Origin of the sequence: Caulobacter sp. 602-2, from assembly GCF_011043625.1 — a bacterium.
In the GTDB taxonomy this organism is placed as follows: domain Bacteria; phylum Pseudomonadota; class Alphaproteobacteria; order Caulobacterales; family Caulobacteraceae; genus Caulobacter.
Window position 1 is genome coordinate 1 of record NZ_JAAKGT010000002.1, and the last position, 110,278, is coordinate 110,278.

At 69.9% G+C, this 110,278-nt stretch carries 110 protein-coding genes and 1 pseudogene; 48 read left to right on the plus strand and 63 right to left on the minus strand.

Features of this window, described 5'->3' with window-relative positions; all coding sequences use genetic code 11:
* The first annotated feature begins 58 nt into the window (after positions 1–58).
* Positions 59–709, plus strand: a complete 651-nt coding sequence (locus G5B46_RS04500; RefSeq protein WP_165256538.1) for a glutathione S-transferase family protein — start codon at positions 59–61, stop codon at positions 707–709.
* A 202-nt stretch (positions 710–911) separates the two neighbouring features.
* On the opposite strand, the gene G5B46_RS04505 is transcribed toward G5B46_RS04500, so the two are convergent.
* On the minus strand, positions 912–1,529 hold the full coding sequence (locus tag G5B46_RS04505; RefSeq protein ID WP_165256540.1) for a glutathione S-transferase family protein: 618 nt from the start codon (positions 1,527–1,529) through the stop codon (positions 912–914).
* Positions 1,530–1,623: 94 nt separating this feature from the next.
* Between G5B46_RS04505 and G5B46_RS04510 the strand changes: the two genes are divergently transcribed.
* On the plus strand, positions 1,624–2,958 hold the full coding sequence (locus tag G5B46_RS04510) for an MFS transporter (RefSeq protein WP_165256542.1): 1,335 nt from the start codon (positions 1,624–1,626) through the stop codon (positions 2,956–2,958).
* A gap of 33 nt (positions 2,959–2,991) precedes the next feature.
* Here the strand turns inward: G5B46_RS04510 and G5B46_RS04515 are convergent, their stop codons facing one another.
* Positions 2,992–3,165 carry a hypothetical protein gene (locus G5B46_RS04515; protein WP_165256544.1) on the minus strand — a complete coding sequence of 58 codons (174 nt, stop codon included), beginning with the start codon at positions 3,163–3,165 and terminating at the stop codon, positions 2,992–2,994.
* Between the two features lie 218 nt (positions 3,166–3,383).
* Here G5B46_RS04515 and G5B46_RS04520 point away from each other — a divergent pair, with 218 nt between their 5' ends.
* The 4 genes from G5B46_RS04520 to G5B46_RS04535 all read left to right on the plus strand — a co-directional run bounded on the left by G5B46_RS04520 (position 3,384) and on the right by G5B46_RS04535 (position 7,671).
* A complete protein-coding gene (locus G5B46_RS04520) occupies positions 3,384–4,877 on the plus strand; it encodes an MFS transporter (protein WP_165256546.1) in 1,494 nt (497 codons plus the stop codon).
* 213 nt (positions 4,878–5,090) lie between these two features.
* A complete protein-coding gene (purB, locus tag G5B46_RS04525; RefSeq protein ID WP_165256548.1) occupies positions 5,091–6,401 on the plus strand; it encodes an adenylosuccinate lyase in 1,311 nt (436 codons plus the stop codon).
* A gap of 5 nt (positions 6,402–6,406) precedes the next feature.
* Positions 6,407–7,156, plus strand: a complete 750-nt coding sequence (locus G5B46_RS04530) for a 2OG-Fe(II) oxygenase family protein (RefSeq protein ID WP_165256550.1) — start codon at positions 6,407–6,409, stop codon at positions 7,154–7,156.
* A gap of 14 nt (positions 7,157–7,170) precedes the next feature.
* Complete coding sequence (locus G5B46_RS04535) at positions 7,171–7,671, plus strand: DNA-deoxyinosine glycosylase (protein WP_165256552.1); 501 nt, start codon at positions 7,171–7,173, stop codon at positions 7,669–7,671.
* Positions 7,672–7,673: 2 nt separating this feature from the next.
* Here G5B46_RS04535 and G5B46_RS04540 read toward each other — a convergent pair whose 3' ends face one another.
* From G5B46_RS04540 to G5B46_RS04550, 3 genes are all read right to left on the minus strand, one after another.
* Complete coding sequence (locus G5B46_RS04540; protein ID WP_165256554.1) at positions 7,674–8,045, minus strand: DUF1842 domain-containing protein; 372 nt, start codon at positions 8,043–8,045, stop codon at positions 7,674–7,676.
* Positions 8,046–8,219: 174 nt separating this feature from the next.
* Positions 8,220–8,639: a DUF1842 domain-containing protein gene (locus G5B46_RS04545; protein WP_165256556.1), complete on the minus strand. Its 420-nt coding sequence runs from the start codon at positions 8,637–8,639 to the stop codon at positions 8,220–8,222.
* Between the two features lie 222 nt (positions 8,640–8,861).
* Positions 8,862–9,179 carry a DUF1476 domain-containing protein gene (locus G5B46_RS04550; protein WP_165256558.1) on the minus strand — a complete coding sequence of 106 codons (318 nt, stop codon included), beginning with the start codon at positions 9,177–9,179 and terminating at the stop codon, positions 8,862–8,864.
* A 386-nt stretch (positions 9,180–9,565) separates the two neighbouring features.
* Here G5B46_RS04550 and purC point away from each other — a divergent pair, with 386 nt between their 5' ends.
* From purC to purQ, 9 genes are all read left to right on the plus strand, one after another.
* Positions 9,566–10,321 carry a phosphoribosylaminoimidazolesuccinocarboxamide synthase gene (gene purC / locus G5B46_RS04555; protein ID WP_101712523.1) on the plus strand — a complete coding sequence of 252 codons (756 nt, stop codon included), beginning with the start codon at positions 9,566–9,568 and terminating at the stop codon, positions 10,319–10,321.
* A 66-nt stretch (positions 10,322–10,387) separates the two neighbouring features.
* Positions 10,388–10,627, plus strand: a complete 240-nt coding sequence (gene purS, locus G5B46_RS04560; protein ID WP_165256560.1) for a phosphoribosylformylglycinamidine synthase subunit PurS — start codon at positions 10,388–10,390, stop codon at positions 10,625–10,627.
* Between the two features lie 8 nt (positions 10,628–10,635).
* The gene (locus G5B46_RS04565) at positions 10,636–11,298 is read left to right on the plus strand and encodes a hypothetical protein (protein WP_165256562.1); all 663 of its coding nucleotides are present in this window, start codon (positions 10,636–10,638) and stop codon (positions 11,296–11,298) included.
* A gap of 139 nt (positions 11,299–11,437) precedes the next feature.
* The gene (locus G5B46_RS04570; RefSeq protein ID WP_165256564.1) at positions 11,438–11,938 is read left to right on the plus strand and encodes a hypothetical protein; all 501 of its coding nucleotides are present in this window, start codon (positions 11,438–11,440) and stop codon (positions 11,936–11,938) included.
* Positions 11,938–13,185 (plus strand): tyrosinase family protein, encoded by a 1,248-nt coding sequence (locus G5B46_RS04575; protein ID WP_205691494.1) that lies wholly within the window; start codon positions 11,938–11,940, stop codon positions 13,183–13,185. Before G5B46_RS04570 ends, G5B46_RS04575 begins: the two co-directional genes overlap by 1 nt.
* A 15-nt stretch (positions 13,186–13,200) precedes the next feature.
* Complete coding sequence (locus G5B46_RS04580) at positions 13,201–14,028, plus strand: hypothetical protein (protein ID WP_165256566.1); 828 nt, start codon at positions 13,201–13,203, stop codon at positions 14,026–14,028.
* A gap of 1 nt (position 14,029) precedes the next feature.
* Entirely contained in the window at positions 14,030–15,127 is a 1,098-nt protein-coding gene (locus G5B46_RS04585) for an SCO family protein (RefSeq protein WP_165256568.1), read from the plus strand.
* Between the two features lie 76 nt (positions 15,128–15,203).
* Complete coding sequence (locus tag G5B46_RS04590) at positions 15,204–15,689, plus strand: DUF3291 domain-containing protein (protein WP_165256570.1); 486 nt, start codon at positions 15,204–15,206, stop codon at positions 15,687–15,689.
* A gap of 55 nt (positions 15,690–15,744) precedes the next feature.
* Complete coding sequence (purQ, locus tag G5B46_RS04595) at positions 15,745–16,407, plus strand: phosphoribosylformylglycinamidine synthase subunit PurQ (RefSeq protein ID WP_165256572.1); 663 nt, start codon at positions 15,745–15,747, stop codon at positions 16,405–16,407.
* A gap of 2 nt (positions 16,408–16,409) precedes the next feature.
* Here the strand turns inward: purQ and G5B46_RS04600 are convergent, their stop codons facing one another.
* From G5B46_RS04600 to G5B46_RS04615, 4 genes are all read right to left on the minus strand, one after another.
* Complete coding sequence (locus G5B46_RS04600) at positions 16,410–17,231, minus strand: hypothetical protein (protein ID WP_165256574.1); 822 nt, start codon at positions 17,229–17,231, stop codon at positions 16,410–16,412.
* A gap of 132 nt (positions 17,232–17,363) precedes the next feature.
* Entirely contained in the window at positions 17,364–17,510 is a 147-nt protein-coding gene (locus G5B46_RS04605; protein ID WP_165256576.1) for a hypothetical protein, read from the minus strand.
* A 138-nt stretch (positions 17,511–17,648) separates the two neighbouring features.
* Positions 17,649–18,041: a type II toxin-antitoxin system VapC family toxin gene (locus G5B46_RS04610; RefSeq protein WP_165256578.1), complete on the minus strand. Its 393-nt coding sequence runs from the start codon at positions 18,039–18,041 to the stop codon at positions 17,649–17,651.
* Entirely contained in the window at positions 18,041–18,301 is a 261-nt protein-coding gene (locus tag G5B46_RS04615; RefSeq protein WP_165256580.1) for a type II toxin-antitoxin system VapB family antitoxin, read from the minus strand. The genes G5B46_RS04610 and G5B46_RS04615 overlap by 1 nt, the downstream gene beginning before the upstream one ends.
* Positions 18,302–18,368: 67 nt before the next feature.
* Between G5B46_RS04615 and purL the strand changes: the two genes are divergently transcribed.
* Together purL and G5B46_RS04625 are read left to right on the plus strand one after the other, a co-directional pair.
* On the plus strand, positions 18,369–20,588 hold the full coding sequence (gene purL, locus G5B46_RS04620) for a phosphoribosylformylglycinamidine synthase subunit PurL (RefSeq protein WP_165256582.1): 2,220 nt from the start codon (positions 18,369–18,371) through the stop codon (positions 20,586–20,588).
* A gap of 41 nt (positions 20,589–20,629) precedes the next feature.
* On the plus strand, positions 20,630–20,992 hold the full coding sequence (locus G5B46_RS04625) for a hypothetical protein (RefSeq protein ID WP_165256584.1): 363 nt from the start codon (positions 20,630–20,632) through the stop codon (positions 20,990–20,992).
* Here G5B46_RS04625 and G5B46_RS04630 read toward each other — a convergent pair whose 3' ends face one another.
* A complete protein-coding gene (locus tag G5B46_RS04630) occupies positions 20,993–21,655 on the minus strand; it encodes a hypothetical protein (RefSeq protein WP_165256586.1) in 663 nt (220 codons plus the stop codon).
* 15 nt (positions 21,656–21,670) lie between these two features.
* Positions 21,671–22,330: a hypothetical protein gene (locus G5B46_RS04635; protein WP_165256588.1), complete on the minus strand. Its 660-nt coding sequence runs from the start codon at positions 22,328–22,330 to the stop codon at positions 21,671–21,673.
* Between the two features lie 308 nt (positions 22,331–22,638).
* Here G5B46_RS04635 and G5B46_RS04640 point away from each other — a divergent pair, with 308 nt between their 5' ends.
* The 4 genes from G5B46_RS04640 to G5B46_RS04655 all read left to right on the plus strand — a co-directional run bounded on the left by G5B46_RS04640 (position 22,639) and on the right by G5B46_RS04655 (position 25,708).
* A complete protein-coding gene (locus G5B46_RS04640; protein ID WP_165256590.1) occupies positions 22,639–23,322 on the plus strand; it encodes a heavy metal response regulator transcription factor in 684 nt (227 codons plus the stop codon).
* Complete coding sequence (locus tag G5B46_RS04645; protein WP_205691495.1) at positions 23,319–24,746, plus strand: heavy metal sensor histidine kinase; 1,428 nt, start codon at positions 23,319–23,321, stop codon at positions 24,744–24,746. The genes G5B46_RS04640 and G5B46_RS04645 overlap by 4 nt, the downstream gene beginning before the upstream one ends.
* Positions 24,747–24,810: 64 nt before the next feature.
* Positions 24,811–25,188 (plus strand): hypothetical protein, encoded by a 378-nt coding sequence (locus tag G5B46_RS04650; protein WP_165256592.1) that lies wholly within the window; start codon positions 24,811–24,813, stop codon positions 25,186–25,188.
* Between the two features lie 31 nt (positions 25,189–25,219).
* On the plus strand, positions 25,220–25,708 hold the full coding sequence (locus G5B46_RS04655; protein ID WP_165256594.1) for a nuclear transport factor 2 family protein: 489 nt from the start codon (positions 25,220–25,222) through the stop codon (positions 25,706–25,708).
* Here the strand turns inward: G5B46_RS04655 and G5B46_RS04660 are convergent.
* The 5 genes from G5B46_RS04660 to G5B46_RS04680 form a co-directional block, all read right to left on the minus strand.
* Positions 25,705–27,090, minus strand: a complete 1,386-nt coding sequence (locus tag G5B46_RS04660) for an efflux transporter outer membrane subunit (protein ID WP_165256596.1) — start codon at positions 27,088–27,090, stop codon at positions 25,705–25,707. The two genes, G5B46_RS04655 and G5B46_RS04660, sit on opposite strands and share 4 nt — an antisense overlap.
* A complete protein-coding gene (locus G5B46_RS04665; RefSeq protein ID WP_165256598.1) occupies positions 27,077–28,291 on the minus strand; it encodes an efflux RND transporter periplasmic adaptor subunit in 1,215 nt (404 codons plus the stop codon). The genes G5B46_RS04660 and G5B46_RS04665 overlap by 14 nt, the downstream gene beginning before the upstream one ends.
* A complete protein-coding gene (locus tag G5B46_RS04670; protein WP_165256600.1) occupies positions 28,284–31,466 on the minus strand; it encodes an efflux RND transporter permease subunit in 3,183 nt (1,060 codons plus the stop codon). The genes G5B46_RS04665 and G5B46_RS04670 overlap by 8 nt, the downstream gene beginning before the upstream one ends.
* Positions 31,467–31,597: 131 nt before the next feature.
* Positions 31,598–32,365, minus strand: coding sequence for a hypothetical protein (locus G5B46_RS04675; protein WP_165256602.1), 768 nt, complete (start codon positions 32,363–32,365; stop codon positions 31,598–31,600).
* Positions 32,366–32,452: 87 nt separating this feature from the next.
* The gene (locus tag G5B46_RS04680) at positions 32,453–32,953 is read right to left on the minus strand and encodes a helix-turn-helix domain-containing protein (RefSeq protein ID WP_165256604.1); all 501 of its coding nucleotides are present in this window, start codon (positions 32,951–32,953) and stop codon (positions 32,453–32,455) included.
* Between the two features lie 125 nt (positions 32,954–33,078).
* On the opposite strand from G5B46_RS04680, the gene G5B46_RS04685 reads away from it, so the two are divergent.
* Together G5B46_RS04685 and G5B46_RS04690 are read left to right on the plus strand one after the other, a co-directional pair.
* Positions 33,079–33,876: an SDR family oxidoreductase gene (locus G5B46_RS04685; RefSeq protein WP_165256606.1), complete on the plus strand. Its 798-nt coding sequence runs from the start codon at positions 33,079–33,081 to the stop codon at positions 33,874–33,876.
* An 80-nt stretch (positions 33,877–33,956) separates the two neighbouring features.
* Complete coding sequence (locus G5B46_RS04690) at positions 33,957–34,148, plus strand: hypothetical protein (protein ID WP_165256608.1); 192 nt, start codon at positions 33,957–33,959, stop codon at positions 34,146–34,148.
* A 176-nt stretch (positions 34,149–34,324) separates the two neighbouring features.
* On the opposite strand, the gene dmeF is transcribed toward G5B46_RS04690, so the two are convergent.
* Both dmeF and G5B46_RS04700 read right to left on the minus strand, forming a co-directional pair.
* Entirely contained in the window at positions 34,325–35,263 is a 939-nt protein-coding gene (dmeF, locus tag G5B46_RS04695) for a CDF family Co(II)/Ni(II) efflux transporter DmeF (RefSeq protein WP_165256610.1), read from the minus strand.
* Between the two features lie 8 nt (positions 35,264–35,271).
* A complete protein-coding gene (locus G5B46_RS04700) occupies positions 35,272–35,547 on the minus strand; it encodes a metal/formaldehyde-sensitive transcriptional repressor (RefSeq protein ID WP_165256612.1) in 276 nt (91 codons plus the stop codon).
* A 156-nt stretch (positions 35,548–35,703) separates the two neighbouring features.
* Here G5B46_RS04700 and G5B46_RS04705 point away from each other — a divergent pair, with 156 nt between their 5' ends.
* On the plus strand, positions 35,704–36,036 hold the full coding sequence (locus tag G5B46_RS04705) for a hypothetical protein (protein WP_165256614.1): 333 nt from the start codon (positions 35,704–35,706) through the stop codon (positions 36,034–36,036).
* Positions 36,037–36,042: 6 nt separating this feature from the next.
* Here the strand turns inward: G5B46_RS04705 and G5B46_RS04710 are convergent, their stop codons facing one another.
* Both G5B46_RS04710 and G5B46_RS04715 read right to left on the minus strand, forming a co-directional pair.
* On the minus strand, positions 36,043–36,960 hold the full coding sequence (locus G5B46_RS04710; RefSeq protein WP_165256616.1) for a M20/M25/M40 family metallo-hydrolase: 918 nt from the start codon (positions 36,958–36,960) through the stop codon (positions 36,043–36,045).
* Between the two features lie 105 nt (positions 36,961–37,065).
* Positions 37,066–37,722, minus strand: coding sequence for a hypothetical protein (locus tag G5B46_RS04715; RefSeq protein WP_165256618.1), 657 nt, complete (start codon positions 37,720–37,722; stop codon positions 37,066–37,068).
* Positions 37,723–37,902: 180 nt separating this feature from the next.
* Between G5B46_RS04715 and G5B46_RS04720 the strand changes: the two genes are divergently transcribed.
* From G5B46_RS04720 to G5B46_RS04735, 4 genes are read left to right on the plus strand one after another with little or no spacing between them, the layout of a single operon-like run.
* Positions 37,903–38,139: a BolA family transcriptional regulator gene (locus G5B46_RS04720; RefSeq protein WP_101712499.1), complete on the plus strand. Its 237-nt coding sequence runs from the start codon at positions 37,903–37,905 to the stop codon at positions 38,137–38,139.
* 6 nt (positions 38,140–38,145) lie between these two features.
* Positions 38,146–39,036: an aldo/keto reductase gene (locus G5B46_RS04725; RefSeq protein WP_165256620.1), complete on the plus strand. Its 891-nt coding sequence runs from the start codon at positions 38,146–38,148 to the stop codon at positions 39,034–39,036.
* A gap of 53 nt (positions 39,037–39,089) precedes the next feature.
* The gene (gene grxD / locus G5B46_RS04730; RefSeq protein ID WP_165256622.1) at positions 39,090–39,431 is read left to right on the plus strand and encodes a Grx4 family monothiol glutaredoxin; all 342 of its coding nucleotides are present in this window, start codon (positions 39,090–39,092) and stop codon (positions 39,429–39,431) included.
* 4 nt (positions 39,432–39,435) lie between these two features.
* Complete coding sequence (locus G5B46_RS04735) at positions 39,436–39,855, plus strand: thioesterase family protein (RefSeq protein WP_165256624.1); 420 nt, start codon at positions 39,436–39,438, stop codon at positions 39,853–39,855.
* Here G5B46_RS04735 and G5B46_RS04740 read toward each other — a convergent pair whose 3' ends face one another.
* Positions 39,856–40,233, minus strand: coding sequence for a hypothetical protein (locus tag G5B46_RS04740; protein ID WP_165256626.1), 378 nt, complete (start codon positions 40,231–40,233; stop codon positions 39,856–39,858). It abuts the gene before it with no gap.
* Between the two features lie 53 nt (positions 40,234–40,286).
* Between G5B46_RS04740 and G5B46_RS04745 the strand changes: the two genes are divergently transcribed.
* Positions 40,287–41,426: a serine hydrolase domain-containing protein gene (locus G5B46_RS04745; RefSeq protein ID WP_165256628.1), complete on the plus strand. Its 1,140-nt coding sequence runs from the start codon at positions 40,287–40,289 to the stop codon at positions 41,424–41,426.
* Here G5B46_RS04745 and G5B46_RS04750 read toward each other — a convergent pair.
* A complete protein-coding gene (locus tag G5B46_RS04750; RefSeq protein ID WP_165256630.1) occupies positions 41,423–42,337 on the minus strand; it encodes a DMT family transporter in 915 nt (304 codons plus the stop codon). The two genes, G5B46_RS04745 and G5B46_RS04750, sit on opposite strands and share 4 nt — an antisense overlap.
* Before the next feature lie 84 nt (positions 42,338–42,421).
* Between G5B46_RS04750 and G5B46_RS04755 the strand changes: the two genes are divergently transcribed.
* Together G5B46_RS04755 and G5B46_RS04760 are read left to right on the plus strand one after the other, a co-directional pair.
* Positions 42,422–42,904: an Lrp/AsnC family transcriptional regulator gene (locus G5B46_RS04755; protein WP_109100997.1), complete on the plus strand. Its 483-nt coding sequence runs from the start codon at positions 42,422–42,424 to the stop codon at positions 42,902–42,904.
* Positions 42,905–43,002: 98 nt separating this feature from the next.
* Positions 43,003–43,434 carry a hypothetical protein gene (locus G5B46_RS04760; protein ID WP_165256632.1) on the plus strand — a complete coding sequence of 144 codons (432 nt, stop codon included), beginning with the start codon at positions 43,003–43,005 and terminating at the stop codon, positions 43,432–43,434.
* Here the strand turns inward: G5B46_RS04760 and G5B46_RS04765 are convergent.
* Positions 43,431–44,612, minus strand: coding sequence for a sialidase family protein (locus G5B46_RS04765; protein WP_165256634.1), 1,182 nt, complete (start codon positions 44,610–44,612; stop codon positions 43,431–43,433). The genes G5B46_RS04760 and G5B46_RS04765 overlap by 4 nt on opposite strands.
* Positions 44,613–44,764: 152 nt before the next feature.
* Here G5B46_RS04765 and G5B46_RS04770 point away from each other — a divergent pair, with 152 nt between their 5' ends.
* Positions 44,765–46,075, plus strand: a complete 1,311-nt coding sequence (locus G5B46_RS04770) for a cation:proton antiporter (RefSeq protein ID WP_165256636.1) — start codon at positions 44,765–44,767, stop codon at positions 46,073–46,075.
* A gap of 235 nt (positions 46,076–46,310) precedes the next feature.
* Here G5B46_RS04770 and htpX read toward each other — a convergent pair whose 3' ends face one another.
* From htpX to G5B46_RS04800, 6 genes are all read right to left on the minus strand, one after another.
* The gene (htpX, locus tag G5B46_RS04775) at positions 46,311–47,243 is read right to left on the minus strand and encodes a zinc metalloprotease HtpX (RefSeq protein ID WP_165256638.1); all 933 of its coding nucleotides are present in this window, start codon (positions 47,241–47,243) and stop codon (positions 46,311–46,313) included.
* A 19-nt stretch (positions 47,244–47,262) separates the two neighbouring features.
* The gene (locus tag G5B46_RS04780; RefSeq protein ID WP_165256640.1) at positions 47,263–47,622 is read right to left on the minus strand and encodes a zf-TFIIB domain-containing protein; all 360 of its coding nucleotides are present in this window, start codon (positions 47,620–47,622) and stop codon (positions 47,263–47,265) included.
* A 414-nt stretch (positions 47,623–48,036) separates the two neighbouring features.
* Complete coding sequence (gene rpsD, locus G5B46_RS04785) at positions 48,037–48,654, minus strand: 30S ribosomal protein S4 (RefSeq protein WP_101712483.1); 618 nt, start codon at positions 48,652–48,654, stop codon at positions 48,037–48,039.
* A gap of 148 nt (positions 48,655–48,802) precedes the next feature.
* The gene (locus G5B46_RS04790) at positions 48,803–49,180 is read right to left on the minus strand and encodes a biopolymer transporter ExbD (RefSeq protein ID WP_165256642.1); all 378 of its coding nucleotides are present in this window, start codon (positions 49,178–49,180) and stop codon (positions 48,803–48,805) included.
* Positions 49,181–49,215: 35 nt separating this feature from the next.
* The gene (locus tag G5B46_RS04795; protein WP_165256644.1) at positions 49,216–49,617 is read right to left on the minus strand and encodes a biopolymer transporter ExbD; all 402 of its coding nucleotides are present in this window, start codon (positions 49,615–49,617) and stop codon (positions 49,216–49,218) included.
* A 63-nt stretch (positions 49,618–49,680) separates the two neighbouring features.
* Complete coding sequence (locus G5B46_RS04800) at positions 49,681–50,073, minus strand: hypothetical protein (protein WP_165256646.1); 393 nt, start codon at positions 50,071–50,073, stop codon at positions 49,681–49,683.
* A gap of 176 nt (positions 50,074–50,249) precedes the next feature.
* On the opposite strand from G5B46_RS04800, the gene G5B46_RS04805 reads away from it, so the two are divergent.
* On the plus strand, positions 50,250–51,053 hold the full coding sequence (locus G5B46_RS04805) for a peptidoglycan-binding domain 1 protein (protein ID WP_165256648.1): 804 nt from the start codon (positions 50,250–50,252) through the stop codon (positions 51,051–51,053).
* Here the strand turns inward: G5B46_RS04805 and G5B46_RS04810 are convergent.
* The 4 genes from G5B46_RS04810 to G5B46_RS04825 are packed head-to-tail and all read right to left on the minus strand — an operon-like array spanning position 51,050 to position 53,475.
* Positions 51,050–51,313: a hypothetical protein gene (locus G5B46_RS04810; protein WP_165256650.1), complete on the minus strand. Its 264-nt coding sequence runs from the start codon at positions 51,311–51,313 to the stop codon at positions 51,050–51,052. The two genes, G5B46_RS04805 and G5B46_RS04810, sit on opposite strands and share 4 nt — an antisense overlap.
* Before the next feature lie 38 nt (positions 51,314–51,351).
* Positions 51,352–52,200 (minus strand): S-formylglutathione hydrolase, encoded by an 849-nt coding sequence (gene fghA, locus G5B46_RS04815; RefSeq protein WP_165256652.1) that lies wholly within the window; start codon positions 52,198–52,200, stop codon positions 51,352–51,354.
* Between the two features lie 4 nt (positions 52,201–52,204).
* A complete protein-coding gene (locus G5B46_RS04820; RefSeq protein WP_165256654.1) occupies positions 52,205–52,348 on the minus strand; it encodes a hypothetical protein in 144 nt (47 codons plus the stop codon).
* Positions 52,349–52,365: 17 nt separating this feature from the next.
* Positions 52,366–53,475 carry an S-(hydroxymethyl)glutathione dehydrogenase/class III alcohol dehydrogenase gene (locus tag G5B46_RS04825; protein WP_165256656.1) on the minus strand — a complete coding sequence of 370 codons (1,110 nt, stop codon included), beginning with the start codon at positions 53,473–53,475 and terminating at the stop codon, positions 52,366–52,368.
* 114 nt (positions 53,476–53,589) lie between these two features.
* Between G5B46_RS04825 and G5B46_RS04830 the strand changes: the two genes are divergently transcribed.
* Positions 53,590–54,459, plus strand: coding sequence for a LysR family transcriptional regulator (locus G5B46_RS04830; RefSeq protein WP_165256658.1), 870 nt, complete (start codon positions 53,590–53,592; stop codon positions 54,457–54,459).
* Between the two features lie 12 nt (positions 54,460–54,471).
* On the opposite strand, the gene G5B46_RS04835 is transcribed toward G5B46_RS04830, so the two are convergent.
* Together G5B46_RS04835 and G5B46_RS04840 are read right to left on the minus strand one after the other, a co-directional pair.
* Positions 54,472–57,198, minus strand: coding sequence for a TonB-dependent receptor plug domain-containing protein (locus tag G5B46_RS04835; protein ID WP_240903348.1), 2,727 nt, complete (start codon positions 57,196–57,198; stop codon positions 54,472–54,474).
* A 177-nt stretch (positions 57,199–57,375) separates the two neighbouring features.
* On the minus strand, positions 57,376–58,179 hold the full coding sequence (locus G5B46_RS04840) for an RNA methyltransferase (RefSeq protein WP_165256659.1): 804 nt from the start codon (positions 58,177–58,179) through the stop codon (positions 57,376–57,378).
* Positions 58,180–58,267: 88 nt separating this feature from the next.
* On the opposite strand from G5B46_RS04840, the gene G5B46_RS04845 reads away from it, so the two are divergent.
* Complete coding sequence (locus G5B46_RS04845; protein WP_165256661.1) at positions 58,268–59,299, plus strand: serine hydrolase; 1,032 nt, start codon at positions 58,268–58,270, stop codon at positions 59,297–59,299.
* A 56-nt stretch (positions 59,300–59,355) separates the two neighbouring features.
* Here the strand turns inward: G5B46_RS04845 and G5B46_RS04850 are convergent, their stop codons facing one another.
* Both G5B46_RS04850 and G5B46_RS04855 read right to left on the minus strand, forming a co-directional pair.
* A complete protein-coding gene (locus G5B46_RS04850) occupies positions 59,356–59,676 on the minus strand; it encodes a multidrug efflux SMR transporter (RefSeq protein WP_165256663.1) in 321 nt (106 codons plus the stop codon).
* Between the two features lie 112 nt (positions 59,677–59,788).
* Positions 59,789–62,278, minus strand: a complete 2,490-nt coding sequence (locus G5B46_RS04855) for an ATP-binding protein (protein ID WP_165257537.1) — start codon at positions 62,276–62,278, stop codon at positions 59,789–59,791.
* A gap of 262 nt (positions 62,279–62,540) precedes the next feature.
* Between G5B46_RS04855 and G5B46_RS04860 the strand changes: the two genes are divergently transcribed.
* Both G5B46_RS04860 and G5B46_RS04865 read left to right on the plus strand, forming a co-directional pair.
* Positions 62,541–63,755 carry an NADP-dependent isocitrate dehydrogenase gene (locus tag G5B46_RS04860; protein WP_165256665.1) on the plus strand — a complete coding sequence of 405 codons (1,215 nt, stop codon included), beginning with the start codon at positions 62,541–62,543 and terminating at the stop codon, positions 63,753–63,755.
* A 178-nt stretch (positions 63,756–63,933) separates the two neighbouring features.
* Positions 63,934–64,743 carry a hypothetical protein gene (locus tag G5B46_RS04865; RefSeq protein ID WP_165256667.1) on the plus strand — a complete coding sequence of 270 codons (810 nt, stop codon included), beginning with the start codon at positions 63,934–63,936 and terminating at the stop codon, positions 64,741–64,743.
* Here G5B46_RS04865 and arsC read toward each other — a convergent pair.
* From arsC to G5B46_RS04880, 3 genes are read right to left on the minus strand one after another with little or no spacing between them, the layout of a single operon-like run.
* The gene (gene arsC / locus G5B46_RS04870) at positions 64,733–65,140 is read right to left on the minus strand and encodes an arsenate reductase (glutaredoxin) (protein WP_165256669.1); all 408 of its coding nucleotides are present in this window, start codon (positions 65,138–65,140) and stop codon (positions 64,733–64,735) included. The genes G5B46_RS04865 and arsC overlap by 11 nt on opposite strands.
* Positions 65,137–65,811 (minus strand): MIP/aquaporin family protein, encoded by a 675-nt coding sequence (locus G5B46_RS04875; protein WP_165257539.1) that lies wholly within the window; start codon positions 65,809–65,811, stop codon positions 65,137–65,139. Before G5B46_RS04875 ends, arsC begins: the two co-directional genes overlap by 4 nt.
* A 2-nt stretch (positions 65,812–65,813) precedes the next feature.
* On the minus strand, positions 65,814–66,182 hold the full coding sequence (locus G5B46_RS04880; protein ID WP_165256671.1) for a helix-turn-helix transcriptional regulator: 369 nt from the start codon (positions 66,180–66,182) through the stop codon (positions 65,814–65,816).
* A gap of 53 nt (positions 66,183–66,235) precedes the next feature.
* Between G5B46_RS04880 and arsH the strand changes: the two genes are divergently transcribed.
* Entirely contained in the window at positions 66,236–66,964 is a 729-nt protein-coding gene (gene arsH / locus G5B46_RS04885) for an arsenical resistance protein ArsH (protein WP_165256673.1), read from the plus strand.
* 3 nt (positions 66,965–66,967) lie between these two features.
* Here the strand turns inward: arsH and G5B46_RS04890 are convergent, their stop codons facing one another.
* From G5B46_RS04890 to G5B46_RS04900, 3 genes are all read right to left on the minus strand, one after another.
* Complete coding sequence (locus G5B46_RS04890) at positions 66,968–68,098, minus strand: patatin-like phospholipase family protein (RefSeq protein WP_165256675.1); 1,131 nt, start codon at positions 68,096–68,098, stop codon at positions 66,968–66,970.
* A gap of 160 nt (positions 68,099–68,258) precedes the next feature.
* On the minus strand, positions 68,259–68,615 hold the full coding sequence (locus tag G5B46_RS04895; protein WP_165256677.1) for a PilZ domain-containing protein: 357 nt from the start codon (positions 68,613–68,615) through the stop codon (positions 68,259–68,261).
* A 170-nt stretch (positions 68,616–68,785) separates the two neighbouring features.
* Complete coding sequence (locus tag G5B46_RS04900; RefSeq protein WP_165256679.1) at positions 68,786–70,201, minus strand: amino acid permease; 1,416 nt, start codon at positions 70,199–70,201, stop codon at positions 68,786–68,788.
* Positions 70,202–70,384: 183 nt separating this feature from the next.
* Here G5B46_RS04900 and G5B46_RS04905 point away from each other — a divergent pair, with 183 nt between their 5' ends.
* Both G5B46_RS04905 and G5B46_RS04910 read left to right on the plus strand, forming a co-directional pair.
* Positions 70,385–70,957, plus strand: a complete 573-nt coding sequence (locus G5B46_RS04905) for a DUF2939 domain-containing protein (RefSeq protein WP_165256681.1) — start codon at positions 70,385–70,387, stop codon at positions 70,955–70,957.
* 86 nt (positions 70,958–71,043) lie between these two features.
* Positions 71,044–71,298, plus strand: coding sequence for a hypothetical protein (locus G5B46_RS04910; RefSeq protein WP_165256683.1), 255 nt, complete (start codon positions 71,044–71,046; stop codon positions 71,296–71,298).
* Between the two features lie 449 nt (positions 71,299–71,747).
* Here G5B46_RS04910 and G5B46_RS04915 read toward each other — a convergent pair whose 3' ends face one another.
* A complete protein-coding gene (locus G5B46_RS04915) occupies positions 71,748–72,860 on the minus strand; it encodes a serine hydrolase domain-containing protein (RefSeq protein WP_165256685.1) in 1,113 nt (370 codons plus the stop codon).
* Positions 72,861–72,943: 83 nt separating this feature from the next.
* Complete coding sequence (locus G5B46_RS04920; protein WP_165256687.1) at positions 72,944–73,318, minus strand: glyoxalase superfamily protein; 375 nt, start codon at positions 73,316–73,318, stop codon at positions 72,944–72,946.
* 99 nt (positions 73,319–73,417) lie between these two features.
* Here G5B46_RS04920 and G5B46_RS04925 point away from each other — a divergent pair, with 99 nt between their 5' ends.
* Both G5B46_RS04925 and G5B46_RS04930 read left to right on the plus strand, forming a co-directional pair.
* Entirely contained in the window at positions 73,418–74,944 is a 1,527-nt protein-coding gene (locus tag G5B46_RS04925) for an esterase-like activity of phytase family protein (RefSeq protein ID WP_165256689.1), read from the plus strand.
* Between the two features lie 93 nt (positions 74,945–75,037).
* Entirely contained in the window at positions 75,038–75,973 is a 936-nt protein-coding gene (locus G5B46_RS04930) for an AEC family transporter (RefSeq protein WP_165256691.1), read from the plus strand.
* Here the strand turns inward: G5B46_RS04930 and G5B46_RS04935 are convergent.
* The 10 genes from G5B46_RS04935 to G5B46_RS04980 form a co-directional block, all read right to left on the minus strand.
* Positions 75,970–78,993, minus strand: coding sequence for a sensor histidine kinase (locus G5B46_RS04935; protein WP_165256693.1), 3,024 nt, complete (start codon positions 78,991–78,993; stop codon positions 75,970–75,972). The two genes, G5B46_RS04930 and G5B46_RS04935, sit on opposite strands and share 4 nt — an antisense overlap.
* On the minus strand, positions 78,990–79,640 hold the full coding sequence (locus tag G5B46_RS04940; RefSeq protein ID WP_165256695.1) for a response regulator transcription factor: 651 nt from the start codon (positions 79,638–79,640) through the stop codon (positions 78,990–78,992). The genes G5B46_RS04935 and G5B46_RS04940 overlap by 4 nt, the downstream gene beginning before the upstream one ends.
* A gap of 91 nt (positions 79,641–79,731) precedes the next feature.
* Positions 79,732–80,529 (minus strand): alpha/beta fold hydrolase, encoded by a 798-nt coding sequence (locus tag G5B46_RS04945; protein ID WP_165256697.1) that lies wholly within the window; start codon positions 80,527–80,529, stop codon positions 79,732–79,734.
* A gap of 12 nt (positions 80,530–80,541) precedes the next feature.
* On the minus strand, positions 80,542–81,156 hold the full coding sequence (locus tag G5B46_RS04950) for an AraC family transcriptional regulator (RefSeq protein ID WP_240903349.1): 615 nt from the start codon (positions 81,154–81,156) through the stop codon (positions 80,542–80,544).
* Positions 81,157–81,299: 143 nt separating this feature from the next.
* Positions 81,300–81,974: a YoaK family protein gene (locus G5B46_RS04955; RefSeq protein ID WP_165256699.1), complete on the minus strand. Its 675-nt coding sequence runs from the start codon at positions 81,972–81,974 to the stop codon at positions 81,300–81,302.
* Positions 81,975–81,976: 2 nt separating this feature from the next.
* Positions 81,977–83,263 (minus strand): alginate export family protein, encoded by a 1,287-nt coding sequence (locus G5B46_RS04960; protein WP_165256701.1) that lies wholly within the window; start codon positions 83,261–83,263, stop codon positions 81,977–81,979.
* Positions 83,260–83,679, minus strand: coding sequence for a DoxX family protein (locus tag G5B46_RS04965; RefSeq protein ID WP_165256703.1), 420 nt, complete (start codon positions 83,677–83,679; stop codon positions 83,260–83,262). Before G5B46_RS04965 ends, G5B46_RS04960 begins: the two co-directional genes overlap by 4 nt.
* Positions 83,679–85,553, minus strand: a complete 1,875-nt coding sequence (locus G5B46_RS04970; protein ID WP_165256705.1) for an amidohydrolase — start codon at positions 85,551–85,553, stop codon at positions 83,679–83,681. The genes G5B46_RS04965 and G5B46_RS04970 overlap by 1 nt, the downstream gene beginning before the upstream one ends.
* 38 nt (positions 85,554–85,591) lie before the next feature.
* On the minus strand, positions 85,592–85,879 hold the full coding sequence (locus tag G5B46_RS04975) for a XapX domain-containing protein (protein ID WP_165256707.1): 288 nt from the start codon (positions 85,877–85,879) through the stop codon (positions 85,592–85,594).
* Positions 85,880–85,942: 63 nt separating this feature from the next.
* On the minus strand, positions 85,943–86,596 hold the full coding sequence (locus G5B46_RS04980) for a hydrolase (protein WP_165256709.1): 654 nt from the start codon (positions 86,594–86,596) through the stop codon (positions 85,943–85,945).
* Between the two features lie 186 nt (positions 86,597–86,782).
* Between G5B46_RS04980 and G5B46_RS04985 the strand changes: the two genes are divergently transcribed.
* The gene (locus G5B46_RS04985; protein ID WP_165256711.1) at positions 86,783–88,294 is read left to right on the plus strand and encodes a hypothetical protein; all 1,512 of its coding nucleotides are present in this window, start codon (positions 86,783–86,785) and stop codon (positions 88,292–88,294) included.
* Between the two features lie 40 nt (positions 88,295–88,334).
* On the opposite strand, the gene G5B46_RS04990 is transcribed toward G5B46_RS04985, so the two are convergent.
* From G5B46_RS04990 to G5B46_RS05005, 4 genes are all read right to left on the minus strand, one after another.
* Positions 88,335–90,551, minus strand: coding sequence for a TonB-dependent siderophore receptor (locus tag G5B46_RS04990; RefSeq protein WP_165256713.1), 2,217 nt, complete (start codon positions 90,549–90,551; stop codon positions 88,335–88,337).
* 66 nt (positions 90,552–90,617) lie between these two features.
* Positions 90,618–90,893 carry a DUF3325 domain-containing protein gene (locus G5B46_RS04995; RefSeq protein WP_165256715.1) on the minus strand — a complete coding sequence of 92 codons (276 nt, stop codon included), beginning with the start codon at positions 90,891–90,893 and terminating at the stop codon, positions 90,618–90,620.
* Positions 90,890–92,512, minus strand: coding sequence for a PepSY-associated TM helix domain-containing protein (locus G5B46_RS05000; RefSeq protein WP_165256717.1), 1,623 nt, complete (start codon positions 92,510–92,512; stop codon positions 90,890–90,892). Before G5B46_RS05000 ends, G5B46_RS04995 begins: the two co-directional genes overlap by 4 nt.
* Positions 92,509–92,730 (minus strand): hypothetical protein, encoded by a 222-nt coding sequence (locus tag G5B46_RS05005; RefSeq protein ID WP_205691497.1) that lies wholly within the window; start codon positions 92,728–92,730, stop codon positions 92,509–92,511. Before G5B46_RS05005 ends, G5B46_RS05000 begins: the two co-directional genes overlap by 4 nt.
* A gap of 186 nt (positions 92,731–92,916) precedes the next feature.
* Between G5B46_RS05005 and G5B46_RS05010 the strand changes: the two genes are divergently transcribed.
* Together G5B46_RS05010 and G5B46_RS05015 are read left to right on the plus strand one after the other, a co-directional pair.
* The gene (locus tag G5B46_RS05010) at positions 92,917–93,801 is read left to right on the plus strand and encodes a helix-turn-helix transcriptional regulator (protein ID WP_165256721.1); all 885 of its coding nucleotides are present in this window, start codon (positions 92,917–92,919) and stop codon (positions 93,799–93,801) included.
* A 321-nt stretch (positions 93,802–94,122) separates the two neighbouring features.
* Positions 94,123–95,244 (plus strand): serine hydrolase domain-containing protein, encoded by a 1,122-nt coding sequence (locus G5B46_RS05015; RefSeq protein WP_346764870.1) that lies wholly within the window; start codon positions 94,123–94,125, stop codon positions 95,242–95,244.
* Positions 95,245–95,644: 400 nt separating this feature from the next.
* On the opposite strand, the gene alaS is transcribed toward G5B46_RS05015, so the two are convergent.
* The gene (alaS, locus tag G5B46_RS05020; RefSeq protein WP_165256723.1) at positions 95,645–98,290 is read right to left on the minus strand and encodes an alanine--tRNA ligase; all 2,646 of its coding nucleotides are present in this window, start codon (positions 98,288–98,290) and stop codon (positions 95,645–95,647) included.
* 259 nt (positions 98,291–98,549) lie between these two features.
* Here alaS and G5B46_RS05025 point away from each other — a divergent pair, with 259 nt between their 5' ends.
* Complete coding sequence (locus tag G5B46_RS05025) at positions 98,550–99,053, plus strand: hypothetical protein (protein WP_165256725.1); 504 nt, start codon at positions 98,550–98,552, stop codon at positions 99,051–99,053.
* A gap of 332 nt (positions 99,054–99,385) precedes the next feature.
* Here G5B46_RS05025 and recA read toward each other — a convergent pair whose 3' ends face one another.
* Positions 99,386–100,456, minus strand: a complete 1,071-nt coding sequence (recA, locus tag G5B46_RS05030; RefSeq protein WP_165256727.1) for a recombinase RecA — start codon at positions 100,454–100,456, stop codon at positions 99,386–99,388.
* Between the two features lie 236 nt (positions 100,457–100,692).
* Between recA and G5B46_RS05035 the strand changes: the two genes are divergently transcribed.
* Together G5B46_RS05035 and G5B46_RS05040 are read left to right on the plus strand one after the other, a co-directional pair.
* Positions 100,693–102,294, plus strand: coding sequence for an EAL domain-containing protein (locus tag G5B46_RS05035; protein WP_205691498.1), 1,602 nt, complete (start codon positions 100,693–100,695; stop codon positions 102,292–102,294).
* A 142-nt stretch (positions 102,295–102,436) separates the two neighbouring features.
* A pseudogene (locus G5B46_RS05040) lies at positions 102,437–104,890 on the plus strand (PAS domain-containing protein); the annotation flags it as partial.
* A gap of 370 nt (positions 104,891–105,260) precedes the next feature.
* Here the strand turns inward: G5B46_RS05040 and G5B46_RS05045 are convergent.
* Positions 105,261–106,889: an alkaline phosphatase D family protein gene (locus G5B46_RS05045; protein ID WP_165256733.1), complete on the minus strand. Its 1,629-nt coding sequence runs from the start codon at positions 106,887–106,889 to the stop codon at positions 105,261–105,263.
* A 98-nt stretch (positions 106,890–106,987) separates the two neighbouring features.
* Positions 106,988–110,224 (minus strand): outer membrane beta-barrel protein, encoded by a 3,237-nt coding sequence (locus tag G5B46_RS05050; protein ID WP_165256735.1) that lies wholly within the window; start codon positions 110,222–110,224, stop codon positions 106,988–106,990.
* Positions 110,225–110,278 lie beyond the last annotated feature (54 nt).

Consider the following 110,278-nt stretch of genomic DNA (forward strand, 5'->3'; position numbering starts at 1 on the left):
TTTCTGGGGGAGGTGGCCCGAAGGGCCGGAGGGGGTCCGCCCCGAACGGAGGAAACCGATGGCGCTGATCCTGCACGCCCACCCGCTCTCGTCGTTCTGCCACAAGGCGCTGACGGCGCTGTACGAACTCGGCCTGCCGTTCGAGCAGCGGATGGTCGACTTCGGCGATCCGGCCTCGGCGGCAGCGTTCCGCGCCCTATGGCCAATGGCTCGCATGCCGGTGCTGGAGGATACGGGCCGTGGCGCGATCGTGCCGGAAAGCTCGATCCTGATCGAATACCTTCAGATCCATCACCCGGGCGCCGTCTGCCTGATCCCGCAGGATCGCGACCTGGCGCTGGAGGTGCGGGCCAGGGACCGGTTCTTCGACCTGTCCGTGCAGGTCCCGATGCAGAAGATCGTCAACGATCGCATCCGGCCGGCGAACGCCAAGGATCCGCACGGCCTGGCCGAGGCGCGCGCCCACCTGGCGACCGCGCTCGACATCGTCGAACGCGACATGGAGGGCCGCACCTGGGCGGCCGGCGAGACGTTCTCGATGGCCGACTGCGCCGCGGCTCCCGCGATGTTCTATGCCGACAAGGTCATGCCGCTGGCGCCGCAGCGCCCCAACGCGGCGGCCTATCTCGAACGGCTGAAGGCCCGGCCCTCCTATGCGCGGACGCTGAAGGAGGCCGAGCCCTACATGCGCTTCTTCCCGACGGCTTAGGGTCTGGCCTCAACTGATCCGCCCCACGACCCAGCATTTCAACCATCTATGAGCTTGTCATCCCGGCCGTAGCGCAGCGAAGCGCCGGGATCTCCCACCGTTTTCGGATCTGCAGGCGTGGGAGATCCCGGCTCTACGGATCGCTGACGCGCTCCTTCGGCCGGGATGACAAGTCTCTTGGAGCTTTCAATCAGTACGGGCCCTAAACCGCGGCCTCCCAGGCCAGGAACTCCGGCGTCTCCAGCAGGCGCTCGCAATAGGCGCCGGCCGCGCCGGTGTCGCCATAGTCCGACAGGTGCACGCCATAGGTGCGGAAGCGGGTGGCGACTGGGGTGTAGAAGGCGTCGGCGATCGACCACTCGCCCAGCAGGAACGGCCCGCCCGAACGCTTCAGCAGCTGGTTCCAGCGCTCGGTGATCTTGCGCACGTCCTTCTGGGTGGCTTCCGACAGGTCGGCCTTCTTGATCAGGCCAAGATCCATCGGGCACTCGCCGCGCAACGACGAAAAGCCCGAATGCATCTCGGCCGCGGCCGAGCGGGCCAGGGCGCGAAGCTCTGGATCGGTCGGCCACAGCTTGGCCTCCGGGAACTTCTCGGCCAAGTATTCGCAGATCGCCAGCGAGTCCCAGACCACCAGGTCGCCGTCCTTGAGGGCCGGGGCCAGCTTGCTGGGCGAGTGCTTGGCGATGTCGGCCTCGGTGGCGTCGCCGCGCCGCAGCTCGATCTCGATCTCCTTGAAGGGCGCGCCGACGCGCTTGAGCACGAGCCAGGGCCGCAGCGACCAGGTCGACCACTTCTTGGTGCCGATGACGAGTTCCATGACGGTCTCCTGTTCGATGCAGACTGGCCTTCCGGCTTAACGCGCGTCTACAGTCGCCTCAACGATTAGAACAACCGTTCGAGGAGGAACGCCCATGGCGGAGACGGCAACCCCGTCGCCGGTGATCGCCCCCGTGTCGAGCGGCTATCGCCGCTACGCCCTCTGGGTGCTGCTGATCATCTACACGCTGAACTTTCTCGACCGGCAGGTGGTCAACATCCTGGCCGAGCCGATCAAGCGCGACCTGGGGCTGGCCGACTGGCAGCTGGGCATGATGACGGGCCTGGCGTTTGCGATCTTCTACACGGTGCTGGGCATCCCGATCGCGCGGCTGGCCGAGCGCAAGAACCGGCCGCGGATCATCGCCGCCTCGATCCTGGCCTGGAGCGCCTTCACCGTGCTGTGCGGCTTCGCCCAGAACGTCTGGCAACTGATCGCCGCCCGGATCGGCGTGGGCGTCGGCGAGGCCGGCTGCACGCCGCCGGCCCACTCGCTGATCACCGACTATGTGCCCAAGGAAAAGCGGGCCAGCGCCATCGCCTTCTACTCGATCGGCACGCCGCTGGGCACGCTGGCGGGCATGGCCATGGGCGGGCTGATCGCCGACGCCTACGGCTGGCGCGCGGCCTTCATGGTCGCCGGCGCGCCCGGCGTGCTGTTCGCCATCATCGCCGCCTTCACCCTGGTCGAGCCCCGCAAGCAGCTGGCGGCGGATCTGGCCGGCCGCGCCGCCCACCAGGTCAGCTTCGGCGCGGCCCTGGCGGTGCTGATGACCAAGAAGACCTTCTGGCTGGTGGCCTTCGCCGCCTCGATCAAGGCCTTCGTCGGCTATGGTCAGGCGCCGTTCATCGCCTCGTACTTCTTCCGCAACCACGGCGCGGACGTCGCCGCCCTGGCCGCGCAGTTGGGGCTGAAGTCGGCCGGGTTCCTGGGCTTGGCGCTGGGCCTGATCGGCGGCACGGCCGGCGTCATCGGCGCCTGGCTGGGCGGGCAGCTGGCCGACAAGCTGGGGGCCAAGGACCTGCGGGCCTACGTCACCGTGCCGGCGATCGCCTCGCTGGTCACCCTGCCGTTCTACATCGCCGCCGTCAGCCTCGACTCGGTGACCGCCGCCATCGGCATCCTCACCATCCCGATCCTCTTGGGCACGCTGTGGTACGGACCCGTCTACGCCACGGCCCAGAGCATCGTCGACCCGTCGATGCGGGCCACCGCCTCGGCCGTGCTGCTGTTCGTGATCAACCTGATCGGCCTGGGCCTTGGCCCCGTGGCCGTGGGCGCGCTGAGCGACATGTTCGCCGGACCGATGGGGCTTGGCGAAGCGCAGGGCGTACGCTGGGCGCTGATCGTCTCGACCATGTTCGGCCTGGTGGCGTTCGCGCTGTTCTGGGCGGCGCGCAAGACGATCCGCGAGGACATGGTGGGGTAGTCAGAGAACCTCTCCCTCTGGGGGAGGATCTCTTCAGCGGCCTTCGCGCGGGAAGCAGTAGGCGAAGGGGTACGGGTCGGCGGGAACGCCGATGTCCCAGCGCTCCAGCGCCTTCATCGAGCGGGCGTGGTTGAACTGGGCCAGCGAGACGATCTCGGCGTCCCGGGCGGGCGTTTCCTGACGGGTCTTGCGGGGGGCGGCTTGCATGAGAGACCTCCGACGCGACGGCCGTTCGAGCGACCTTGTATGACGCCACTAGGCGCTCTCTTTCCTGAACCTTCCCGCCCTCGGCCGTTATCTGCGGTTCATCCCCGCGCCGCAAAGCCGCCACCATTCCCAAGCTTCGAAAAGGGGGGTGGCGCTCTGCCTGACCTTGGGTCACAGTCGGCGCAAATAGAACAAACGTTTGAAGGGAGAGAGTCAGGATGGGCCAGGCGCGTGCGCCGGGCGGCGAGCCGCCGCTCTATTCGAAGGGCTACAAGGCCTCGGTGCTGGCGCTGCTGCTGGCGACCTACACCTTCAACTTCATCGACCGCACGATCATCGCCACCATCGGCCAGGCCATCAAGGTCGACCTGCACCTGACCGACACCCAGCTGGGCCTGCTGGGCGGCCTCTACTTCGCCCTGCTCTACACCATCCTCGGCATTCCGATCGCCCGCCTGGCCGAGCGCTGGAACCGGGTCAGCATCATCTCGATCTCGCTGGTCATCTGGTCGGGCTTCACCGCCCTGTGCGGCACCGCGGCCAGCTTCGCGCAGCTGGCGCTCTACCGCTTCGGGGTCGGGGTCGGCGAGGCCGGCTGCTCGCCGCCCAGCCACTCGCTGATCAGCGACTACTACGCGCCCAAGCAGCGCGCCTCGGCCCTGTCGATCTACAGCTTCGGCATTCCGCTGGGCACGATGTTCGGCGCCGTCGCGGGCGGGTGGCTGGCCCAGGAACTGTCCTGGCGGGCGGCCTTCGTCATCGTCGGCCTGCCCGGCATCCTCCTGGCCCTGCTGGTCAAGCTGGTGGTCAAGGAGCCGCCGCGCGGCCATTCCGACGTCGTCGAAACGCCGCTGGAGCCGGAGGCCGTCACCCCCGCCGAACCGGCCAAGCCGGCCTTCTCGCTGAAGAAGGAGTTCTCCGAACTCTGGGCCGTGACCAAAATCCTGTTCGGCAAGTGGCCGGTGCTGCACATGGTGCTGGGCGTGACCATCGCCTCGTTCGGCTCCTACGGCTCGGGCGCGTTCGTGCCGCCCTACTTCGTGCGCGCCTTCGGCCTGGGCCTGGCGCAGGTCGGCCTGATCGTGGGCCTGATCGGCGGCTTCTCGGCGGGCCTGGGCACGCTGGTCGGCGGCTTCCTCAGCGACTGGGCCGGCAAGCGCAGCGCCAAGTGGTACGCCCTGACCCCGGCCATCGGCCTCATTCTCTGCACGCCGATCTACATCATCGCCTACCTGCAGACCGAGTGGCAGATGACCGCCCTGATCCTGCTGATCCCGGGCGTCTTCCACTACGTCTACCTCGCCCCGACCTTCGGCGTGGTGCAGAACTCGGTCGAGCCGCGCCGCCGCGCCACCGCCACGGCCCTGCTGTTCTTCTTCCTCAACCTGATCGCCCTGGGCGGCGGGCCGGTGTTCACCGGCTGGCTGATCGACCACCTGGCCGGCTTCCACCTCAACCATCCAGACGCGAGCGGCATCTTCGGGGCCCTCGGCGGCATGTTCTCGCCCGGCCCGATCGACTTCGCGAGCGCCTGCCCCGGCGGGATCGCCCCCAAGGGCGCGCCGATCGAGGCGGCCAAGGCCTGCGGCGGCGCCATGGCCCGCGCCACCCAGCAGGGCATCATCGTCTCGCTGTGCTTCTACGCCTGGGCCGGGGTGCACTACGCCCTGGCGGCCATCGGCATGGTCAAGCACATGAAGGCGCGGGGGTGACACTCAAAACCCTCCCCCTGAAGGGGAGGTGTCGGCGAAGCCGGCGGAGGGGGATGTGACCGCGTCCATCAACGACGTCATCAAACGCGTCAGAACCTTCCCCCTCCGGCCGTTCGGGCCACCTCCCCCTTCGGGGGGGGGAGGATCCGGCGAAGCTAAGTAATAACCCGCTTCCCTTGACTCCGCGGCCCCGCGCGACGAAACCCCCGGCCCATGATCAGCCGCTACGCCCGCCCCGAAGCCGCCGCCATCTGGTCCAGCCAGACCAAGTACAAGATCTGGTTCGAGATCGAGGCCCATGCCGCAGACGCCATGGCCGAACTGGGGGTCATCCCCAAGCTCGCCGCGGAGACCATCTGGGAGAAGGGCCGCGACGCGGTCTGGGACAGCGACCGCATCGACGAGATCGAGCGCGTCACCAAGCACGACGTCATCGCCTTCCTGACCCACGTGTCGGAAATCGTCGGCCCCGAGGCCCGCTTCCTGCACCAGGGCATGACCTCGTCCGACGTGCTGGACACCTGCTTCGCCGTGCAGCTGTCGCGCGCCACCGACCTGCTGCTCGACGGTGTCGACCTGGTGCTGGCCGCCCTCAAGCGCCGCGCGCTGGAACACAAGTTCACCGTCTGCGTCGGCCGCAGCCACGGCATCCACGCCGAGCCGATCACCTTCGGCCTGAAGCTGGCCGGCTACTACGCCGAGTTCCAGCGCGCCAAGGAGCGCCTGGCGATGGCCAAGTTCGAGATCGCCACCTGCGCGATCTCGGGCGCCGTCGGCACCTTCGCCAATGTCGATCCGCGCGTCGAACAGCACGTGGCCGACAAGATGGGCCTGGCCGTCGAGCCGGTCTCGACCCAGGTCATCCCGCGCGACCGTCACGCCGCCTACTTCGCCGCCCTGGGCGTCGTGGCCTCGTCGATCGAGCGCCTGGCCACCGAGATCCGCCACCTGCAGCGCACCGAGGTGCTGGAAGCCGAAGAGCCGTTCGATCCGGGCCAGAAGGGCTCGTCGGCCATGCCGCACAAGCGCAACCCGATCCTGACCGAGAACCTGACGGGCCTGGCCCGCCTCGTCCGCTCGGCCGTGGTGCCGGCCATGGAGAACGTCGCCCTCTGGCACGAGCGCGACATCAGCCACTCGTCGGTCGAGCGCGGCATCGGCCCGGACGCCACCATCCACCTCGACTTCGCCCTGCGCCGCCTGGCCGGCGTCATCGAGCGCTTCAACATCTATCCCGACAACATGGCCAAGAACCTCGACAAGCTCGGGGGCCTGGTGTTCTCGCAGCGGGTCATGCTGGCCCTGACGCACAAGGACGTGTCGCGCGAAGACGCCTACGCCGCCGTGCAGGGCAACGCCATGAAGGTGTGGCGCGGCGAAGGCCGCTTCCTCGACTTCCTCAAGGCCGACCCGGTGGTCTCCAAGGCCCTCACCGACGCCGAGCTCGAGGAGCTGTTCGACCTCGGCTACCACACCAAGAACGTCGACGTGATCTTCAAGCGCGTCTTCGGCGAGCAGGCCTGAACGGCGTGAGCGAGCCGCCGATCCTTCGTCTCAATCCGGCGCTGGATCCGGCGGCCCTCGCGGCCGCCTACGCCCGGGACGGCATGGTCCGCATCCCGGCCATCTTCGAGCCGGCGGTGGCCGACATCCTGGCCCGGATGCTCGAAAAGGCCATCGACTGGGACGTCGTCTGCTCGACCGAGACCGGCAAGGCCGAGGTGCTCGATCGCGCGACGATCCAGAAACTGGGCGGGGCGGCCGTGGCCGAGAAGCTGAAGGCCGCCACCCTGCGGGCCCGCAGCGGGTTCGCCTATGTCTATCTCGGCTACCCGATGATCACCGCCTACCTGGCCGGGCGCGACAAGGGCCATCCGATCCACGACCTGACCGAGTTCCTCAACGGACCCGAGATGGTCGCCTTCGGCGCGCAGGTGATCGGCGTGCCTGGACTGACCAAGCTGGACGCCCAGGCCACGCTCTACCGGCCGGGCGACTTTCTCACCCGCCACGACGACACCGGCGACGGCGACCGCCGCGCGGCCTACACCATCAGCCTGACGCGCGAATGGCGAAGCGACTGGGGCGGCCAGCTGCTGTTCCACGACGACCTGGGCGACATCGAGCGCGGCTACGCGCCGGCCTTCAACACCATGACCATCTTCAAGGTGCCCAGGCAGCATTCGGTGGCCCCCGTCGCGCCCTATGCCGGCGCGCCGCGGCTGATGATCACCGGCTGGCTGAAGGACAGCCCGCCCGACGGCGCGCCGCGGGCCTGAGCGGCGCGGGCGAGATGACCGGCGAGGTCCACAAGCGCGGCTTTCCCCCCGTCGTCGATCCGGACGTGCGCCTGCTGGTGCTGGGCAGCCTGCCGGGCGACGCCTCGCTGGCGGCGGCGCAATACTACGGCCATCCCCGCAACGGCTTCTGGCGGCTGGTCGGCGCGGCGATCGAGCAAGACCTGCCGGCCCTGCCCTACGAGGCGCGCCTGGCCGCCCTGCTGGCGGCCGGCGTCGGGCTGTGGGACGTGCACGCCGAGGCCGTGCGCCCCGGCAGCCTGGACGCGGCCATCAAGGACGCCGCCGACAACGACCTTCTGGGCCTGATCGACAGCCTGCCGCGCCTGCGGGCAGTGGCGTTCAACGGCGGCGCGGCGGCCAAGGCCGGCGCGCGCCTGCTGGCGGGACGACCCGACCTGGCGCTCGTTCCCCTGCCCTCGTCGAGCCCCGCCCATGCGGCCATGGGGTTCGAGGCCAAGCGCGAAGCCTGGCTGACGCTGCGGGCGTACCTCTAGCCTCAGCCCGCGGGCTTGACCGGAACCTTCGAGACCTTGGTCTGCAGGTAGTCGAACTGGCCCTCGCCAACCCAGGCCTCGTCGACCGACAGCACGGCGTTGAACCGGGCGGTCTGGCCGCCGTGCGGGAACTCACCCGCCAGCGCCACCCGCAGGCCGAAGGGCGCGTCGCCGGTCGGCGAAACCTCGCCCGACACCTCGAACCGATGCTTGCCGCCGATCACCGCCTGGTTGATCTCGGCCACGCCGTTGGCGCGGTCGGCGGCGAACTGCAGGTCCAGCCGCACGATCGGCGCGCCGGGCATGCCCAGCTTGCCGACCACCAGTTGGACGGCCGATGCGTCCGCGCCGCACATTTCGCTGCCGTCGGCCATGCCTGAACTCCCCCGAGCGCCGAGCGGTCGCCCCCTGCGCCGCTTCGATCGTCTTGGCCGAGTTAAAGCACACGCCGCCGGCTTCGCCGTGCGATTTCACACAACGCCGATCAATGAGAACGGCAAAGGTCCGGCCGGCGCCCGGCCGGACCTCGCTCTACGTCGCCGAAGGGGTCAGACCCGCTTGACCGGCACGTTGTCGATATGGGTGTTCAGGTAGTCGAAGCCGCCGTGGCCGTTCCAGGTCTTGTCGACCACCAGCCCGGCGCGGAAGTTCGCCAGGAAAGAGCCGATGGCGGGCGGCGGCACGCTGTAGACGAACTGGCCTTGCAGGGCGACCAGCAGCTGATCCTGGCCCAGGCCCGTGTGGTAGATGTGGCCCGAGACCGGGAAGCGATGATTGCCGCCCTGCACGGCCTGGGTGATCTCGGCGATGCCGCTGACATTGCCCGAGGGCGCGTCGACGGTCAGGGCCAGGTTGACGATCGGAGCGCCGGGCGTGCCGACGTCGCCGACCACGACCTTGACCAGGTAGAGGCCGACCGGGCCGATCTCGGCCGATTGGGAATGCAGGTTGCCGACGTCGTCAGCCATGTTTGCGTCCTCCGGGTTATCGGAGCGGTCGCTTGTTCGCCGCCCCGTTGTCGACGATGCGCCTCACGGGCGAATTCGCCGCCCGATAAAGCCTGAGGACGATTGCAGTTTTTTGACAACCTAAAGGTGCGCAAATTCACAGATGCGCGATAGCGACCAAAGAAAAAGGCCCGGCCGGTGCGAAACAGGCCGGGCCTTTTCGTTCGCCTTTCGGCAAGCGGCTTACTCGCCGGCGCGAACCTGTTCGCGGGCGAAGGCCAGCAGCTCGGCCATCTTCATGCGGACCTCGCCTTCCGAGGCCGCAACGCCCGAGCCCTTCAGGTCTTCGAAGACCTTGCGGAACACGTCTTCGTCGCCGGGCTGCTCGAAGTCCGACTTGACGACGGCGCGGGCGTATTCCTCGACCGTGGCCAGGCCCATCAGGCCGGCGGCCCATTCGCCCAGCAGGCGGTTGCGGCGCGCGGTGGCCTTGAACTCCAGCTCCTGGTCGTTCGCGAACTTGCGTTCGAAAGCCTGCTCGCGGTCGTCGAAGGTCGTCATGAAAGCCCCAAGTTTCCCGAAACGCTTCCCGCCGAAGGGTGCAACCCAGGGCGGTAGTACGGCGCTCCAGTGTAAGAGAGTAGTTCGGTTTCGTCCCCTGCGAACATGGTATGTCCGCGAGACGAAGTGTTCTTGTGGCGGCTCCATATCCCGCCCAGCGGCGGGGGGCAATCGCCCGCGACGCCGCAGGGCGAAGGTTTACCACGATGGCAGCCCGCGTTTGCGGAAAAGGCTGCGTTCGGGTAGGTTCCGCCGGACATTTTTCAGTGAGCGGCCTTGAGTCGAACGCCGCGCGCAGCTATCCGCCGCGCGCGCTTTTCGTTTTCTCGGGAGTCATCCGGGCAAGGACGGCGCGCTTATTCGCAGGAAGGGCCTCGACGAGAGCCATGACCCGTCGCAAGAAGATCTACGAAGGCAAGGCCAAGATCCTGTACGAGGGCCCCGAGCCCGGCACCCTGATCCAGTACTTCAAGGACGACGCCACCGCGTTCAACGCGCAGAAGAAGGCCGTCCTGGAAGGCAAGGGCGTGATCAACAACCGCATCAGCGAGTACATCATGACTCGCCTGAACGCGATCGGCGTGCAGAACCACTTCATCCGCCGCCTGAACCTGCGCGAGCAGCTGATCAAGGAAGTCGAGATCGTTCCGCTGGAAGTCGTCGTGCGCAACATCGCCGCCGGCTCGATCGCCACGCGCCTGGGCCTGACTGAAGGCCAGCCGCTGCCGCGCTCGATCATCGAGTTCTACTACAAGGACGACAAGCTCGGCGACCCGATGGTCTCCGAAGAGCACATCACCGCGTTCAACTGGGCCGCCACCCAGGAGATCGACGACATGATGGCCATGGCCCTGCGCGTGAACGACTACCTGTCGGGCCTGTTCGGCGGCGTCGGCATCACGCTGGTGGACTTCAAGATCGAGTTCGGCCGCGTCTACGAAGGCGACTTCTCGCGGATCATCCTGGCCGACGAGATCAGCCCCGACAGCTGCCGCCTGTGGGATTCGGCGACCAACGAGAAGCTGGACAAGGACCGCTTCCGCCGCGACCTCGGCAACGTCATCGAGAGCTACACCGAAGTGGCCCGCCGCCTCGGCATCATGAAGGAAATGCCCACCGTCATCCAAGGCGGCGTGCACTAAGGTCAGTCAGGACGCCTCCCTGGCGGGAGGCGTCGCGGCGCTTTGCGTCGCTGGGGAGATTTTGCGTTGAAAGCCACCGTCCACGTGTTCCTGAAGCCCGGCGTGCTCGACGTCCAGGGCAAGGCCGTCGAGAACGCCCTGCACGGCCTGGGCTGGCCGTCGGTCAAGGACGCCCGCGTCGGCCGGGTCATCGAGTTCGACCTCGACGCCGCCGACGCCGAGGCCGCCAAGGCCGAGGTCAAGGCCATGTGCGACAAGCTGCTGGCCAACACGGTCATCGAAAGCTACCGCATCGATATCGCCTGAGGCGGGTCGTGGGAGAGGCCAGCCTCCATCCCACCCGCCAGCGGATGCTCGACGTCTTCGGCGTCGAGCGCCTGCACGACTTCCGGGGGCCGGCCTGGACGCGGATCGAACTGATCCCCGACGCCACGGCCCCCGACCGTCTTCCCCAGCCCTTCACCGCCTCCGCCCGCCTCCTGCGCGAGCTCGACACCGCCCGCGCGGTCGTCGCCGCCATGTTCGGCCGATCCGAGCGCGTGACCCTGGAGCTGGGCTGGAGCTCCCACGAAAAGCCGCCGTTCAAGCGCCTGTCGCACCTGGGCTTCGACCTGCCGCGCGATCCGGCCTGGCGCCTGCGCCCCGATCCGCAGGACGCGCCCGACTGGTGGTGGAACCTCGCCTATGTCGAGACGCCCGCCGCCGCCGACGCCCTGGCCCCCTTCCTGCTGGCCGCGGTCGGCGGCTTCCAGAAGCGCGGCCTGATCAACCTGTCGGTCGGGATCGTCGACTTCGAGACGGGCCTGGCCCTTGAGTTCTACGACGCCAAGGGCATGACCCCCATGGCCGTCACGCCCGAGCGCCTGGCGCCGGTCTACTGGCGGTTCCGCGACTGGGTGCGCGACGTCGAGATCGAGCGCTGCGACGCCCTGCTGGCGCCCTGGCGGGACGCCGCGCCCCGCCTGACCGTGGTCTGAGCCGGCTCGCCAGAAATCGCCCGCCGGTTGTGCGCCCGCGCACATTGCAGAACGACGTTACGCGATATTGACGACCAAGCTCCAGCGTGAGCTACTTTTCAGGTTGCATTCCAAGCAAACACTCTGAAAGCGCGCACGGATGTGCCCAGACCCCGCCCGCCCGGAGCCCTGCTCGGCCACGCCGCTGCGGGCGACCCTGCCGCAGCTGATCGGCTGCGGGCTGGGCCTGGCCCTGGGTCTGGCGGTCGACTGGGCCAATGGCGCGGGCGCGATGCTCGCGGGTCTCTGCACGCGCTCGGGCGGCTATGGGCCGGCCTTCATGGCGATCTGCGAGCTGGGACATCTGGGCATGGTCGTCGGGGCGCTGGCGGGTTGCTGCGCCAGCCTGGCCCGACAGGCGCCGTGGCGAGCCGAGGCCCCGGCGCGCGACCGCGTCCTGCTGGCCTCGGGACTGGCGCTGGGCGGCATGCTGCTGGCGATGGCGGGCCTGAGCGCCCTCCCTGCCTGGGGCGGCGAAAGCCTGGGCGCGACGCTCGCGGCGATGCTGGCGGCCATGGTCGCGGGACACGGGCTGGGCCTGCTGGCGCACGGATGGATTTCTAGCGGCGCCGCGCGCGCGCGACACGGGGGACGGGCGTGATGCGTGTGGAGATCGACATCGAGGGCGAGCTGCCCGACGGCCGGGTGTTCCTGACCTGGGCCCCCGTCAAGGCGACCGCGCGGGTGATCGACGGCGGCGCGGGCGGCGACGTGGACGTCCTGCTCGAGAACGGCGGCTCGGCCGGCGGCGGCAAGGTGGTGTTCGACACCAAGCGCCGCCACGACGGCGATCCGAGCCTTCGCCTGCGCCTGCCGCGCAACGGAACGCCCGTCGCGTTCTGGGTGGCCGGCGAGTTCGGCGAACCCAGCAAGAGCTACGGCGACGCCGGCATCAAGGCCAGCGTCGGCGGCGCGGTCGTCGGCACGACGCCGCTGATGGTGCGCATCCGCAAGGACGCTCAGACCCTGACCGAGGCCGAACGCGACCGCTTCCTGGTGGCGCTGGCCCGGCTGAACGACGCCGGCGCGGGCCCCTTCCGGGCGTTCCGCGACATGCACACCAACCTCTCCAGCCGCGAGGCCCACGGCGGCCCCGGCTTCCTGTCCTGGCACCGCTCGTACCTGCTGGACCTCGAGCGCGAACTGCAGGCCATCGACCCGAGCGTGGCCCTGCCCTACTGGCGCTTCGACAAGCCCGCGCCCAACATCTTCGACTCGCACTTCCTGAGCATGCCGGCGGCCTCGCCGACGGCCGGCGACCTGGTGCGATTTCCGCCCGGCCATCCGCTGGAGCACTGGTCGACCGACAGCTTCACCGGCGTGATGCGGCGGCCCAACTTCGACGTCAGCGCCGCCCCGCCGTCGCGCCGCGCCGGCCGCGCCTACGTGCTGACCGAGCGCGAGACCCTCGACCTGGGGGTCACCTTCCGCCAGCTGCGGGCGATGGAAAGCGCCCCGCACGGGCCGGCCCACGTCAGCTTCTCGGGCTTCATCAGCTCGATCCCAACCGCGGCGAAAGACCCGCTGTTCTTCCTGCTGCACGGCAATGTCGACCGGCTGTGGGCCAAGTGGCAGTGGGCCAACCGGCGCTTCGACACGGCCGATCCGGACGCCTTCCAGGCCGGCGGCCCGCTCGGCCACCGGCTGCCCGACACCATGTGGCCCTGGAACGGCGTCACCGGCGGCGAGCGCCCGCCCACGGCGCCGGGCGGGCCGCTGAAGGACTCGCCCGTGACCCGGCAGCCCGGCCCCAAGCCCACCGTGGGCGTCATGCTCGACTACCTCGGCGTCAGGAGCGGCCTGGACCAGGGCTTCGCCTATGACGACGTCCCCTTCGAAGCCGCCTGACGCGGGAGCCAGACGATGAAGGCCAGTGACTATCGCCGGCAGTACGAGGCCCAGCTCGCCGCCTCGTCCTCGTTCACCGACGGCCTGCGCGCCGCCGCCGCGCCCGAGATCGACGCCGAGGACGACATCCCTTCCCTGCTGGCCATCGCCGCCGACAAGACCGCCTCGGAGGACGATCGCCAGGCAGCGCTGGAGCAGGTGCACGCCGCCACCTTCCTTGGCCAGGCGTTCGACGGCCATCGCGCCGAGTATCTGGCGGCGCTGCGCAAGCTGATCACCGACGACGCGCCGGCCCTGCGGCGCCTGGCGCTGGAATGGCTGAGCGCGGTCAAGGACGACGTCGCCCAGAAGGCCCTGGCCGAGGGCCTGAAGAACCCGGCCAAGGCGCTGGTCTCGGCGGCCAACGCGCTGGAGTTCCTCAGCCTCGACGAGCACAGCGCCGTGACCCCGCTGGCCCGGCTGGTGCTGGAGCGCGACAAGGACCTGGAGACCAGGGTCGCGGCCCTGCGCACCCTGACCGCCGACCCGAACGCGGCCGACCTGTTCGAGCGCTTCATGCGCGACAAGGACGAGTTCAAGGAAGTGCGCCAGATCAGCGCCGTCGGCCTGCAGAAGCTGAACGAGAACCTGTTCCAGAAGGTGGCCCAGCAGATCGCCGTCGACGACCACGACTTCGACGACATCAGGGCCACCGCCCTGAACGGCCTGGCGCGCAGCCCGATCGCCGAGCAGTTGCTGAGCAATCCGGCCGTGCGGGCCTCGGCCAAGGCGATCGGCGAGAAGCTGTCCTCGAACGCCTTCTCGGCCCTGCTCTCGCGCATCAGGCCCGGGTCGGACGCCTGAGATGCCCGCCGGGGCCACGATCGACGCCACGGCGCCGGCCGACGAACGGCAGGCGGCCATCGACCTAGCCCTCGCCGGCCCGGACGCGTCGGCGGCCCTGACCCGGCTGCTGGCCGAGGACGGACCGCTCTATCGCGACCTGGGCGCGTCGGAGGCCGAACGCCTGCGCGGACGGGTGCTGGCGGGCTTCGCGGTCGCCGGCCTGCCGCCGGCCGCCCTGCCCCAGGTGCTGGCCGAGCTGGAGACGGGGCTGAACCCCCAGGTGGTGGCCGGAGCCGCCCTGGCGCTGGCGGGAACCACCTCGCCGCCGATCGAGGCTCTGGACCTGCTAGCGGCCGCCGCCCTGCGCATCCGGCCGGTCGACGACCTGACGGCGCTGGGCGCGGGTCCGCCCGCCAGCGCGGCCGCGCAGGTCGTGCGCGCCATGGCCGGCTACGGTCCGCCGGCCGCCTCGCGACTGCGGGTTCTGCGGGCCGAAGGCGGCTGGTCGGCGGCGGTGACCACCGCTCTCTCCGAAGCCATCGCCACGGCCGAAGCCGCCGCGCCGAAAGGCTGCTGCGGCGGACGGTCCGGCGCCGTCCCCGCCGCACCCGCCGTCACGCCCGGAGCCGTCGACGACGTGCAGATCCAGGACCAGACGGGCGCGGTGATGCGCTTTGGCGACCTGTTCGCCGGCCGGCCGGCGGCCATCGCCTTCTTCTACACGCGGTGCATGAACCCGCAGAAATGCTCGCTGACCATCTCGCGCCTGGCGACCGTGAAGGCGCGGCTGAGGGCGGCGGGACTGGACGAGCAGGCCAGCGTGGCGGCCTTCACCTACGACCCCGCCTATGACACCCCGCGCCATCTGGAGACCTACGGCCGCGACCGCGACTTCCCGTTCGACGCCCGCTGCCGGCTGCTGCGCACCACCGGACCACTGGAACCGCTGCAGGCCCATTTCGAGCTCGGCGTCGGCTTTGGCCCGGCCACGGTCAACCAGCACCGCATCGACCTGGCCGTGATCGACGCTGCGGGCCGCATCGCGCTCAGCCACGCCCACCGGCTGTGGGACGACGGCGAGGTGTTCGAGACGCTGGCCGGGCTGATCCGCGCCTGACCCCTCTTTCGAGGCGCCCCTTTCGGAACCACCGGGCGGCGCCTACCTCCAGGACAAGCACAACCGGGAGGACGTCATGGCGGCATTCGAGCTGGCCCAGGTCAATATCGGCCGGCTGAAGGCGCCGATCGACCATCCGTCGATCAAGGACTTCGCCGACAACCTCGACCGCATCAACCTGCTGGCCGAGGGCTCGCCCGGGTTCGTGTGGCGGCTGAAGGGCGACGGCGGCAACGCCACCGACCTGCCCATCGGCGGCGACCCGCTGCTGATCCCCAACCTGTCGACCTGGACCGACATCCCGTCGCTGGGCGCCTATGTCTATCGCTCGGCCCATGTCGTGATCATGCGCCGCCGCCGCGAATGGTTCGAGCCGGCCGAGGGGCCGCACATGGCCCTGTGGTGGGTTCCCGCCGGCCATCGCCCCACCGTCGAGGAGGCGATGGAGAAGCTGGCCCTGCTGGCCGCCCACGGCCCGACGCCCGCAGCCTTCACCTTCCGCCAGCCCTTCCCGGCCCCGGCCGGCGAGGCGGTCGGGCCCGTGCTGGACGAATGCGCGTGAGTTTCAGCGCCTGCGCCGCTGACATCCGCTTCGAACGGTGCTACAGGCCCGCGCCATGAAAGCCGCCGTCGTCGTCTTCCCCGGTTCCAACTGCGATCGTGACTGCAAGGTCGCCGTCGAACGCTCCACCGGCGCCCGCGTCGAAATGGTCTGGCACCAGGAGACGGCCCTGCCGGACGACCTGGACCTGATCGTCCTGCCCGGCGGCTTCTCCTACGGCGACTACCTGCGCTGCGGCGCCATGGCCGCCCAGAGCCCGGTGATGAAGGAAGTCGTCACCGCAGCCAACCGCGGCGTGGCCGTCGTGGGGATCTGCAACGGCTTCCAGGTGCTGACGGAAGTCGGCCTGCTGCCCGGCGCCCTGCTGCGCAACGCCAAGCTGAAGTACATCTGCAAGCCGGTCGAGCTGGACATCGTCAACGCCCAGACCCGCTTCACCGCCGCCTTCGGCGAGCAGCGCGACGCGGTCATGACCGTGGGCAACGGCGAGGGCAACTTCTTCGCCGACGAAGAGACGCTGAACCGCATCGAAGGCGAAGGCCAGGTCGTGTTCCGCTACAAGGACAATCCCAACGGCTCGGCCCGCGACATCGCCGGCATCGTCAACGCCGGCGGCAACGTCCTGGGCCTGATGCCCCACCCTGACCGTTCGTTCGACGCCGACCTCGGCTCGGAAGACGGCGCGATCCTGTTCCGCAGCGTCTTCCAGAGCGCCTGACGTCAGGCCGCGGGCGGGATCAGCTTCCAGCCCGCGCCGTCGCGCACCACGCGCGCAATCCTCCAGTCGGACGGCTTGCGCTCGGGCGCGTCCGCCAGCTTGGCCAGCGCAGTCGGCAGGACCTTCACCTCCAAGGTACTGTCGTCGGCCCAGCGCGGGTCGCAGGCCGACGGCGCATCGAGCTCGACCAGCTTGAAGGCGCCGTCCCGGTAGTCGGCGATCTGCAGGCCGTTCAAGCCCTCGCCGCCCACGTCGTCCCCCGCCGCGGCGAACGCGCGCCCGCTCGGCGAGCTCAGGGGCGCTCCCGCCAGTACGACCTCGCGGCCACCCGCATCGACCAGCGTCCAGGCCTCGCTCTCCCCTCGAGCGCCATGCACGACATCGATCGGCGCGTCGGCGACCCGTCCAAGATAGCGATAGGCGCCGGACATGTCGTTGTGCTCCTCCCGCGTGCGATCGACGAACCGAACGCCCGAGACGGTCAGCACCTCGCCCTCGCGGCGTACACGCCCTCGGGTGGACAGCACGGCCGGCGCCTCGGCGCGGTTCTTGGCCGCCATGTCCTCCCTCTGCATCGCCAGGAAAACCGCCGGATCGTACGGGACGTCAGCGTAGCGCCCGGGCGGCGAAGGCGCCGCAGGGGTCCCGTGGCACAGGGAGCGCTTTTGCCCGACCTTGAAGACCTCGCCCGTGAACGGAACTTCCGGCGCGGCCTCGACGACGCCGCCTGAAGGCGAGGCGGCCGCCTTGGGGTCGGTCTCGCGCCCGCAACCGACGGCCACCGCCGCCACCAGCACCATGACGCCCGCGTATTTCCAGCCCATCGCCCCCCCTTCAGGTTGAGACGAAGGAACCACGCGCGCGATCGACGCTCAAGCTGAATGCGCCCACGAAAAAGGGCCGGCGGAGCGACGCCGGCCCTTCCTCCGATGGAGCGCTGCTAACGCTGCCTAAGATCAGCGGTCGCGATCGCGCTCCGGCTGCTTTTCCTGGCCGCCCGGGTTGCGGCCCTGCTCGTTCTGGCGCTGCTGCTGTTGCTGGCCCGGCGCCTGTCGCTGCGGGTTCTGCTGTTGCTGCTGCGGATTGCGGGTTTGTTCGCCCATGGGCCTTACTCCTCTTCGTTCCGCGCGCTGCGATGCGCACGGGAAGAAGAACGGGCGCGAGACTCGCCCCGTTCCCCCGGCGTAGCTGCCTTAGTTCCTGCTTAGCTTCTGTTTTCGCGAGAGTTTTCGCGCCAGGCGTCAGATCGCCGGACGGATGTCGGTATGGGCGAAGTCGTCGCCCTTGAAGAGCAGCGGCGCATTCAGCGACTTGGCGAGGGCATAGGAGAAGCTGTCGCAGATATTCAAGCGCGCCGGATGCCGCCCTTTTCCGAATTGCTTCATGGCCTCGGTCGCCAGCCGCCACTGCGCCTCGTCGACTGGAACGACCTTCAGGCGATAGGTCTGGATAAACTCCTCGAGGACTTCGAGAGGAGCCATACCAACCTGCTTGCTGAGCAGAACCGCCGAACATTCGGTCAAGGTCGCCGTCGAAACCACTGCACCTCCAGCCGTGGCCAGGACTCGAGAAAATCGCTCCCGCTCAGGCTCGCCGGCCAGGATTGCGTAGATCGCCGACGTATCGACGACCATCAGCGCGGAAGCCCGCACTCATCGTACATCTCGGCTTCGATCTCTTCGCGGGTCAGATCGTTGCGCGGCATGGCGTCGAGCTTGGCGAAGAAGGCTGCGATCTCGCGCTGGCGCTCAGCGGTAATCTCGGGCTCCGCCCCCAGCGCCTTCAGCGTATCGGCCAGGGCGTTATGGATCGCGTCGGTCAGGCTGACGCCCGTGGCTTCGGCCACCTGGCGGGCCAGGGCCTCGGTCTCGGCGCGCTTGATGCTGATGCCCATTTCTAGAACCACCTTCAGCTTTCTAGAATATAGCGGAATCCCCGCAGCCGCGCTAGAAGGCGCGCCCATGAGCGCACCGACCAACGCCCCCGCCAAGTCCCCCGCCAAGACGATGGCCGATACGGCCGCCGAGTTCGGCCTGAAGCCCGAGGAATACGCGGTCGTCCTCGACCGTCTGGGCCGCGAGCCCAACCTCGTCGAGCTGGGCGTGTTTTCGGTGATGTGGTCCGAGCACTGCTCGTACAAGTCGTCCAAGAACCAGCTGAAGAAGTTCCCGATCAGCGGCCCGCGCGTGATCTGCGGTCCGGGCGAGAACGCTGGCGTCATCGACATCGACGACGGCGACGCGATCATCTTCAAGATGGAAAGCCACAACCACCCCTCGTACATCGAGCCCTACCAGGGCGCGGCGACGGGCGTGGGCGGCATCATGCGCGACGTCTTCACCATGGGCGCGCGTCCCATCGCCCTGCTGAACGCCCTGCGCTTCGGCGAGCCCGCTCACCCCAAGACCAAGCGCCTGGTGGACGGCGTGGTCGCCGGCATCGCCGGCTACGGCAACTGCGTGGGCGTGCCCACGGTGGCCGGCGAGACCAACTTCCACAAGGGCTACAACGGCAACATCCTGGTCAACGCCATGTGCGTGGGCCTGGCCAAGGCCGACAGCATCTTCTACTCGGCCGCTCCGGGCCCGGGCCTGGCGGTCGTCTATTTCGGCTCCAAGACCGGCCGCGACGGCATCCACGGCGCGACCATGTCGTCGGCCGAGTTCTCGGAGGACAGCGAAGAGAAGCGCCCGACCGTGCAGGTCGGCGACCCCTTCGCCGAAAAGCTGCTGATCGAGGCCACCCTGGAGCTGATGGCCACCGGCGCCGTCGCCGCCATCCAGGACATGGGCGCTGCTGGTCTTACGTCGTCGTCGGTCGAGATGGCCGGCAAGGGCGGCGTCGGCATCGAGCTGAACATGGACATGGTCCCGCAGCGCGAGACCGGCATGTCGGCCTACGAGATGATGCTGTCGGAAAGCCAGGAGCGCATGCTGGCGGTCCTCAAGCCCGGCCGCGAGCAGGACGGCCACGCCATCTTCGAGAAGTGGGGCCTGGACGCCGCCGTCATCGGCTACACCACCGACACCGGCCGCCTGGTGCTCAAGCACCACGGCGAGACCGTCTGCGACGTGCCGCTGGCCCCGCTGTTCGACGACGCGCCGCTCTATGACCGTCCCTGGACGGAACCGAAGGTCGACGCCCGCCTCGACCCGGCCAAGGTGGCCGCGCCGCAGAACTGGGAAGAGGCCGTGCTCAAGGTCCTGGGCTGCCCCGACATGGCCTCCAAGCGCTGGCTGTGGGAGCAGTACGATCGTCACGTGATGGCCGACACCCTGGAAGACAGCGCCACCGGCTGCGACGCCGGCATCGTGCGCATCCACGGCACCGGCAAGGCCGTGGCCGTGACCAGCGACTGCACCCCGCGCTATGTCCAGGCCGACCCGTACGAAGGCGGCAAGCAGGCCGTGGCCGAAGCCTGGCGCAACCTGACGGCCGCGGGCTCGCTGCCCATCGCCATCACCGACAACCTCAACTTCGGCAGCCCCGAGAAGCCCGAGACCATGGGCCAGATCGTGCGCGCCACCGACGGCATGGCAGAGGCCTGCCGCGTGCTCGACTTCCCGGTCGTGAGCGGCAATGTCAGCCTCTACAACGAGACCAACGGCGTCGCCATTCCGCCGACCCCGACCGTCGGCGCCGTGGGCCTGCTGGCCGACTACGACCTGCGCACGGGCTTCGGCAACGTGGCCGAGGGCGACACCCTGGTGCTGATCGGCGAGACGCACGGCGAACTGGGCGCCTCGATCTATCTGCGCGAGATCCTGGGCCGCGAGGACGGCGCCCCGCCGCCGGTCGACCTGGCGGTCGAGAAGAAGAACGGCGACTTCGTCCGCGGCCTGATCGGCTCGGGCCTGGTGGCCGGCGTGCATGACCTGTCGGACGGCGGCCTGCTGGTCGCCGCGGCCGACATCGCGCTGGCCAGCAAGGTAGGCGTCACCCTGAACGCCACCAGCCACGCCCACGCCCACCCCTACCTGTTCGGCGAGGACCAGGCCCGCTACCTGGTGGCGACGCCCGATCCGGACGCCTTGCTGGAAGCGGCCAAGGAAGCCGGCGTGCACGCCAATCTCGCGGGCGTGGCCGGCGGCGAGGCCTTCGCCTCGACCGACCTGTTCTCGATCCCGCTGGCCAAGCTGCGCGAGGCGAACGAAGCCTGGCTGCCGGCGTTCATGGGCTGATCGCCGAGAGCGGCGAGAGTATCGAGAAGAGAGTGTTCCTGATGCGCCTGCCGCTGATCGTCGCCGCCCTGCTGACCCTGGCCGCCTGCGCCCCGACGGCTCCTCCGCCGGCGGGGCCCGCCCAGACCGCCTCGGCCGGCGACTCCGCCGAGGCCTGCGCCGCGCGCGGCGGCCAGATCGAGATGGTCGGCCGCCGCGGCCTGCCCACCTGCGTCGTGCCCTATGCCGACGCCGGCAAGGCCTGCACCGACAACGCCCAGTGCCAGGGCGGCTGCATCGTCGAGGGCAACCTCGAACCTAACGACGCCCCGGTGACCGGCCAGTGCAAGCGTTCTAACGTGCAGTTCGGCTGCTACGCCAAGGTGGTCAACGGCAAGGCGGTCGGCGCGATCTGCGTCGACTGACTAGATCGCCCCGTAGGTCACCGAGAAGCCGCCGTCGGCCGCCTGCAAGACGGTGGCCTTGGCCCGCTCGCGGCCGGTGAAGTCGATGACCGCCCCGGCCCTGGCCGACAGGTCCAGCACCTTGCCGCGCACGTAGCGCCCTTCGATCAGGTGGAACACCGGCCGCGGCCGGATCTGATAGGTGACCTGCGGCCGGGCCGCGAACACCGCCGCCGGCACGGGCTCGTTGCTGTCGATCTGCTTGGTCATGCCCAGCACCACCCCGTCGCCGTTGGGAAAGTCGGCCTTGGTGCGGATCGCGAAGTGGCCGGGCTCGGCCGCGCCGGAGGTCAGCTCCTCGGCGAAGCCCCGGCTGCCGCCCTGATCGTCCATGTGGGTGATGGTGACGAGGTCGCGGGCCAGCGGGTTCACCGGCACCGCGAACAGCCCCTTGATCACCCGGTCGACCTGCACGACGGCGGGAAAGTCGACCAGGGCCTGGACCGCCTCGCTGAAGGTGGTGGTGCGGGGCGCGCCCGGCTCGACATAGTCGAACGCCGCGCAGACCGCGGGCAAAGCCGCAACCGGCGCGCCGTCCTGGGTGACGTCCGGCGGCGCAGGCAGCAGCCCATAGCTGCGAACCGCATCGCCGCCGTTCACGATCTCGATCGTCCAGACCGCCATGCCCCCTCCGCCGGCTCAGTTCGCGCCGTAGACGACGGCGAAGACCCCGTCGGCCCTGGCCGTGATCGTCGCCTTCAGGTCGTCGACGTCGAAGTCGATATCGACCAGCGACGGCGGATGCAGCGCCAGCGCCTCGCCGCGCAGCGGGCGTCCCTGCGCCAGGTGGAAGCGGCGCGACGGCTTGATCACGAACACGCCGCCGGGCTTGGGCGCGAAACCGGCGATCGGATACGGCAGGTCGCTGTCGCCGAACTTGCCCAGCCCGACCGTCGATGGCGGCGGGAAACCCTCCCTCACCAGCGGATCGGACGTGTGCAGCGAGACCGTGCCGTACTCCGACTGCCCATGCTCGACGGGTCCGAAGATGCCGCTGTTGAAGTCGGTGAGCAGGCTGACGCTGTCGCGCGCCCGGGCGTCGACCGGAACATTGGCGCTTTCCACCAGCACCACGCCCGGCGCGGGCTTGGCGCCGTTCAGGTCGACATAGATGGAGATGCTCTCGCTGAACGTCGAGCGTCGCCGCTCGCCGGGCTGCACGCCCGGATAGGTGATCCAGGCGCAGGGATGCACCGCGACCGCCTGGCCGGCGAAGCGCACCTCCGGCGGCTGGCTGAAGACGAAGAAGTCCTGCGCAGCCGCGGTTTCGTTGACCACCTCGATCGTCCAGATCGCCATCTTTCGCCCCTGCCCGCGGCGCGACCTCGCGCCGAAACAAACACAATCTATGCAAGAAACAATTATTTCCGCAATTGAAGATGGTTCGCCGCGACGCCCCCGGCGCGTTCGGGTCGAAAATGTCATGCGGGCGTCAGCCTGGCGACCGGAGCCCTCTGCCATCTAGGCTGCAGTCCTCGCCCGGCCGCTACCGAGCCCCCTTCCCGCCCCAGCCGTGGCGGTCGGCGCGGGGACGCTGTATCAAAGCTGTTCGAGGAGGCCTTGCGCCTCCGCCGCACGAACACCGCGCCGCCGGGCCAGCCGCCATCATGAAGATCCTGATCGTCGAGGACGAACCCAAGACCGTCGCCTATCTGCGCAAGGGGCTGACGGAACAGGGCTACTCGGTCGACTTCGTCGGCGACGGCGAGGACGGCCTGCACCTGGCCCAGACCCTCGACTACGACGCCATCGTTCTGGACGGCATGCTGCCGGGCCTCGACGGCGTGGCCATGCTGGAGCGCCTGCGCCAGACCCGCCAGACGCCGGTGATCATGCTGACCGCCCGCGACAGCGTCGACGACCGCCTGCGCGGCCTGGGGGCCGGCGCCGACGACTACCTGGTCAAGCCGTTCTCGTTCCTGGAGCTGCTGGCGCGGCTGCAGGCCATCACCCGGCGCGGGCGGGGCGAGGCCACCACCATCACCGTCGGCGACCTGCATCTGGACCTGCTGGCCCGCCGCGCCACCCGGGCCGGACGCCGCCTGAACCTGACCGCCAAGGAATTCGCCCTGCTGGCCGTGCTGGGCCGGCGCCAGTCGCAGATCGTCTCCAAGACGATCATCACCGAGCTGGTCTGGGACATCAATTTCGACACCAACACCAATGTGGTCGAGGTGGCCATCAAGCGGCTGCGGGCCAAGATCGACGGCATGTTCGAGACCAAGCTGCTGCACACCGTGCGCGGCATGGGCTACGTGCTCGAGCACCGCCCCGACGGAGGCCCCGAATGACCCCCGCCTCGATCGCCCCCAAGTCCATAGCCGGCCGCCTGGCCCTGATGTTCGCCATCGCCACCACCCTGGTGTCGGTGCTGGCGGGCGTGGCCATCTTCGGCTTCCAGAGCCTGGAGCTGCGCCGCCACCAGGCCGAGGAGCTGAACGCCCGCATGGAGATCATCGACGCGATGATCCGCCACGCCGGCGATCCCAAGCGCTGGCCGATGCTGGGCGACAAGCTGGAATCGTTCACCCCCGCCAATGGCAGCACCCGCTACCGCGTCGACTGCCCCGACGCCCGCTTCCGCTTCGCCCCTGACGACGCCCTGGCCCGGGCGCGCGACGGCGTCGACCTGATCCATTTCGACGGCAAGCGCTACATGACGCTGACCCGGCGCGTGCCGCCCTATCTGGAACGGCCGGAAGTGCGGCTGGTGATCGCCACCGACACCGCGCCGTTCGACGCCTCGCGCCGCGTGCTGGGCGTCGGGGTGCTGGCCGTGTCGCTGGTGACCATCGCCCTGGTCAGCCTGCTGGGCTGGTGGGTGGCGCGCAAGGGCCTGGCCCCCGTCGACCGCCTATCGCAGCGCGCCCGCGCGCTGAACCCCAACGATCTTGGCCTGCGCATGCCCACCCACGACCTGCCGACCGAGCTGGTGGGCCTGATGACCGCCTTCAACGGCGCGCTCGACCGGCTGCAGGACGCCTACGAGCGCCTGGCCTCGTTCAACGCCGACGTCGCCCACGAGCTGCGCACGCCGCTGGGCAACCTGATCGGCCAGACCCAGGTGGCCCTGTCGCGCCCGCGCGACGCCGGCGAGCTGGAAGAGGTGCTGCATTCCAATCTGGAAGAGCTGGACCGCCTGCGCTGCATCATCAACGACATGCTGTTCATGGCCCGCGCCGACCAGGGCGCGCTGGCGGCCAATCTGGAGACGGTGTCGCTGGCGGCCCTGACCCACAAGACCGCCGACTTCCTCGACGTGCTGTTCGAGGACGCCGGCGTCGCGCTGGAGGTGGTCGGCGACGGCCTGGTGGCGGCCGACGCCTCGCTGCTGGGCCGGGCGGTGACCAACCTGCTCGACAACGCCATCCGCCATGGGGTCGACTGCAAGACCGTGCGCGTGACCATCGAGCCGCAGCCAGACGGCAAGGTCTGCCTGGGCGTGCGCAACCGCGGCGGCCCCATACCCGAGGCGCACCTGGCGAGGCTGTTCGACCGCTTCTATCGCCTCGACCGCGCCCGCGAGCACAGCCACGACGTCCACGGCCTGGGCCTGGCCGTGGTCAAGGCCATCGTCACCATGCACGGCGGCGCGGTGTTCGCCCGCTGCGACGAGGGCGAGGTGCTGATCGGCTTCACCCTGCCCGGCGGCGCGGCCCCCTCCGGCGATCCCCAGGAGCCCGCGACGCGCAGGGGCCAGCCGGTTCAGGCCTGACCGCCGCGAGACCCCCATAGGCGACCCGTAACCTTGGCGCTAAGGTCCGCGTCCAGGGGGGCGCATGTCGGGTTTCACGGATCTTGAAAAGGCCGCGCTGAGCGCGATCTGCGACGCCAGGCCGGGCATAGCGCGGCAACTGCGCTCGCTGCTGGCGACGATGCAGTTGGCCGAGCGCGAGAACACCGGCCACGGCTTCTACACCTGCTTCGACGTCGACCGGGCCCAGCCGCCCCTCGACTGGCCGACGCGCACGCTGGAAAGCCCGACCGCCGAGGTCGCGGTCGACGGCAGGACCCTCCTGATGGGGTTCATCCTCTGGCTCGAGGACGGCTTCCCCACATGCCTGGAAGGCTTCCAGCACGGCACGCCCGAGGGCGAGGACATCGACCTCAAGCCCAAGGACCTGGCCGCCCTGGTCTGGACCCGCCCGGCCGACTGACCCGCCCCAGACCCGCAAACCGGAGACGCCCATGATCGCCGCCCTGCTCGCCGCCATCGCCCTCCAGGCCGCGGCGCCGCCCGCCTCCATTCCGGTCCAGCCGCAAGCCGCCACCCCGCTGGCGCTGGACCCGGCCGCCGTGAAGGCGGTCGAGGCGGTGGCCTACGACTATGTCGACGGCCAGCTGGAAGGCGACGTGGCGCGCGTCACCCGCTCGCTGCACCCGGACCTCGCCAAGCGCGCCATCCGCGCGCGCCCGGATCCGGACGAGACCCTGGGCCTGCGCCGCATGAACCGCGACGAGCTCGTGGGCCTGACCCGGCAAGGCGCCCTGAAGACCCCGCGCGAGAAGTGGGACCGCAGCGTGCGCGTGCTCGACGTGGCCGGCAACGTGGCGGTGGCGCGGGTCGAGACCCCGTGGTTCGTCGACCACCTCAACCTTGGCCGGTTCGGCGACCGCTGGGTGATCGTCAACGCGCTCTGGTACCCCAAGCCCCAGCCGCCGGCGGCCAAGCCCTAGGACGAGGCGACGTTCCAGCCGCCGCCAAGCGCGCGGATCAGGTCGACGCTGGCCGCCAGGCGGCGGGTGCGCAGGTCCAGGGCCGAGCGGCGGGCGTCCAGTTCGGCGGTCTGGGCGGTGACGACGTCGAGATAGCTGGCCGCCCCCTCGCGATACCGGGTCGTGGCCAGGGCGCGGGTGCGGGCGGCGGCGTCGACCGCCTCGTCCTGGCGGGCCTGGGCGGCGGCCAGGCGGTTGGCCAGCGCCATCTGGTCCTCGACCTCGCGGAAGGCGTCCAGCACGGTCTGGCGATAGCCGGCGGCGGCCTCGTCGAACACGGCGCGCGTGCGGGCGACCTCGGCCTTGCGTGCGCCGCCGTCCAGCAGCGGCAGGGCCGCCGCCGCCGGCCCCAGGGCCCAGACGCGGTTGGCCGTGGTCAGCAGCTCCCCGCCCGTCGACTGCCAGCCGCCGCTGGCGGCCAGGGTCACGGTCGGGAACCAGGCGGCGCGGGCCACGCCGATGCGGGCGTTGGCCGCGGCCACCCGGCGCTCGGCCGCGGCGATGTCGGGCCGGCGCTGCAGGACGAGCGAAGGCGTCGTCACCGGCGTCCTCGGCGCATCCGACAGGCCGTCGATCGCAGCGACCGAGAAGCTGGAGGCCGGCTCGCCGACCAGCACCGCCAGGGCGTGCTCCAGCAGGGCGCGATCGGCCAGGGCCTGCTCCTGCTGGGCCAGCGCGGTGGCCAGCTGGGTCTCGGCCCGGCCGGTGTCGAGCGCACTGGAGGCGCCGCCCACCTGGCGTCGCCGGGTCAGGTCCAGCGCCTGGCGATAGGCGTCGGCGGTCGACGACAGCACCGCGATCTGGGCGTCGGCCCCGCGCAGCTGGAAATAGGCGTCGGCCAGCTGGGCCTGCAGGCTCAAGCGCACGGCGGCCAGGTCGGCGGCGCTGGCGTCGGCGTCGGCCCGGCCGGCCGCGACCTGGCTGCGCACGCGGCCCCACAGGTCCAGCTCGTAGGCGGCCGAGGCGCTGAGGCCGACCGGATCGGTGCGACCGGCGGAGGTCGTGCGCTGGCTGGCCGCGCCCGCGTCGATCCCCACCGTCGGATAGAGGTCGCTGCGCGCCTGGCGGGCCAGGGCGCGGGCCTGGTCATAGCGCGCCAGGGCTTGGGCGAGGCTGGCGTTGCCGCCCGACAGGCGCTGCTCCAGGCCGTCCAGCACCGGATCGGCGAACACCGCCCACCAGTCGCCGGCCTGGGCCGTGTCGGCGGCGCCCGCCGGGGTCCAGGGTCCGGTGTCGCGGAAGGCGGCCGGGGTCGAGACAGCCGGCGGCGCATAGGCCGGCGCCGTGCTGCAGGCCGCCAGGCCCAGCAGCGCCAGGGGCAGGACAGCCTCAGCCGCGCGCACCGGCGCCTCCCACGGCCTGGGCGGTCTTGTTCTGGGCGGGCTTGGGCTGGATGGCGCGCACGCTGTCGCCGTCGGCGATGGCGTCGGGCGGGCTGCTGACCACCCATTCGTTGGCCGCCAGGCCGCCGGCCAGCTCCAGTTCCGAGCCGTGGTCCTTGGCGATCGTGACCTTGCGGATGTGAACCTTGCCGTTGTTGTCGACCACGGCGATCGCCGTGCCCTCCTTGCGGAACAGCAGGGTGTTGGCCGGCACGCGCAGGGTGGCGGGCGCGGCCTGGGCCAGGCCGCCCTTGCCCAGATCGAGGCTGACCTGGGCGTAGGCGCCGGGCTTCAGCAGGCCCGCGGCGTTGTCGACCTCCAGCTGCACCAGCATGGCGCCCGACTGGGCGTCGACGGCGTCGGCGGCGCGCACCAGCCGCGCCTGGAACGACTGGCCGGGCTGGTCGGGCGTGGCGAAGCTGGCGGTCATGCCCGGACGGATCGAGGCGGCCATGCTCTGGGGCACGCTGACATAGAGGCGCAGGCGGCGGGTGTCCGACACCGTGAACAAGGGCGACGGCGCGCCGCCCCCGGCGCTGATCAGGGCGCCCAGGTCGGTGTCGCGGCTGGTCACCACGCCGTCGAACGGCGCGACGATGCGCTTGAAGGCGGCCAGGCTCTCCAGCCGGCGCACATTGGCGGCGGCCTCGTTGCGCATGGCTTCGCGGGCGGCCAGGTCGCCCTGCTTCTCGTCGGCCTCCTGCTGGGAGACGGCGTTCTCGCTCACCAGGCGCTTCCAGCGGGCGGCTCCGACCGCGGCGAGGTCACGCTGGGCCGAGGCCGTGGCCAGCGCGGCGCGGGCGGCGACCAGCTGCTGGTCCACTTCCGGGGCGTCGATCTCGGCCAGCACCTGACCGGCCTTCACCGGCTGGCCGATGTCGACGTACCAGCGACGCAGATAGCCGTCGGTGCGGGCGTAGACCGGGGCCTGGTTCCAGGCCTGCAGGCGGCCGGGCAGCACCAGCGCGCCGTCCTCGCCGGCGGTCGGCCGCACGACGCTGACGGTGACGACGCCGGCGTCCTGGCTGGCGGCGGCCAGGTCCTTGCCGCTCATGAAGCGGGCGGCCGCGCCCGTCGCCAGGATCAGGGCGAAACCCGCGGCGCCGACCAGCGCCAGACGGCGCAGCCGACGCGGATCGGTCTTGGGCAGGGTGTCAGGCATGGACGGATCCTTCGGTGGACGGCGCTTCCGCGCGGGGGCGGCGGCCGTGGACGATGGCGAAGATGGTCGGAACGAACAGCAGCGAGGCGCAGGTGGCGAAGATCAGGCCGCCGATGACGGCGCGGCCCAGCGGGGCGTTCTGCTCGGTGCCCTCGCCCAGGGCCAGGGCCATGGGCCCCATGCCGATGATCATGGCCAGGGCGGTCATCAGCACCGGGCGGAAGCGGGTGACCCCGGCCTCGAAGGCGGCCTGCACCGCGTCGCCCGTGGCCGCCAGCCGCTCACGGGCGAAGCTGACCACCAGGATCGAGTTGGCCGTGGCCACGCCCATGCACATGATCGCGCCAGTCAGGGCCGGCACCGACAGCGGCGTGCCGGTGGCGAACAGCATCCAGGCGATGCCCGCCAGGGCGGCCGGCAGGGCCGAGATGATCACGAACGGGTCCAGCCAGGACTGGAAGTTGATGACGATCAGCAGGTAGATCATCACGACCGCGCCCAAGAGGCCCCAGCCCATGCCCGAGAAGGCGGTGTTCATGGTCTGGTACTGGCCGCGCAGGGTGACGCGCACCTTGGCCGGCTTGTCCTTCTCCAGGCTCTTGAGAACCTTCTGGACGTCGGCGGCCACGCCGCCCAGGTCGCGGCCTTGCGTGGCCGCATAGACGTTGACCATCGGCTGGATGTTGTACTGCGAGACCACGGCCGCCGTCGTGCCGCGGCTCAGCGCGCCCAGGCCGCCCAGCACCTGCGGCGCCTCGTTGGGCACGCGGCTGCCGGTGACCGGGATGGCGCCCAGCTTCTCGAAGCTGTCGATCAGGTATTCCGGCGTCTGGGCCACGATCGGGTAGGACACCCCGTTCTGCGGGTTCAGCCAGAACACCGGCGCGGTCTGGGCGCTGCCGGCCACGGCGCCGGCCAGGCTGGCGGTGACGTCGCGCTCGTCCAGGCCCAGGGCGTGGATGCGGGTGCGGTCGGCGTCGAAGCGCAGCTGCGGCGAGGCCGTGGGCTGCTGGATGCGCACGTCGGCGATGCCCTCCACCCCGCGGATGGCCCGCAGGATCTTCTGGGCGTAGGCCTGGTTGGTCGCCGCATCCCCGCCGGCCACCTGGATGTCGATCGGCGCGGGGCTGCCGAAGTTCAGGATCTGGCTGGTGACGTCGGCGGGCAGGAACGAGAAGGTCGCGTTCGGGAAGGCCTTGGGCAGTTCCTGGCGCAGCGCCTTGACGTAGTCGTCGGTCGGCTTGTGGCCCTTCTTCAGGCTGATCAGGATGTCGCCGTCCATCGGGCCGATGGTGCCCGAGGCGTTGTAGGCGACGTTGATGCCGCTGGTGGACAGGCCGATGTTGTCGACCATGGTGTCGATCTCGGCGCTGGGGATGACCGTGCGCACCTGGCGCTGGATGCGGTCGAACAGCGCCGCCGACTCCTCGATGCGATAGCCGGTGGGCGCGCGGACGTGCATGGCGATCGAGCCGGAGTCCACGGCCGGGAAGAAGTTGCGCCCCAGGAACGGAACCAGAGCCAGGCTCAGCACCGCGAACGCCAGAAAGCCGGCGACGAACTTGCCGCGCGCGCCCAGGGCGAAGCCCAGCAGGCCGGCATAGGCGTCGCGCACCTTGGCGAACACCCGCTCGAAGCCGCGCTGGAAGCGCACCAGGCGGTTCTTGGACGGCGCCTCCTGGTCGTGCGGCGCGTGCGGCTTCAGCAGGAAGGCCGCCATGGTCGGCACCAGCGTCCGCGACAGCAGGAACGAGGCGATCATGGCGAACACCACCGACATCGCCATCGGCACGAACAGGAAGCCCGACACGCCCGGCAGGAAGAACATCGGCACGAAGACGATGCAGATGCAGAGCAGGGAAACGAAGGCCGGCGTGACGATCTGGGCCGCGCCGTCGAGGATCGCGGTCTTGACGTCCTTGCCGTGCTCCAGGTGCCAGTTGATGTTCTCGATGGTCACCGTGGCGTCGTCGACCAGGATGCCGACGGCCAGGGCGAGGCCCCCCAGGGTCATGACGTTCAGGGTCTGGCCGAAAGCGGCCAGGGCCGCCACCGCCGCCAGCACGGCCAGCGGGATCGACACGGCGATGATCACCGTCGAGCGCCAGCTGCCCAGGAACAGCAGGATCATCAGCGAGGTCAGCACCGCGGCCAGCGCGCCCTCGTGGACCACGCCCTCGACGGCGGCCTTCACGAAGGTCGACTGGTCGTTCAGCGGCGTGATCGACAGGTTGTCCGGCAGCTGGGCCTTCAGTTCGGGCAGCGCGCCCTTGATGCCGTCGACGATGGCGATGGTCGAGGTCGCGCCCGACTTCAGCACCGTCATCAGCACCGAACGCTGGCCGTCCACGTGGACGACGTTCTGCTGCGGGGCCGAACCGTCGCGCACGTGGGCCACGTCGCCCAGGCGGATGGTGGCGCCGTTGACCGTGCGCACCGGCAGGGCGTTCAGCTCGTCGACCGAGCCGGGGGCGTTGTTGAGGCGCAGGCTGTACTGGAACTCGCCGATCTTGACGAAGCCGGCGGGCGTGATCTGGGTCTGGGCGGCGATGGCCGCGCCGACGTCGGTGGCCGACAGCCCCTTGGACAGCAGGGCCTGCGGATCGATGTCGACCTGGATCTGGCGGGTCTTGCCGCCGAACGGGAACGGCACGGCCGCGCCGGGCACCGTCACCAGGCGCGTGCGGATGAAGTTGACGCCGTAGTCGAACAGCTGCTGCTCGCTCATGCCCTGACCCGACAGGGCCAGCTGCACGATCGGCACGGTCGAGGCGTTGTAGTTCAGCACCAGCGGCGGGGTGGTGCCGGTCGGCATCTGGCGCAGCAGGGTCTGCGAGACGGCGGTGATCTGGGCGTTGGCCAGGCGGATGTCGGCGCCGGGCTGGAAATAGACCTTCACCACCCCGATGCCCTGCAGCGAGGTGGCCTCGATGTGCTCGATGTCGTTGACCGTGGTGGTCAGGGCCCGCTGGTAGGGCGTCAGGATCCGCCCCGACATGTCCTCCGGCGACAAGCCGTTATAGGTGAAGGCCACCGCCACGACGGGGACGCGGATCTCCGGAAAGATGTCGGTCGGGGTGCGCAGGATCGCCAGCACGCCGACGATGAGGATCATCGCGGCCATGACGACGAAGGTGTAGGGACGCGCCAAGGCCGTCCGCACAAGCGAGATCATCGAAGCATCCGTCGTTCCGGAGAGGTTGCGACGGATGTAGCGGCGCCATCGGGTCGTCAGGCTGACGCCTGCCTGACAAGGCGGTCAGCAACGGTGGACAACCTTCGCCTTGGGCGACGCCGGCCGGGTCCTCAGGCGTAGGTGACGTTCGCCAGGGTGAAGACGAACGGCCTGGCCTCCGCCCCCTGGCCGCCGCCGGTCATGACGATGTCGGCGCCGGCGATGCCCATCAGGTTGATCTCGGTCAGCGTCGAGACCGCTTCGCCGCCATTGGCCTCGCCAGCTTCGATCCGGGCGGCCGCGCCGATCCAGATCGTCGGCTTGAAGGTCAGGGTGACGGTGGTGTGCGGCGCGAGGGACGTCCGCGCATAGGGCTCGCCATCCCGGAAGACGGTGGCTGCGACGAAGCCCTGAGGCAGCTGGTTCATCAGGGCGATCGCGCGCGGAGGGCCCGGCTGGTCGGCGATCCGAAGCAGCGTGCCGGACGGGGCGGCCACGACCTCGGCGACCTGGCCCCCGGCGATGTCCAGCTGCGGCGAGACGTTGCCGCTGGGGTCGACCACGCCCAGCGTGACCGCGACGGGCCAGGTGAACGGGTGGCTCCAGCCGGGGCCGCAGTTGTCGATCACCCGCCAGGCCTGCCCAACCTCGTCCAGCCCCGGCGACGGCGGCTGGCCGAACAGCAGCACGCGCACGTTGCCGGCGTCGTTCGAGCGGTTGACGAAGTTCAGCTTCACCTCCGGCCCCGGCGAGCCGGCCGTCAGGGCGGCGGGAGCCGCCTCCGACACGGTCTCGGCGGCCGGCGCCTCGGCCGGCGGGGCCGCGACGTCCTCGGCCAGGGCCGAGACGAGGCCCTGATCGCTCGCGCCGTTGGCGCTCTTGGCGGTGATGGTGTCCATGGCCCTGCCTCCCCGGCGAAGGCGCTCTGCGCCCTTCGCAATCTCAGGCAGCATACAACCCTACGAAGATTACCCAAAGGCGCCGTTTCAGCCGCGCCCGCGTCTGGCCTCGATCAGGGCCGCACGGTCGCGCACCGTCTGTCCCGCGGCCGGGCCGGCGGCGTAGGTGAAGGTCTCGCCGTCGATCGGGCGGCCGCTGACGGCGTCGACCACGATCGGCTCGGCCGCCCGGCCGGTGGTCCGGTCGACCAGCTGCCCGGCGATCCCCTCATCGGCGAAGTGGCGGTTGCCGAAGGCCAGCAGCGCGGTCAGCACCGGGGCGAAGTCGCGGCCGCGCGCGGTCGGCACATAGGCGTGGCGCACCGGCCGCTCCTGATAGGGCCGTCGCTCGAGAAAGCCGGATTGTACTAGTCCGGCCAGGCGCTTGGCGAGGATGTTGGGGGCCACGCCGAGGCTCTTCTCGAACTCGTCGAAGCGGGTCAGCCCCTGCAGGGCGTCCCGCAGGATCATCAGGCTCCAGGTGTCGCCGACGCGTTCGAGCGTGCGGCCGACGGGGCACTGTCCGGGATCGAAGGCGCGCGTGGTCATGAGATGAAGATAGGCGGTCGATAGCAAAATGAAAGCCAGTCACTTGCAATTCGAAAGTAACTAGCCATCTGCAAGTCACCCCGCCGCGACGAGCGTGGCGGCCAGCATCCCGAGGGGATCCAGACATGAGCAACAAGCAGTTTTCCGGCACGGCCCTGGTGACCGGCGCCTCGACCGGCATCGGCGCCACCTATGCCGACCGCCTGGCCCGCCGCGGCCACGACCTGGTGCTGGTGGCCCGCGACGCGGCGCGCCTGGCCAATCTGGCCGAACGCCTGCGCAGCGAGACCGGCGTCAAGGTCGATGTCCTGCAGGCCGACCTGACGAACGCCGTCGACCTGGCCCGCGTCGAGGCCCGCCTGGCCGACGACGCGAGCATCGACTTTCTGATCAACAACGCCGGCGCGGCCCTGGGCGGCGACTTCGTCGAGCAGGACGTCGACAAGGTCGACAACCTGATCCAGCTGAACGTGGTGTCGGTGACGCGCCTGGCCCACGCGGCCGCCGTCGCCTTCCAGGCCCGCGGGCGCGGCGCCATCGTCAACATCTCGTCGGTGGTGGGCCTGCTGCCCGAGTTCCGCTCGCCGGTCTACGGCGCGACCAAGGCCTATGTGACCTACTTCACCCAAGGCCTGCGCAGCCAGCTGCCCGAGACGGTGAAGCTGCAGGCGGTGCTGCCCGGCGCCACCCGCACCGAGATCTGGGACCGCTCCGGCGGCAGCGTCGACGCGCTGGATCCGTCCACGGTGATGGAGGTCGGCGACCTGGTCGACGCAGCCCTGGCGGGCTTCGACCTGGGCGAACTGATCACCATCCCCTCGCTGCCCGAGACGGCCGACTTCGCCGCCTATGACGCGGCCCGCCTGAACCTGGCGCCCAACCTGTCGCGCGACCGGCCCGCGCCCCGCTACGGCGTGGCCTGAGCCCCCCCGGCGGCGGCGGCCAGACCACGGAACGAAAGCCGCCGCCGGCCGCTCCCCCTTGTGAAACCGGGAGGCGCAACATGGCCGTCATAGCCAATCTCGACGAGTTCATCCTGGAAGAGACCGAGCACGGCATCTTCCTGACGCTCACCGCCGACGACGACCAGACCATGCGCGTCAAGGTCACGCTCGACGACCTCGAAGAGATCATGGAGGTCATAGACGAGGTGTTCGGCGTCGAGGTCGAGGCGGCCAACGACGAGGCCGAGTGATCTTTCCAATCCTTCTCCCCTTGCGGGAGAAGGTGTCGACGAAGTCGACGGTTGAGGGGTCGCATGTACGAGAACGCCGCGACGGCTGATCGGCTGTCGCGGCGTCTTGTTTTGAGAGACCCCTCACCCGACCTCCCTTCGGGAGGCCACCCTCTCCCGCAAGGGGAGAGGGGGTGCTACGCGACCTCCACCGTCAGGTGGCGCAGCTCGTGCACTGGCAGGAGCCGCTCGCGCACGGCCTGGGCCGGCAGGCCCGCGACGCTGACGATGGCCGCATGGGCCTGCGGTCCCACTTTCCAGACGTGCAGGTCGAGGATCTGCCCGCCGGCGGGGCCTTCCAGCAGTTCGCGCATCTCCTCGGCCACGTGTTCGTCGGTGGCGTCCAGCAGCACGGCGGCGGTGTCGCGCATCAGGCCCCAGGCCCAGCGGGCGATGACCACGGCGCCGACCACGCCCATGATCGGGTCCAGCCACGTCCAGCCGAACTGGCGGCCGGCGATCAGGGCGACGATGGCCAGCACCGAGGTCAGGGCGTCGGCCAGCACGTGCATGTAGGCCGAGCGCAGGTTGTTGTCGTGGCCATGGCCGTGTCCATGGTGATGGCCGTGATCATGAGCATGATGATGGTCATGGCCATGGTGGTGGTGGCCGTGATGTCCGCCCGACAGCAGGGCCGCGCTGGCCAGGTTCACCAGCAGGCCGACCACGGCGATGACGATGGCCTCCATGAAGGCGATCGACGACGGCTCGAACAGGCGGCGCACCGATTCCACGCCCACGCCGATGGCGATCACCGCCAGCACCAGGGCCGAGGCGAAGCCGGCCAGGTCCCCGACCTTGCCGGTGCCGAAGCTGTAGCGGCGGCTCGTGGCGTGCTTGCGGGCATAGGCATAGGCGGCGGCCGCCACGGCCAGGGCCCCGGCGTGGGTGGCCATGTGGAAGCCGTCGGCCAGCAGGGCCATCGAGCCGGTCCACCACCCGGCCAGGATCTCGACCACCATCATCACCGCCGTCAGGCCCACCACCCACAGCGTGCGGCGGGCGTTGGCGTCGTGGTCGGCGGCGAGGAAGACGTGGTCGTGCGGATGCGGGGGCGCGGTGACGGCGGCGGTCATGTCGGACCTCATTTGGAATAGCGGCGGAAGGCCTCGATCACCTCGGCCGCGCCCTTCTCGCGCTCGGCGTCGGAAAGCCCAGGCGCGGCGACGTGCTCGCGCAGGTGGGCCTCGACGATCTCGTCGAGCAGGCCGTTGAGGGCGCCCCGGGTGGCGGCCACCAGGTGCAGGGTCTTGGCGCAGTCGTGGTCATCGGCGATCGCGCGCTCGATCGCCGCGACCTGGCCGGCGATGCGGCGAACGCGCTTGAGCAGGGCGTCGTTGTCGGTGGAAAGGTGAGCCATAGCATACCCCCCTATAGTATATTCAAAAGCAAGGAAACCCGCCCCGCCCGGGGACAGGCGAGCCGTCCCAGATCCTCCTCCTCTGGGGGAGGCAGCCCGAAGGGCCGGAGGGGGTCGGCGCCTGCGACAACGATCCCAACCAGCAAGGAACCCGTCATGCCCAAGTCCAAGCCCCCGCGCAGGCGCCTGCGCCGCACCGCCCACTCCCCGAAGATCGAGGCCGCCTATCGCGGCATGATCGCCGCCTGCGATCAGAACATCGCCCTGATCCAGAGGACCATTTCCGATGTCGAGCGCGTCGCCCACGATGCGCCGCCCGAGGAAGTGCAGAGCTTTCGCCAGGAGATGGAGGAAGGCGTGCGCTGCTGGACCAGCATCCGCAACATGCACCTCGATTACCTGAGCCGCCCCCCCCGAACCCAGCTGGCCCGGCATCGAGCAGGCCCTGAAGAGGGCCGGGATCACCAGGCCGGGGCGCTAGGCCGATGATCCGCGCTACCGCGCGACCTCCGCCAACCGCTCGTCGAAGGCCCGCGTCGCCAGGATCACGGTGGCCACCGACGCCCTGAAGAAGGGCTGTGGGATGGTTTCGAAGTCGTCGGTGGGCTGATGGTATTCGGGATGGTCCTCGACCCCGAAATAGACCCAGGGCACGCCCTTGTCGGCGAAGGCGCCGTGGTCGGACTGGCTGGTCCAGTTGTTTTCCTTGCCGTCGGCGTCGGTGTCGTGGCCCAGCTTCAGCTTGACCGGCGCGGCCTTGGCCACCGCGTCGAGGATCGGCTTCAGGGCCGGCTGCGGCCCGGCGCCGGCGGCGTAGAGCTCGCCCTTGGCGTTCTTGCTGAGCATGTCGAAATTGACGTTCAGGCCGATGGCCGACAGCGGGATCGGCGGCTCGGCGACGAAGGCCTTGGCGCCGCGCAGCCCGCCCTCCTCGGCGTCCAGCGCGACGATCAGCACGTCGTGCCTGGGCGGGGCGGCCTTGAACGCCTCGGCCACCGCGAGCAGGCCGGCCACGCCCGAGGCGTTGTCGTCGGCGCCGTTGTAGATCTGGCCGTTCTTGACGCCGACATGGTCGTAGTGGGCGGTGACCACCAGGGCCTTGCCGTCGGGCGCGGTTCCCTTGATGCGGGCGACCAGGTTGACGCCGGTGATCGGCGTTCCGTCCTTGCGGGTGTAGCCGAACGGCCGCTCGAAACCCTCGCCGATCGGGGAAAGGCCGATCAGCTTGAAGCGCTCCAGGATGTAGGTCCGCGCCAGCTGCGATCCCGGCGTGCCCGGCGCCCTTCCCTGCATGGCGTCGGCCGAGAGGACCTTCACGTCGTCGAGGGCCAGGTCCCCGGGCGCGGCCAGGACCGGCGCGGCGAGGCCGGAGACAAGGGTCGCCAGGACGGCGGCGGCGAACGTCGAACGCATTGGAACTCCCTGCCGACGGCGGACGGTCTTCGCCGTCGCTCAACGCGGCTTTCACCCGTTTTGATCATCGGCCGGCGCGCCGTGCAACCGGCGAGCCCAGAACGGCTATCGCCCGCCGCTGGCGAAGTCGTCCGCCCTGGCCTCGCGCAGCCAGCGATAGCCGCGCTCGTTGCCCTCTTGCGTCCGGCTGGCGGCGATGCTCGCCTGCAGCGCCGCAAGGCTCGCGGCCGTGCAGCTGTTCTTGCCCTCGCCCCAGGCCAGGCCCGGCCACAGCCGCCGCTCGACCGTCTGTTCCGGCGTGGGCTCGCTCCACGGCGCCCGGAAACCGTCCGGACCGCACAGCCCGGACCATCCGCGCACGCGCGTCATACGGCCTTCGGCGTCCGTCTCGACCGGCTCCAGCCCCATGTAGCCGTAGAAGGTCCCCTCGTCGGCGTCCCGCATCTGCAGGACCACCGGCGCGCGCAGACCCACCACATAGGCCCGCGCCGTCCAGCTCACGTCCGCCGGGGCGCCCGTCATGCCCAGGATCTCCCCGTCGCGGACCAGGACGGCCCCGTCGCGGGCGCAGGCGGGCCAGCGGCGAAAGGGCCTGTCGTTCCTGGGCGCGCGGCAGTCGGCCTCGTCGGGGATCCACCAGCCCGTCTTCAGTCGCGCGCCGCCCGTCTCGGGCGTCAGCCAGGGCGTCTCCGAAGTCACCATGGCGCAACCGCCCAGTCCGAGCGTGAGCGCCGCGAGCGCCGGCATCAGGGAACGCATCACGCACACCTCACGAAAGATTCACAGATGCGTGATCGCTACGTGAGACCGCGTTATCGTCAAGCGCGATCGCCGCCCGGCCTTCGCCTTTCGAGCGATTGCTTCCAGCCGCGACGCCCGCCATATGCGCGATCTTAAGGTTTACGGGGCATACAGCCCCTTCGAGGATCGGAGAATCCGCCCATGCCCATGTCGCCCGACGTGCTCGAAGCCCGCCTGAACGCGGCCTTTCCGGATTCCGAGATCGTGCTGACCGACCTGGCCGGCGACGGCGACCACTACAAGGCCCGCATCGTCTCTCCCGCCTTCCGCGGCCTCAACCGCGTCAAGCAGCACCAGATGGTCAACCGCGCCCTGGCCGACGTGCTGGGCGGCGAGCTGCACGCCCTGGCGCTCGAAACCGCGGCCCCGGCGGAGTAGGCGGCCTTGCGCTATCGTCCTTTCGGCAAGGCGGGCATGGCGATCTCGGCGGTGACGCTGCGGCTCGCCGACCATCCGCGCATGAGCGGCAAGGACTGGCGCAACCTGATCTTCACGGCCCTGGAAACGGGCATCAACAGCTTCGAGGTGCACGGCTCGTCGAACGCCCTGCTGGAGGGCGTGGGCGAGTCGCTGACCACGATCGAGCGGCGGCTGCTGTTCGTCGGCTGGCGCCTGCGCAGCAGCGGCGAGCTGCTGAGCGCCCAGGCGATCCACGACGTGGTCGACGTGGCCGTCGAGCGCTGCGGCCTTTCCCACGTGGACCTGGTCACGGTCGACGATCCCGGCGGCGCCTTCCCGCCGACGGCGATGGCCGCCCTGATGGGGCTGCGCCAGTCGGGGCTGATCCGCTCGCTGGGCCTGGCCAGCCGCGGCGAGAGCCAGGACCGGCACCTGGCGACCGGCATGTTCGACGCCCTGGCCTCGCCGTTCAACCTGTCGTCCGGCTGGGCCGAGCGCAATCGCATCCGCGCCGCCGTCGCCCGCGACGTGGCGGTGATCGGCGAGGATTTCTGGCCCCAGGCCATCCGCGAGCGCGAAGCCAAGCCGATCTTCAAGAAGCCGTCGCTGTGGCGGCGCCGCACCGACCCGCTGGCCAATCTGGGCGGCTACGACTTCCTCGACAGCACGGCCGGCTGGACGGGCCAGGAGCTTTGCCTCGGCTACGCCCTGACCGAGCCGTCCCTGGCCACCGTGCAGGTGATCACCACCAAGCGCGACAAGCTCGAGGCTCTGGCCTCGGTGGTCGAGCGCGACCTGCCGACCGGCTGCGCCGCCCAGATCGAGATGGCGCGGTTTTCGGCCGAACAGGCCGCCGGGACCAAGCGCCGCGCTTGACCAGGGGCCTTCCGGCGCCTAGCTGAGGGGTTACCGCCAAGGAATTCCTCCCCATGACTGACGTCGCCGCCTCCCCCGCCATCGAATTCATCGCCAAGACGGTGGCCGAACACCCCGTCGTGCTGTTCATGAAGGGCGTGCCCGACCAGCCGCGCTGCGGCTTCTCGTCGGTGGCCGTGCAGATCCTCGACCACCTGGGCGTCGAGTTCGTCGGCGTCGACGTGCTGCAGGACGACGAGCTGCGCCAAGGCATCAAGACCTTCACCGACTGGCCGACCATTCCCCAGCTCTACGTCAAGGGCGAGTTCGTCGGCGGCAGCGACATTGTCCGCGAGATGTTCCAGTCGGGCGAACTGAAGTCGTTCCTGATCGAGCAGGGCGTCATCTCGGCCTGACCGGGTGAGCCGCCTCTTCGTCCCGCCCGCGGACGCCTTCCCCCTGACCTTCGAGCCGAAGGCGTCGGACATCGACGCCAACGGCCACGTCAACAACGTGGTCTATCTGGGCTGGGCCCAGGACCTGGCGATCGCTCATTGGGAAGCCTGGGCCTCGGAAGAGGAACGGGCTCCCTGGAGCTGGGTCGCCCGCCGCCACGAGATCGACTATCGCCGCGAACTGCTGCCGCACGAGATCGCCACCGGCTACACCTGGGTCGGCGAACTGAAGGGGCCGCGGTTCGAGCGCTATGTCCGCATCGACGGTCCCGACGGCGAGATGTGCGCCCAGAGCCGCACCGACTGGGTGCTGATCGACATCGCCGCCAAGCGCCCCGCCCGCGTGCTGCCGTGGATGGTCGAGCGCTTCACGCCGAAGGGCTGATCAGCCCTTTCCCATCGGGTTGAGCAGCCTCACGGCCGTCGCGCCGGTGATCCCCAGCTCGCCCCAGCCGAACTTGACCTCCGCCTGGCCGGGCGCGCCGGCCTTGCAGGTTTCGACGCGCCGACGGGCGAAGGCCAGGTCGGGGATCGCGTCCTTCCGGTCGACGAAGAACCTCAGATCCTCCTTGCGCAGGCAGCCCTGCGACGACAGGCGGATCACCAGGCCGTCGGCCTCGGCGCGCGCGCCCAGCAGCGGCTCCAGCTCGCCGAACATCTCCGGATCGCCCGGCAGCAGACGCGGCGGACGCGTCGGAACGCTCGCGCACCCTGAAAGCAGCAGGCCGGCCAGAAGCACCCGGCGGTTGAAAAAGACGCCCATGGCCCGCAAGGTCGCCCGGCGCGGGGGAGCGCGCAACCTTGGGGCACGTTGCAATGTCGATTAAGTCGCTGGCCTGGACGGCCGCCGCGCTGTGTCTGGGGGCCGCGGGATCCGCGCACGCCGAAAACCCGAAGCTGGACGCCGAGATCGCGCGGCTGATGGCTCTCGGCAAGGTCCCCGGCGTGGCCGTCGCCGTAATCGAGGACGGCAAGGTCGCGCACGTCACGGCCCAGGGCGTCCGCAACGAGAAGGGCGACCGCCTGGCGCCGCAGACCGTGATGTACGCCGCCTCGATCACCAAGGCGACCTTCGCCTACTACGTCATGATGCTGGTCGACGAAGGCAGGCTCAACCTCGACACGCCGATCGCCACCTACCTTCCAAAGCCCCTGCCCGACTACAAGGCCTATGCCGACCTGGCGGGCGACGAGCGCTGGCGCAAGATCACACCCCGCATCCTGCTCACCCACTCGGCGGGGTTTCCAAACTTCCGCTGGCTGAACCCCGACGAGAAGCTCGACATCAAGTTCGAGCCGGGCGCCCGCTACGCCTATGCCGGCGAGGGCGTCAACCTGATGCAGTTCGTCATCGAGCAGGGTCTGGGCGTCAAGGTCGGCGAGGACATGGACAGGCGCCTGTTCAAGCCCCTAGGCATGACCCGCTCGGGCATGGTCTGGCGCGACGACTTCGCCCCCGACATCGCCGACGGCCGCGACGAGGCTGGCAAGTGGCAGCCGCACGACGACCGCTCCAGCGTCAAGGCGGCCGGCTCGCTGGACACCACCATCGACGACATGGGCAAGCTGGCGGCGGCCATGGCCAGCGGCTGGGGCCTGTCGAAGAAGGCCCGCGCCGAATTCGCGCGCGGCAGCCTGCCGATCGTCTCGCGCTCTGAGTTCCCCACCCTTTCCGAAGAGACCAATCCGGACAACGCCAGGATCAAGCTCGCCGCCGGCGTCGGGGTCGTCACCTTCGAGGGACCGCAGGGGCGGGCCTTCTTCAAGGGCGGCCACAACGACATCACCGACAACATGATGGTCTGCGTAGAGAAGGGCCGCCGCTGCGTGGTGATCCTCACCAACAGCGGCGACGGCCAGCGGATCTTCCCGTCCCTGGTCAAGGCGGCGCTGGGCGAGACCGGCATGCCCTGGGCCTGGGAGTACAGCCGCCTGATGCCGGTGGAGGCGCCCTAGGCGCCCGGACGCTCCAGCGCCTCCGGATCCTCGACCACGGCGTTCTCCGGCGTGGTGGTCAGGATCGCGCCGGCCGAGGCGGCGACGATGCAGGCGATGGCGATCCACTGCTGCGTCGAAAGGTGCTCGGACAGCACGATCAGGCCGGCCATGGCGCCGATCGCCGGCTCGGCGCTGAGCATCACCCCGAAGGTGCGCTTGGGAATGCGCTTGAGGGCCACCATCTCCAGCGAATAGGGCACGGCGCTGGAGCAGATGGCGACCACCAGACCCAGCAGCATCAGGTGCGGGTCGAGCAGGGCCGCGCCCGCCGACGCCACGCCGAACGGCACGACGATCAGGGCCGCCACGCTCATGCCCATGGCCACCGAGCGGCCGCCGTGCAGGTGGCCCAGGCGCTTGCCCGCGATGATGTAGAGCGCCCAGCAGACGGCCGCGGCCAGGGCGAAGCCGACGCCCACGGGGTCGAGCGGCGCGGCGCCCAGCTTCAGCGGCAGAAGCAGCAGCAGGCCGAAGGCCGCCAGGCCGATGCACAGGAAGTGACTGGCCTTGCGCGCATGCAGCAGCGACAGGGTCAGCGGCCCCAGGAACTCGATGGCCAGCGCCACGCCCAGCGGGATGGTCCGCAGCGCCATGTAGAAGCAGAGGTTCATCACCCCGGTCGCCGCGCCGTAGAAGGCCACGGCCAGCATGTCCTGGCGGGTGATCTTGAACCGCCAGGGCCGCCACAGAAGCAGCAGCAGCACCGCCGCGAAGCCGACGCGATAGGCCGAAACGCCCTGGGCGCCGACCGCCGGAAACAGGGACTTGGCGAACGACGTGCCGCCGGCCAGCGTCACCATGCCCCCGAACAGAGCGGCGTACGGCAACAGCGCGTCGAGCGCGGGACGGCGGAGGGCGGCGGCGGACATGCGGGCAAACTAGTCGCGTAAGACTGGCGCTTCTCGCCGAAATTCGGCGTATACCGCCCAAAACAGTCATTCTTGGCGGCTCAAATGACGAAATCCGTCACTCTGGACAACTTCGACCACAAGCTTCTCGAACTGGTCCGCCAGAACAACCTCGAACCGGCGCGCAGCCTGGCCGAGAAGGTCGGGCTGTCGGAAAGCGCCGTGCTGCGCCGTCTGCGGCGGCTGCGCAAGGAAGGCGTGATCGTCGCCGACGTCGCCATCGTCGACCCCGCGCGCCTCAATGCTGGCCTGACCATGCATGTGCTGGTCGAGATGGAGCGCGAGGGCAGCGCGCTTTTCAACGCCTTCGCCGCCGGCGTGGCCGCTCGCAAGGAGGTGCTAAGCGCCTGGCACGTGACGGGCAGCACCGACTTCCTGCTGACCGTCACCGTCCCGACGATGGAGGCCTACGAGGCCTTCACCAACGAGGTGCTGAACGACGACCGGCGGGTGCGCTCGTTCATGACCCTGGTCGGCATCCGCGAGATCGTCCGGCAGGATCCCTCGCGCGCGCCGTTGGTGGAATAGCCTCGAGGGTAGAGCCGCAGCGAACAATGTTCGCGAAGGTTGTTGACGTCCGCCCGCGCGAGTGTCGAAATCCACCGCAACAGGCAGGAGGAAGCCCGATGAGGACGCGCGTCATCGCGATCGGACTGGCCATGTCGCTGGCGGCGGGCGGCGCCGTCGCGTCGAGCTGGCACTGGGCCAAGGCGCCCACCCAGGAAGAGGCCATGCGTCTGGCCACCGAAAAGGCCCAGACCAAGGCCAGGCGCATGGGCACATGCTTCAAGCCCGCGGTCACGGTCGACCGATGCCAGGCGACGGCCGACGGCTTCCGCTGCCGCGCCGACAGCGCCTCCGACTTCCGGGCCTGCGGGGTGCGCGTCGGTTGGGTGTATGAGCCCCCCTTGCCGACGAACCGGGTCCCGATGCGGCCCCTCAGCCGCGGCTACGAGCCGCAGTGGACCCAGCCGTCCCCCTACATGAGCTACTCGCCCTATGCGTCGACGACCCGGGAGCTCGATCAGTTCCCGCCGCCGACGGCGGTGAGACCCTAGCGTCCGACCTTCAGAGCTGGCAGCGGCACGCGGGTGACCTGCACGTCCTCCTTGTTGGCGGCGTAGCCGACCCACAGCGCGCCGTTCCACACCACGCTCTTGGGATAGTGATAGCCCGGCCGCTTGTACTTGCCCTCGAAACGCAGCGGTTGCAGGTCGCCCTGGCCGCGCAGGCGGAAGCTGCGGTCGAAGGTCCGGCCGTCGGCGGACAGGGTCACCGCCAGCGGCATGCGCGGCCGGTCGCTGTTGGGCGCGTTGACCAGATAGGCCGTTCCGTCCGGCAGGTTGCCGGCGCTCTGCTTGGCCCGGGCGTCGGGCATGTCGGTCATCGCCGGGGTGGTCCACGAGACGCCGCGATCGCAGCTCTCCGACGCCAGCTGGCGAAAGCTCAGTTCTTCGTCGCGGAACACCATCACTGCGCAGCCATCGGCGCGGCGGAACAGGCTGGGCTCGATCTCGCGGCTGAGGCGGCGCTCGTGCGCGGCCGCCGCGTTCGAGGCGTCGCGCGGCAGATTCTCCATCCGCCCCTGCGTCCAGCCCGACACGCCCAGCGGGTCGTCGGTGAAGAACGGCTTGGCGATCATGCCGGGACGCAGGTGAAAGGCGGTCATCACCCGGCCGTCGATGTCGTGCGGGTCCTGCTCGATCACCCCCTCGACCGGCGCGCCGTCGGCGCCCATGACCCGCCGGGGCGCGCTCCAGGCTGCGCCGTCGCGGCTGGTGCGGTACTCGGCATGGCCGCCGGCGCCCGACTGGAAGCCGTCGGGCCAGACATTGGCGTAGGCCACGAGGGTCTCGCCGTCGGTCCACCAGCCGCCGCTGGAGCGCATCAGCCCGCCCTCCCCGGCCGGCGCCAGCATCTTGGGCGCGCTCCAGGTCCGGCCGTCGTCGCTGACGGCGTAGGCGACCCAGGTGTCGGCCGAATCCTCGTCGCGAGCCGAGCTCTGCCACTGGGCGTAGAGACGGCCCTTGAAGGGGATCAGCACCACGCCGTTGCTGAACTTGTCCGAGCCTTCCGTCGGCGCGAAGACCGTGAAGGTCTCGGCTCCCGAGGCGGATGAAAGGCCAAGGTCCGGCTTGCCCGCCTGGAACAGGCCCGGCGCCACCTCGTAGGGCGCCGCGCCCGCCGTCAGGGCCACGGCCGCGACGGCCGCCGCCAGGTTCCGGATCGTCGTCATCGGGCCTCCCACGCGAACGCTTTGGACCCAGCCTCCACAGTGAACGGTAACATTCAATTCTGACAACGTTGTCCAAAACGATGTTCGTTGCTAGCGTCCCGGCAGGGATGAAACGCGACCGCGACACGCGGCGTATCGAGGGGAATGGCCGCATGACGACGGCTGAGTTGAGCGTCGCCTTTTTCCTGCAGATGGCGGTGATCGTCGCGGCCTGCCGCGCGATGGGCTGGGTGGTGAAGCGTTTCTTCGACCAGCCGCAGGTGGTGGGCGAGATGATCGCCGGCGTGATCCTGGGGCCGTCGCTGTTCGGGCTGCTGGCGCCCGACCTTCAGCACATGCTGTTCCCCAAGGAGAGCAAGTCGATCCTTTATGTCGGCGCCCAGCTGGGCGTGGGCCTCTACATGTTCCTGGTCGGCGTCGGCTTCCGCAGCGACCACTTCAAGGCCAACGCCAAGAGCGCCATGGCCGTGTCGCTGTCGGGCATGGCCGCGCCGTTCCTGGTGGCGATTCTGCTGACGCCGTGGCTGATGAGCCTGAACCTGTTCGGCGCCGGGGTGCAGTCGCTGCAGGCCACCCTGTTCATGGGCGCGGCGATCTCGATCACCGCCTTCCCGGTGCTGGCCCGGATCATCCAGGAGCGCGGCCTGACCCGGACGCCGCTCGGTTCGCTGTCGCTTTCGGCGGGCGCGATCGACGACGCCGGCGCCTGGACGGTGCTGGCCATCGTTCTGGCCAGCCTCGGCGGCGGCGCGGTCGTGGCCCTGAAGGCGATCATCGGCGGCGGCCTGTTCGCGCTGTTCATGCTGACCCTCGGCCCCAAGCTGCTGGCCCCGCTGGGCCGCTGGGCCGAGCGCGAGGGCAAGGTCACCCCCACCCTGCTGGGCGTGATCGTGGTGCTGTTCATGCTCAGCGCCTGGGCCATGGACGCGGCGGGCCTGCACTCGGTGTTCGGCGGCTTCATCCTCGGCGCGGCCATGCCGCGCGGCCTGCTGACCCGCGAGCTGAAGAAGCAGCTGGAGCCCTTCGCTCTCGCGCTGCTGGTGCCGATGTTCTTCACCTTCTCGGGCCTCAACACCCAGCTGACCATGGTCAACAGCTGGGCCCTGGCCGGCGTCGCCCTGGTTATCCTGGCCGGCTCGATCGCCGCCAAGGGCCTGGCCTGCTGGGCCGCCGCTCGCCTGACCGGCCAGGACAACGCCACGGCCATGGGCATCGGCGCGCTGATGAACGCCCGCGGCCTGATGGAGCTGATCATCATCAACATCGGCCTGCAGAAGGGCATCATCGGCCCGGCGCTGTTCTCGATGCTGGTGCTGATGGCGATCATCACCACCCTAATGGCCAGCCCGCTGTTCGAGATCGTCTACGGGCGCAAGGCGCGCGAAAGCGGCGAACTGGGCGCGCTCAACGAAGACGAGGATGAAGAGCCGGCGCGGGGAACCGCCCCGGCGGCGGCGCGGTAGAGCGTAGACCCACTTAGCCTCCCCGACTTCGTCATCCCGGAAAGCCCGCAGGGCTTATCCGGGACCCAGGGGCCGGCGCATTACGATGGCGACCATCGGTTGGATGATCCAGGCGCGGAGCCCAGTCCTCTGGGTCCCGGCTCTGCGCTTCGCTACGGCCGGGATGACGGCTGTGTTCTGATCGGAAAGCAGAAAAGGCGGCGGGGATGTCCCCGCCGCCTTCTTCGTCGCTGGCCTAGCTCCAGGGCCCTGGCCGGCGGCTCGGGCCGCTGGTCGGTACGGCCGTCTCCAGCCGCTGACGCGTCCCCTGCCCGATCGCCAGCTTCAACAGGGCCTCGATCCGGTTGTGGGTGGCCGGGTGGGTCGAGAACAGGTTGTCGGCGCCGCGACCGGCCAGGGGGTTGATGATGAACATGTGGGCCGTGGCCGGATTGCGCTCGGCCTCGTGGTTCACCACCCCGCCGCGGGCGTAGGCGTCGATCTTCTCCAGCGCGCGGGCCAGACCCCGGTTGTCGCCGGCGATCTGCGCGCCCACGCGGTCGGCCTCGTACTCGCGCGAGCGGCTGATCGCCATCTGCACCAGCATGGCCGCGATCGGGGCCAGGATGGCCAGCGCGATCGCGCCGATGATCCCGCCCGGACGCTCGTCGTCCTCGCGCGAACCGCCGAAGAAGAAGGCGAAGTTGGCCAGGGCCGAGATCGCGCCGGCGATGGTCGCCGTCACGGTCATGGTCAGGGTGTCGCGGTTCTTCACGTGAGCCAGTTCGTGGGCCATGACGCCGCGGATCTCGTCGCGGTCGAGCATGGCCAGAAGGCCCGTCGTGGCGGCCACGGCGGCGTTCTGCGGGTTGCGGCCGGTGGCGAAGGCGTTGGGCTGGTCGCTGTCGATGATGCAGACCCGCGGCATGGGCAGGCCGGCGCGCTGCGCCAGGTCCGCCACGTCGCGGGCGTAGTTGCGGACCAGCGGCTCGGGATGACTTTCGTCGACCTCGACGGCGCCGTAGGCGCGCAGCACGATCTTGTCGGCGTTCCAGTACGAGAACACGTTCATGCCGGCCGCCAGCACGAAGGCGATCAGCATGCCGGTCGGGCCGCCGATCATGTAGCCGGCCCCGACGAACAGGGCCGTCAGGCCCGCCAGCAGGGCGAAGGTCTTGAAGTGGTTCATGGTCCTCTGAGCGGGATCGTCAGTCGAAGATGTCGAAGAGATCGAAACGCTTCTTCTTGTGGTGGCCGTGACGGCGATAGTCGTCGTCGTGGTCGTAGCGCTTGTGGCCGTCATGACGCTTTTGGCCGTCGCGCCAGTTGTCGTCGTAGCGGCGCGGTTCAGGGCGCTGCTCATAAGTCGGCTGCGGCCGGCCGAAGGGCGAGGGACCGGACGGCGGCGCGGAGCCTTGAGCGTCCTCGCGCTCCATCGCCATCAGCTTTTCCAGCTCACCGCGATCAAGCCACACGCCCCGGCACTTGGGGCACATGTCGAACTCGACGCCGGCGCGCTGCACGGCCTGCATGGAGCCGTCGCAATTGGGGCACATCAGAAGAGGCATGGGTCGTTCGGGTCCCTGGTCCAAGAATGGAGACGGGGTTCCCGATGTCGGATCCGGCACGAGGGGGAGGGACACCCGGACCCAGACATCGAGAACACCCGATGCGGTCCGACATCACGCGCGTCCTTCAGGGGGGAGGTGAAGACGCTGCGCCAGAGGGGCCCGGCCCGCTCATTGGAGATAGGAGGGGGTTTTCGGGTTTCAAGGGGTAGATCCTTCCCCCGTTGGGGGAGGTGGCCCGGAGGGCCGGAGGGGGCGGCCGTCTTCAGCCGCCGCGACGCGGGCCGATTTCGTGGCCGCTCCCCTCTCCGTCGGCTTCGCCGACACCTCTCTCAGATGGAGAGGGACCATAAACAAAAAAAGGCCCCGGATCGCTCCAGGGCCTTTTCCGATCTCTTGCGAGTTCGACGCGTCTTACGAGGCGTAGAATTCGACGACGAGGTTCGGTTCCATCTTCACCGGATACGGAACTTCCGAGAGTTCCGGAGCGCGGACGAAGGTGGCCGACAGGCCCTTGGCGTCGACCGAGACGTACTCGGCGAAGTCACGCTCGTTCGAGGCCACGGCTTCCAGGACCAGAGCCATGTTGCGCGACTTTTCGCGGACCGCGATCACGTCGCCCGGCTTGCAGCGGTACGACGGGATATTCACGCGCTTGCCGTTCACGGTCACGTGGCCGTGGTTCACGAACTGGCGAGCGGCGAACACGGTCGGCACGAACTTGGCGCGGTAGACGATGGCGTCCAGGCGCGACTCGAGCAGAGCGATCAGGTTCTCCGAGGTGTTGCCCTTGCGGCGAGCAGCTTCCTCGTAGGTGCGCGAGAATTGCTTCTCGGTCAGGTTGCCGTAGTAGCCCTTCAGCTTTTGCTTGGCGCGCAGCTGCAGGCCGAAGTCCGACACCTTCTGCTTACGGCGCTGGCCATGCTGGCCCGGACCGTAGGAGCGTTGGTTGACGGGGGACTTCGGACGGCCCCACAGGTTTTCACCCATGCGGCGGTCGATCTTGTACTTGGCGCTATGGCGCTTCGACATAGGTCGGTCTTTCAAACGATCCGGGCCGGACCTCCGGAAGGAGGACGATCTCAACGGCGGCTTCGGGTCAATCCGTCATAAAGCTATCGCGCCGCGCGGCGAGCCGGCGGCGTGAAGGCGCGGTTTATGGCGGAGGGGCGCCGCAGAGTCAATCCGACGAGGCCAGAGCCCAGTCGGGCGTCTGGGTGAACTGCACGCGCTTTTCTCCCGCGGCGCGCACCGCCTGGTAGACCCGCATGACGTCGACATGGCTCGCATCGGGATGAGCCTCGATCATCACCGCCCCCAACGTGAGACGGTTACGCTTCAGGTCGGCGATGATGGCGTCCAGCCCTCCGGGCGCGTTAGCGAAGGCCCGCCCGCGTGCATCGACCTGGATGACGAAAGGCTGCTTGCACTTGCAGGCCTGAACGTCCGGCGGCCCCAGCGACAGCAGTTCGGCCCGCTCGCCCGTGGAAGCGAAGGCGACACCCGTCATGACCGCCAGCAGCACCCCGATCATCGGCGCCAGGTTCGGCGTCGACATGGGCCTGGCGTCGAACCGCCCCGCCAGCCGCCCCATCAGTAAAGGTCCTCACTGATCAGGCTAACCTTGATCCCGGCGTCGTCGAGGCGCCCCGCCGCCGTGGCGACGACGTCGTAGCGCACATCGGGATCGGCCCGGAGCACGACGCCGTCGAGCCCGTGGGTCCGCGCTTCGCGAACCGCCACGGCCACGGCGGCGGCGGCGCTGGCCGCCCGGCTCGCGCCCACATAGGCCTGGCCATCGCGCTGGAAGGTGATCTGGATCGTTCGGGGCGTGGGCGCGCCCGGCGCCATGAGGTGGCAACCCGGGATATCGAGCGCCAAGGCCTTGTCGAGCCCGACCGAGCCGGTCGCCACCACCGTGAACACAGCCAGCAGCACGCCGATCATGGGCGCCAGGTTGGGCGTCGACAGCGGCTTGGCGTCGAACTTCGTCATGCCGACACCCTACAACCGGCGCGGGCGCGCCGCCAAGACGCGCCCGCCAGGCTCGCGCTGCTTTTACGCGCGCTGCAGCGGATTGCGCACCCGCACCTTGTCGGTGCGCTGCACGCCCATGGCGTCGAGGTCGAAGCGCAGCTCCTTGCCCTCCGGCACGAGGGCGCGGCACAGGTCGGGGCGCTCGCGGGTCAGGGTGACGGCCACGCCGCTCTCCCGGCGGTCGGCCACGACCTTGAAGTCCTCGGCCTTGGTGCAGCCGTTAGACGACACCCGGGCCACCAGCTCGCCCTTCTCGAGCGCCACGCCGTAGAGGGGCTCCAGGGCGTCGTTGCCGTCGTTGATCTTCACCGAGACGTCGCGCTTGCCGCCGTCGTCGGCGTCGATGATGACGCAGGCCGAGGTCGACAGGCCCGCGGCGACGACCAGGGCCAGGACGGCCAGTTTCTTCTGCATGTTTGAACACCCCTCAGCGGCCGAACTTGGCCTTGGTCCAAGGGAGCGTCCGCCGGCTGAACCCGGGATGAATTACCGAAAATTCACAACCGGGGCGCGTCGCCCGCCAGACGCGCCAGGGTGACGAATTCTCCCTATGGGTGTATTTGTCGAAAATCGCCAAAAGGGGGAGCGACATGGCCGTCACCGACGACGAGATCAACAAGGCCGTGGCCGTGACGGGCCGCTTCGAGAACGCCGGCGATCCCTGGCGCGGCGTGACCGGCGATTTCGACGGCATGGGGATTTCCTGCGGCGTGCTGCAGTGGAACATCGGCTCGGCCTCGCTGCAGCCCCTGCTGCTGGCGGCGGGCAAGCCGGTGGTCCTGCGCGAGGCGCCGACGATCGGCGCCCAGCTCTGGCAGGCCTGCAACGCGGGCGTCGCCCAGGGCCTGGCGATCGTGCGCCAATGGCAGACCGGCAGCCAGCTGAAGGCCACGCCCAAGAAGGAACTGGCCAACCTGATGGGCTCGCCCGAGGTGAAGGCCCAGCAGTTCAGCCGCATCAAGACCGTGGCGGCCAAGGCCGACGCCCTGGCCGCGACCTGGGCCCAGGCGGCCGGTCGGCCGGCCCGCAGTCTGCAGGAACTGATCTGGTTCTTCGACCTGGTCACCCAGAACGGCAGCCTCAAGGGGCTCGACCACGACGACGTGGTGCAGTTCATCAAGACCTCGACGCCGGGCAGGGCCGACGACGTGGTCTGCGACTGGCTGCTGGCCGCGCCGGCCGCCTGGTGGGGCCGCGTCGACTGCATCAAGAACGCCGGCCTGTGGCGCGACAAGGTCGCTGCGGCCGACCTGGAGCTGTTCGTGCTCAGCTACCTGCGCGCCTCGCTCAGCACGGCCAAGGCGCGCGGCGTGGTGATGAACCGCAAGGGGGCGCTGGCCTTCCGCAAGGGCTGGATCAACGGCCAGCTGTTCGACTTCACCGGCCAGTTCTAGGCGGCGTCGAGCACCGTCGGCGGACGCTGCGGGGATCGCCGGCGCCGCCTGCCGCGCCGCCACAGCGCGAAGCCGGCCAGGAACACCACCGCCGGCGCCAGCATGAAGAGGCCGGTTCCGACCCATTCGGCCAGGCTCAGCGGCGAGACCTGCAGCCGCATCCCGACGATCATCATCGCACCCGGCGCCGAAACGCCGGTGACGGCCAGGGCCGCCAGCAGAGCGTCGCGCCAGACCAGCCCCGGCCGGCTTGAAGCCACACGTTCGATATGGTCGCCGACATCCATCGGCGAGCAGGCTACAACCGCGCCGCGTGCCAGTCGATATGGTCGCCGATGAAGCTGGCGATGAAGAAGTAGCTGTGGTCGTAGCCTTCCTGGCGACGAACGGTGACCTTCAGCCGGGCCTCGGCGCCGGCCTCTTCCAGAAGCTCCGGCTTCAGCTGGCTTTCGAGGAAGCTGTCGGCCAGGCCCTGGTCGACCAGGATCTCGTCGAAGCCCTGCCCATAACCGTCCGCGATCAGGGCGCAGGCGTCGTGCGCCCGCCAGGCGGCGCGGTCGGCGCCCAGATAGGCCGTCAACGCCTTGTCGCCCCACGGGCAGTTCAGCGGCGAGACGATCGGCGAGAACGCACTGACCGACTTGAAGAGCTGCGGGTTGCGCAGGGCGATCGTCAGGGCGCCGTGCCCGCCCATCGAGTGGCCGAAGATTCCGCGCCGGGCCGGGTCCAGCGGGAAGGCGCCGTCGACGGCCTCCAGCAGGTCCTTGGTGACGTAGGAATACATCCGGAAGTGCGGCGCCCAGGGCTGTTCCGTGGCGTCGACATAGAAGCCCGCGCCTTGGCCCAGGTCATAGGCGGCGTCGTCGGCGACGGCATTCCCTTGAAGGTCTGGCCCGCGCGGGCTGGTGTCGGGCGCGACGATGGCCACGCCATGCCTGGCGGCCCAGGCATAGGCCCCGGCCTTGGTGGTGAAGTTGTCTTCCGTGCAGGTCAGGCCCGACAGCCAGACGAGATAGGGGAACGGCCCCTCGCCGTCCGGCGTCCAGACGCTGAACTTCATCAGCGTGCCGGTGCTGGCGCTGTCGTGCCGGCAGTAGCGCAGCGTCCCGCCCTGGGTGCGGTGGGTGTTGAGGACTTCGACGGTCATGGGACTACCTGAACGATCCTTCTCCCCTTGCGGGAGAAGGTGGCCTGCGAAGCAGGTCGGATGAGGGGTCGCACCGGTCTGGACCGTGCGCGGCTAATCGCACCTTCAACCCCTCATCCGTCGCCTGCGGCGACACCTTCTCCCGCAAGGGGAGAAGGAAAAGGACTAGAACGTCACCACGGTGCGGATGCTCTCGCCCTTGTGCATCAGGTCGAAGGCTTCGTTGATGCGCTCCAGCGGCAGGACGTGGGTGATCATCGGGTCGATCTGGATCTTGCCGTCCATGTACCAGTCGACGATCTTGGGCGTGTCGGTGCGGCCGCGGGCGCCGCCGAAGGCCGTGCCCTTCCAGACCCGGCCGGTGACCAGCTGGAACGGACGGGTGGCGATCTCCTTGCCGGCCTCGGCCACGCCGATGATGATGCTCTCGCCCCAGCCGCGGTGGCAGGCTTCCAGCGCCGTGCGCATGACGCCGGTGTTGCCGGTGGCGTCGAAGGTGTAGTCGGCGCCGCCGTCGGTCAGGGCCACCAGGTGGGCGACCAGGTCGCCCGAGACGTCCTTGGGATTGACGAAGTGGGTCATGCCGAACTTGCGGCCCCATTCTTCACGATCGGGATTGATGTCGACGCCGACGATCATGTTGGCGCCCACCAGCTTCAGGCCCTGGATGACGTTCAGGCCGATGCCGCCCAGGCCGAAGACGATGGCGTTGGCGCCCGGCTCGACCTTGGCGGTGTTGGTCACCGCGCCCACGCCCGTCGTCACGCCGCAGCCGCAGTAGCAGGCGGTCTTGAACGGCGCGTCCTTGCGGATGCGGGCGACGGCGATCTCGGGCAGAACGGTGTAGTTCGAGAAGGTCGAGCAGCCCATGTAGTGGTGGATGGTCTGGCCCTTGTAGGAGAAGCGGCTGGTGCCGTCCGGCATCAGGCCCTTGCCCTGCGTGGCGCGGATGGCCGTGCAGAGGTTGGTCTTGCCGGAAAGGCAGCTTTTGCACTGGCGGCATTCGGGCGTGTAGAGCGGGATCACGTGGTCGCCGACCGCCAGGCTGGTGACGCCCGGGCCGACCTCGACCACCACGCCCGCGCCTTCGTGGCCCAGGATCGACGGGAACAGGCCCTCAGAGTCGAGGCCGTCCAGGGTGTAGGCGTCGGTGTGGCAGACGCCGGTGGCCTTGATCTCGATCAGGACCTCGCCGGCCTTGGGACCTTCCAGGTCGACCTCGACGATCTCCAGCGGCTTCTTGGCTTCGAAAGCGACGGCGGCGCGGGTCTTCATGGCAGGCTCCGATGGGTTCTTGGCCACTGTGGTACGCCGATGCGAGCCCGACGATAATCCCGCATGGTGCAAAACATTGTTGCCTCACAGGAACAATAGGCGCACCACGGCCGCATGAGCCGGTGGGACGGGATCGACGAATTCGTGGCGACGGCCGAGGCCGAGAGCTTCTCGCAGGCCGCGCGGCGGCTCGGCCTTTCCACGTCGGGCGTCAGCCGCGAGGTGGCGCGGCTGGAGGAGCGGCTGCAGACCCGCCTGCTCTATCGCACCACCCGGCGGGTCAGCCTGACCGACGCGGGCCGGGCCTTCCTGGCGCGCTGTCGCGACCTGATCCAGGACCGCGACGAGGCCCTGGCCGCCGTCGGCGAGGAGGACGGCGAGGTCAAGGGGCTGCTGCGCATGACCTGCTCGTCGGCCTATGGCGAGCGCTACGTCGTGCCGGCGGTCAACGCCTTCGCCCTGGCTCACCCCAAGCTGTCGCTGCACATCGAACTGGACGACACGGTGCGCGACATCGTCAGCGAGGGCTTCGACCTGGCCATCCGCTTCGGCCGCCTGACCGACAGCCGCCTGATCGCCAAGCGCCTGGCCTCGCGCACCCGCCGGCTGTGCGCCTCGCCGGACTACCTGGCGCGGGCCGGAACGCCGACGACCATCGCCGACCTGGAAGCCCATGCCGGCGTGCTGGGCGCGGCCGACGCCTGGCCGTTCAGGGAAGGCGAGCGCGAGATCGCCTTCAAGCCCCAGGGCCGCTTCCGCTGCAACAGCGGCCAGGCGGTGCTGGACGCGACGCTGCAGGGCCTGGGGATCTGCCAGTTGCCCAACTTCTACGTCGACCCCGCCATCACCGACGGGCGGCTGGTCGCGCTGCTGGACGACAACACCCCGGCCGACGAGGGCGTCTGGGCGGTCTATCCGCACCTGCGCCTGCTGCCGGCCAAGGTGCGGCTGCTCGTCGAGCACCTGGAGCGGGAACTGGGGTGAGCAGGACCCTTCCTAGAGCAGCTTGCGCAGGCTGAGCCGCACCGTCCGGCCCATGGGATCCATGTAGTCCTCGGCATAGGCGGGCGGCGTGAGGCCCTTGTCGTTGCGGACCTCCTGTTTCTCGTCGAACAGGTTGTCGACCGCCAGCGTCACCCGCGAGCCCTTCAGCCATTCGCAGCGCTGCACCCACTCCCTGCGCTGCCCGAGGTCGGCGAAGCCCGACAGGCTGAGGGTCGGAATGTCGGAGAAGAACAGATCATCGCCGCGCAGGCCGCCGTCGACCCAGGTGGACGAGCGCCAGGCGCCGCGCAGGCCGCCGCCGAAGCCGTCCTTGGACAGGTTGGCCTGGAGGTTGACCTCGTGGCGCGGCGTGCCGCCCCGGCGTCCCAGCGAGGCGCCGTCCAGAAGGTCCAGGGCGGCCATGCCGTCGCGGATCACCACCTCGTCGCGCAGCCGCCACAAGTGGTTCAGCGAGACGTTGAAGAACCCCTGCCCCGGCGGTCCGCCCGACCGCATCATGAAGCCTGGACCGCTGATCTGCATGCCGCCGCCGCCCGGCCGGCCGCCGGCGGCCGGCGGCGGACCGCCCCAACGCAGGTTGTAGTTCATGCCCCAGCGCAGTTCCTCGCGGTCGGCATGGGCGAAGTTCACCGGCCGGGTGTCGACCGAGGTCAGCCGCCCCAGTTCGTTGCGGGTGAAGCGGCTGGGGAAAGCCGCCTCCAGCTCCGGCGAGACGGCCGGGAAGCTGGCGATCTGGTCCTCGACGCGGCTGGCTGTGTAGTTGCCCCACAGCGACAGCTCGCGCTTCTCGAACGGTCGGTAGTTGAAGCCCAGCTTGACGACCTGGCGGCTGTCGGGCGCCAGGTTGGGATTGCCGCCCTCGATGCGGGTGACGTTGACCGTCTCGTTGGTGGCGAAGTCGTACATCGACACGTTGGGCGTCAGCTGCACCGGGTCGTTGACCTGCTGGGGCGAAGGCTCGCCCTCCTCGGTGCTGTAGTTCAGCGACAGGCTCATGCGCCTGATCGGCGACCACGAGACGCCGCCGCCCACCGTCATCAGGCCGCCGATGTCGGAGAACTGCTCGTACAGCGCGTTGCCGTTCACCGACACCCCGCCCAGGAAGCCCAGCACCCCGTCGCGTTCGGCGATGGGGGCGTCGGCGCTGGCCTGCAGCGTGGCTCGGTCGCGGGTCAGGGCGCGCCGGGTGAAGACGTTCGAGCGCACGCTCTCGGACTCCACCTTGCGGCTGTCGACCCCGCCCTTGAACGTGGCGCGCAGGCGGCCGGCGGGCAGCTGCGTCACCGTGCCGTTCATGGTCAGCTCGGCCTTGGCGTTGGTGGTGATGGAGTCGGCGGTGTCCTGGGCGTTGTAGCGCAGCAGGTTGCGGGGGATCGGGCCGAACGGATTGACCTCGGGGTCGCTGGCCGCCACCGCCGCGCGATAGGCCGTGGTGTCGAGCCCCCTTCCCGTGCGCGTGGCGCTGTCGGTCAGGTCGACATTGCCGGCGAAGGTCCAGCGCCAGCCGGCCATCATGCCCAGCGCCGTCATGGCCGCCTCGAACTTGTCGGTGTCGGTCTTGCGGCGCAGGCCGTCGGGCACGTCGAGATAGCGATAGAGCGGAACGTCCCTGGCGAAGGGCGAATAGGGACTGTCGGCCCTCAGCACCAGGTCCACGCCCGTCAGGCCGTGATAGCTGACGCGGCTGGTGCTCTCGACATTGCCGCTGAAGGTCGTGGTGACGTTGCCCAGCGCGCCCAGCATCAGGTTGCGGGTGTAGGCGCCCTGGATCGCGCCCTCCTCGCCCCTCGCCAGCAGGGTGCGCGAGGCGGTCAGGTCGTCGCTGGCCGCCCGTCCGGCGCCGGCGACGAAGTCGGCCAGGCCCGGCGCGCCGCCCGCGGCCAAGGCCGGCACGGCCGCCACGCTCACCACCGAACCGGCCAAAGCCGAAAGGGCCGGATCGAGCTCGCCCCCGGTCTCCAGGCCGATATTGCCCTGGATGTCGTAGGGCTTGCTGCTGGTGCGCTCGATGTCGCGCTCGGCCTCGTACAGGGGCGTCTCGCGGCGATAGCGGACGTTGACGGTCCAGCGCGCGTCGGCGTCGACCTTGAAGAGATTGCCCTTCTGCTCGTTGAAGGTGCGGCCGCCCTCGGTGGCGAAGCGGAACTCGTCCTCCAGGTTCAGCGACCGGAAGTCCTTCTTCAGGACCAGGTTCACCACCCGCTGGTCGGCGCGGTAGCCATAGGCCAGGGCCGCCTCTTCGCGCAGGATGTCCATGCGCTGGATCGCCTCGGGCGGCAGGCCGGCGATCTCCTGGAAGCCCGAAATCCGCTGGCCGTTGACCAGGGTCACCGGACCCTCGCCGCCGCGTCCGCGCGAGGTGACGGTCAGCGGCTCCAGCAGGGTCATCAGTTCGGCGATGCTGCCCGCGCCGTAGGCCTTGATGGCCGCCTCGTCGAGCGAGATCTCGGGTTCGACCGGACCTTCGGTCTTGCCGCGCGGCGTCGACTGCACGGTCACGCCTTCGACGGCGTCCTCGGCGGCGACGACGGGGATGAGCGCGGGCTTGGCCTCTTCGGCCCTGGATTCGGGGGCCCTGGCTTCGGGGGGCCTGGCCTCGGGGGCCTTGGCGTCTGGGGCCTTGACCTCGGGGGGCTTGGCCTCCGACGGCGGCGCCGTCCCCACGACCATGGCCGCGACCATACCCTGCAGAAGCACGCCACCCAGCGCCATCGCCATGCCCCCTACCCTACGCCCCGACGCTATGCCGCCGGTTATCCCACAACCTGGACCACGGTTGCGGATATTGACCGGATAGCGGCGTTTTCGCCATCACGGAAATTAAAGCATCGTAAGGTGGGAAACCGGTTACTGCGGCGAGACAGGGCCAGGCCTTTCGAAACCCGGCCGCCGGGTTCAGTCCTCGCCCTTGTCCGCGGCCTTCTGCGCCAGCTTGGCCAGCACCCGGCCCCGGCCCTTCGACAGCGCCGTGATCACCCCGCGGAAGGTGCGAACCTCCTGGTCGGTCAGGCGGGCGCGGGCCAGCGGGACGCGCAGGTTGCGCACCATCGACGGCTTCTTTTCGGGCGGATGATAGAAGCCGGCCTTGTCGAGCTCGTTCTCGAGGTGCTCGTAAAGGCCCATCATCGCAGCCTGGTCGGCCGGTCCCTCGACGTTCAGCTCGAATTTCTTCCAGGGACGATCATCGACCGTCATCTTCCATTCGTAGGCGTTGATCGACACGGCCTGGGCCAGGTTGAGCGAGCGGAAGCGCTCGTCGATCGGGATCGAGACGATAGCCTGGCACAGCGCGATGTCGTCGGTCTCCAGCCCCGCGCGCTCGCCGCCGAACAGCAGGCCCACCTTGCGGCCCTGCTCGACTTCCTGCGCCAGGTGGCCGGCGGATTCGCGCGGGGTGTAGACCGGCAGGCGGGTTTCACGCGGCCGGGCCGTGGTGGCGTAGACCAGGTGCAGGTCGGCGATCGCCTCGGCCAGGGTGTCGAACACCTTGGCGTCGTCCAGCGGCCAGCTGGCGCCCGAGGCGCTGGCCCAGGCCCGCTCCTGGGGCCAGCCGTCGCGCGGATTGACCAGCCGCAGTTCGTAGAGGCCGAAATTGGCCATGACCCGGGCGACCGAGCCGATGTTTTCGGCCAGTTGCGGGGCGTTGAGGATCACGCAGGGAGGCGTGCGGACGATTTCGGAGTTCGTTTCGGCGGTCATGGGCGTCCCTTTGCCGTCCAGCCATACTTTGACGCAAGTCCGAACCGTCGTCTGGCGCGTTTAGCCTCCGCTCACGCTTGGAGGCCCCATGCATCGCCGCGCCCTGCTCGCCGCCCTCGCCGCGCCCGTCCTGCCGGCGGCCCTGGCCGCCTGCCGCGAGCCGCCGCTGGCCGGTCAGGAGGATCCGACCTTCGACCACGAGGCGATGAGCCACAAGCTGGCCGCCATCGCCGAACGCGCCCGCCCCGGCGACCTGGGAGTGGCGGTGCAGGACCTGACCACCGCCCAGCGCGCGGCCGTGGCCGGCGAACAGCTCTTTCCGCTGGCCGGGATCTGGACCGCGCCGCTGGGCGCCGCGGTGCTGGCCGAGGTCGAAGCCAAGGCCCTGTCGCTGCGCGAGACGATCACCGTCGAGGACGTCGACCTGTCGCCCCCGCCCAGCGGCGTCGCCGACGCCTGGCCGGGCCGACGGCGCTGGACGGTGGAGGAGCTGCTGAAACAGGCCGTCGCCGCCGGCGACAACACCGCCGCCGACGTGCTGATGAGGCGGATCGGCGGTCCCGGCGCGGTCACCGCCTGGCTGGACCTCAAGAAGGTCGAGAACCTGCGGGTCGACCGCTACGCCCGACAGCTGTTGCCCGAGCAGACGGGCACGGCCTCGTTCAGGGCCGACTGGCGCGGCCAGGCCTGGCGCAAGGCGGTGCTGGCCACGCCCGAGGCGACGCGGCGATCGGCCTGGCGCGACTACCTCGCCGACACCCGGGACCAGACGACGCCCCTGGCCGCCGTGCGCTTTCTCGAAGCCCTGAACCAGGGCGAACTGACCAGCCAGGAGGACCGCCGCCGGCTGCTGCGGATGATGGAAGCCGCCGCCGGAGACCGCCTGCGGCCCGCCCTGCCCGCCGGCGCGCGCCTGGCCGCCGTGACCTCGGCCACGCCGTGGGATCTTGGCCTGGCGGCGGCCGACAACACCCTGGCCATGGTGCGCCTGAAGGACGGCCGGCGCTTCGCGCTGGCGATCTTCCTCAAGGCCTCTCCGCTCGAGGAGGCCGACCGCGACGACCTGGTGCTGGAGGTCATGCGCCTGGTGCTGCAGGCCGCCGAGAAGGCGGGGCGGTAGAGCCTCGACCCTGCCTCCTGCCACAAGGGCGGGAAACACGGGCAGAGGCATGCGCCTCAGTGCGACGACGACAGCTTCATCAGCACGAGGCCGCTGACGATCAGCACGGCGGCGACCACGCGCGTGACGCTGAGCTGCTCGCCCAGCACCGCGACGCCGACCACGAAGGCGCCGACCGCGCCGATGCCGGTCCAGATGGTGTAGGCCGTGCCCAGCGGCAGCGACTTCATCGACAGCGACAGCAGGCCGAAGCTGGCGAACATGAAGATGAGCGTGGCGATGCTGGGCCAGGGCTTCGTGAAGCCTTCCGAGGCCTTCATGAAGAAGGCCCAGACCACTTCCAGCAAGCCAGCGATGATGAGGAATATCCAAGCCATGACGGCGTCCCCTTGCAAGAACGCCGGGCCGTCCCGGACTTAAACCCGCCTGAAACGACGGTGGAGGACGTGGCCTCGCTCGGTTGTGGCCGGGGAGATAGTCGCTAACGCCTCAGCCTTCAAGCCTGGACGGCGCCTCGCGCAGGGCGGCCCGATGCCGCACGGAGGCCAGGGCCTGGACCAGCAGGCCCGGATTGAGCGGCTTGGCCACGTGCAGGTCGGCCCCCGCGGCGTGGGCGGCGGCGACATGCTCGTCCATGGCGTTGGCGGTCAGCATGATCACCAGGATCGGGTCGGCATCGGCGGCCGCCTCGCGGGCGCGCAGCTCCCGGGTGGCGGTCAGGCCGTCCATCACCGGCATCTGCATGTCCATCAGCACCGCGTCGAACGGCTGGGCCTGCAGCGCCCGCAGCGCCGCCTCGCCGTCCTCGACCATGGTCAGGTCGACGCCGAACGGCTCCAGCACGATCTCGACCACCTTGCGGTTGCCCGGATGGTCCTCGGCCACCAGCACCCGCAGCCCCTCCAGCGAGACCGGCCCCTCGTCGTCCTCATGGTCGTGGTCGAGGCTCTCGGTCGACGGCTGCAGCGGCAGGTCGACGATGAAGGTCGCCCCGCGCCCGACCACGGCCCGCGCGTCGATCGCCCCGCCCATCATCTCGGCCAGGGCCGCGCAGATCGATAAGCCCAGCCCCGTGCCGCCGAACTGCCGCGTGATCGACTGGTCGGCTTGGACGAAGCGCTTGAACAATCGCTCGCGCACCGCATCGTCGAAGCCGACGCCGGTGTCGCTGATGCTGAAGCGGATCACCTCGCCCACCTTCTCGACCGACAGGTCGACGCCGCCGACGCTGGTGAACTTGACCGCGTTGCCCAGCAGGTTCGACAGGATCTGGCTGATGCGGCCCGCATCGCCGTCGTAGCGGCCGACGGCGTCCGGCGCGACCGACCACGAGAAGGCCAGCCCCTTGGCCTCGGCCGAGGCCCGATGCAGTTCGGCCATGCCGCCGACCAGGCTTTCCAGGTCGAAGGGCGCGAAGGTCAGCTGGAACTCGCCGGCCTCGATCTTGGAGACGTCGAGGATGTCGCCCAGCACCTGCTCCAGCAGGCGGCCAGACGAGGCGACAAGGGCGGCCAGCTCGCGCCGGCGGGCCGGGTCGCTCTCTTCGGCCAGGCGGTCGCCGACGGCGATCACCCCATTCAGCGGCGTGCGCAGTTCGTGGCTCATGTTGGCCAGGAACACCGACTTGGCCTGGTTGGCCTTCTCCAGTTCGCGCGTGCGCTCGGCGACCCGCACCTCGAGCGAGCGCAGCAGGTCCTCGTGCACCTCGCGCTGCTTGCGCAAGGCCCGGGCCAGGGCGCCGATCTCGTCGCCGCGGGCCTCGATGCGGGCCGCGGTCGCGCCGTCGTCGTCGCGGTGGGCCTCGGCCAGGCCGCGCAGGGGCGCGACCACCTCGCGGGCCATCAGGCGATAGAGCAGCACGAGCTGGGCGATCACCCCCACCACGCCGAACAGCAGCACCCAGGACGCGGTCTTCACCGCGTTCCAGACGATCTGGTCCGAACGGAAGGTCATCAGGAAGTACCAGTCGGGCTCCTTCATCCGGCCGTAGGCCACGACGCGGTCGCCGCTGCGGTCGCGCAGGGCCCCGACGTCGCCGCCGTGCTCGCGGATCTGGGCGACGAGGTCGGCCACCCGCTCGCGCGACTGCACGCGGGCCAGCTGGGCGGCGTCGACCACGCCGTCGGCGGCCAGGCCCGGCGCGGCGATCAGCTCGCCGTCCGACGAGACGATCATGTTCTGCCCGCCGGGCAGGGCGTCGCCCACGGCCCGCAGCAGGAACGAGTCGAGCGACAGGCTGGTGCCCCAGGCCCCGACATGCCGCTCGCCGATGTCGAACGGGGTGACGCAGGCCGCGTTCAGCCCGCGCCCGCTGGGATTGGAGATCAGCTTGCGCAGCTTGGTGCACTTCATCACCCGCTGCGGATTGTTGGCCGGCAGGGTGAGCTGGGTCATCTCCTCCTTGGCGATGTCCAGGCTCGGCGGCGCGTCCTGGCGATAGTAGAGCAGCCGGTCCTTGCGCTTGGGACCGAACATCACCAGCCGGGTCTGCGGCGTGAAGAAGTAGAAGTTGTCGTAGTGGCCGATCTCGGTCTCGCCGGCGTTGGCGACCACCTCCATGGCCGCCACCATCAGGGCCTTGTCCTCGCGGGTCAGCTCCCGGGCCTGCGGCACGAACCCGCCGATGCCGTAGACATAATGGTTGCCGGTGCGGCCGCCGTCATAGAGGCGCGAGGCGGTGCGGCGGGTGCCGTCGCCGTGTTCGGGAAACAGCAGGTCGAACTGCCCGTCGATGTCGGGCTCGATCTCACGCAGGCGGCGCATCAGGGCCAGGCTGGCGGCGTCGTGCACCTTGACCAGGTCCGAGAACAGCCGGTCCTCGGTCTTGACCCGTTCGCCCACATACTCGGCCAGGTGCCGCATCTGCGTCTCGGCGGCGCTCTGCTGCACGAAGTAGAAGGTCACGGCCGTCACGAGGCCTGTCACCGCGATCGACAGCAGTGTGGCGACGGCCAGCAGGCGACGGGCCAGGGGCGACATCACGTCCGTATGGCGCCACAAGGTGTTCAAGCCCGCTCCCCACTCCACGCCCCCTCGCGAGGCGTCCGGCACAGCCACAACCCATTAGGGCGCGGCGCGGTCCATGTCGCCTGCGGTGGAATGCCGCGCTCGGACCCTCTCCGCCGCACCACGCAGCCTTTCCCCAGCGGCCGCAACAGTCTATAGGGCTCGCCGTCCGCGCCACGTTTCGGCCCTGTGCGCCGAGCGTCAGAGCGCGCCACCGCGAGAGGAAGACCCCGCAATGGCCAAGATCAAAGTCGCCAATCCCGTCGTCGACATGGACGGCGACGAAATGACCCGGATCATCTGGAAGCTCATCAAGGATAAGCTGATCTTCCCGTATCTGGACCTGGAACTGGACTACTACGACCTGTCGGTCGAGAACCGCGACGCCACCAACGATCAGGTGACGATCGACGCCGCCGAGGCCACCAAGAAGCACGGCGTGGCCGTGAAGTGCGCCACCATCACGCCGGACGAAGCCCGCGTGACCGAGTTCAACCTCAAGAAGATGTGGAAGTCGCCGAACGGCACGATCCGCAACATCCTGGGCGGCGTGATCTTCCGCGAGCCGATCATCTGCCAGAACGTGCCGCGCCTGGTGCCGGGCTGGACCCAGCCGATCATCGTCGGCCGTCACGCCTTCGGCGACCAGTACCGCGCCACCGACTTCAAGATGCCGGGCAAGGGCACCCTGTCGATCAAGTTCGTCGGCGAAGACGGCGAAGTCATCGAGCACGAAGTCTACAAGGCTCCGGGCGCCGGCGTGGCCATGGCCATGTACAACCTCGACGACTCGATCCGCGAGTTCGCCCACGCCTCGTTCGCCTACGGCCTGAACCGCAAGTACCCGGTCTACCTGTCGACCAAGAACACGATCCTCAAGGCCTATGACGGCCGCTTCAAGGATCTGTTCCAGGAAGTCTACGACGAGCACTACGCCGAGCAGTTCAAGGCGCTGGGCATCCACTACGAACACCGCCTGATCGACGACATGGTCGCCTCGGCGCTGAAGTGGTCGGGCGGCTACGTCTGGGCCTGCAAGAACTACGACGGCGACGTACAGTCGGACATCGTGGCCCAAGGCTTCGGCTCGCTGGGCCTGATGACCTCGGTGCTGATGACGCCGGACGGCAAGACCGTGGAAGCCGAAGCCGCCCACGGCACGGTGACCCGTCACTACCGCCAGCACCAGAAGGGCGAGTCGACCTCGACCAACTCGATCGCCTCGATCTTCGCCTGGACCCGTGGCCTGGCCCACCGCGCCAAGCTCGACGACAACGCCGAACTGGCCAAGTTCGCCGCCACCCTGGAAAAGGTCTGCATCGACACCGTCGAAAGCGGCTTCATGACCAAGGACCTGGCCCTGCTCGTCGGCGACAAGCAAGGCTGGCTGACCACCGAAGGCTTCCTCGACAAGATCGACGAGAACCTGCAGAAGGCCATGGCCGCCTAAGCGGTCCGGACTTCCGGTAAGGACGAAGGCCCTCCCTCGCGGGAGGGCCTTTTTCTTTGGAACATTGAAGACGTTAAGCGGCGCGTCAGCATTGAGGCGCCGCGCGCCACGATGCTGACGCGCCGCCCTCGCATCCTGGACGACGCGCCGCAGCCTCGGCGCCCGTGACGGACGCCCGATGCCACGACCGCTGATCGACCCGCCGCAACGCCGCCGCACCTCGCGCGCGACGAAGCTGGCGGCCGGCCTGTTCAGCGTCGGGGCGCACGTGGCCGTGCTGGCGGCGGTGATGCTGGCCCAGGGCGAGCCGCGCCCGCCCGAACCCGAACCGTTCGCGGTCGACCTCGTCGAGCCGCCGCCCCCGCCGCCTCCGCCGCCGGAACCCAAGCCGCCCGCGCCGGAGCCCAAGCCCGAGTCCAAGCCGGCCCGGCCGCCCTCGCCCGCCCCGCCCAAGCCTGATCCCAAGCCGCCCAAGCGCACCGCCCGCCCGGCCGTGCGCCCGCCCGAGGTCGAGCCCCTGCCCGCCACGCCCGCCGACACCACGATGATGGCCGCCGAGCTGGGCGAGGCCGAGCTCGCCGGCGCCACCACGGTCGGCACGGGATCGGGGAACGGTTCGGGCGACGGCGCCAGCTGCGACATGGTCCGGCGGCTGCAGGCGGCCCTGCGGCGCAACCCTCGCGTCCGCACCGCCCTGGCCTCGGCCCACGGCGAAGCCGCCGCCTCGGGCAAGGCGGTGCTGGTCTGGAACGGCAAGTGGCTGCAGAGCCCCGGTCAGGTCGGCCGCGGGCTGGCGGGCGTTCGCGAGGCGATCATCATGGAGGTCGGTTTCGCGCCGGCCGCCTGCCGCACCGACCAGATGCGCGGCCTGGTCGTCGTCAGCCTCGCCGACGGCCCCGGCGCCCCTCGCCTGGCCCTGGGCGACGCCTCCTGGCGCTGGTCGGACCTGCTGTTCGCCCCGGGAACGCGGCCGCCCTCTAGGGGATGACGACCTCGCCATCCTCCTTGGTGAAGCTGGACGGGCGCTGCTCCAGCAAGTCGAGCACGGCTTCGGAGGGCCGGCACAGCGCCACGCCCCTGGGCGTGACCACGATGGGCCGGTTGACCAGGATCGGATGGGCGGTCATGGCCTCGAGGATCCGCTCGTCGGACACGTCGGCGGCCAGCAGGCCCAGCGCCTGCGCCGGCGTTCCCTTCTCGCGGATCAGATCATGCAGCGACAGGCCGGCGCGCGCCGACAGGTCGACAAGCTGCTCCCGCGTCCAGCCGACGTTCAGATACTCGACGACCCGGGGTGCGTAACCGGCCGCCTCGACCATGGCCACCACGTTGCGCGAGGTTCCGCAGGCGGGGTTGTGGAAGATGGTGATCGGAAAGTCGCTCATGACGCAGGCTCCGGTTTCAGCAGCCACCCGAACACCGCCGCCGCAAGCAGCGCGCCGACGATCTGGGCCAGGATGAACGCCGGCGCGCCGGCGGGCGCGATGCCGGCGAAGGTGTCGGTCATGGTCCGGGCCAGCGTCACGGCGGGATTGGCGAACGCGGTCGACGCGGTGAACCAGTAGGCGGCGGTGATGTAGAGGCCGACGGCCACGGGCGTGCTCCTGGACTCGAACCGCGAGGTCCCCAGCACGGTCGCCAGCAGGCCGAACGTCGCCACCAGTTCCGAAAGCGCCAGATCCAGACCGACCCGCGCCTTGGTCGAGACCTCCAGCAGCGCCTCGCCGAACATGGCGTGCGCGATCCAGACGCCCAGCACCGCGCCCGCGACCTGCGCCACCGGGTAGAGCGCCGCGTCCAGCCACGACAGCCGGCGCTGTGACGCCGCCACCAGGGTCACGACCGGATTGAAATGCGCACCCGAGATCGGGCCGAACACGCCGATCAGCACCACCAGGGCCGCGCCTGTGGCCAGGGTGTTGGCCAACAGGGCCAGGGCGAGGTTCCCGCCCGCCAGCCGCTCGCCCATGATCCCCGAGCCGACCACCACCGCCAGCAGCAGGGCCGACCCCAGCCCCTCGGCGACGAGACGGCGGCGCAGGTCGAAGGGGCTCATGGTCAGGCCGGCGATTTGGGCGCGCACGCCGGCCCGCAGGCCTCGACCCGCGCCAGCACCGCGTTCAGCGGCGAGCAGATCTCCGGCGCGCCGTCGCAGCAGTCTTCCATCAGGAAGCCCAGGAGCCCGCTCATCGCGCCGTAGTCGGCCGAATAGATGATCGAGCGCCCCTCCCGCCGCGATGTGACGAGGCCGGCATGGGCCAGGATGCTGAGATTGGCCGACAGGCTGTTGGGCAGCACGTCCAGCGCCCGCGCCACATCGCCCGCGGCGACGCCCTGCGGACCGGCCTTCACCAGCAGACGAAAGATCGCCAGGCGCCCCTCGTGACCGAGCGCCGAGAGCATGTTGACAGCGGACTTCGATTCCATATTTCCATTATTCTCGAAATATGAGTCTTTGCAATCCTCTTCCGGAGACGCCCGTGACCCAGTTCCCCGCCCTGGACGCCCCGTTCCTCGCCAGGATCGATCAGGCCCGCCTGGAGCCGTCCGAGGGGGCGTCGCATCCGCCGCGCATCCTGCTGCTGTACGGATCGCTGCGCGATCGCTCGTTCAGCCGACTGCTGGTCGAGGAGGCCGCGCGCATCCTCCAGGCCCTGGGCTGCGAGACCCGCATCTTCGACCCGCGCGGACTGCCGCTGCCCGACGCCGAAGGGCCCGACCATCCCAAGGTCCGGGAACTGCGCGCCCTGTCGGAATGGTCGGAGGGCCAGGTCTGGTGCAGTCCCGAGCGGCACGGCGCGATCACGGGCGTGATCAAGTCGCAGATCGACTGGATTCCGCTGGAGATCGGCAGCGTGCGTCCCACCCAGGGCAAGACCCTGGCGGTCATGCAGGTCAGCGGCGGCTCGCAGTCGTTCAACGCGGTCAACACCCTGCGCCTGCTGGGCCGCTGGATGCGGATGATCACCATCCCCAACCAGTCGTCGGTGGCCATGGCCTACAGGGAGTTCGACGAGAACGACCGCATGAAGCCGTCCGGCTACTACGACCGGGTCGTGGACGTGATGGAGGAACTGGTCAAGTTCACCCTGCTGACCCGTGACCGCGCCGACTACCTCGTCGACCGCTACAGCGAGCGCAAGGCCGGCGGGCGGATCGCCGAGCACGCGGCGCTGGCCGCCGAGGCCATGCGCCACGAGACGGCCTGACGGCTAGCGCCGCGCCGGCGGGGCGTCGATGACGATCAGTCCCGTCGCGGCGGCCTTCTCGGCCTCAGCGGGTTTCCAGTCGCCCCAGGCCCTGCCCGAACGCCCCTGCTCCCGGCCCAGGTCGAACAGCCGGCGCATGGCGGCGTCGCTGAAGTCCAGGCTGTTGGCCTCGGCCTCGTCGGGCACCGCGGCGACGCGGAAGGCCAGGCCGTTGCGCTGGGCGAAGGCGGCGTTGGCGGCCAGGTGGGCGCGGGTCGAGGCCTTGCTGCCGCTGTCGTAGCTGCGCTTGAGGATCGCCGTCAGCTTGCCGGCGGTGACCGCGTCGCGCCGGCCCAGCTGGCCGTTGACCAGCACGTAGATCGAGCCGCCGTTCACGGCGCCGGCGGGACGGCTCCACAGGACCAGGCTTTCCGGCACGGCCAGGAACGGCGTGTTGACCCCGCCGTCGACGTGCATCTCCTGGATGATCCGGCCATCCTTGGCGCGGCCGGCGATCAGCACCGGGGGAAAGACGCCGGGAATGCTGGCCGAGGCCGTCAGCACGTCCTTGAACAGCTTCAGCCCCTGCTCCCCGCCCTGCTTGGCGATCAGGCCCATGTCCCAGATCACCGTCTCTTCGCTGTCGAGGTTGGTCGTCGCCACTAGCAGTCGCCGGCCCTTGTCGTGCTCGGCGGCGATGGCCGCCAGCAGTTGCGGCGTCACGGCCTTGTCGACCAGCTTGCGCAGGGCCGAGCTGCTGTAGAGGCTGGGCGAGGCGAAGGTCGCCAGTTGCCGCCACGCCAGGATGTCCTTGGCTCCGCCGTCGGAATAGGCGGCCGCCAGCTGCGGATCCCAGGAAGGGCCGAGGAAGGCGAACGGCGCGGCCAGGGCGCCGGTGCTCACTCCCGTGACGATGCGGAAGTCGGGCCGCCGGCCGCTCTGGGTCCATCCCACCAGCACGCCCGCGCCATAGGCCCCGTTGGCCCCGCCGCCTGAGAGCGCGAGGATCGCCGTCGGCCCCTGGCCCTGCTCGCCCATGATCTGGCGTTCGAGCTGCCGCACGGGGGCGGCGTCGCTGGCGACGATGCGCGGATCGGCCGTCGGGATCACCGCGCCGGGCGCCACCCGGACCACCCCTTCGGGCGGCCTGGCCATCGTTCCACACCCTGCCAGCAACAAGGCGGCGCTCAGGGCCGCCGCACGAAGGATCGAGGTCACGCGCTCACCTTGGCGTCTGTCGAAATCCGACAGACCCAGCAACGCGCGACTTCGATTCCGGTTGGCTCAGCTTGCCGCTACGGAACGCGAAAAACTTCTAGTTTCCTTGGGTTTGCTTCGGCCACGGACCGACCATCTCGACCACCTTGCCCGCGCCCTCGGCGCCGCCCAGCGGCTCGGTGAAGGCGCGCGAGTCGATGAATTGCAGGCCCATCTGGCCGTCGCCCTGCCAGACCATGCGGGTCAGGTGCACCATGCGGCGGGCCGGGTCGACCAGGTGCAGAAGATCGGGCGGAACGGCGAACTCCGGCGCGGCGATGCGCGCCCCGCCCTTGGCGATGTCGATCAGCCGGCAGCGCAGGGGCTCGCCGCCCACCACCAGGTAGGCCTTGCGAGAGGCGGGGTAGCGACGGTAGGCGCGCTTTTCCATTCCCAGGACTTCGATCTGGCTCATCGCGGCGATCCTAAACCCGACTCGGGCCAAACGACCGCGCAATCGTGCGCGAACCGTCGCCGCGGACCCTAGGGGGCGTCGCGAAGACGGGGCAAGGCGCGAGACCCTTCCGTCCCCAGGAAGGCGGCCCGGTGTTCAATCCTGACCCAGAATGGGCCGTTCCTGTCGCCTCAGGCCAGCTTGGAGTGCTTCCGCGAATAGCCGAAGTAGATCAGGCAGGCGGCCGCCACCCACACGCCGAACAGGGCGAAGGTGTCCCAGGGCAGGCCCAGGATCAGGTAGCCGCAGAAGGCCACGCTGGCGATCGGCAGCACCGGATACAGCGGAACCTTGTAGCCGCGCGGCAGGTCCGGCCGCGTGCGGCGCAGGACAATCACCCCGGCCGAGACGATGGCGAAGGCGATCAGCGTGCCCATGCTGGTCAGGTTCATCAGCACGTTCAGCGGCACGAAGGCGGCCAGGAAGGCGATGAAGGCCGCGACGATAGCGGTGTTCCAGGTGGGCACGCGGGTGCGCGGGTCGGTCTTCTGGAAGATCCGGGGCAGCAGGCCGTCGCGGCTCATGGCGAACAGGATCCGCGTCTGGCCGTACATGACGACCAGCGTGACGCTGAAGATCGAGATGATCGCGCCCAGGCACAGCACCAGCGAGGTCCAGCCCGCTCCGGTCAGATTGCGCAGGATCACCGCCAGCCCCGCCTCCTGGCCGGCGAAGGCCGTCCAGGGCTGGGCGCCGACGGCGGCCACGGCCACCAGGATGTAGACGCCGGTGACGATCAGCAGGCTCAGCACCACGCCCAGGGGCAGGTTGCGGCGGGGGTTCTTGACCTCGTCGCCCGCCGTCGAGACCGCGTCGATGCCGATGTACGAGAAGAAGATCGACGAGGTCGCCGCCCAGATCCCGGCCAGCCCCATCGGCGCGAACGGCTTGAAGTTGCCGGCCTGAAAGCCGCTGAAGGCGATGACGACGAAGAACAGCAGCACCAGCAGCTTGGCCACCACCAGGATGGCGTTGACCGTGGTCGACTCCTTGGCTCCGCGCAGCAGCAGCAGCATGCACGAGCCCACCAGCACCACGGCCGGCAGGTTGAACACCCCGCCCGCCCCCGGCGGCTTGGCCAGGGCGTCGGGCAGACGCCAGCCGAACAGGTCGACGAACAGCTCGTTCAGGTACTGCCCCCAACCCACGGCGATGGCCGAGGCCGAGACGGCGTACTCCAGCAGCAGGCAGGCCCCGACGATGAAGGCCACGAACTCGCCCAGCGTGGCGTAGGCGTAGGAGTAGGACGAGCCCGAGACCGGCAGGGTCGAGGCGAACTCGGCGTAGCACAGGGCCGTCAGCGCCGCGGTGATCCCGGCCAGCACGAACGAGACGATCACCGCCGGCCCCGCCGCCGGCACCGCGCCGGTCAGGGCCACGAAGATGCCGGTGCCGATGGTGGCGCCCACGCCCAGCATGGTCAGCTGAAACAGGCCGATCGAGCGCTCCAGGTCGTGCGGCAGCTCGTTGGGATTGTCGTCGCCCTCGGCCGCGATCGCCCCGACGGGCTTGCAGCGGAAGAGATCGGCGATGCGCGAGCCGGCCATGGGCGCTCCGGGAATTCCTCAGGGGCGGCGAAGGCTTAGGGCCGCGCCGTAAGCGGCGACCCCATAAAGCGGCGAAGCCTCCGGGGAAAGCGGATTCCACGTGCGGAACCCTTCCCGCGCGAACGCCCTTGCAGTGGGGGCATGAATGCCCATTCTAGGCGGCGTTAACCGTGCGGGGGCGCAATGACTTTGCAGAAGCGGATCTGGGACCTGCTGGTCCTGGCGATCTTCATCTTCGCCGCCGCCTTCGCCACAGCGCCCTGGTTCGCCTTCCGCGCCCTGAAGGCCGCGGCCCAGTACGAAGACGTTCAGGCGCTGGGCGAACTGGTCGACTTTCCGGTCGTGCGCCGCAGCCTGACCGGCCAGCTCGACGACGAAGCGCCCGCCGCCAAGCCCGAGGCGCCGTCGCTGTGGACCAACCCGATGGGCGTCTTCAAGCGCGCCATCGAACCGATCGCCCCGCCCGAGCCGAAGGTCGACCGCTATCTGACCGTCCAGGGGATGTCGGCCCTGACCCGCGGCTACGCCCCCGGCGCGGCCCCGCCGCCGGCCGCTCGTCCCGAGACGGTGCTGGGCCGGATGCAGGCCGTGGTGCGCGGCCCCTACCCGACCATCGCCTACTGGGACCCCAACCGCGTGCGCATCGCCGTGCGCCGCCCGGGCGACAAGACCAAGGCGACCATCTTCACCTTCCAGCGCCGCGAACTGTTCACCTGGAAGCTGGTGCACATCCGCCTGCCGGCCGACGAGCGGTAGGCGGCAAGACAACCTATACGATAATTATGCACAAATAACAATTTTAAGGCATTATCCCAGTCGCGAGTGCAGACGCGGAGGGGATGGTGGCGTCGAACAGTCTTTCCAGCATGGCGCCAGCGATGAGCGCCAAGGAGCTGCGGGCCCAGCAGAAGCATCTGAAGAAGGTTCTTCAGATGGTCATGGACTACATCAAGACCTTCTCCTGCAGCGCCATCCTCAGCACGTTCATCGTGCCGATCCTCAAGAACGAGGGCGTTCACTTCACCAGTTGGATCGTTCTAGCGATCTGCACCGGTGTGCTGATCTGGATTTTGGTGGACGCCGACTATGCTAAATAACAGCGCGATCGGACTTAACGTCTTCCTGGGCCTGCTGGTCTTGGTGCCCCTCCTACTGGCCTTCGTGGTCAAGGGCGAGATCGAGCGGATCGACCGCGCTTTGAATGAGCTCAAACCCGATCCAAACGGATCCAAACCACCGCCCACTCCCGCTCCCGCTCCCGCCGCAACTCAATCTCCGGCTCCGGCTCCGGCTCCGACTCCGACTCCGACTCCGACTCCGACTCCGACTGAAGGCGGGCAGGAAAATCAGCCCCCAGCAACCGAGGCGGCGGCACAGCCAGACCCGCCACCCTTGGAAGCCACGATCGAACCCGAACCACCCAAGGCGGGGACGAGCATCGCGACCATTGTGGCGATCCACATCTCAGGTTTTGTCATCCGAGGATTGCTGTCGGGCATGGTGCGCCGAAGCGGTAACCACGACGAGGTTTCCTGACCTCCCCGCTTCAGGCCACGTACGCGGCCTGGAACTGGTGCAGCAGCCTGGTGGCCGCGCCCTTCGAGGCCTCGGGGCCCGCATTGCAGGCCGCGATGATCGCCGCCCCGCGGCCCGGCGCGATCATCACCACCTCGTGCCACATGGTGTTGGACCCCTCGTGCACCAGGACCGGCCCGCGGCTCCACGGACGCGTCGGGATCACCAGCCAGCCCAGGGCGTAGATCGCATCGCCCTCCGGCGTGGTCAGGCGCTTGATGCTGTCGGCGCTGAGGATCGCGTTGTCCTTCAGGAACAGCCGCGCGAAACGGGCATGGTCGGCCAGGGTCATGTGCACCGTGCCGGCAGGACCCATGGCCGGCGGATTGTCGGACGGACCGGCCGGGTCGACCGGCGTCAGCCCGCCGCCCGGCGCCGGCAGGTGGCCCCAGGGAGCCGCCCCCTTCGGCGCCCCGAACCCAGCCGAGGTGATCCCCAGCGGCTTGAAGAGTTCGGCCTCGATCGCCTGTTCCCAGGAGGTCTTGGTGATCGCCTCGATCGCCGCGCCCACCAGCACGTAGTTGAGATTGGCGTACTCGTACTTGCCGGGCGCGCCGTTGGGCGGCGCCGACAGCAGCTCTGAGGCCAGTTCGGCCCGCTGGATGGCGACGGGCCGCTTGTCGGCATGAGCCCGCGGCAGCCAGCCGCCGGCCATCACCGGCTTGTCGCTGAGGCCCGACACGTGGCTCATCAGGCGCTCGATCGTGGTGTCTTTCCACGCCGGATCCAGCTTCACGCCGGGAAACAGCGAGGCCAGGCTCGCGCCCCACCTGGCCTTGCCGGCCTCGACCAGCCGGGCGTAAAGCGCCGCCGTCATGGCCTTGGTGTTGGAGCCGATGTGCCAGGGATCCGAGCGCTCGACCAGGTCGGTCGAGCCCGCGCGGCGCACCCCGCCCACGGCCTGCAGGATCATCCTGTCGGCGTCGCTGACCAGTCCGGCCAGGCCGGGCGCGCCCGTCTCGGCCAGGATCGCCGCCGGATCGACCGGCCCCGAAGGCTGGTCCGAGACCTGGCGGGCCAGCGCCATCGACGGCGCGCTCCCGGCGACGGCGGCGAGCGTGAGCAGGCGACGACGATGCAGCATGGAAACGACCCTCACTGGCGATGGAGCGTCACTTCAACCGCAAGCTCGGGCCGGCCGCAACTTAAAGTTATGTAAATAAGCACCTAGCCGCGCTCCTCGCAAAAGCGGATGCGGTTGCCGAACGGGTCGTGCACCTGCAGCACATCGCCCCATGGCTGCGCCTCGACGCCCGGCCGGCCATAGCCGTAGTTCTTGCCGATCAGTTCGGCCTGGTAGGCGCGCACGCCCGTCATCGGCACATAGATGGTCGAGCCCGGCGCGGCGTCGCCGTGATGCTCGGACAGGTGCAGGACGAGCCCGGCCCGCTCGATCCCCATGTACAGCGGCATGCCTGGCTCGAATCGGTGCTCGAACCGGACCGCAAAACCCAGGAAGCCAAGGTAGAATTCCCGCGCCTTGGCCTCGTCGAAGCTGCGCAGGATCGGGACGGCGCGAAGGAACTGGACGGGATCGCTCATGACCGCATCCTGACGCCCTTCTGGCCGCTTCCGCAACGCTGTCACCGAACCGTCAATCGCGACTGCTAGGCACCGGCCATCGCCTTGGGGGGCCTGGCCATGAAATCATCAGCTTTCGCCGTTTCGCTGCTGGCTCTGGCGCTCGCCGCGCCCGCCGTCGCCGCGCCGGCGGTCTATCGCACGCCCGATACGGCGCTCCCCACGACGGTGACCCTGGGCGGCGAGACCTTCGTCAATCACGGCTTGGTCGGCGCGGGGCGGCTGGCGGCCGCCACCACCGATTTCCAGGGCGACACCCTGGGCTCGTTCTCGGGCATGGCGATCACCGAATGGACGCGCGCCGCCGACGGCGCCTATGCCGGCAAGGTGCTGACCCTGCCCGATCGCGGCCCCAACGGCGTCGGCACGGTGGCCGGCACCACGCCCTATGACAACCGGGTCCATGCCTTCGACCTGACCTTCCGGCCGCTCGGCACCGGCGCCCCGGCGCGGGCCGAGCAACTGACCCTGACCCCGACCGGCGGCTTCCTGCTGAAGGACGACAAGGGCCACGCCTTCACCGGCATGGATCCGGGCGATGGCGTGGTGTTCTGCGGTCACGCCGCCTGCCCCAGCGCCCTGACCGGCCCGGGAGGCTTCCGCATCAGCCTCGACGGCGAGGCCCTGGCCCGCCTGCCGGACGGAAGCTTCTACGTCGGCGACGAGTACGCGGCCAACATCTACCGGTTCGACGCCGCCGGGGCCCTGAAGGGCGTGATCGCCCCGGTCGCGGCGGTCACCCCGCGCAAGGACGGCCGTCCGGCCTTCTCCAGCGAGATCAAGCCTTCGCTCGGCCGGCGGCCGAACCAGGGCCTGGAGGGCGTGGCCGTCTCGCCCGACGGCAAGCGCCTGTTCGCGCTGCTGCAGAGCGCGGCCCTGCAGGATTCCGGCGAGGGCGACGCCGCCCGCGCCGTGACCCGCCTCTTCGTCTACGACATCGACAAGGACCCGGCCCCCGCCGCCCCGATCGCCGAGTACGCGCTGGAGCTGCCGGTCCTGAGAACCAAGGGCGACGGCGGCGAGCCCGACAAGGTGGCCGCCCAGTCCGAGCTCCTGGCCCTGTCGGACCACCAGTTCCTGGTGCTGGCCCGCGATGGCGCGGGCCTGGGCTCGGGCTCGGCCAAGCCGACCGTCTACCGCTCGGTGCTGCTGGTCGACACGGCGGGCGCCACCAACCTGGCCGGCCAGTCCAGCGACGCCGAGGGCGCGGCGATCGCGCCCGGCGGCGTGCTGGCCCAGGGCGTGATCCCGGCCCGCCAGGCCCAGCTGATCAACCTGGTCGATCCGGCCGGCCTGGCGCGGGTCGGCCTGAACCTCGACAACGCCGCCCCCAACGCCGCCACCCTGCCCGAAAAGCTCGAATCCCTGGCCCTCGTCCCGGCCCTCGACCCCGCCGCGCCGGACGACGTCTTCCTGCTGGTCGGCAGCGACAACGACTTCCAGACCGCCCGGGGCAAGGTCGGCGACCTGGCCTTCGACGCCGCGCCAAGAACGCCCGAGGGCGCGCCCGCCGCCGACAACGACAGCCTGGTGCTGGTCTATCGCCTGACCCTGCCCACAGCCCTGGCCGCCCAGCGCCGCTTTTGACCCCGGCGCGGGGGCGATGCTATCCAGCGACCCGCGTTTTCCGCCGAGGCTCCAGTCCATGATCCCTCCTTCGCCGTTCCGGGCGCGTTCGGCATGATCGCCCTGACGCTGGAGGTGCTGGCGCGCGCCCTGCCCTTCTTCCTTCTGGTCGGCGCGGGCGTGACCCTGGCGCGGCTGCGGCTGCTGGACGGCCGCATGGCCCAGGGCCTGTCGGCCTATGTCTACTGGATCGGCTTTCCGGCCCTGCTGGTGCACTCCCTGTCGCGCATGGGCCGGCCGGACCACGACCTGACGCTGGGCCTGGCCGCCTACGCCGCCTGCCTGGCGGCGATCATGGCCCTGATGGCGGGCGTGGGCCTGGTCCTGCGCTGGAACCGGGGCGAGCGGGCCGGCGCGGCCATGGCCGCCGGCGTCGGCAACAGCGCCTTCCTGGGCCTGCCCGTCGCCGCCGCGGTGTTCGGGCCCGAGGTCGCCCGCGTCGGCGCGGGGATGGTGGCCATCGACTTCGTGCTGGCGACGGCTCTCGGCGTCGCCCTGCTGGGATGGGCCGGCGGCCGTTCGGTCTGGCGCTCGACGATGCAGGCCTTCCGCAATCCCATCGTCGCCGCGGCCCTGTTCGGCACGGCCCTGGCCCTGCTCGGCCTGCAATTGCCCGGCGTGCTCGACCGCGCGGTCGGCGCGGCCGCCGCCTCGGGCAGCCCGGTGGCGCTGGTGGCCCTGGGCGTCGTCCTGGGCCTGCCCGCCGAGGCCGACGCCGCCCCGCCGCGCTGGAGCCCGGTCGCGCTCGCCGCCGTCGCCAAGCTGCTGGTCCTGCCGGTCCTGGTCTGGTTCGTGGTCGGGCTGACGCCCGCGCCGGCGACCTTCCACCTGGCCGCCACCCTGCTGGCCGCGACCCCGACGGCGGTCAACGTCTTCATCCAGACCCGCGCCTACGGCGTCTTCGCCCGCGGCGGCGCCCGCACCGTGGCCCTGACCACCGCCATCGCCTGCGTCACGCTGTCGGCCGTGGCGGTGTGGCTCAAGACCTAGGCCTGCTTCTTCCTGCCCAGCCGCGCGAACCACGGCTGGGTCGGATAGGCGATGGAGCCGACGACGCTGAGCGCGATGGTCGTGCCCTTGCCGGACGCGCTCTCGATGGCCAGTTGGGCGCCCATCTTGCCGGCCCGCTCGTGCATGCCGATCAGGCCGTAGTGACCCTCGCGGCTGGCCCAGGCCATGCGGTTGGCGCCGATGCCCACCCCGTCGTCGCGGATGGTCACCTGCAGCTGGCGCACGCCGTACGCAACCTTGACCAGCACCTGGCCGGCCTTGGCGTGGCGTGCGGCGTTGAACAGGGCCTCGCCGGCGATGCGAACGATCTCTTCCTGCACCAGGGCCTGCACCGAGCGGGGCGTCCCCTCGGTCACCAGTTCGACCTTCACGCCGGTCTCGAAGGGCTGCTCGGCCATCAGTTCGCGCAGCACGATGTCCAGCCGCCGCACCTCGGTCCCGCGCAGGTCGCGCACGCGGTCGCGGCCCTCGACCAGCATCTGGTCGGCGCGGTCCAGCGCCTGGTTGATGACGTCCTTGGCCGGCAGGTCGTCGGGGATCTGGTAGGCCACCGACTGGAACCGCATGATCAGGCCCTGCACGCTCTGCAGCAGGGTGTCGTGCAGTTCGCGGGCGATGCGCTCGCGCTCGGCGGCCCGCTGCTCCAGCCGGTCCTTGATCTGGGCCGAGACCCGCCGCAGCCGCAGCGCGTAGACGCCCCACAGCGCCAGCGCCACGGCCAGCACGCCGGCGGCGCGGAACCACCAGGTCTCCACCAGGGTCGGCGGGATCTCGACGGTCAGGGTCGCGCCCTGCTCGTTCCAGACCCCGTCGCTGTTGGCCGCCTTGACGCGGAACTGGAAGGTCCCCGGATGCAGGTCGTCATAGATGACCTCGCGCCGGTCGCCGGCGTCGACCCAGTCGCTGTCGACGCCTTCCAGCCGATAGCGGAACCGCACGCGGTCGGGGGCCGGAAAGCTGAGGGCGGTGTAGTGGATGCGCAGGCCGCGCGTGCCGGCCGGCAGGCGCAGCGCGCTTGGATCGCGGAAGCGCTGGTCGCCCACGCTGACCGAGCGGATGGCCACGGGCGGCGGCAGGGTGTTGACGGTCAGGCGGGCGGGATCGACCACCACCACGTTGCGCCGGGTGAGGATCCAGATGCGGCCGTCGCCGCCGGCGGCGATCTGCTGCCCGGGCGACTTCTGCACGAAGCTGTTGAGGCCGTCGCGGAAGTCGAAGACCCGCCGCGCCAGCGGCGCGCCCGGCGCGTCCAGCGCGCGGTCGAGGTCGGCCGAGCGCATGCGCACCACGCCCGCGTCGCCGATCGTCCAGGTGTCGCCGGCCGGCGTCTGGACCAGGCCGTTGACCGAGGCCAGCCACGGATAGCGCTCGGCGTCCAGGCTGGCCACCGCGCCGCCGCGCAGCCGCGCGAAGCCCTGGCCGCCGCTGAGATACAGCGCCTCGCGCCCCGGCAGCAGCCCCTCGATCTCGCCGATCGGGAAGCGCGCCTTGTGGATCGGCTCGAACGGCGGGCGGACGATCCGCGAAGGCGCATTGCGGAACAGGATCGCGGCCCGGCCGTCGGGCTGCAGCGCCGCGTTCGAGGCGATGCCGGAACCCGACGAGCCGCCCTGCCAGCGGTTCCACGCTCCGCCCTCCCGCCAGTAGAGCCCCTTGTCCAGCGCGGCCATCCACAGGCGGCCGTCCTCGTCCTCGGCGCAGCCGTAGGCGCTGGCCTCGGCCGGCTTGGGATAGGTCTCGACCTTGCCGCCGCGCACGCGCAGCACGGTGTCGCGCAGGGTGACCCAGACCGCGTCGCCCGCCCCCGCGCACAGCGAGCCGGCCGACCAGTCGGTCCGCAGCACCGGCTTGGGCGCGCGGCCCGGCGCGATGGCGTAGAGCGTGTGGGCGTCGGCGATCCACACCGCGCCGTCGGGCGTGGAGGTCATCCGGTAGCCGCGCGCGGAGTTGGGCGGAATGGCCTGCTCGACCGTCACGGCGGCGGGCCGCAGCATGTCCAGGCCCAGCTCCGTGCCGAACCAGATGTTGCCCTCGCGGTCCTCGAACACGGCGTGGGTCTGGTCCGAGGTCAGGCCGTGCACGGCCTTGTAGGACTGGATGCGCAGGGCGTCGGCCTGCTTGGCCGCGACCCCGGGCGCCGAGATGTGGACCACCCCGTCGGTCCAGGTCGCGCCCCACAGGTCGCCCTTGCGGTCGAACAGGATGCGCGAGGCGCCCACCTCGTCGCGGCGCGGATAGGCCCTAGTCAGCGACGAGGCCGCCGGGGCCTCGCCACGCAGCAGGCGCGTGCTGGTGGAATCCGACAGCCACAGGCGCCCCAGCGCATCCTCGGCCAGGCTGGCGCGGCGCGCGACCTTGGCTCCGGTCGGCGAAAAGCGGGTCTCGCCCGGCGCGCGGCGCAGCACCGTGTCGGTCAGCACCAGCCACTGCACGCCCTGCCGGTCGAAGAAGACCTGCCAGATCTCCTGCTCGGGCAGGCCGGCCTCGGGGCCGAACTCCCGCCAGCGGCCGTCATGCCAGCGGGCCAGGGTGGCGCGCTTGCGGCCGCCCCGGGCGACCCAGATCCCGCCCTCGCGGTCCTCGGCCAGGCTGGTGACCTCGCGCGAGGGATCGGGCATGCGGGCGTCGATCAGCCGCCCGTCGCGATAGACCGCCACGCCGCCGCTGCGGCCAAGGCCCACCCACAGCGCGCCCGAGCGCGCGCCCAGCACCTGCGAGACGTTCAGACGCCCCGGCTTTGGCCCCTCGCGGCGGATCGGCTCGAAGGCCACCCCGTCGAAGCGGAACAGACCATCGACGCTGCCGATCCAGAGGTAGCCGTCCTTGGACTGGCCGATGGTGTTGACCCGGCTGGGCGCGCCGCCCTCGATCGACCAACTGACGCGCTTGTACTCGCCCAGGGGCTCGAGGGCGGGCGCGGCCCAGGCGGCCGTTCCCGCCAGGGCCAGGGCGAGCGCTGCGCCCGCCAGTCCGTTCCGGAGCCCCCCAGCCCGCTTCAAAGGTCGATGATGCCGCGCTTGGCGGCCACGGTCACCGCGTGGGTCCGATCGTTGACGTAGAGCTTGGCGAAGATGCTCTTGATGTTCGACTTGATGGTGTCTTCCGACAGGTTCAGTTCGCGGGCGATGTGCTTGTTGGAATTGCCGTTGGCGATCAGCTGCAGGACGGTGATCTCGCGGGCGTTCAGCGACTCGTCGATGGCGTGGATGGCGATGCGCTCGGCCACCTCGGCCTGCAGGTGGCGGCGGCCGGCGTGAACGCCGCGGATGGCGTCCAGCAAGTCGCGGCGCAGGCTGCTCTTCAGCAGATAGCCCGCCGCCCCGGCGCGCAGGGCGTGCAGGGCCTGGGCGTCGCCGGTGAAGGTGGTCAGCACGATGATCCGCGCCTCGGGATGCGAGCGGCGGATGGTCTCGATGGCCACCACGCCGTTGCCCGGCATCTGCAGGTCCATCAGCGTGATGTCGGGACGCAGCCGCTCCCAGCCGGCGATCGCCTCGTCGCCGGTGGCCGCCTCGCCGACCACCACCATGTCGGGCTGGGTCTCGAGCACGGCGATCACCCCCTCGCGCAGCATGGGATGGTCGTCGGCGATCAGGACGCGGATACGGTCGTCGCCGGCCTCGGTGCTGGCGGAGTGCTGGTTCATTCGGCGACGTCCAGGGACTGGTCCTTGCGCATGGGACTCGTACAGTTGGCCTGTTGCGCGAACCGCGACCATACACGAAAGCGGCGCACCACTACCCTTTCGGGGCTTGACCCGAAAGGGCCGCCCGCCCGTTGGCCAACGCCCAGTCGATGGCGAAGTCGGCGACGTCCTCCCAGCCCGGCTCGTTGCACATCCAGTGCGAGCGGCCCGAGAAGCACTGCAGGTCGGTGCGCGAGGCCGCGCGGCGCTGATGGCGGGCCGCGGCCGCGACCACGGCGGGCGGCGCCATGCGGTCCTCGTCGCCGGCGATCAGCAGCAGCGGCGGGCGCCGCCGGGCCGCACGGGCGGCGCCGCCCCCCGGCCCCAGCAAGGCCTGCCGGACCACCCGCGCGGGGGCCGGAACCACATGCTCGCCATAGGCCGTCCCGCGCTCGTCCTGCGTCAGGGTCTGGGCGAACAGGGCCGCGAAGTCGTCGGGCGAAAGGGGCATGGCGCCGCTCCAGCGCGCCAGCAGCCGGCGCAGCGCCCAGGCCGCGCGCGGCCGGGCCAGCAGGCCCAGCGGCGGCGTCGAGGCGATGGCCACGCCGCAGGCGCCGCAGCCGCCGTCGAGCAGGCGTTGCACGATCAGGCCGCCCAGGCCATGGCCGATCAGGATCGGCGGCTCGACCATGGCCACCGCCTGGGCGGCGTAGGCCTGGACCACCGCCTCCAGGGTCAGCCGGCCCAGCGCCCGCGGCGGCAGGCGGCGCAGGTCCTCGGCCGGCGCGTCGAGCAGCGGCCAGGCCGGCGCGACCACCTTCAGGCCCCGGGCCTCGTAGCGGGCCTTGAAGCGGTCCCAGGCGCGCGGCGTCAGCCAGGCGCCGTGGATAAGCATGACGGCGGCGGTCACTCGTCTCTCCAATCAGCCGACGGCGGCCGCCGGCCAGTCGACTTCATTGGCGACGGCTTCGGGCGTTCCCCCGCGCAGGCGTCGCCAGACGCTGGGCGACACGCCCTCGAAGCGACGGAACATCCGGCAGAAATGGGCCTGGTCCGACAGGCCGCAGGCCAGGGCGATGGCGGCCAGGGATTCGCCGCCCTCCAGCATCATGGTCTTGGAGCGGGCGATGCGGCGGCGGTTCACATAGGCCTTGGGCGCGTCGCCGAAGCTGATGCGGAAGGCGCGCGAGAAGTGGCTGGGGCTGAGGCGGGCGGCGGCGGCCATCTCGGCGCTCGAGATGCGGCCCGTAAGGCGGGCCTCCACCAGGGCCTTGATCCGCAGGACCTGCCAGGGCGCCAGCCCCCCGCGCTGCATGGCCGGTGCTGCGGCGAAGGCCTTGGCCTGCTGTCCGGCGGCGGCGTCGATCTGCGGCAGCAGGCGCACGGCCACGGCGATGCAGCGCTCGGCGTCGGCGGGGTCGGTCGCCAGGGCGTGACGGGCCTGCATCAGCAGCAGGCGGATCTGGTCCCTGGCGGGCTCCGTGGCGAGGTCTAGGGCCGGTTCGGGAACGCGGGTCGACACGGTCTGGACTTGCATCGTCGCTCTCTTCGGCTGGTCTCGAACGCGCCGACGGCAGGCGGCGCACCAGCAAACTCAACCAAAGGAGGGGCTCTAACCATTCCCGCCCGGGTGAACCTCCGCCACCCAGGCGGGTGAAGCCCACGCCCCGAATGGGAGCGCTATCCGCGCTGTTTGCGGGCCTCGGCCGAGAACAGCGACAGGAACGCCAGCACCGCCGAGAGCGAGAACGCCCACTGCCCGCCGAAGCCGAACGCCAGCGCGCCAAGGCCGCAGCCGGCCGCGAACAGGCCCACGGCGACCGACAGCTTCCTGATCCGCGCGACCGAGGCGTCCCGATCGGGCCCGCGTCGCACCAGCTCGGCCACGTCGAGCATGATCTGGGTGGTCGAGCCGGTCATCAGGGTGGTCGGCGGGGCGTTGGGGATGTGCACCCGGTGGGCGGCGTTCTGGATGGCCATGGCGCAGACGAACAGCACCGCCACCAGGATCAGCTGCCAGCTGTCGCCCTTGGCGAACGGCGACAGGACGACGGCCGCGATCGAGCCGGCGACCAGCAGCACGGTCTTCACCGCCAGCATGATCCGCAAGGTCGGCAGGTTGGCGGCCGCCAGCTTGAAGGTGACGAGCCGGCTGACCAGCACCGCCAGACAGAACACCGGCAGCACCAGAAGCTTGGCCACCGCCCCTTCCGCGCCGTGGATCATGGCCGCGCCGAAGGTGACGAAGTTGCCGGTGACGTGGGCGACGAACACGCCCTGCAGGGCCAGGAAGCCGACCGTGTCGAGATACCCGCCGTTGAAGCTCATCAGTTGGGAAAGGCTCGGGAATCGCATGGTCACCATCCGTACTTGAGCTCGACGCCGAGATAGTCGCTGTCGTCCCGGCCCGAGGCGCGCAGAGCGCTTCCGGCTTCGTAGTGGACGGCCTCGATGGTCCCGGTCAGGCTCGGGTTGAAAGCGTAGTCGGCCCGCAGGTGGGCGTAGGCCCCGGTCCAGCGTCCGCCGCGCCCGGCCGTGCCGGACAGGGGGATGAAGGGCTGGGCGTAGATCGCGTCGGTCGTCTCGCGCCGCCACTGGCCCGCCAGGGCGGCGGTCACCGAAAGACCCTTGGCGGGCGTCACGGTCACCGACGGCTTGACGTGCACGAGGTTGGCGTAGCCGGTGTAGGCCGCGCGGGTGAAATAGGCGGCGTTGGGATAGAGCGGGTCGAAGGTCCCCACCCGCCCGTCGCCGGCCTTGTCGTCGCCGCTGGCCGTATCGACCTGGAAACCCAGGCGCGGCTTCCAGGCGAGGCTCTTCAGCCTCCAGCCGATCCGGCCGCCGGCCGCCCAGGCGCGCGCGTCGCTGGTCCCCACCTCGCCGCGCTGGACCATGGCCTCCAGGTCCCAGTCCAGCGCCCCGGCCGCGCCGAGATAGCGCAGGTCGTAGGCCTGGCGGTCCTCTTCGCCGACCGCGTCGACATAGCGGGCGGTCGAGCGGGCGAACCTGGCGGCATAGGCCGAGACCGCGCCGCCGGGCGCCTTGCGCTCGACCCGGATCAGGTCGAGCCGCACGTTGCCGCTGGACGTGTCGTCGAAGGCTTCGCCGTCGTGATACTGCACCGGCTGGCTCACGAAGCCGGCCAACTTCCATTCGCCCCGCGACCAGTCGGCCCAGACCGCGTCGAACGACTGACGCACGCCGGGGCCGTCGCGGGCCGACAGGAACCGCTGCTGGTCGATCGGGAAGTCCTGGCGACCGACGCGCACATTGGCCTTGCCGCCCCAAACCTGCGTCTCGTAGCCGACGAAGGCCAGGCGCAGGTCCAGGCGGTTCTGGTCGGCCGGGCCGATGTCGCGGCGATCGAAGGCGCGCACGTCCTCGATCTGCACGAAGCCCTGCCAGCCGCCCTTGCGCGCGTCGGCATGAACCTGAAGGCGCTGCGACAGGCTGGTGTCGGAAGGCTCGACGCCGAAGCTGGCCGCGTCGCCCGTCTCGATGCGCTCGCGCAGGGTGAGGCCGAGCGAAAGCGACGTATCCGGCCGCTCCTCCTGCCAGCGGTTGACCTTGATCACTGGACGCTCGGCCGCGAAAGCCGGTGCGGCCGCGACGAGAACGAGCGCCGCGGCCGCCAGCGTCCTCATGACCGCTCTCGCGGTTGCAGGTCGTGCCAGGCGACCAGCAGGAAGCCGCCGATCAGGCCCAGGTGCTCGAAGAAGCTGTTGGTCGCGCCGAAGCGCTCGGGCGGGACCATCTCCCAGAAGCGGTTGGCCATGAAGGTGGCCCCCAGGGTGAGGGCCGCCAGGGCCAGCGCCCCCAGCCAGCGCAGCCGGCCGGAGAGGATCATCAGCGAGGCGAGGATCTCCAGCACGATCACGAGAACAGCGAAGAGCGCGGCGGGCGACAGGCCGAAATGGGTCATCTCGGCCAGCGCGCCCTGGAAGTCGAACGCCTTGGTCAGGCCGCCCTGGATATAGGCGGCGCAAAGGCCCAGAAGCGCGACCCAGCGCACCGCCGGCGCGAGGAAAGCCCCGCGCAGACGTTGGACGGGCGTGCTCATCAGACCGCCCAGCACGCGCAGCCAAGCGCGCCCCAGAACGACTTGAGATCGGCGATCGGCAAGCTCTTGGTCCAGGCCGTGGCGTGGTCGTGGCCGTGGACGCCGCAGCTGCTGGCGCAGCCGCACGAGGCGGCCGCCTGGCGACGCAGGGCCTTGTCGGTCTCGGGCTCGGCCCAGGCGGCGTAGCCGCCGAAGGTGCGCACCGGCGACCAGTCGGGCATGGCCGGCGGCACCTCGTTCTCGTCGAGCTTGGAAAAGTCGCCGGCGCCGTAGACGATCTTGCCGCCGACCATGGTCAGGTCCGAGGTCATGTCGGCGATCTCGTCTTCCGGCACGCCGAAGAAGTCGCGGTCGGGCACGATCAGGTCGGCCAGTTGGCCTTCCACGATCCGGCCCTTCTTGCCCTCCTCGTTGGAGAACCAGGTGACGTTCTCGGTCCACATGCGAAGCGCGCTCTCGCGATCAAGGCAGTTGCGCTGCGAATAGAGGCGCGTACCGCCGACGGTCTTGCCGGTGATCATCCATGCCAGCGAGACCCAGGGATTGTACGAAGCCACGCGCGTCGCATCCGTGCCGGCCGAGACCTTCAGGCCCTTCTCCAGCATCTTGGCGATCGGCGGCGTAGCCTCGGCGGCAGCCGGGCCGTAGCGCTCGAGGAAGTACTCGCCCTGATAGGCCATGCGGTGCTGCACGGCGACGCCCCCGCCGAGCGCGGCGATGCGGTCGATCGACTTCTCCGAGATCGTCTCGGCATGGTCGAAGAACCAGTTCAGGCCCTCCAGCGGGACGTCCTTGTTGACCTTCTCGAAGACGTCCAGCGCCCGGTCGATGGTCTCGTCATAGGTGGCGTGCATCCGCCAGGGCCAGCGGTTCTGGGCCAGAATCGTCACGACCTCCTCCAGCTCGCCTTCCATCTGCGGCGGCATGTCGGGGCGCGGCTGGCGGAAGTCCTCGAAGTCGGCGGCCGAGAACACCAGCATCTCGCCGGCGCCGTTGTGGCGGAAGTAGTCGTCGCCCTGCTTGTACTTCGACGTCTTCGTCCAGTTCAGGAAGTCGTCCTTCTCGCCCTTGGGCTTCTGGGTGAAGAGGTTGTAGGCCAGACGGATGGTCAGCTGGTTCTCGTCGGCCAGCTTCTGGATCACCTCGTAGTCGTCCGGATAGTTCTGGAAGCCGCCGCCGGCGTCGATCGCCCCGGTCACGCCCAGCCGGTTCAGTTCGCGCATGAAATGGCGGGTCGAGTTGACCTGGTAGTCGAAGGGCAGCTTGGGGCCCTTGGCCAGGGTGGCGTAGAGGATCTGGGCGTTCGGCTTGGCCAGCAGCAGGCCCGTCGGATTGCCCTGGCTGTCGCGGATGATCTGGCCGCCGGGCGGTTCGGGGGTGTCGCGGTCGTAGCCGATCACCCGCAGGGCCGCCTGGTTCAGCAGGGCGCGGTCATAGAGGTGCAGGATGAACACCGGGGTGTCGGGAGCCACGGCGTTCAGTTCCTCGATGGTCGGCAGGCGCTTTTCGACGAACTGGTGCTCGGTGAAGCCGCCGACCACGCGCACCCACTGCGGCGGCGGGGTGATGGCCACCTGGCGCTTGAGCATGTTCATGGCGTCGGCCAGCGAGCGCACGCCGTCCCAGCGCAGCTCCATGTTGAAGTTCAGGCCGCCGCGGATGATGTGCAGGTGGTTGTCGATCAGGCCCGGCAGCGCCCGGCGGCCCTTCAGGTCGATGACCTTGGTGTTGGGGCCGGCCAGGGCCATGACCTCGGTCTCGGTCCCGACGGCGGAAAAGCGCCCCTCGGTCACGGCCACGGCTTCGGCGTTCGGATTGCTGCGGTCCAGGGTGGTGAAGCGGCCGTTGCGCAGGATCAGGTCGGGCGAGGTCATGGGCGAAACTCCGGGGGAAACTCTTCAGGGACGGGTCTTCAGGCCTTGGGCGCGGCGGGCGGCTCGCCTTGCGCCAGCTCGGCCGGCTTCTGGCCGCAGGGCAGCGGGCCGAACATGTGCGGCTTGACCTGGTGGTTCAGCCACGAGACGGCGGCCGGCTTGCGGGCCATCCAGCCCTTGACCAGCGGCGGGATCTGCTCGCCGACCAGGATGCCGAACAGGCCGACGAGGGCCACCACCGGCGGCGCGGGCGAGCGCACCTGCAGCAGGCCGTAGAACACGCCGACCGCCAGGCCGGCGGCGAGCGACAGGATGTAGATCTTCATCATCGGACGCCTTGCTGAGGCGCGTCGCGCCGGCCCGGGGTCGAGCCGGCGCGGGCGGGCCTGTTAGCCTTCGTGGGCGTTGAACATCGACTTGGCGTAGATGATGCCCAGGCCGTAGCCGCCGCCGTGCACCTTCGCGATGCCGGTGGTCATGTCGTAGGTCTCGGTGCGGGCCCAGTCGCGCTGCATCTCCAGCAGGTACTGCAGCGCGGTGATCGGACGGGCGCCGGCCTGGATCATGCGCTCGACGGCGCGTTCGTGGGCCTCGGCCGAGACGTCGCCGCAGGCGTCGGTGATCACGTAGACCTCATAGCCCTGGGCCAGGGCCGACAGCGCCGGGCCGACGATGCAGACGCTGGTCCACAGGCCGGCCAGCACGATGCGGTCCTTGCCGATCTTGTTGATCTCCTCGATCACCGGGGCGTCTTCCCAGGTGTTCATCGAGGTGCGGTCCAGCAGGGTCTTGCCCGGGAACGGGGCGGTGACCTCGGCGAACATCGGGCCCGAGAAGCTCTTTTCGGCGACCGTGGTCAGGATGGTCGAGACGCCGAAACCGGCGGCGGCGCTGGCCACCAGGCCGGCGTTGTTGCGCAGGGTGATCGCGTCGATCGAGTGGGTCGCGAACGCCATCTGCGACTGGAAATCGATCATGATCAGGGTGTGGTCGGTCGGCGTCAGCAGCTGCGGGCCGGGGGTCGGGGTGGCCTTGATCGGCATCGACTTTGTCCTTGGATGCGGATTGGAAGAAGTCCGGGGAATGTGTCCCCGCCGACACGAACGGTCTTGTTCAGTCGCCCCGCGATTTGGCCAAGTGGGCCATCGGGGCGTCCGCGAGGATCGTCGTGAATTCAAAGCGTAACCGCGCTAGACTACCTCCATGGGTTGAAAACCAGGGAGGGCGTCATGGCTCACGTCTATGCCGGGCTCGGCCACGACGGGCGGAAGATCTTTCTCTACGCGGCCGACCGCAAGACCAAGGTCCGCCAGGTGTTGTGGGGCGACTGGCTCAGCCTCGACGGCGAGGAGCCGGACGGCTGGCTGCGCATCAAGTGGTCGCCCAACACCAATCCTCAGACCCTCTACGTGCCCAAGGCCGACACTACGCCGACGCGGCCGCTGGAGATCGTGTTCCTCGACGTCGGCCAGGGCGACGGCGCGGTGCTGATCACCCCCGAGACCGGCGAGAAGGAGGGCGTGATCGTCGTCGACGCCGGCGAGGGCGACAACATGGAGCGGTTCCTGAACGGTCGCTTCAAGGCCTATCGCGGCTTTTCGTTCGACTCCGCGGTGATCACCCACCCCGACAGCGACCACTACCTGGGCTTCGGGGCAATCTTCGCCAACCCCAAGATCGGCTTCAAGCGGATCTGGCAGAACGGCCTGGTCGAACGGGCGGTGTCGGGCACCTGGGCCAAGCTGGGGGCCTTCGTGAAGGACCCGGCCAGCAAGCTCACCTACCAGACCGAGCTGGCGCAGACCGAGGCCGATGTCCGCGCCCAGCTGCCCGACCGCAAGGCCAACGCCCGGTACGGCTTTCCCGGCGTGATGCAGGCCGCGCTGGACAATCCCAAGGTCGGCGAGATCGGCATGCTGTCGACCGAGCACGGCCAGATCGAGGACGGCCGCAGCTACATGCCCGGCTACGCGCCCTCCGACGGTCGCGGCTACGCCATCGAGGTGCTGGGTCCGGCGGTCGAGCGCGACGCGGACGGCAAGGCGCGCCTGCGCCGCATCGGCGGCTCCTATGGCGAGACCAAGAACGGCCACTCGATCCTGCTGCGCCTGACCTACGGCCGGTTCAGCGTGTTCTTCGGCGGCGACCTCAACGAGCCGGCCGAGCGCTATCTGCTGACCCGTTACGCCGGGCTTTCGGCCTTCCCCGCCGCCGGCGGAACCGAATACCGGATGATGGTCGGCAAGGTCGCCCAGCGCTTCCGGTCCGACATCATGAAGGTCTGCCACCACGGCTCGGAAAAGGTCACCGACGCCTTCCTCGAGGCGGTCAATCCGGCCTGCTTCATCATCTCGTCCGGCGACGAGGAGGGCCACGTCCACCCGCGCCCCGACCTCCTGGGCCGGCTGGGCCGCGCCGGCCGCGGCGCCTCGCCGGTGCTGCTGTCGACCGAGCTGCAGCGTTCGACGCGCGAGAAGACGGACCAGGCGCTGATCGAGAAGGTGGGCAAGGCCGTCGCCCAGCTGGCCGCGGCCCCCTCTCCCGCCCTGGCCGAGACCATCAAGGCCGACCTCGCCAAGCTGTCCAAGACCAACGTCGACGTCTACGGGGCCATCTACCTGAAGACCGACGGCCAGCGCCTGATCACCGCCTTCAAGATCGAGGCGAGCAGCCCCACCGACCTTTGGTTCTATTACGAGTACGTCTTCACGCCCGGCGGCGAGCTGGTGCTGGTGACCTGAGGCGCGCCCCCACGCAGCCCCAGGCCACCCCGACGCCCGATCAGTACCGGGCGCGGACGTTGAACAGCACCCGGCGCGGTTCGCCCCAGTAGCCGCCGTTGAAGTAGCCGACGTTGCGATAGTACTTCTCGTCGAACAGGTTGGTGACATTGACGCCGACGCTGACCTTGGGCGTGAAGGCGTAACGCACCAGGGCGTCGGCCAGGAGATAGCCGTCCTGGCTCACCCGCCGCGAGGCCAGCACCGGCGCCCCCGTCGAGGTGAAGGCGCCGCTGGGGGCGTTGATGTTCTGATAGACCTGCGTCTGCCAGCTGATCCCGCCGCCCAGCGTCCACTTGCCCAGCTTGTAGGTCGAGTTCAGCTTGACCATGTGCAGCGGATTGACGGTGAAGACCCGCACGCCCGCCGCGTTCTCGTTGTGGGTGTAGGTGTAGCCGCCCGTGACGCTCCAGTTCGGGGTGATCGAGCCGGAGACCTCGATCTCGCCGCCGCGGGTCTCGACGCCCTTCACCGCGCGATAGGCCGACGAGCCGTCCGGCAGCGAGTTGGCCGGCACGGTCGGGTCCAGCTCGGCGACGTTGTCCTGCTGCATGTAGAAGCCGTTGACCGAGGCGTAGAGCCGCTTGTCGAAGAACTCGGCCTTCACGCCGGCCTCGTAGTTGCCGCCGACCTTGGGATCCAGCTGCTTGAAGTCGGCGTCGAACAGGTTCTGCGGCTGGAAGACGTCGGCATAGCTGAAGAAGGCCGTCAGGTTGGTCGACAGGTCGTAGAGCACGCCGACATAGGGCGAGACGCGGTCCTGCGAGTAGCGGCCGGTCGTCGTGGTGCGGGCGCCGGTGGTGGTGCTGTAGTTCTCGGTGCGGGTGCTCCAGTCGCTGACGCGGGCGCCGGCGATCACCTTCAGGCGGTCGGTCGGGTTCAGGCGAACGGCGGCGTAGAGACCCGCCTCGCTGGTCGAGACGATGCTGCGCGGCCTGCCGGTGTCGTAGGTCACCGGCCGGCCGATCTCGCCGTCCCAGGTGTAGATGCTCGGGAAGGCCGTCAGGCTGTAGGGACGGCTGGTGATGCCGGCGTTGATGGTGGCCAGGTCGCGCTCGAAGAAGTTGGCGCCCATGACCAGTTCATGCTGGCGGCCGAACATCTGGAACGGGCCCGAGGCGTAGGCGTCGACCGACTCCTCGCGCGTCTCGCTGACCGAATAGGTGTCGGAGATGGTCAGGCCAAGACCCGTGGTCTTGTCGGCGAAACCGCCGCTGTTGGAGCCGGCCAGCAGCAGGCTCTCGGTGTCGGTGGCGCGGTTGTTGTAGGCGAGGCGCCCCACCCAGCCGGCGCCGAACTCGTGCTCGAGCACGGCGAACAGGTTGCGGCTGTCGCGCTCCCAGCGGTTCCACTTGGCCGCGGCGCTGTAGGAACGCGGCATTTCCGCCACCGAGCCGTCGCGGAAGAAGATCGGCGCGGCGCTCCAGGCCCCGCCCTTGGAGTCGGTGCGCAGATAGTCGGCGCCGACGCGCAGACGGGTCCTGTCGGTCAGGTCGGCCTCGACCACGCCGTACAGGCTGGGCGAGGTATCGTGCTGGAACCGCACGTACGACTCGCGGTCGGTATAGGCGCCGACAAGCCGGCCGCGCACCTTGCCGCTCTTCAGCAACGGCCCCGACAGGTCGAGCTCGCCGCGCCGATAGTCCCACGAGCCGGCCGACAGGCTGGTGCTGGCGCGGAAGTCCTCGGTCGGCCGCTTGCGCACCATGTTGATCGTCGCCGACGGGTCGCCCGCGCCGGTGACCAGGCCCGTGGCGCCGCGCACCACCTCGATGCGCTCGTAGATCGAGGTGTCGCTCAGAACCGAATTGCCGCCGGTGCCGGTGGTGTACTGGGTCGGCACGCCGTCGAACTGGAAGTTGGTGATCGCAAAGCCGCGCGCGTTGAACAGCACGCGGTTGGAATCGTACTGCTGGACGTTGACGCCCGGGGTCTGGGCGAAGACCTCGGCCACCGTGATCAGGTTGAAGTCCTCGATCCGCTGGCGGGTGAAGACGGTCAGCGACTGGGGCGTCTCGCGCAAGGTCAGCGGCAGCTTGGTGGCCGTGTTGGTGCCCTTGATCTGGTAGCCCTCGGTGCGGCCGGTCACCAGCACGGCGTCGACGGCGGTCTCGTCCTGGACGGCCTGGTCCTCGGCGTGGGCGGTTCCGGCCAGCGAAAGGACGGCGACGCCGGCGAGCAGGGCGGCGCGGCGGGCGGGACGGTGGATAGCGGACAAGGCGGGTCTTCCTTCGAGTTCGAATGATGCGGAGAGCGCCGGCGCACGGCCGGCGGAAAGACGGGATCAGGGCTTGGCGCGCGGCCACCAGGTCTGGACCAGCAGCACGGGAGCGGCCGCCGCGGTCAGCAGGCCCAGCCAGCCGATCGCGCCCCAGGCCAGGCCCCAGGCGGCCAGCGAGGCGGCCAGGCCGAGCGCGAGGCCCAGCCAGCCCGCGGTCTTGAGGACCCGGCGCCGTTGCCTGGTCAGAGGTCCGCCGACCAGGGCCGCGTGATGGCGGGGCATGGCCAGCGACAGGGCCAGGAAACCGGCCAGGCAAAGCAGGAAGGCCAGCAGGGTCACGCCTCGGCCTCCGCCGGCTCGCGGACGACGGCGGGCTGGACCGGCGGCGGCGCGACGGCCTTCGCCTTCCTCGCCTTGGGGGCGCCCGGCTTATGGCGGACGACGCCCAGCGCCATCGCCGCGAAGGCGCCGCCCAGGGCCAGCAGCACCAGGTCCATGACCGCCATGGCCATGTCGCCGGCCAGCAGGCTGGCGAGGACCCCGCGCTGGGTGACCAGGAGGTTGAACACCGGCAGCCCCGCCAGCAGCGCCGCGGTCAGCGACAGCTGCTCGATCCAGCCCTTACGCGGCGGCCGGACGAAACCGTGCAGCAGCAGTCCGCCCCAGGCGATGAACATCGCATGCACTTCCCAGTCGGCGCGCCCGGTCAGGGTCGTCGGCAGCAGGCGGTTGGCCCACAGGAAGACGGCCATGGCCGCGGGCAGGCCGGCGATCGTGCCGACGTTCAGGCGCTCGACCAGCCGGAAGCCGAAGTGCGGCCGGGCCGGGTCGGCCAGCTTCTGGCGGCGCTTGGCGATCCACAGGACCAGACCCGTGGCCACCATCGCCGTACCAGCCAGGCCCGACAGGAAGAACAGCCAGCGCAGGGTCATCGGCGCGAAGCGTCCGGCGTGCAGGCCGATCATGCCGCCCCTGGCGATCATCCCGCTCGACGTCGGCTCGACCTGCGAGCGGATCTTGCCGGTCACCCCGTCGAAGACGATCTCCCACCGGCCGTCGACCAGGGTGTCGCTGGCCCGGCGGGTGAGCGTGATCCTCGCTGCCGCGTCGTTGGGGGCGTCGATGCGGATCAGGCCCGCATGACCGCCGTCCCAGGCCCGCTCGGCGGACGCCAGCACCGTGCCGATGTCGACCATGGGCGCGGCCTCGCCCGAGGGCTTCACCGGCTTGGCCCGGGTGATGCTCTGGGCGTAGTACGCCGTCTTGCTGGGATAGTTGGCCGCCACGCCCCAGGGCACGTACAGCACCATCAGGGTGACCAGCCCGGTGTAGGTGATCATGGCGTGGAACGGCAGGGCCAGCACCGCCAGGGCGTTATGGCCGTCCAGCCAGCTGCGCTGGCCCTTGCCGGGACGGAAGGTGAAGAAGTCGGCGAAGATCTTCTTGTGGGTGATCACGCCGCTGACGATCGCCACCAGCATGAACATGGCGCAGAAGCCCGCCACCCAGCGCCCCCAGATCACCGGCACATAGCGCAGGTCGAAGTGCAGCCGGTAGAAGACGTCGCCGCCCTCGGTGTCGCGCGGCTGGGCGACCTGGCCGTCAGGACCGATGGTCACGGCGTTGGGATCCACGCCCCGCCGCGGGGCCGGCCGGCCCTTCTCGCGGAAGGTGGCCGTCGCGCCGCTGGCGCGCTCGTCGGGCAGGCTGATCGACCAACTGGCCGCCTTGGGGGCGGTGGCCTGCAGGTGCGCGACCGCGCCCCGCGCGACCGTCTCGACGTCGCGCGTGGCCCCGATCTCGGGCCGCGACCAGCGGGTGATCTCCTCGCGCCAGTAGCTGACCGCGCCGTTGAGGAAGATCAGATAGAGGATCCAGCCGACCAGCAGCCCGGTCCAGGTGTGCAGGCCCGCCTGCGACTGGCGAAAGCCCTGGGACTTGGGTCCAGCGCCCTTCATGCCGCCCACGCCGCGCCCAGGCCGGCGACGACGCCGACGGCCAGCGTCACCAGGCCGGCGCGCAGGGCGCTGCGGGCCGCGAAGGTCCAGACCACCAGGGCCGCATAGATCCCGAACGACAGGATGGTCGACCACAGGGTGCGGTCCAGCGCCTCTCCCGGCAGCACACGGGCCAGCAGCATGGTGCAGGCGGCCATCGCCGCGTAGCCGCCGAACATGGCGATCGCGATCCGGGCGAGGACGTCCGCCGTCCGCCCCAAGCCTGCCCACCTGCCCTGCGCCGCCCTCACGCCCGCTCCTTCATCCAGCCCGACTGTTTACGTGGCGGCGCGAGTAGCGTTATTGAGAGTTAGTCGCAACGAAGCGGGCGACGGTTGGCCCGATCCGAAAACAAAACGGCCCGTATGCGAACTGACGAACCGCTGCGGTTGTGGCTCAACCAGACGATCTGGAACACCTGGGACCGGAGCCCCTTGCCCACCGAAACCCCCGAACCGCCTTTCGACAAGAGCAGCGCCGACCATCCGCCGATCCGGCCCGTGGTCGGGCTGCACGGCCGCCAGGCCAAGGGCTATTATGATCCGCCGCACGTGCACGACCGCGCCCAGTTCTCCTATCGACTGGAAGGCGTGGCCGCCGTGCGGGCCGGCGGTTCGGCCATCCTGCTGCCGCCGGGGCGCGGGGTGTGGATCCCTCCGGGCCTGACCCACGAGGTCAGCTGCCGCGGCCCCGCCGCCTACAACGCCCTCTATGTCACACCCAAGGCCGATCCCCAGCCGCGCGACCTGAAGGTCATCGACGTGACGCCGTTTCTCCACGCCCTGGTCGAGGAGTTCCTGACCTTCGAACCGGCCTACGACGAAGCCGGCCGCGAGGGCCAGATCGTCCGCCTGATGCTGGGCGAGATCGACCGCGCCCCGGCCTCGGCCTATGCCGGTCCGCGCCTGCCCCGCGATCCGCGCGTGCGCCGGATCTGCGACGCCCTGCGGATCGCCCCCGCCGACGACCGCGACATCGACGCCTGGGCCCAGGTCGCGGGCATGAGCCGGCGCACCTTCACCCGCGCCTTCCGGGCCGAGACGGGCATGGGCTTCACCACCTGGCGCCAGCAACTGCGGATGACCGAGGCGGCCGCGCGCCTCGAGGCCGGCCAGTCGGTCAAGCAGGCCGCCCAGGACCTGGGCTTCACCTCGGCCAGCAGCTTCGTCACGCTGTTCCAGCGCTCGTTCGGCGTCTCGCCCGGCCGTTACGCGGCGACGACCGCGCAGGTCCGGGGGCATGGCCGCTGACTCTTCGGCCAGGGCCTCGGAATCGCCCCGGTTGGCGGCCTAATGGGTTTGTCACGCCGCGCCAAACGCGTAGGACAGCCCCTCAGTAATCATGCGACGCGCCCCCCCGACGGCGGCCCGTGTCGCCGCTTCGACCGGTAAAGACGCCTGACCAAGTTCATCAAGACCTCGCGGTTCACCTTCCGGCGCGACCGGGGCCGCGGCTGGAAGATCGCCGCGGCCGCAGCCGCCGTCGCGGCCCTGGGCGCCGCCGCCCTCACCCTCTCGCGCTGCGCGCGCGTCTCCAAGACCGAGCAGACCATCGCCGCGGCCGCCACGCCGGTGGCGCTTCCGCTCAAGCCGCAGGACTGGCGCGGCGAGATCGACTATCGCGCTCTCGACGCCCGCATCGGGGCGATGATGCGCGACCGCTCGATGACCGGGCTAGCCATCGCCGTGGTCGAGGACGGCCGGCTGTCGTTCGTGAAGGGCTATGGCCGCACCGCGCCGGACGACGGCGAGACGGTCGGCGCCGACACCGTGTTCCGCTGGGCCTCGCTGTCCAAGACCGTGGCCGGTTCGCTCAGCGCGCGCCTCGCCCAGGACGGGGTCTTCTCGCTGTCCGACCCGCTGGGACGCTTCGACACCAGCCTGCGCCTGCCGGCCGACGCGCAACGCACCCTGACCATCGAGCAGTTGCTTTCGCAGCGCACGGGCCTGCCGCGCAACGCCTATGACGGCTGGCTGGAGGGCGGCCGCTCGCCCAAGATGATCCGCCAGGCCCTGGGCGAGGTGCCGCCCCAGTGCCCACCGGCGACCTGTCACACCTACCAGAACGTCGCCTTCGACACGATCCGCGAGGTGGTCGAGACCACCACCCATCGCCCCTATGCCGAAGAGGCCCGCCAGCGCCTGTTCGTGCCGCTGGGCATGACCAGCGCCACCATCGGCATGAGCGAGCTTAGCGACGCCCGGCACTGGGCCCGCCCCACCCGCTACGGCCGCCGCCTGACCCTGGCCGAGGCCTACTACCTGACCCCCGCCGCCGCCGGCGTGAACTCCAACATCGTCGACCTGGCGCGCTGGATGCAGGCCCAGATGGGCCTGGCCCCCGCCGTGCTGCCGGCAGGCGTCCTGGAGGAGATCCAGCGACCGCGCGTCAACACCGGCCGCCCCTACGGCAACTCGCCGCTGGGCCGCACGCTGGAAAAGCCGGGCTACGGCCTGGCCATGCGCAGCTTCGGCTACCAGGGTCATCGCCTGGCCGGCCACAGCGGCGCCGTCGACGGCTATCGCGCCACCATGATGTTCGATCCGCAAAAGAAGACCGGCGTCGTGATGCTGTGGAACAGCGAAAGCAGCCTGCCCTTCAAGCTGCAGGCCGAGGTCTTCGACCTCTACTACCACCGTCCCTTCACCGACTGGCTGCAGTTGGGCGAGGGGCAGGTTCAGCTGGAGCCGTAACAAATCCCTCTCTCTTTGAGAGAGGGAGGGGCCCGCCGCAAAGCGGCGGGAGGGTGAGAGGTTTCACCCTTTCCGAACTAGGCGAGGCTCCGGCCGGATCGACATTCCGTGGCGCCGGCCGCTTTTCTCCGAGCGTCCCCGCGAAGGCGGGGATCCAAGCTGCGTTTCAGGATGAGGCGCGACCGTGAGAGACCCGCAAACTCCGCTTGGGTCCCCGCCTCCGCGGGGAAGGACGGATTTGGGGGATGGTCGTCGAATGACTGTCGATCCGACGAAGGCGGCGCGCGCCAGAAGACCGAGGGCCTTCCGGCACTGGCTGTAACCTCTCACCCTCCCGCCACCTGCGGCGGCGGGCCCCTCCCTCTCTCCAAGAGAGAGGGAAGATCGCCCATCATCCGTATCAGCCGGCCAGAACGGCCTTGATCGCCGCCAGGCCGTCGTCGGCCTTGGTGGCGTCGGGAGCGCCGCCCTGGGCGAAGTCGGGCTTGCCGCCCGCGCCCTGGCCGCCCATGGCGATCACGGCGGCCTTGGCCAGGTCCGCGGCGCTGAACTTGCCGACGAGATCGGCGGTCACGGCCACGGTGACGGCGGCCTTGCCGTCAGTCGTGCCGACCAGGGCCACGACGCCCGAGGTCAGCTGCTTCTTGAACTCCTCGGCGACGCCGCGCAGTTCCTTGCCGCCGACGCCGTCGAGGACGCGGGCGATCAGGGCGGTGCCGTTCACGTCTTCCGGACCCGAGGCCGCACCGCCGCCGCCACCCAGGGCCAGCTGCTTCTTGGCCTCGGCCAGTTCCTTTTCCAGCTTCTTGCGCTCGGCCACCAGGGCGTCGACGCGCGAGAGAACCTCGGCGACCGGGGTCTTGAACTGGTCGGCCAGGGCCTTGGCGACGCCGGCCTGGTCGAGCAGGAAGCGGCGGGCCGCCTCGCCGGTCAGGGCCTCGATGCGGCGCACGCCGGCGGCCACGCCTTGCTCGGAGACGATCTTGAACAGGGCGATGTCGCCGGTGCGGGCCACGTGGGTGCCGCCGCACAGTTCGACCGAATAGGCCTTGCCCGCGTCGGTGAGGCTGTCGCCCAGGGTCAGCACGCGCACGCTGTCGCCGTACTTCTCGCCGAACAGCGCCACGGCGCCGGCCTCGATGGCGGCTTTCGGGGCCATTTCCTCGGTGCGGGCCGCCACGTTCTGGCGGATGACCGCGTTCACTTCGGCCTCGATGCGCTCGATCTCGTCGGCGCTCAGCGGGCCGCCGTGGCTGAAGTCGAAGCGCATGCGCTCGCCGTCGACCATCTGGCCCTTCTGGGCGACGTGCGGGCCCAGCACGTGGTGCAGGGCGGCGTGCACCAGGTGCGCGGCCGAGTGGTTGGAGCGGGTGGTGTGGCGGCGCTCGGCGTCGACCGAGGCGACGACCTGGTCGCCGACCTTCAACGGACCGGCCAGCTCGACGCGGTGCACGTGCAGTTCGCCGGCCTGCTTCTGGGTGTCGAGCACGCGGCTTTCCGCGCCATTGGCCTCGATCACGCCGGTGTCGCCGGCCTGGCCGCCGCTTTCGGCGTAGAAGCTGGTGCGGTCGAGCAGCACGTCGACGGTCTGGCCGGCCGAAGCGGCCTCGACCTCGGCGCCGTCGGCGACGATGGCCTTCACCACGCCCGTGGTCTCGGTGGTCTCATAGCCGACGAAGTCGGTGGCGCCGGCCTTTTCCTTGATCGAGAACCAGGCGGCCGCCGCGCCCTGCTGGCCCGAACCGGCCCAGTTGGCGCGCGCCATCTCGCGCTGCTTCTGCATGGCCGCGTCGAAGCCGTCGGTGTCGACGGTCAGGCCCTTGGCGCGCACGGCGTCCTGGGTCAGGTCGAGCGGGAAGCCGTAGGTGTCGTAGAGCTTGAAGGCGGTCTCGCCGTCCAGCACGTCGCCGGTCGACAGATTGGCGGTGGCTTCGTCGAGCAGGCCCATGCCGCGGCCCAGCGTGGTGCGGAAGCGCTCTTCTTCCTGGCGCAGGGTCTCGACGATCGAGGCCTCGGCGCGGCGCAGTTCCGGATAGGCCTGGCCCATCTCGGCCACCAGGGTCGGGGCCAGACGGTGCATCAGGGGCTCGTTGGCGCCCAGCAGGTAAGCGTGGCGCATGGCCCGGCGCATGATCCGGCGCAGCACGTAGCCGCGGCCTTCGTTCGACGGGGTGACGCCGTCGGCCAGCAGGAACGACGACGAGCGCAGGTGGTCGGCGATCACGCGGTGCGACGGCGCCTGGGCGCCTTCGGCCTTGACGCCGGTCAGCTCGACCGAGGCGGCGATCAGCGCCTTGAACAGGTCGATGTCGTAGTTGTCGTGCACGCCCTGCAGGACGGCGGCGATGCGCTCCAGGCCCATGCCGGTGTCGATCGAGGGCTTGGGCAGCGCCAGGCGCTCGCCGCCGGCGATCTGCTCGAACTGCATGAACACCAGGTTCCAGATCTCGATGAAGCGGTCGCCGTCCTCATCGGGGCTGCCCGGAGGGCCGCCGAAGATGCCTTCGCCATGGTCGTAGAAGATTTCCGAGCACGGGCCGCAGGGGCCGGTGTCGCCCATGGACCAGAAGTTGTCGCTGGTGGGGATGCGGATGATCTTGTCGTCGGACAGGCCGGCGATCTTCTTCCAGAGATCGGCCGCCTCGTCGTCGGTGTGGTACACCGTGACCAGCAGCTTTTCCTTGGGCAGCTTGAACTCGCCGGTCAGCAGGGTCCAGGCGTGGTGGATCGCCTGTTCCTTGAAGTAGTCGCCGAACGAGAAGTTGCCCAGCATCTCGAAGAAGGTGTGGTGGCGGGCGGTGTAGCCGACGTTGTCCAGGTCGTTGTGCTTGCCGCCGGCGCGGACGCACTTCTGCGAGCTGGCCGCGCGCGGGTGCGCGGGCGTCTCGGCGCCGGTGAACACGTTCTTGAACGGCACCATGCCCGCGTTGACGAACAGCAGGGTCGGATCGTTCTGCGGCACCAGCGGCGCCGACGGCGTGACGGCGTGGTCGGCCTTGCCGAAGTAGTCGAGGAAGGTGCTGCGGATCTCGTTGAGGCTAGGCATCGTCGTCTCGGGAATCTCGAAAGGTCCGGCGGACACCGGAAGTCGGCGCTGCATAGCGCGGTTTCAAGCTTTGTGGAAATCCAACCTCGGAATGGCCGGCTGGCGCGGCGCTCGTGACGCCTGGCCGCTCGCCCTGGCCGCTGGTCCGGCGGCGACGGGCGAGCGGGCGGCCGCGTCGCGATCCGCAGGACGGAACGCCGCCGCCGGCGCCTTGCCCGCCTTGAAGGACGGCGGCTAACCTCCGGCCGAGAGGGACGCCATGAACACCACCACCGACACGACGGCGCAGCAGGGCCGCCCCGTCAGCGCGCCCTTGCGGACCGAGGGCCGCTCGCGGCGCACGATCTGGATCCTGTTCGCGGTCGTGGCCCTGGTCGTCGTCGCGCCGCTGACCGGCTTCACCCTGGTCAAGCAGCGCCAGGCCGCCGCCGTCGCCGAGGCCTATTGGAGCCTGGCGGGAACGCCCTGCCCGACCCTCGCCCCGGCGGCCTTCACGGCCGGGTCGCGCAAGCCGATGACCTTCACCTTCGACGAGGCCGTCATCCAGCGCCGGGCCGGGCACATGGAATGCACCCACCGCGTCTACGCCCAGGCGGCCGGACGCCGCGAGGCCCCGGTCTGCGACTTCAGCGGCCCGATCGCCCTGGCCGTCGCCGTCGGCGGGACGCGGGCCTTCTATGCCCCGCCCGGCTCGGCGCGGGTGGCGGTGATCGACGGCAAGCCGGTCTGCGTGCAGCGACCGTGGACCGACATCGGGGGCTGAGGGCGGGCGAGGATCGCGCCGGATCAACCGGCCGGTTCCGCGGAAGCTGAAAACGCCCCCCCCCCCCTCCGGCCCTCCGGGCCACCTCTCCCAGAGGGGGAGGATCTTGGGGCGGCGCCTGTCGCTCGCCCCCTCCGTCACGGCGCTTCGCGCCGCGCCACCTCCCCCGTTGCACGGGGGAGGACAAACGAAATCGGACGCCTGGCATGGGGTCCAGGCGTCCGGGGCTCGCGGCCGTCGACGGCGGTGTCGTTCCGCCGTGGGCTATAAGGCGGGGTCGCCCTCGGCGGGGCGGCGGCCGCGAAGTTCGGCGCAGGCGCGCGCCGAATGGCTTAGTCTTCGTCGCCCTCTTCAGGACCGCCGACCAGCAGCTCTTCCTCGATCTTCTGCGAGGCGCGACGCACCGCGGTTTCGATCTCGTTGGCCAGGTCCTTGTTGTTCTTGAGGAACTCGCGGACGTTGTCGCGGCCCTGGCCGATGCGCTGGCTGTTGTAGGAGAACCAGGAGCCGGCCTTGTCGATGATCCCGGCCTTGACGCCCAGATCGATGATCTCGCCCAGCTTGGAGATGCCCTCGCCGTACATGATGTCGAACTCGACCTCGCGGAACGGCGGGGCCACCTTGTTCTTGACCACCTTCACGCGGACGTTGTTGCCGATGATCTCGTCACGGTTCTTGACCGAGCCGGTGCGGCGGATGTCCAGGCGCACCGAGGCGTAGAACTTCAGGGCGTTGCCGCCCGTGGTGGTTTCCGGGCTGCCGTACATCACGCCGATCTTGTGACGGATCTGGTTGATGAACAGGACGATGGTGTTGGCCTTGTTGATCGAGCCGGTCAGCTTGCGCAGCGCCTGGCTCATCAGGCGGGCCTGGAGGCCAGGCAGGCTGTCGCCCATCTCGCCTTCGATTTCGGCCTTCGGGGTCAGGGCGGCCACGGAGTCGACGATGACGATGTCGACCGCGCCCGAGCGCACCAGGGTGTCGGTGATTTCGAGGGCCTGTTCGCCGTTGTCGGGCTGGGCCACCAGCAGGCTGTCGAGATTGACGCCCAGCTTGTGGGCGTAGGACGGATCCAGCGCGTGCTCGGCGTCGACGAAGGCCGCGGTGCCGCCGGCCTTCTGAACCTCGGCCACCGCGTGCAGGGCCAGCGTCGTCTTGCCCGAGCTTTCCGGCCCGTAGACCTCGATCACCCGGCCCTTGGGCAGGCCGCCGATGCCGAGCGCGATATCGAGGCCCAGAGAGCCGGTGGAGACCGCTTCGATCTCGACCTTGCCCTTTTCGCCGAGCTTCATCACCGAGCCCTTGCCGAAGGCCCGATCGATCTGCGCCAGAGCCGCTTCTAGCGCCCGCGCCTTGTCGCCTTCTTCCTTGCCCACGAGTTTCAAAGCCGCCTGACTGGTCATTGGTTGATCGCCTTATTCCATGATTCCGGCCGCCGGGCCGGAAGTTCGGGCGCCGCTACGCCCACCGCCTGTGGAATGATTAATGCGTACACATTTTGTTCTATGTTCGCAAGATGTTCTTTTCGTTCCGCCCGACCGCCGCTGTGGCGAGCCGTCGCACCCCGCTCGCCGCGCCCCATGCACGGCTCCTTAAGCTAAGGCGGGCCAGGATGGCCCCCTCTGGGGAGCTCTATCCTTTGTCGATCGATCCACGCCGCCTGCTGGGCCTGGCCTTCGCCAGCGCCGATCTCCTGCTCGAACTCGAGGGGGATCGCGTCAGCCTCGCCCTGGGCGCGGCGCAGAAGATCATGGGCAAGACCGAAACCTCCCTGATGGGCCGCGTCTGGCGCGACCTGTTCACCCCCGCCGACCGTCCGTTGATGGACGCGGCGCTCTACGCTCTCGACGAAGGCCAGCGCCGGGGACCGGTCACCGTCCGCGTCGCCGGCGAGCCGGAACGCTTCGTCGGAGTCACTCTGCGCGCCCTACCCGACAATTTCGGACGTACCTCGATCGCGATCACCGCCGCCCGTCCGCCCGCCGGCGGCCTGGACGCCACGGGCCTGCGTCCGCGCGAGAACTTCGAGGAGATCGCCAAGGGCTTGTTCGAGGCCGCGCGGGTCACCGGGCTGGAGCTCGAACTGGCCATGGTCGAGTTCGCCGGCCTGGCCGCCCTGCGCGACGGCCTGGCCCCGACCGAGGCCCACGCGCTGGACATGAAGATCGCCGGCGCCGTCCGCGCCGAATCCCACGCCGGCGCCATGGCCACCCAGGTCTCGCCCGAGCGCTTCGCCCTGCTGCGGGCCAAGGACGACCGGCCCGAGGCCCTGGCCGCCCGCCTGACCAAGATCGCCACGCTCGACGCCAGCGCCCACGTGGTGCCGCTGGACGGCGGCGCCTCGTCGCGCGGCCTGCGGGCCCTGCGCTACGCCCTCGACGACTTCCTGCGCGAAGGCCTCAAGGACACCCCGCCGATGACCCTGTCGGAGGCGATGAACAGGTCCGTCAAGCGCACCCTGGCCCGCGCCGGCGCCCTGGGCGCGGCCGTCAGCCAGCGCCGCTTCACCCTCGCCTACCAGCCCGTGGTCGACCTCTCGACCGGCCAGGCCCACCACCACGAGGCGCTGGTGCGCTTCGAGGACGGCGCCAGCCCCTTCGCCCTGATCCGCATGGCCGAGGAGTTCGACATCATCGAGGAACTGGACCACGCCATCGCCGAGCAGGCGGTGCGCCGGATCGCCTCCGACCGCGCCGGCGGCGTCCGCCTGGCCGTCAACGTCTCGGGCCGCACCATCGTCAGCGAGACCTTCGTCGACCACATCGGCCGCCTGCTGGCCCAGACCCCGGCCGCCAAGGGCAAGCTGATCTTCGAGGTCACCGAGACCAGCGCCATCGACGACCTGCCCCGCGCCAACCGCCACATCCAGGCCCTGCGCGGCCTGGGCTCGCTGGTCTGCCTGGACGATTTCGGCGCGGGCGCGGCCTCGTTCGCCTACCTGCAGGAACTCACGCTCGACATCGTCAAGATCGACGGCCGCTACGTGCGCGAACTGGCCGGCAACAGCCGCGACGGAGCCATGGTCCGCCGCCTGGTCGAGCTGTGCCGCGACCTCAATGTCCGCACCGTCGCCGAGATGGTCGAGACCGCCGAGGTCGAGGACGTGGTCCGCAAGGCCGGCGTCGATTTCGCCCAGGGCTGGCTCTACGGCAAGCCGGCCGACCAGCCGCAACCGTCGCAGAAACCGACCGCCGTCACCCCCATGGCCCGCCGCGCCGGCGTGTCGGAAGGCTGGGGCTGAACCAGCTTCACCGTACTTGCGTGGAACCCTTGGACGCGCCAAGCGTCTAAGGGTCCATGCCGGCTTTCGTTCGTCGGCGAGTCGACGCTGCCGGATCCGGGGGGCCGCAACCAGCATGAACGCCGCCGATCCGTCGGAACGCGAGGCGCGTCGCCTCGCGGCGCTCCGTCGTTACGACATCCTCGACACGCCGCGCGAGGCCGCCTTCGACGAGATCGTCGCCCTGGCCGCCGAGATCTGCGGCGTGCCGATCGCCCTGGTCAGCCTGGTCGACGAGCACCGCCAGTTCTTCAAGGCCGAGATCGGCCTGGGCGTCGACGGCACGCCGCTGGAAAGCTCGTTCTGCGTCAAGGCGATCCTGGAAGACGACTTCCTGCTGGTGCCCGATGCGACGCGCGACCCGCGCTTCGACTGCAATCCGCTGGTCACCGGCGATCCGCACGTGCGCTTCTACGCCGGCGCGCTGCTGAAGACGGCCGAGGGCCTGCCGATCGGCACGCTGTGCGTGCTCGACACCGCGCCCAAGGACCTGTCGCCCCTGCAGCAGCGCACCCTGCAGGTGCTGGCCCGGCAGGTGATGAGCCAGCTGGAGCTTCGCCTGTCGCTGCAGGCCAGCGCCGACAGCGAGCGCAAGTACCGCACCCTGTTCGACTCGATGGACGAGGGCTTCTGCATCATCGAGTTCTTCGACGGCCCGCACGGCCCCGACAGCGACTACATCCACATCGACGCCAACGCCGCCTACGCCCGCCACGCCGGCATTCCCAACGTCGTCGGCCAGAAGCTGCGCGAGATGGTCCCGGGCGAGGCCGACGCCTGGGTGGCGCGCTACGGCCACGTGCTGCGCACCGGCGAGCCGATCCGCTTCGAGCAGGAACTGGTGGCCACCGGCCGCTATCTGTCGCTGTCCTCGTTCCGCATCGAGCCGCCCGAGCGCAAGCAGGTGGCGGTGCTGTTCCAGGACGTCACCGAGCGTCGCCGCGCCGAACTGGCCCTGCGCCAGCTGAACGAGACCCTGGAGCAGCGCGTCGCCTCGGCCCTGGCCGAGCGCCGGGTGCTGGCCGACATCGTCGAGGGGACGGCCGCGCTCGTGCAGGTCGTCGACAACGACTTCCGCTGGCTGGCCGTCAACGGCGCGGCCGTGCGCGAGTTCGAGCAGGTGTTCGGCGTCACCCCCCGTGTCGGCGAGCGCATGCTCGACCTGCTGTCCGACCAGCCGGAGAACCAGGCCCAGGTGCGCTCGGTGTGGTCGCGCGCCCTGGCCGGCGAGGAGTTCGTCGAGGTCGAGGCCTTCGGCGATCCGGACGGCTATCGCCGCTTCTACGAGATGCGCTTCGGCGTGCTGCGCGACGACATGGGCCTGCAGGCCGGCGCCTATCAGTTCGTCTACGACGTCACCGAGCGGCTGGAGGAGCAGGATCGCCTGCGCGAGGCCGAGGAAGCCCTGCGCCAGGCCCAGAAGATGGAGGCCGTCGGCCAGCTGACCGGGGGCCTGGCCCACGACTTCAACAACCTGCTGTCGGGGATTTCCGGCTCGTTCGAGATGATCGGCACGCGGCTGTCGCAGGGACGCTCGCGCGACGTCGAGAAATACCTGGCGGCCGGCCAGGGCGCGGCCCGCCGGGCGGCCGCCCTCACCCACCGCCTGCTGGCCTTCTCGCGCCGCCAGACCCTGTCGCCCCGCCCTATCGTCATCAACCGGCTGATGGCCGACTTCGTCGAGCTGGTGCGCCGCACGGTCGGGCCGTCGATCAAGGTCGAGACGGTCGCCGCCGGGGGCCTGTGGGCCACCCTGGTCGACGACAACCAGCTGGAGAACGCCCTCCTCAACCTCTGCATCAACGCCCGCGACGCCATGCCCGACGGCGGCCGGATCACCATCGAGACCGGCAACAAGTGGCTCGACCGCCGCGCCGCCGACGAACGCGGCATGGAGCCGGGCCAGTATGTCTGCGTCTGCGTCAGCGACACGGGCGTGGGCATGGACAAGGCGATCCAGGAGCGCGTCTTCGACCCGTTCTTCACCACCAAGCCGATGGGTGAAGGCACGGGCCTTGGCCTGTCGATGGTCTACGGCTTCGCCCGCCAGTCGCACGGCCACGTGCGGATCTATTCCGAGGTCGGCCAGGGCACGATGGTCTGCATCTACCTGCCGCGCCACTTCGGCGAGGAGGCCGCGCCCGAGACCGACGTCCACGCCGTCCTGCCCGCCCCCGCGGCGGCCGGCGAGACGGTGCTGGTGGTCGATGACGAGCCGACCGTCCGCATGCTGATCGTCGATGCGCTGCAGGAGCTGGGCTACGCCTGCGCCGAGGCCGCCGACGGCCCGGCCGGCCTGCGCCTGCTGCAGTCAAACGCCCGCTTCGACCTCCTGATCACCGACGTTGGTTTGCCCGGCGGCCTCAACGGCCGCCAGGTCGCCGACGCCGCCCGGGCCCTGCGGCCCGAGCTGAAGGTGATGTTCATCACCGGCTACGCCGAGAACGCCGCCCTCAACCACGGCCACATCCAGCCGGGCATGGAGGTGCTGACCAAGCCCTTCGCGGTGTCGGACCTGGCCGCCCGGGTCGACCGGATGATCCGCACGCCGCTTTAGGACGGGCCGACATTCACCTGACGGCCGCCCCTTGATCCGTCCTTCCCCGCGAAGGCGGGGACCCAAGCCGAGCCGGCGGACCGCCCAAGGCCACGCCTTCTCCTGAAATGCAGCTTGGATCCCCGCCTTCGCGGGGAACCTCGGTGGAAGATGGATCCGCCCTAGGGTCTGGACTCAATTGGCGTGCAAAGAAACGTGTCTTCCCGGCCGGAGGAGCGCGTCAGCGATCCGTAGAGCCGGGATCTCCCACGTTGGCAGGTTCGAAAACTGTGGGAGATCCCGGCGCTCCGCTGCGCTGCGGCCGGGATGACAACTGCTATAGGCTATTGAAACAGATAACCCATTGCCCTCGGCCAATTGAGTACCGACCCTAGGCCGCAAACACCCGCCGGCCGCGATCGACCCGCATCCGGTGGCTGCCGGCCAGCGCCGTCGAGCGGGCCTTGATCGTCCGCAGGAACAGCCATTCGCCGGTCACGCTTTTCGGCGTCACCTCGATCATCATGTAGCCGCGGCGGCTGGTGTCGGCCCACTTCAGTTCGGGATTGGCGGCCATGAAGCCCTGGGCCACGACCTTGGGGTCGGCGCCCATGTCGCCTTCCATGCCGTTGGACGTCACCGCCTGGCCGGCGAACTCGACCCCGGCCGGACGGCCGTCCTCCACCAGGCCATAGGCCCAGGCGTTGTGGCTGTCGCCCGACAGCATGACGAGGTCTGTGTCGGCGGCCTGGGCCGCCTTCAGCAGGCGCGAACGCGCGGCGGGATAGCCGTCCCAGCGGTCCATCCACATCGGCACGCCCTGCTGGGCGGCGCGGATGTTGTTGCGATAGCCGGCGACCTTCTTGTCGGCGACCTCGGGGCGCAGCCAGTCGACGGCCTCCCTGGGCATCACGGTGCGGCCCAGGATCGTGCCCATGCCGACCAGCTGCCAGGCCTTCGACGAAGCCTTCATCTCGTGGGCCAGCCAGCTTTCCTGGGTCGAGCCCAGCATGGTCGCCGACGGATCGCGCCAGGCCCCGTCGCGGAACGCCTTCAACGCGGCGTCCGGATCGGCCGCCTTGAACGCCGCGCCCAGGTCGGCGGGCTTGGTGCGGCCCAGCAGGCGCGACTCGGTGCGGTACAGCGTGGCCAGGGCGCCGATCGGATAGGCCTTCCACGGCTCGTCCGACACGGGCATCCACTCGCGATAGACCTGCATGGCCGCCGCGCGGCGGACGTTCCAGTCGCCCTCCTTGTCGGGCTGATGGTTCTGGGCCCCGCCCTCCCAGCTGTCATTGGCCGACTCGTGGTCGTCCCACAGCGCCACCATGGGGGCCATCTGGTGCAGGCGCTGCAGGTCGGGATCGGCGCGATAGCTGGCGTAGCGCAGGCGGTAGTCGGCGAGCGCCAGGATCTCGGTGACCGGCGCCAGCTGCTCCTTGCGGCCCTGCGCCCAGTCGCCCTCGCGGGTCGAGCCGACGCCATATTCGTAGATGTAGTCGCCGGTGTGCAGCCACAGATCCAGGTCCTGGCGCGCGGCGGCGTGGCCATAGGCGTTGAAGTAGCCGTTGGGCAGGTTCGAGCACGAGAACACCGCCAGGCCGAAGCGCGACACCGGCCCGACCGGCAGGGTCTTGGTGCGGCCGACCGGCGATTTCGAACCGTCCGGCGCCACGAAGCGGTACCAGTAGACCGTGCCGGGCCTCAGGCCGTCGACCGTGATCTTGGCCGTCCAGTCGCGATAGGCGCCGGTGCGCACGACGCCGCCGGCCACCACCTTGGCGAAGGCCTGGTCCAGCGCCACCTCGGCCTGCAGCGTGGTCACGCCGCCGTCGCCGGCTGGGACGTAGCGCGTCCACAGCAGCATGGAATCCGGCCCCGGCTCGCCGCTGGCCACGTTGTGGGTGAAGCCGCTGGCGCCCAGCATCTGCTGGGCGGCGGCGCGGCCGGCCGGCAGGGACAGGGCCCCCAGGCCCAGGCCGCCGAGCACCAGGCTGCGGCGATCGATGTGCAGAACCACGAAGCGACCTCTTCGATCTGAACGATGGAATGACGAGAAGAAGGAGGGCGGCCGCGCCGAGGGGATGGGAGCGCGACCGCCAGGGAGCCCAAGGCGTCCTAGAAGACGCCCTTCAGGCCCACGTTCCACATCGAGCCGTAGATGCTGTACTGCTGCACCCGGCTGCGGACGTTCGAGTAGACGATGTCCGGCTCGTTGAAGATGTTGCGGCCGGCCAGCATCACCTCGAAGCGCTTGTTGATCTTGTAGCTGGCGCTGACGTTCCACAGCTGGCGTTCGGCCCGGTAGAGGATGCCGTTGTTGGCCGTGGTCGGCGTGTTGCTGAGCGCGCTGGTCCGGTAGGAATCCTGCCAGTTGCCGGTCAGCTGCAGGTCCAGCTTGCCGTAGCTGTAGCGCAGGCCCCAGTTGGCCGAGGTCTTGGGCAGGTTCACGCGCTCGCCGTCGGGATCGATCTTGGTGACCGAGGCCCGCAGACCAAGACCGCGCAGCGCGCCCGGCAGGAAGACCAGCTGCTGGTCGTACTCCAGCGTGATCCCCTTGTTGGTGCTGGTGCCCGGCAGGTTCTGGGCGCTGCGGAAGGTGTAGCCGGCGTAGTCGCCCGGATTGTAGCCGACGTCCTCGGGATCGACCGTGATGCCGGTGACCTGCATGTCCTTGACGTCCAGCTGGTAGGCCGAGATGCCCACCACGCCCGACGGCTCCAGATAGTACAGCAGGCTGGCGTAGTACTTGGTCGAGTGCTCGGGCTTGAGCAGCGGGTTGGGCACCGTGACGATCAGGTTGTTGTCGTCGACGGCCACCACGCCGCCCAGGTTGCCGTAGTCGGGCCGCAGGATCGACTGGCTGAAGGCCATCTGGCCCACCAGGCGCTTGTTGAAGTCGTACTTCACCCCGCCGCTCAGGAACCAGTCGTCATACTCGCCCTCGCGGGTCGTGTAGGTCCCGTTGCGGTACTGGTACATCAGGCCCTCGACGGTGCTGGTCGACAGGCCCGCGGCGGTCACTTCCTTGGCCGAGCGGATGTCGGCGACGCGCGCCTGGGTCTTGGTCTTCTCGTAGCGCAGGCCAAGATCGAACTGGGCCTTGCCCAGGCGCGGCTGGGCCTCGACGTAAGCCGCGCTGACCTCCTCGCCGATCTTCTTGTTGTTATCCAGCTGGCGCTTCAGGTTGCCCACGGTGTCGGGCACGAAGTACTCGGGATGGGCCTGGTAGATGTCGTAGACGGCGTAGTTGTTGTCGGCGCGCCAGCCCTGCTCGTTCATGTTGCCGGCGTCGAAGCCGTGGATCTTGAACTGGTAGTTCTGGGTCCACGGGATGACGGCCTCGGGAGCCTTCTGGGTCAGGTCGCCGGTGGAACCCACATACTGAAATTGCTTGTACGAGCCTTCGTTGGTCTTCCACATGTTGGTGCGGAAGGCCGCCCCGCCCAGCAGTTTCAACTGCACGTCGCCGACCACCAGCAGCTTCTTCAGGTCCAGGTTGGCGCCGTACATCTGGTTGTTGGCGTTCGACTGCGAGGTGCGGATGTTGTTGCCGATGTCGTCGTCGCGGTTGAAGTTGGCCGGGTCGCTCCACGACCGGCCGGCCGTCTGCTTGATGGTCCAGGCGTTTGAGTCTTCCGACGCGCGGTCCAGCGTGAAGCCGATGCGCGTCAGGTAGCTGTCGGTGCGGACGAAGAAGCCCTGGTCGTTGTCCTCGAAATTGAACTGCGAGCTGGAATAGTTCGCCCGCAGCAGCGCCTCGAAGGTGTCGCCGCGATATTCCAGCTTCGGCGCGAACACCCAGGCCGGCGTGCCGGCGTAGCGGTGCGAATACTGGGTGTGCAGGCGGGTGTTGGTCGTGCTCGGGTTCACGACGATGTGGGTCGGCGTGGAGTCGGCCGTCGCCCGCGACACCGTCGTCGTGCCGAAGATCAGGTAGGTGTACTGGTTGAAGTACTCGACGTCGTAGAACGAGTAGGTGCTGCGCAGGGACAGCGCCAGCTTGTCGGTGATCTTGTAGTCGACGCTGAGGTTGGCGGCCTTGCGGCTGGTCAGCTTCGGACCCGGGCGCCACATCACCTGGTAGGGCATGACCCGGCCGTCGGCCAGGTAGGACCAGTCGGTCTGCACCCGGTCCTGCTGGACGAAGTTGGCGTTGTAGCTGGCGTTGAACGCCACGCCCAGGCGGCCGTCCAGGAACACGTCGCCATAGCCGATCTGCGCCGACGGATAGATCGTCATGTGCTTCTTGTCGTCGGGCAGGTACTGCCGCGACAGGGTGGAGTCCGAGGTGCCCACGCCGCCGATCTGGAAGCGCAGCAGGCGGCTCTTGCGCTGGAAGGCGTACTTGCTGCGCAGGTTGATCGAGCCGCCGGGGCTGTCGGCGTCCATGCTGGCCTGCAGCGTGTTGTTCAGCTCGATGGAGTCGATGCCGGTGATCGACATCTGCTCGAACGAGTTCTGGCGGCCCGAATTGTTGTTCGACGTGGCCGTGGCCATGCGCGCGCCGTCGGTGGTGAAGGTCGAGTACTTGGGGTCCAGCCCCCCGATGCGCACGGCCGTGGCGTCGACCTCGGTGTAGTCCAGCGACACGCCGGGCATGTTCTTCATGAACTCGCCGACGTCGCCCATGGTCAGGGCGCCGAAGTTGTCGGCGGCCACCACGTTCTTGGCGTTGGTCGAGGCGCGGCGTTCCATGATGGCGGCGGCCTGGCCGTCGCGGGCGGCCGTGATCGTCACCGCCTCGACCGCGTCGCCGCCGGCCGCGGCGTAGGCCGTCAGGTCGAAGGTCACCGCCGCGGTCTGGCCGGGCTCGACGGTGACGACGGTGCGGGCCGTCTCCAGGCCCGCGTACTTGGCCACCACCGCCACCTCGCCGGCCGGCACGCCGGTCAGGCGAAAGTCGCCGCCGTCTTCCGAGAAGGCCACGATGGTCGTGCCCTCGACGCGGATCTCGGCGTTGCGCACGTACTGGCCGGTGGCGGTGTTGAGCACCTTGCCGCGCACCACGCCCGAGCCGACGGCCGCCGACGGGCGCGTCCCGGCCGGACCGGCCGACTTCAGGGTGATCACCTGGCCGTCGTCGCTGTCGATGCGCAGCGAGGTGCCGGCGATCAGGCGCGACAGGGCGGTGCGCACGTCCATGCGGCCCTTCACGGCCGGGGTGCGCACGCCGTCCAGCAGGCGGGCCGGGGCCACGATCTGCACCTGGCCCTGGCGGGCCAGTTCGGGGATGGCGCGCACGGCCGGCTGGGCCGGAATGTCGAAGTCGCGGTCCTGCGCCTGGGCTTGCGAGGCGACGGCGAGCGCCACGGCGGCGACGCCGCAGGCGAGGATGGAGTAACGGGAAGTCATCGGCAGGCAGCCCCCAATCGTCGCCCAGATCGCGACGTCGCGGGTTGAGAGCCC

Coding starts and splice junctions, on each gene's coding strand:
- G5B46_RS04500 (WP_165256538.1), top strand. CDS start 59: ATGGCGCTGATCCTGCACGCCCACCCGCTCTCGTCGTTCTGCCACAAG.
- G5B46_RS04505 (WP_165256540.1), bottom strand. CDS start 1,529: ATGGAACTCGTCATCGGCACCAAGAAGTGGTCGACCTGGTCGCTGCGG.
- G5B46_RS04510 (WP_165256542.1), top strand. CDS start 1,624: ATGGCGGAGACGGCAACCCCGTCGCCGGTGATCGCCCCCGTGTCGAGC.
- G5B46_RS04515 (WP_165256544.1), bottom strand. CDS start 3,165: ATGCAAGCCGCCCCCCGCAAGACCCGTCAGGAAACGCCCGCCCGGGAC.
- G5B46_RS04520 (WP_165256546.1), top strand. CDS start 3,384: ATGGGCCAGGCGCGTGCGCCGGGCGGCGAGCCGCCGCTCTATTCGAAG.
- purB (WP_165256548.1), top strand. CDS start 5,091: ATGATCAGCCGCTACGCCCGCCCCGAAGCCGCCGCCATCTGGTCCAGC.
- G5B46_RS04535 (WP_165256552.1), top strand. CDS start 7,171: ATGACCGGCGAGGTCCACAAGCGCGGCTTTCCCCCCGTCGTCGATCCG.
- G5B46_RS04540 (WP_165256554.1), bottom strand. CDS start 8,045: ATGGCCGACGGCAGCGAAATGTGCGGCGCGGACGCATCGGCCGTCCAA.
- G5B46_RS04545 (WP_165256556.1), bottom strand. CDS start 8,639: ATGGCTGACGACGTCGGCAACCTGCATTCCCAATCGGCCGAGATCGGC.
- G5B46_RS04550 (WP_165256558.1), bottom strand. CDS start 9,179: ATGACGACCTTCGACGACCGCGAGCAGGCTTTCGAACGCAAGTTCGCG.
- purC (WP_101712523.1), top strand. CDS start 9,566: ATGACCCGTCGCAAGAAGATCTACGAAGGCAAGGCCAAGATCCTGTAC.
- G5B46_RS04570 (WP_165256564.1), top strand. CDS start 11,438: ATGTGCCCAGACCCCGCCCGCCCGGAGCCCTGCTCGGCCACGCCGCTG.
- G5B46_RS04575 (WP_205691494.1), top strand. CDS start 11,938: ATGCGTGTGGAGATCGACATCGAGGGCGAGCTGCCCGACGGCCGGGTG.
- G5B46_RS04580 (WP_165256566.1), top strand. CDS start 13,201: ATGAAGGCCAGTGACTATCGCCGGCAGTACGAGGCCCAGCTCGCCGCC.
- G5B46_RS04585 (WP_165256568.1), top strand. CDS start 14,030: ATGCCCGCCGGGGCCACGATCGACGCCACGGCGCCGGCCGACGAACGG.
- G5B46_RS04590 (WP_165256570.1), top strand. CDS start 15,204: ATGGCGGCATTCGAGCTGGCCCAGGTCAATATCGGCCGGCTGAAGGCG.
- purQ (WP_165256572.1), top strand. CDS start 15,745: ATGAAAGCCGCCGTCGTCGTCTTCCCCGGTTCCAACTGCGATCGTGAC.
- G5B46_RS04600 (WP_165256574.1), bottom strand. CDS start 17,231: ATGGGCTGGAAATACGCGGGCGTCATGGTGCTGGTGGCGGCGGTGGCC.
- G5B46_RS04605 (WP_165256576.1), bottom strand. CDS start 17,510: ATGGGCGAACAAACCCGCAATCCGCAGCAGCAACAGCAGAACCCGCAG.
- G5B46_RS04610 (WP_165256578.1), bottom strand. CDS start 18,041: ATGGTCGTCGATACGTCGGCGATCTACGCAATCCTGGCCGGCGAGCCT.
- G5B46_RS04615 (WP_165256580.1), bottom strand. CDS start 18,301: ATGGGCATCAGCATCAAGCGCGCCGAGACCGAGGCCCTGGCCCGCCAG.
- purL (WP_165256582.1), top strand. CDS start 18,369: ATGAGCGCACCGACCAACGCCCCCGCCAAGTCCCCCGCCAAGACGATG.
- G5B46_RS04625 (WP_165256584.1), top strand. CDS start 20,630: ATGCGCCTGCCGCTGATCGTCGCCGCCCTGCTGACCCTGGCCGCCTGC.
- G5B46_RS04630 (WP_165256586.1), bottom strand. CDS start 21,655: ATGGCGGTCTGGACGATCGAGATCGTGAACGGCGGCGATGCGGTTCGC.
- G5B46_RS04635 (WP_165256588.1), bottom strand. CDS start 22,330: ATGGCGATCTGGACGATCGAGGTGGTCAACGAAACCGCGGCTGCGCAG.
- G5B46_RS04640 (WP_165256590.1), top strand. CDS start 22,639: ATGAAGATCCTGATCGTCGAGGACGAACCCAAGACCGTCGCCTATCTG.
- G5B46_RS04645 (WP_205691495.1), top strand. CDS start 23,319: ATGACCCCCGCCTCGATCGCCCCCAAGTCCATAGCCGGCCGCCTGGCC.
- G5B46_RS04650 (WP_165256592.1), top strand. CDS start 24,811: ATGTCGGGTTTCACGGATCTTGAAAAGGCCGCGCTGAGCGCGATCTGC.
- G5B46_RS04655 (WP_165256594.1), top strand. CDS start 25,220: ATGATCGCCGCCCTGCTCGCCGCCATCGCCCTCCAGGCCGCGGCGCCG.
- G5B46_RS04665 (WP_165256598.1), bottom strand. CDS start 28,291: ATGCCTGACACCCTGCCCAAGACCGATCCGCGTCGGCTGCGCCGTCTG.
- G5B46_RS04670 (WP_165256600.1), bottom strand. CDS start 31,466: ATGATCTCGCTTGTGCGGACGGCCTTGGCGCGTCCCTACACCTTCGTC.
- G5B46_RS04675 (WP_165256602.1), bottom strand. CDS start 32,365: ATGGACACCATCACCGCCAAGAGCGCCAACGGCGCGAGCGATCAGGGC.
- G5B46_RS04680 (WP_165256604.1), bottom strand. CDS start 32,953: ATGACCACGCGCGCCTTCGATCCCGGACAGTGCCCCGTCGGCCGCACG.
- G5B46_RS04685 (WP_165256606.1), top strand. CDS start 33,079: ATGAGCAACAAGCAGTTTTCCGGCACGGCCCTGGTGACCGGCGCCTCG.
- G5B46_RS04690 (WP_165256608.1), top strand. CDS start 33,957: ATGGCCGTCATAGCCAATCTCGACGAGTTCATCCTGGAAGAGACCGAG.
- dmeF (WP_165256610.1), bottom strand. CDS start 35,263: ATGACCGCCGCCGTCACCGCGCCCCCGCATCCGCACGACCACGTCTTC.
- G5B46_RS04700 (WP_165256612.1), bottom strand. CDS start 35,547: ATGGCTCACCTTTCCACCGACAACGACGCCCTGCTCAAGCGCGTTCGC.
- G5B46_RS04705 (WP_165256614.1), top strand. CDS start 35,704: ATGCCCAAGTCCAAGCCCCCGCGCAGGCGCCTGCGCCGCACCGCCCAC.
- G5B46_RS04710 (WP_165256616.1), bottom strand. CDS start 36,960: ATGCGTTCGACGTTCGCCGCCGCCGTCCTGGCGACCCTTGTCTCCGGC.
- G5B46_RS04720 (WP_101712499.1), top strand. CDS start 37,903: ATGCCCATGTCGCCCGACGTGCTCGAAGCCCGCCTGAACGCGGCCTTT.
- grxD (WP_165256622.1), top strand. CDS start 39,090: ATGACTGACGTCGCCGCCTCCCCCGCCATCGAATTCATCGCCAAGACG.
- G5B46_RS04740 (WP_165256626.1), bottom strand. CDS start 40,233: ATGGGCGTCTTTTTCAACCGCCGGGTGCTTCTGGCCGGCCTGCTGCTT.
- G5B46_RS04745 (WP_165256628.1), top strand. CDS start 40,287: ATGTCGATTAAGTCGCTGGCCTGGACGGCCGCCGCGCTGTGTCTGGGG.
- G5B46_RS04750 (WP_165256630.1), bottom strand. CDS start 42,337: ATGTCCGCCGCCGCCCTCCGCCGTCCCGCGCTCGACGCGCTGTTGCCG.
- G5B46_RS04755 (WP_109100997.1), top strand. CDS start 42,422: ATGACGAAATCCGTCACTCTGGACAACTTCGACCACAAGCTTCTCGAA.
- G5B46_RS04760 (WP_165256632.1), top strand. CDS start 43,003: ATGAGGACGCGCGTCATCGCGATCGGACTGGCCATGTCGCTGGCGGCG.
- G5B46_RS04765 (WP_165256634.1), bottom strand. CDS start 44,612: ATGACGACGATCCGGAACCTGGCGGCGGCCGTCGCGGCCGTGGCCCTG.
- G5B46_RS04770 (WP_165256636.1), top strand. CDS start 44,765: ATGACGACGGCTGAGTTGAGCGTCGCCTTTTTCCTGCAGATGGCGGTG.
- htpX (WP_165256638.1), bottom strand. CDS start 47,243: ATGAACCACTTCAAGACCTTCGCCCTGCTGGCGGGCCTGACGGCCCTG.
- G5B46_RS04780 (WP_165256640.1), bottom strand. CDS start 47,622: ATGCCTCTTCTGATGTGCCCCAATTGCGACGGCTCCATGCAGGCCGTG.
- rpsD (WP_101712483.1), bottom strand. CDS start 48,654: ATGTCGAAGCGCCATAGCGCCAAGTACAAGATCGACCGCCGCATGGGT.
- G5B46_RS04790 (WP_165256642.1), bottom strand. CDS start 49,180: ATGTCGACGCCGAACCTGGCGCCGATGATCGGGGTGCTGCTGGCGGTC.
- G5B46_RS04795 (WP_165256644.1), bottom strand. CDS start 49,617: ATGACGAAGTTCGACGCCAAGCCGCTGTCGACGCCCAACCTGGCGCCC.
- G5B46_RS04800 (WP_165256646.1), bottom strand. CDS start 50,073: ATGCAGAAGAAACTGGCCGTCCTGGCCCTGGTCGTCGCCGCGGGCCTG.
- G5B46_RS04805 (WP_165256648.1), top strand. CDS start 50,250: ATGGCCGTCACCGACGACGAGATCAACAAGGCCGTGGCCGTGACGGGC.
- fghA (WP_165256652.1), bottom strand. CDS start 52,200: ATGACCGTCGAAGTCCTCAACACCCACCGCACCCAGGGCGGGACGCTG.
- G5B46_RS04825 (WP_165256656.1), bottom strand. CDS start 53,475: ATGAAGACCCGCGCCGCCGTCGCTTTCGAAGCCAAGAAGCCGCTGGAG.
- G5B46_RS04830 (WP_165256658.1), top strand. CDS start 53,590: ATGAGCCGGTGGGACGGGATCGACGAATTCGTGGCGACGGCCGAGGCC.
- G5B46_RS04835 (WP_240903348.1), bottom strand. CDS start 57,198: ATGGCGATGGCGCTGGGTGGCGTGCTTCTGCAGGGTATGGTCGCGGCC.
- G5B46_RS04840 (WP_165256659.1), bottom strand. CDS start 58,179: ATGACCGCCGAAACGAACTCCGAAATCGTCCGCACGCCTCCCTGCGTG.
- G5B46_RS04845 (WP_165256661.1), top strand. CDS start 58,268: ATGCATCGCCGCGCCCTGCTCGCCGCCCTCGCCGCGCCCGTCCTGCCG.
- G5B46_RS04850 (WP_165256663.1), bottom strand. CDS start 59,676: ATGGCTTGGATATTCCTCATCATCGCTGGCTTGCTGGAAGTGGTCTGG.
- G5B46_RS04855 (WP_165257537.1), bottom strand. CDS start 62,278: ATGTCGCCCCTGGCCCGTCGCCTGCTGGCCGTCGCCACACTGCTGTCG.
- G5B46_RS04860 (WP_165256665.1), top strand. CDS start 62,541: ATGGCCAAGATCAAAGTCGCCAATCCCGTCGTCGACATGGACGGCGAC.
- G5B46_RS04865 (WP_165256667.1), top strand. CDS start 63,934: ATGCCACGACCGCTGATCGACCCGCCGCAACGCCGCCGCACCTCGCGC.
- arsC (WP_165256669.1), bottom strand. CDS start 65,140: ATGAGCGACTTTCCGATCACCATCTTCCACAACCCCGCCTGCGGAACC.
- G5B46_RS04875 (WP_165257539.1), bottom strand. CDS start 65,811: ATGAGCCCCTTCGACCTGCGCCGCCGTCTCGTCGCCGAGGGGCTGGGG.
- G5B46_RS04880 (WP_165256671.1), bottom strand. CDS start 66,182: ATGGAATCGAAGTCCGCTGTCAACATGCTCTCGGCGCTCGGTCACGAG.
- G5B46_RS04890 (WP_165256675.1), bottom strand. CDS start 68,098: ATGGCCAGGCCGCCCGAAGGGGTGGTCCGGGTGGCGCCCGGCGCGGTG.
- G5B46_RS04895 (WP_165256677.1), bottom strand. CDS start 68,615: ATGAGCCAGATCGAAGTCCTGGGAATGGAAAAGCGCGCCTACCGTCGC.
- G5B46_RS04900 (WP_165256679.1), bottom strand. CDS start 70,201: ATGGCCGGCTCGCGCATCGCCGATCTCTTCCGCTGCAAGCCCGTCGGG.
- G5B46_RS04905 (WP_165256681.1), top strand. CDS start 70,385: ATGACTTTGCAGAAGCGGATCTGGGACCTGCTGGTCCTGGCGATCTTC.
- G5B46_RS04915 (WP_165256685.1), bottom strand. CDS start 72,860: ATGCTGCATCGTCGTCGCCTGCTCACGCTCGCCGCCGTCGCCGGGAGC.
- G5B46_RS04920 (WP_165256687.1), bottom strand. CDS start 73,318: ATGAGCGATCCCGTCCAGTTCCTTCGCGCCGTCCCGATCCTGCGCAGC.
- G5B46_RS04925 (WP_165256689.1), top strand. CDS start 73,418: ATGAAATCATCAGCTTTCGCCGTTTCGCTGCTGGCTCTGGCGCTCGCC.
- G5B46_RS04930 (WP_165256691.1), top strand. CDS start 75,038: ATGATCGCCCTGACGCTGGAGGTGCTGGCGCGCGCCCTGCCCTTCTTC.
- G5B46_RS04940 (WP_165256695.1), bottom strand. CDS start 79,640: ATGAACCAGCACTCCGCCAGCACCGAGGCCGGCGACGACCGTATCCGC.
- G5B46_RS04950 (WP_240903349.1), bottom strand. CDS start 81,156: ATGCAAGTCCAGACCGTGTCGACCCGCGTTCCCGAACCGGCCCTAGAC.
- G5B46_RS04955 (WP_165256699.1), bottom strand. CDS start 81,974: ATGCGATTCCCGAGCCTTTCCCAACTGATGAGCTTCAACGGCGGGTAT.
- G5B46_RS04960 (WP_165256701.1), bottom strand. CDS start 83,263: ATGAGGACGCTGGCGGCCGCGGCGCTCGTTCTCGTCGCGGCCGCACCG.
- G5B46_RS04965 (WP_165256703.1), bottom strand. CDS start 83,679: ATGAGCACGCCCGTCCAACGTCTGCGCGGGGCTTTCCTCGCGCCGGCG.
- G5B46_RS04970 (WP_165256705.1), bottom strand. CDS start 85,553: ATGACCTCGCCCGACCTGATCCTGCGCAACGGCCGCTTCACCACCCTG.
- G5B46_RS04975 (WP_165256707.1), bottom strand. CDS start 85,879: ATGAAGATCTACATCCTGTCGCTCGCCGCCGGCCTGGCGGTCGGCGTG.
- G5B46_RS04980 (WP_165256709.1), bottom strand. CDS start 86,596: ATGCCGATCAAGGCCACCCCGACCCCCGGCCCGCAGCTGCTGACGCCG.
- G5B46_RS04985 (WP_165256711.1), top strand. CDS start 86,783: ATGGCTCACGTCTATGCCGGGCTCGGCCACGACGGGCGGAAGATCTTT.
- G5B46_RS05000 (WP_165256717.1), bottom strand. CDS start 92,512: ATGAAGGGCGCTGGACCCAAGTCCCAGGGCTTTCGCCAGTCGCAGGCG.
- G5B46_RS05005 (WP_205691497.1), bottom strand. CDS start 92,730: ATGTTCGGCGGCTACGCGGCGATGGCCGCCTGCACCATGCTGCTGGCC.
- G5B46_RS05010 (WP_165256721.1), top strand. CDS start 92,917: ATGCGAACTGACGAACCGCTGCGGTTGTGGCTCAACCAGACGATCTGG.
- alaS (WP_165256723.1), bottom strand. CDS start 98,290: ATGCCTAGCCTCAACGAGATCCGCAGCACCTTCCTCGACTACTTCGGC.
- G5B46_RS05025 (WP_165256725.1), top strand. CDS start 98,550: ATGAACACCACCACCGACACGACGGCGCAGCAGGGCCGCCCCGTCAGC.
- recA (WP_165256727.1), bottom strand. CDS start 100,456: ATGACCAGTCAGGCGGCTTTGAAACTCGTGGGCAAGGAAGAAGGCGAC.
- G5B46_RS05050 (WP_165256735.1), bottom strand. CDS start 110,224: ATGACTTCCCGTTACTCCATCCTCGCCTGCGGCGTCGCCGCCGTGGCG.